The following is a 113,795-nucleotide window of genomic DNA, read 5'->3' as shown; positions in this document are numbered from 1 at the left end:
GGCTGCCTTGAGGCTCTCGGAGCAGGTTGAAAACGCCGTCATCGTTGCCATTATCTGTGATCGTGGCGACCGCTACCTGTCCACCGGCGTCTTTCCTGGCGCCTGAACCGGACCATTTCATCAAGAGTAGTCAGTATGAGTAGACGACGCCGGAAGGCTCTCCCCAAGGAGCCTGTACGCTGTGAAATCGAAACCCTGGGTCATGATGGCCGTGGTATTGCCCGACAGGACGGTAAAATCCAGTTTGTGGATGGCGCCCTGCCCGGTGAAACGGTTATGGCCAAAATGGTCGGTACCCGCAGCAAGTTCGATGAGTTGCGGACACTGGAGGTTCTTGAAGGGGTGGCGGAGCGCCAGACGCCACCCTGTGAGTTTGCCGATCTTTGCGGGGGCTGCAGCCTCCAGCACATGAGTGCCGATGCCCAGATCCGGTTCAAAGAAGACACGCTGCGTGAAAACTTTGCCCATTTTGGGGGCATCGAGCCCGAAGAGTGGGTCGCTCCAATGCGCTCGGAAAGCAGTTTGGGCTATCGACGCAAGGCCCGTTTGGGGGTGCGTTATGTTCCCGCCCGTGAATCGGTGCTGGTCGGCTTTCGGGAAAAACGCAACAGCTTCCTTACCGATATCGACAAGTGCGTTGTTATGGATCCGCGGATTGGTGAACGGATTCTGCCTCTACGTGAGATGCTCCATGGGCTCGACGCTTATAATCGAATTCCACAGGTTGAAGTGGCCTGCGGTGACGATGAGGCTGTCATGGTATTCCGCAACATGGATGACCTGAGTGAGGGCGATCAAGGCAAACTGATTGCCTTTGGCCAGGCCCATAATTTGCACATTTATTTACAACCCAAGGGACCGGATACTGTACACCGGATCTGGCCGGAGTCTGCCGGTTCCGCCGAAGAGCGGTTGAGTTACCGTTTGGATGAATTCGATCTGACCATGAAGTTTCATCCCATGGACTTTACCCAGGTCAATGCAGGCATCAACCGCACCATGGTACACAGGGCGGTGGAATGGCTGGATGTAAATCCGGGTGAACGGGTGCTGGACCTGTTCTGCGGTCTTGGTAATTTCACCCTGCCTTTGGCGCGCAGGGGTGGTCAGGTAGTCGGCGTGGAAGGCGACGACGCCATGGTAGTTCGTGGCCGCGAAAATGCGGAACTGAACGGTCTGGAAAATGTTGATTTTCACGGTGCTGACTTGCACGGTGACTTTACCGGTCAGAGCTGGGCGAAAGAAGGTTTCGATAAAATTCTGATCGACCCGCCCCGCTCCGGCGCTGAGGAGATCTGTAAGTACCTGACCGCCTTCGGAGCGAGCAGGATTGTTTATGTGTCCTGCAACCCGGCGACACTGGCCCGGGATGCCGGTGTCATGGTGCGGAATGGTTACCGGCTGGTGCGGGCTGGTGTGATGGACATGTTTCCTCATACCACTCATGTGGAATCCATTGCATTGTTCGAGCGGGATTCCGGCTGATGGATCTGATGCGTGGCCAAGGATGGCTACGGGCACGACCAGGAAGTACAAAACAGATATGGTAAAAGTTCGCGAAGATTACGCAATGACCGGCGACGGCGAGGTGGACATTGAGCGTTGGCTCCGTCAGATCGCCTCACAAACCTACCTTGAGGACGAGGATCAATTTCGCAAAGCCTGTACAAAGGCGGCGGAGATCGATCTCCAGGCTTTCCGCGAAGACCGGCTTTGGGCGCCGGGGTCCAGCAGTTTTCGCATCGGCATTGAAATGGCCCAGGTGCTGGCGGAGCTTCACCTGGATCAGGCCAGTCTCGTGGCTGCGATTCTGTATCGCGCCGTCAGGGAAGAGCGGGTAGCGCTTGAGGTTATTCGTAAAGAGTTCGGTGACGAAGTTGCCGGACTGATCAATGGTGTGCAGCAGATGGCTGCCATCTCTTCGATTCACCACCCGCTCAAAGGCAACGTGCTCGGGCAGAGTGAGGGCCAGCTGGACAATGTCCGCAAGATGCTGGTCACCATGATTGATGATGTTCGGGTTGCCCTGATCAAGCTGGCTGAACGGACCTGCGCCATCCGTGGGGTCAAGAATGCGCCGGAAGAGAAGCGGATGCGAGTTGCGCGGGAGGTGTTCGATATATACGCGCCGTTGGCGCACCGTCTCGGCATCGGACATATCAAATGGGAACTTGAAGACCTGTCGTTCCGGTACCTGCACGAGTCAGCCTACAAAAAGATCGCAAAGCTCCTGGACGAAAAGCGTCTGGATCGGGATGGTTACATCAAGCGTGTCATTGAAACGCTGCAAACGGAGCTCAAAGAGTACGGCATCAAAGGTGAGCTGTCTGGTCGTGCAAAGCATATCTACAGTATCTGGCGAAAGATGCGCCGCAAGGGCATCGATTTTTCCCAGGTGTATGATATTCGCGCTGTCAGGATTCTCGTGCCTCAGGTGCGGGACTGCTATGCCGCTCTGGGTATTGTGCACACCCTCTGGCGTCACATTCCGAACGAATTCGACGACTACATCGCGAACCCCAAGGAAAACGGTTATCAGTCCCTCCACACGGCGGTGATCGGGCCCGAAGGGAAGGTGATGGAGGTCCAGATCCGCACGCACAAGATGCATGAGGAGGCAGAGCTCGGGGTGTGCGCCCACTGGCTCTACAAGGGCACAGACAAGAGCAATAAATCGTCCGGTTATGACGCCAAAATCAATTGGCTGCGTCAGGTTCTGGAATGGCAGGAAGATCTCGGCGACCTGTCCGGCCTCGCCGATCACCTCAAGACGGATATGGCATCAGACCGGGTATACGTATTCACCCCGGAAGGCCACGTGGTGGATTTGCCCCAGGGGGCGACGCCGGTGGACTTCGCCTACCGGGTCCATACCGAAATCGGCCACTCCTGCCGCGGTGCCCGGGTTAACAACCGGATTGTGCCATTGACCTATCCGCTGAAAACCGGCGACCAGGTTTTCGTTCTGACTTCCAATAATCCGGCGCCCAGCCGCGACTGGTTAAACCCGAGTCTCGGCTATGTTCAGACGTCCAGGGCCCGGGCCAAGGTAACCCACTGGTTCAAGCAGCAAGACCGGGGACGGAATATTGTCGACGGCCGTGCGATTCTGGAGGACGAGTTCAAACGTCTGTCTCTGTACGACCTCGACCTGAATGAACTTGCCCGGAAGGTGAACTATCCCGAGGCGGAAGACATGTTTGCTGCCATTGGCGCCGGAGACCTGAGGCCGACACATGTGGCCAATGTCGCTCAGCAGATGTTTGAGCCGAAATCCGAGCAACTGGATCTCAAACTCAGCACTCAGCGTCGCAAACCCTATGATACCGAATCGGATATTCAGATTCTGGGGGTCGGCAAGCTGAAAACTCAGGTCGCCAAGTGCTGCAAACCGCTGCCGGGGGATGCGATAGGCGGCTATATAACCGTCGGTCGTGGGGTGACCGTTCACCGCCAGGATTGCCTGACGTTCCTGAACCTGCAGGAAATGGAGCCAAACCGGATCATCGAAGTCAGTTGGGGCGGCCAGCCGGCTGCGGTCTATCCCGTGGATGTGGAAATTGAGGCGTATGATCGCTCCGGTCTGCTGCGGGATATTACCCAGGTGCTTTCGTCATCAAAAAGCGATGTGCTGGCGCTCAACACCCTGACCAACAAGGACGAAAATACCGCAACCATGACAGTAACGCTGGAAATTTCCAGCCTGGAACAGTTGGCTCGTTTGCTGGCGCAGATCCGCAACCTGCCCAACGTTATTGACGTAAGGCGCAAGCGCGGATGAGTTACTCCATTGAAGACCTGAAAACATTGATGGCCCGGCTCAGGGATCCGGATACTGGCTGCCCCTGGGATACGAAACAGACCTATAAGACCATTGTGCCGCATACCCTTGAAGAGGCCTATGAGGTGGCCGACGCCATTGAGAGGGAGGATTATCCCCACCTTAAAGATGAGCTGGGCGACTTGCTCTTTCAGGTGATCTTCTACGCTCAGATTGGCAAGGAAGACGGTCATTTTGATTTTGACGCCGTGGTAGACAATCTTGTCCGCAAGCTGGTCCGGCGGCATCCCCATGTATTCCCGGATGGAACGCTGGTAAGTCGGATTGATCCGGATAACCGGCCTGATGAAGCCTGGATCAAGGAAAGCTGGGAGCGCATCAAGGCTGAGGAGCGTGCCCAGGCGGCACCTGCATCCAGCGAGCCGTCCAGCCGTCTCGACGGCATCGCTCGAACGCTTCCGGCAATGGCAAGGGCGGAAAAGCTGCAAAAAAGAGCAGCGAGGCATGGGTTTGACTGGCCGACGATCGGCCCGGTGTTCGACAAGCTTCACGAGGAAATCGACGAACTCAAGGAAGCCTGGCAGGCAGCCCAGGCCGGTACAGGCGATCCGGACGCTGTCGAGGACGAGTTGGGTGATTTATTGTTTGTGTGCGTGAATCTGGCACGATTTATGAAAGTCAATCCGGAGCAGGCACTGCACCGCACCAATCACAAATTTGATGCCCGGTTTCGGGCGATCGAACGCGTGTTGGAGCGCGAAGGCCGTAACCTGGACGAAGAGTCTCTGGAAGCGCTGGATGCCGTGTGGCAAACGGTCAAAGGTGTGGAGAAGGGGAGCAAGGAGCACTGAAAGTCGGTTTTCGGTAAGTACAATCCGTTACCAATTTTGTGGTCCCCCGTGGGTCGGCTTCGTCTACACTTCGGGTAATCGGCGCACTGATTCCGTGCGTCGTGCGCCATCAAAAAGATGCAGGAGTGAAGGCACCATGAAAATCAAGGATCTGGTCAATTACTGGGACAAGCACGCTCGCGGCCGACTTACCCGCGACGCCTATTTTATGGCGCTGTCCGACCAGCATCACAAACGTCTGGAAAAACTGGCGGCTCTCTACCCGATGAAATCACCGCAGGATCTGATGCGTGACCTGATTTCTGCTGCGCTGGATGATCTCGAGACCGGCTTCCCCTATGTTCAGGGTACCAAGGTGGTGGCATACGATGAGGATGGCTTTGAGATCTATGAAGATCAGGGGCTGACGCCGAAGTTCGTGAGCCTGAGCCAGAAGCATATCCAGCGCCTGAAAGCTCGCCAGCTGGAATCAGTGGCCTGAGTTACCAGCACGACGCAGGCCGATCCCGAGCGGTAGACGAAGTGGTGGTAGCCACTTCGCGAAGCGCGCTCGGATCGCTTTCCCGATAAATCGGGTTCTTTGCAGTCCTACTTTTGCTTCCCTTCCAGCTTATCTTTGATCGGGCTCTGGCGAACGAGATCGTCCAGGGCGGCTCCGATCATGTCGTTCAGAATATCGCTTTCACTACGATCCGGATAAAGCTCGGCCAGCGCGGCGATTCGCGCAGCATCCTCCAGCGGCAGTCTCAGATTGTAGTCGTGGGTCCGTTCCACGGCTTCTTTATCTTTCTCCCAATGTTTGGGTAAATCAGTCACCTTCATGAATACTCCTTGCGGCTACAGGCATGAATCGCCAATAGACTTTCTCGGCTGTTCCTTAGTATCGTAAGTTTACTTTGCCTCCGTCAATTCAAAAGGACGTCAATGTGACTGAGCTACACTCCGATCTCCGTGAGAACGTGCGCATGCTGGGCGAACTGCTTGGCCAGAGTATCCGGCGCCAGCCGGGGCAGGAATGCTTTGAATTAATAGAGGAGATCCGCGCGGCGGCCAAGGCCGACAGACACCAGGAAAGCGGTTCCGGCCAGCGTCTGGTCAGCCTGCTTGGCAAGCTGAGTGATGACGAACTGCTGCCGGTGACCCGTGCGTTCAACCAGTTTCTTAACCTGGCCAACCTGGCAGAGCAGTACCATGGGATCCGTCGTAAACGCGGCCATCATTCCGACCTGATTGTGGAGTCTCTGGACGAGGTGTTCGGTCGCCTTCAACATGGCGGAGTGGATCCGGAAGAGCTGCACAAAAAGGTCTCGGACCTGCGCATTGAGTTTGTTCTGACGGCGCACCCGACCGAGGTCGCCCGCCGTACGCTTATCATGAAATACGACGAGATGTCTGAGTGTCTGGCCCGGCTGGACCACGATGATCTCATGCCCGGAGAGCGCGAGGAAGTCGTTGGCCGGCTTTCCCAACTGATTACCGAAGCCTGGCACACCGATGAAATTCGCCATGAGCGGCCAACCGCCGTGGACGAAGCCAAGTGGGGCTTTGCCGTTATCGAAAACAGTTTATGGCAAGCGCTGCCGCGCTTTCTGCGGAGCCTGGACACATCGCTGTCCGAGGCCACGGGTAAGGGGCTGCCGTTGCGTGCCTCGCCGATCCGGATAGCTTCCTGGATGGGCGGTGACCGGGACGGTAATCCGAACGTTACCCATCAGGTCACCCGCAAGGTGTTCCTTCTTGGTCGCTGGATGGCGGCGGATCTTTACCTGCGGGACATCCAGGCATTGCGGGCAGAGCTGTCCATGTGGCAAGCCAGTGACGAACTCCGTGAACGGGTTGGTGATGCCCGGGAGCCCTATCGTCATGTGCTGGCGGAGCTTCGGGAGCGGCTTATCAAAACCCGGGACTGGGCAGAAGCCAGCGTTAACGGCCATTCCGCAGATGCATCAGGCATCCTGTTCGAGAATGAAGATTTCACGGCGCCGCTGGAGCTCTGTTATCGATCGCTGGTGGAATGCGGACTGGAGACAATCGCCGATGGTCCATTGCTGGACACCATTCGCCGGGCACACACGTTTGGCCTCCCGCTGATCCGCCTGGATATTCGCCAGGAGGCATCTCGTCATGCCGAGGCAGTTGCTGAAATGGTCAATTATCTTGGCCTGGGTGATTACCTGTCCTGGACCGAAGAAGAGCGCCAGGCATTTCTGGTCAAAGAACTTCAGGGCAGACGGCCACTGGTTCCACGAAACTGGGAGCCATCCGAACAGGTGCAGGAGGTGCTGGCAACCTGTGAGGTTGTGGCGCAGCAAACCCCACAGGCCCTGGGCTCCTATGTCATCTCCATGGCCAGCAAACCATCCGATGTGCTCAGTGTGATTCTTCTGTTGCGGGAGTCGGGCATGAAACATCCGCTGCGAGTGGTTCCCCTGTTTGAGACTCTGGATGATTTGCGCGGCGCGCCAGACAGCATGGCCGCACTCTACGAAGTGGAGTGGTACCGGGAATACTGCCAGGGCCGTCAGGAAGTCATGATTGGCTACTCGGATTCGTCCAAGGATGCCGGGCAGCTGATGGCAGCCTGGGCTCAGTATCAGGCCCAGGAAAAGCTGACACGTGTTGCGAGTCAATACGGTGTGCACCTGACCCTTTTTCATGGTCGGGGAGGCACGGTGGGCCGGGGTGGCGGTCCTGCGAACCGCGCGATTCTGTCTCAGCCGCCCGGCTCGGTGAATGGCAGTTTCCGCATCACCGAGCAGGGCGAAATGATTCGGTTCAAATTTGGCTTGCCGCAACTGGCCATCCAGAGTCTAACGCTCTATACCACGGCGGTGATCGAGGCTACTCTTGCGCCACCGCCCGAACCTGAAGATTCCTGGCGTGAGACCATGGACTGGCTGACCGAGCGGTCGCTGAAGGCGTACCGCGAGGTTGTGCGTGAAAATCCGGATTTTGTACCTTATTTCCGGCAGGTGACACCGGAACAAGCCCTTGGCAAGCTGTCTTTGGGAAGCCGTCCGGCCAGAAGAAAAGCTACCGGTGGTGTTGAAAGTCTGCGGGCTATTCCCTGGATTTTCGCGTGGACTCAGATGCGCTTGATGCTGCCGAGCTGGCTGGGCAGCGACGTCGCGTTGGAGGCCGCAGCCCGGGATAATCGTCTTCCGGTATTGCGGGACATGATGGCAGGGTGGCCGTTTTTCCGAACCTACGTCGACATGCTGGAAATGGTGTTGGCTAAATCGGATTTGCGCATTGCCACCTATTATGAACAGACTCTGTTGGATGATGACAATCTCCGTGCCTTGGGCGAAGACTTGAGGGCGCGGCTCAAGGGCTGTATTGAACGTCTTCTGGAGTTGAAGCAACAGACTGATCTATTGGAAGACGAGCCTGTTTTCGCTCATTCCATGAGGGTTCGGAGCCCCTATACCGATCCGTTGCATTATCTGCAGGCCGAGTTGCTCAGGCGTGACCGCCAAAGCGAAGGCAAAGGTGAAGTGCCTGAGTTGGTGGAGCGGGCTCTGAAAGTTACCATGGCTGGTATTTCCGCGGGGATGCGCAACACCGGTTAGCGGGTGGCGTGTAACATCGGGTGGCTGCCGTGGTCACCTCATATCGACAACAGGAGTAAGCTGTGGCTCTGGCTGCACGACTGGAACGTTTTCTGACCCGCAAGGGCATACCCTATAGTGATTTGGCGATTGATCAGGTTACCAGCCTGGATGCTGCCGTGATTGCCTCCGGGAAGCCTCAGGCCGACTTCATTCAGGCGACGCTGCTAATTGATATTCATGGCGTAATTATGGCGGTTCACAGGTTTGATAGTGCTCTTGACCTGGATGCTGTAATTCAGGTGACGGGACGGCGCTTGCAGCCTCTTACTGCACGCCAGTCCATAAGGTTATTCGGCGATTGCGACCCGGGGTGTACTCCGCCAATTGGCGCAGCCTACGAGCTACCTGTGCTGGTGGACGAAGATGTTACCAGGGCCGAACGGGTGTTCTTTTCCGGCGGTACGGACCATGGCCTGGTTGAGATGGAGGGCCGGTCTCTCAGGCTGGCACTTGCCGGCAGTCGACAAGGACACCTGGTAATCCGGGGTCAGGGCAACGGTGACCGGGAGGCGTTAACACTCGAGGAAGTCGCAGACAAGCTGCAGAAACTCTATCGTTTGCCCCCAATGCCGGCATTAGGTCTGCGCATCCTTCGCCTGACGGCGAATACTGAGGCGACGGCGCGGGAACTGGCGGAACTTATCGAGTTTGATCCCAGCCTGACCGCGCAAATTATGCGCTATGCCCGATCCGCACTGTTCAACTATCCTGGCCAGATCAATTCCGTTCAGGAAGCCGTAACGCGGGTTCTTGGCTTTGACAGAGTAGCCCACATTGCTCTTGGTATTGCCTCGGTCCGGGCTTTCAATGTGCCGCGTAATGGCATGCTGGGGATGGATCGTTTCTGGCGGCATTCACTTTATTCCGCGTTTCTGTGTCAGAACATCGCTCCCCGGTGTGGCGCTGACAAAGGGCTGGCGTATCTGTGCGGATTGTTGCACAACTTCGGATTGCTGCTCGTGGGGCATCTTTTCCCTGCTGAATTCGAAGAACTGAATACTCTGCGCGAATCCAATCCCGAGGCGAGCATGCACTCCCTCGAACAGCAGGTTTTTGGTCATGGCAATGGCGATGAAATTCTGGCCGTGGGCCATGGCGCCATTGGCGGCATCCTGCACCGCCTTTGGCAGTTGCCGGATCCGGTGGTTAAGGCAGCGGGTGTGCATCAGCGCCTGGGCTACCACGGCGAGCACGAAAGTTATGTTCTGATGGTGCAGTTGGCCAATGCGTTGCTCAAGGGGCGCGGAATTGGTGATGAATTCAACCCGGATGATATCCCCTCACTTCTCGAAGGGCTTGGGCTTTCTCAAACGGTAGTGGACGATCTGGAACTGGAAATTGATCGCGTTGCGCCGGACCTGGACGCACTGGCCACGTCCCTGTCATCCTGAGCCGGTAATCCCTCCGAGGCCGACAGGTGCCCGCTTGCAGTTCATGATACGGAGGTCGACTTTCTCTAAGGAGGCTGACTTCGTATAATGCGCCTTCGCCGATCCCGGCTGACACCTGTTCCGGTGTGGAGAGGTTGTCGCAAAGGCAGAGTTTTTGCCGCAACTTTTCAAACGATAATGACTAAAACGGGAGCACAGCGTTATGCGAATCATCATGTTAGGCGCACCGGGCGCAGGTAAGGGGACTCAAGCCCAGTTCATTACTGAACGCTTTGACATCCCCCAGATTTCGACCGGTGACATGCTGCGTGCGGCGGTAAAGGCCGAATCCGAGCTGGGCAAGCAGGTCAAAGAAGTTATGGCCACCGGCGGACTGGTATCTGACGATATCATCATCGCGCTGATTGAGGAGCGGATTCAGCAGCCAGACTGCAAAAACGGCTTCCTGCTTGATGGTTTCCCACGCACCATTCCCCAGGCCGAAGCTCTCAAGGATCAGGGAATTGCTATCGATTACGTGGTTGAAATTGCCGTCGACGACGAAGAAATTGTCAGCCGCCTGTCTGGCCGTCGCGTTCACGAAGGCAGTGGCCGTATCTACCACGTAAAATACGATCCGCCCAAGAAGGAAGGCAAGGACGATGAAACCGGTGAGCCACTGGTCCAGCGTGAGGACGACAAAGAAGAAACGGTTCGCAAACGTCTGAAGATCTACCATGATCAGACCGCTCCGCTGGTAGGGTACTACCAGGACTGGGCTGGCCAGGATCCAGAAGCGGCGCCCAAGTACGTGCGCGTAGAAGGTGTCGGCAGTCTGGACAGCATTCGTGACCAGATTTTATCTAAACTCAGGTAACGCAGTATCATCCTGACCCGAGGGTTTTCACTTCCGTGAAATTGTTGGCACTGGATACGTCATCGGAGGGCTGCTCGGCAGCCCTTCTTGTTGATGGCGAGATCTCCGAACGTTTTGAGCTTGCACCCAGGGGCCATACACGGCTTTTGATGCCGATGGTTAGGGAGGTGCTTGCCGAAAGAGGGCTGGCACCATCGGAACTGGATGCTCTGGCTTTCGCTTGTGGTCCAGGCTCTTTCACCGGGCTCCGGATTGCGACCGGTGTGGTCCAGGGTCTGGCCTGGGGACTGGATATCCCCGTGGTGCCGGTGTCGTCTCTGGCGTCGGTAGCCCTGGGCACAATAGACGCCTTTGATCTGGCAGAAGGTGATGCCGTTGCCGTAGCGTTTGATGCCCGTATGGGCGAGGTGTATTGGGGGTGCTTCCAGTGCCGGAAAGGCCTTCCGGCTCCGCTCGGTGAGGAGCGGGTCTGCCCGCCAATGACGGTCGCCCTGACGGGCGACTCAGAACGCTGGTTTGGTGCGGGGCAGGGCTGGAAATTCCGGAACGACATGCCAGGAGACATCACTGACCGGATGAGCGCGGTGGATGAATCCCTGGTGCCCCGTGCGGTATGGGTCGCCAGACTGGCGGAGATCAGTTTCAAGCGGGGAGAGACCGTTTCAGCGGAACAGGCCCAGCCAGTCTATATCCGTGATGAAATCACCTGGAAAAAACTGCCCGGGCGAGGCTAGCCCGAGTTGTCCCCCGAAGTGCGGGCGGACAAAAACTGATCAGCAGGCTTTTCTTCCCGGCCGGATTCTTACATACTTTCCTTTCGTATTCTTCTGTCAGCGAGCCAGCGGTATCTGTTCATGATTGGCGGTATCACTTCAGGTAATAATTATGGTCTCCAGACGGGCAATAACAGCCCGGTCCGGGAGCGGAGCGATGCGGTGCGCGCGCCAGCGTCGGCACCCGAAAAAAGCACAGACACGGTCCGCCGTGATCTGGCGACCGGCCTCCAGGCGCCAGCTACAGAGCAGAACACCAGAGAGAGTCTTGAGCGCCGCGTTGAGGCCCGGCGAGCGTCGGAAGATGTCCGCCTTGAGCGTTTCCGGGCCGATGAGGTGCCGTTGCCAACTGCGCGGGCTCTGTCCACGTTTGCAGTTGTCGCCGCAGCAGGGCAGGAGTCTTCTGGTGAGGCTTCGCTTGCGGGCATCGATATTCTGGTCTGATGCCCTATCCTTCTCCTGATTCAGACAACCTGCATCAAAAGCTTGCGGTCGGGCGTAGTCCCCTGGGGGACGCGACCCAGGCTGCCCTCCTGTGTGAAGAGCTGAACCTCAGCAACGTCGGTGTTGTCCGCCCCAGGGATGTCCGTGATGTCGGTATCCTGCTGTTCCTGGATGAGAACGGTCTGGGACTTCAGTTGACGGGTAAGGGCGCGCCGGGGCCCGTACGGGCGGAATTTGTGACTGGCAAAATGGGCTATCGTCGAGAGCATGGCGGTGGTGCCGGGCAGTTGGTTGCGCGGGCCGTCGGATTGCATAAGACTCGCGCCGGCCTGCACGTTCTGGACGCCACCGCAGGCCTTGGTCAGGACGCGTTCATTCTGGCCAGCCTGGGTTGTCGGGTTACCCTGTTCGAGCGAAATCCTGTGATTCATGCGCTGCTGGCTGACGGGCTGGCACGAGCTTCACTGAATGTTGACTGCGCGCCCATTATCGAGCGCATGACGCTGAGACAAGGCGGCAGTATCGAGTGGCTTGAGGGCGCCGGCCGGGATGCCGCTGATGTTGTGTATCTCGACCCAATGTTCCCGCACCGGGAAAAGTCGGCTCTGGTCAAAAAGGAAATGCAGATATTCCGGGCGGTCGTCGGCGACGATGACGATGCCGGGAAATTGCTTGAAGTGGCGTTAACCTGCGCCACTTATCGGGTAGTGGTTAAACGGTCCCGCAAGGCCCCGGCCATTCCCGGGCCGGAACCCGCTACCCGTGTTGAGGGTAAAAGCAGTCGCTACGACATCTATTCCATCAAGGCGCTGCCTGCCCGTTAACGGGTCAGGCTCCCATCATGGTGACTTGCTGAATGGCCTGACGTTTCTCGACACTGAGGACAAGGCGGGCGTCTTCGGCGACGTCATCCAGCCCTTCACCATAGCGAATCAGTCCATTGTCATCGGTGGTAATAACACCATTCTTTTGCATGTTGGCGATGAAGTTGCGGAACAGGCTCTTGTCGAAAAATTCCGGAGCGTTCAGGCCAAACAGAATCGACATGCGCTCGGCAAGCAAGGTGCTCTGCTCCTCCAGCTCCGCTGCGCTGATTTTTCCGGATCCGTATTTGCGCAGGATGCCCAGGGCAATATGATAGCGCTCAAGGGTCTGGATTATGAATCTGGACAACACCCGCAACCGAAGCATTTCCTCCGTGCCTTCCTCGGGTCGACCGATCCGCTCATCGTCCAGGGTTATCAGCAGCCCCTGTCCGATCAGAACATCAATCCATTGATTAATGACGGACTCGGCTTCATCTGTGCGATATCGAATGAACAACTCTGACTGAAGATACGGGTAGGCCACACCAGCCAGGAAAACGATCTTTTCGCGGCGCAGGGAGTCCTTGTTTTCAAACAGGCTGGCGATCAGTGACGGGAGCGCGAAAAGGTGCTGGATATTGTTACGGTAATACGTCATCAGGATCGCATTGCTGCCTTCCAGGGCAATGATGTCGCCCAGTTTCTGGGGCTGGCGCTCAACCAGCCCCATTTTTTCGCAGTAGGCAACCCAGTCTTTGCCAGTGCCTTCGGGCAGGGTAACCGTATCCGCATAGGGGAAGGCTTTGAGCAGACCGGCGTACTGGTCCATCAGGCGTATCAACTGGCCTTCGTCCATGGCCAGGCGGTCGGTGCCCAACAGGACCGTTGCCGTCATGCCAATGGGGTTGACCGCGACAGAGGCATTAATGTTGGAGGCTACCTGAAGGGCCAGCTCGTTCACAGCCTTGCTAAGCCAGGCTGGCCGATACTCAGAGTCATAGGCTTCCTGGCGCCAGCTGTCATGAACCTGATCAAGTACGTCCGCCAGCGGAATCGCATCACCGAAATTTACGGCGACCCGCCCAAAGGAGTTGCTCAGCTTGCGGACAGTCTTGGCAAGGGTGAAAACGCTTTCCTTCTGCTTCTTCTTGCCCCGCAGTTCACCCAGGTAGGAGCGGCCTTCCATCACCTTCTCATAACCGATGTACACGGGGACAAACACTATGGGCTTGCGGTGGTCCCTGAGAAAACTGCGCACGGTCATGGACAGCATGCCGGGGCGAGGCTGGAGCATACGGCCGGTCCGGCTCCGGCCGCCTTCCACGAAGTACTCGACGGAGTAGCCACGGGAGAACATTACGTGCATATACTCGTTGAACACCGTGGCGTACAGAGGGTTATCCTTGAAACTACGACGCATGAAAAAGGCGCCGCCACGGCGCAGGATCGGCCCCACAATCGGCATGTTCAGGTTGATTCCGGCAGCAATATGCGGCGGCATCAGGCCGTTCTTGTAGAGCACGTAAGACAGCAGCAGATAATCAATGTGTGATCGGTGGCAGGGCACATACACTACGGCATTGTCCTGGGCCACTTCCTTCACGACCTTGATGTTGTTAATAGCAATGCCGTTGTAGATCCGGTTCCAAAGCCAGGACAACACCACCTCGAGAAAGCGGATGGTCACAACAGACATGCTGGCGGCGATTTCATCCGCGTATTTCCAGGCTTTTGCGCGAACCTTCTCTGGTGGTATTTCATCCTTTGCCGCAGTTTCGCGAATGGCTTCCTTCACCGCCTGCGTGCGTACCAAACCGCCGACCAGAGTGCGGCGATGGGAAAGGTCCGGCCCGAGCACCGCCTGACGAACACGGCGGAAGTGGGTTCGGAGGATGCGCGCCAGTTTACGGTTTGCGCGCTCCTCGGAATGGCGGTACTCGTCAATGACCTGCTTCAGTGAGAGCGGCTGGTTGAACTGCACGTAGGTGTTACGCCCATGCACCATGATGATCAAAAACTTCTGCAGGCGACCAGCGACCGTCCAGGTGTCGGATAGCAGCAGTTTCACGAGAGACTTTTCCTTGTCCGGAGAACGGCCCCAGAACAGGGAAACCGGAACAATCTGTACATCCTGATCCGGGTGCTCAAGGCCATAGCGGGTCAGCGCCTGGAATTCGCTGGTAGGCACTGGCGTCTGGCGCCGGCGAAACAGGCCACCAATTCGGCGATAAAGAAAAAAGAACGAATGCGCAGGCCCGTTTTTTACCGGTAGGGAGTCCGCGGCGCCTGGCAGCCCGGCACGAATGACTTCCTGCTCCAGCACCAGGCGACTGGACAGGGAGCTGTACTGAAGTACGTAGCAAACGGGTTTGTCCGGATCCAGTCCCAGGGCTTCGAGGGTGTTGCCGCTAACGTCTGTCCGGACCCACAGGAACAGTATCTTGCGGAAAAGTGTCAGGATCAGGCTGCGAATGCCCTGGTAAATTCGCATAAAGTGGAGCTCCGGTAACTAAAAACAGGAGCCAAGTTTACTTGGTTGAGTACGGGGCGGAAAGTCGGCATTCATTCTTGGCCGGGAGCGCTTTGTGATACATTTCTATCTGGCTCACTATTCACTCAGGCATGAACACACGATGGCGATGTCAAATGAAGACTGGACCCCGGGTTGGTCTCACGGAACGCCCCGCGATGGAGACCTTGTACTGGCTATCTCCGGCTCGAGCATCCTCAAGCCGACCGATAGCTGGCTGATTCCGTGGGGAGCCACCGGGATGCCGGCAACGAACAGCGACGCTGTAGCCCTCGGGTCGATAGGTGACACTCCGGTTTTCGTGACCGAGTTCGCTGAAGCGGAAGTGCCGGAACTGGAGTCCGTTGCCCTTCGGGACGCGCTGCTAATGAGAGAGGGCGCCCCCGCGGAACTGCTCAGTACCGGGTTCCAGGTCTGGCAATGGTGGCGTGATCACCGGTTCTGTGGCCGTTGTGGGCAGGAGACCTCGGTGCACTCGGGAGAACGCGCCAAATGGTGTGAACCCTGCGGCATCCCCTGGTACCCGAGGCTGGCCCCCTGCGTGATTGTTGTGATTCGCAAGGGAGATCATCTCTTACTCGCCAGGTCGTCACGGGTAAAGCATCACTTCTACAGCCTTATTGCAGGATTTGTTGAGCCGGGCGAGAGTCTTGAAGGGGCGGTTGCCAGGGAAGTAAAGGAAGAGACCGGGCTGGATGTTACCAATGTTCGCTATCACGCTTCGCAACCCTGGCCATTTCCCCATCAGCTAATGGTGGGCTTTTTCGCGGACTATGCTGGCGGTGAACTGGTTCTGCAGGAAGATGAGCTGTCTGACGCCGGCTGGTTCCTGCCGGGCGATACTCCCCCGGTGCCGCCGCAGACGACGATAGCAGGACGGCTCATCCGGGCGATGGAAAAAGAAATATCCCAGGGGGGAATCCCTCTTTGACGGGTACAGCTCCTTCAAGAGTTCTGGTCTTCGATTCCGGCGTTGGCGGTTTGAGTGTGGCTGGCTGCATCCATCAACAGTTGCCGGCAGCGGAGCTGGTTTACCTGGCCGATAATGCCGGCTTCCCTTATGGCGACCAGCCGGAATCCGTGGTTGTTGAACGTTGCTGCAGTCTCATTGCTGAGGCGCTTGCGCAGTTACCCTGTGACGTCATCGTAGTAGCCTGCAACACCGCCAGTACCGTTGTTCTGCCCCACCTGCGCGCCATGACAACGGTGCCCGTGGTGGGTGTTGTTCCTGCCGTTAAGCCGGCAGCGGAGAAGACACGCAATCGCCGTATAGGCCTTTTGGCGACACCGGCCACGATTCGACGGCCCTATCTGGATAATCTGGTTAATGAGTTCGCCGGTGATTGTTATGTGGAGCGTATTGGCCACCCGGACCTTGTGCGCTGGGTAGAGAATTCGGTTGGTGGAATGGATGTGCCCCGGGACGCCCTGGCCGAGGCTGTGTCGGGGTTTCGCAAGGCCGGCGTCGATACCGTGGTGCTTGGTTGTACCCATTACCCGTTGCTGCTGGAAGCATTGAGGGCAACGCTGCCGGAGGTGGAATTCTGGGTAGATTCCGGGGATGCGATTGCCAGGCGGGTGGGCTACCTCCTGGACGGGCAAGGGGAAAGGCCACGGACCGATATGGGAAACGTTAAGCCGTGCGAGCCGGTTAGGGCTGCACTGTTTTCCGGCCCGGTTCCGCAAGGGCTGGCCAGCTATATGGCCAGTCTCGGCCTGACTCCGCACGAGGTCTTCGGGTATTGGCCCGGCGGGGCCGAGAGTGCTACAGCAACCGGGTCAGTTTGAACATCGCCAGAAACTCCAGTGCCGGAATCGCACGTTTGTGACAGCAATAGGTTTTGAAATTTTCACCCCGGAAGCGGGATTTTGTAAATTCGAGTCCCTTGAAGTTGTAAAGGAAATTCCCTTTCTCGTAGAGACCGTGTAAGAGCCGCTTCAGCAGACCGCTCTCCTGATGCTCCGTGGCCGGATCCAGGGATAGCGGGATCAGGCCAAGGTCCAGGTACGGCACACCTTCGGCTTTGAAGACATCCATGGCGTGGGCCATCAGTGTATAGAAAATGCCCTGCCGGAAATCGGCGTTGGCCCGCGATATGTTCGGTACGTAACTGATGATCTCATTGTTGCGGTAGATCGGATCGAAATAGATGAAACCTACTGCCTTGCCATCCTGATACGCATAGAAATGGCGTTCGTTTTCACGATACTCCATCTCCATCGGGCGAATCAGAAAGCGAATCTCGTTACTCTTGCATTTGCGGGTCCTGATCCAGGCTTCCGAGATTTCCCGCGTGTGGTCATCGCTGAACCGCTCTTTCACGGTAATGTTGTTCTTTTCGGCCTGATTCAGGGCGGTACGAAGAATCTGCTTTTTTTTGCCGCTGAGGGACCAGGAACTCAGATCAATCCGGGACTCGCTGCCGAACTGGGTGCCATATAGCCCGAATCGCAGGTTGAGGAAATTCACAACCGGCTTGGAAACCTGAATGTAGCTAGCGTTTGGGAAGCGTTTGTGGAAGTGCTCAAGAATAACCTTGAGGTTTTCCGGAGCGCAGACCGGGTCGGAGAGCACGAACGTTCCACCCCATTTTCGCATGTAAGCCACGTAACCGATGCCAGGTACATCGAAATACTGCATGCCAGGCTGAAGCGTTGAAAAAGACTGGGAATGCGTCCCGTACATTTTCAGATAACCAACGCGTTCCGGGAAAGTGAACGCGCTGCCTCCGAAATCGCGCAGTTCGCCCAGTGCAAGAATCCGATCCGACATCTGTCTGCTCCCCGTTCTTGTTATTTAATCGGTGGCGAGGCGGCTTACGCCCGTTTCTGGCCCAAGATGGACCAGTAGCAATTCATACTCAGAAGTTTGAAATGCTTCTTTTCGGTGACCTCAAGGCCCAGGCGCTTCATGTGTTCGGGATAGTTGTAAATTTTATGGAAGGCGTTGTTGGCAAACAGCCAGAAGGTGAACACGGCCATATACCAGTAGAGCTTCTTGAACATGCGAGCCAGCACGTTGCCCGTGGGATAGCAGAAGTCTCCCACCACAACTTTGGCGTCGGTTTTGCCAAGGCGGATCAGGTGTTCGAGCACCCGAACCATCATGTCCTCATCAAATACGTTCAGGAAGAAGTTGGCGACCACCATGTCGTAGTGCTCGAACTCGTCTACCTTCATGATGTCGCTGTGGATGCGGCGGATTGTCAACTGCGGCGCCTCCTGCTCCTGGGCTTCACCGAATTTGCGCAGCATGGTTTCGGACAGGTCTACCACAGTCACGTCGGCGCCGAGCTCTGCGGCACGAATGGCGTCTCGGCCATGGCCAACGCCGGCAAACAGGATGCGATCACCGGGTTTTACGGTTTCAACATCCAGCATCGCTGTTTTGCAGCGGTGAATGTTTTTGCCGCTGTAGAGGTTGCTCAGAAAATCGTAGGCGGGGCCGATGTATTTGTACTTGTCGCGCATGATGACTAATGCCTGTTCTTGTTCTCTGGAATGTTGTCACCGTTTTTGTCTTTATTGGACCGACGGTCTGTCGGTTGGGGTGATCAACGCCTTATGAGTTCGAGCTTAGAGAACAGGGTGGGGGAATTATGTGCAGCAATACGCATTTCCGGATACACAAAGTAACGCACTGAAACACTTTGCAAACCAGATCAAGGTTTTAACTAGGAGTGTCCGACAATAAATAATCGGTTTTCAGAAAGATGCTGCTCGGGCGGGTGTCTGCCCGAGCGACTTGCAGATGTCGGCTGCCGGCCTTGCCGGACCGTAGAAAAAGCCCTGCACCTGGTGGCAACCAAGGCCTCGCAGGTACTCCAGTTGTTCATCGGTTTCAACGCCTTCAGCCACAATCTCCAGTTTCAGGCCATGGGCCATGGCAACGATGGCATTAACAATACAGGCGCCGTCCTCGCCACTCCGGATAGCTTTTACGAAGGACTGGTCAACTTTCAGGGTATGGATAGGCAGTCTGTGGAGGTAATTCAGGGAGGAGTAGCCAGTGCCGAAATCGTCGATCGCGATACGCACACCCTTTGAAGCGAGTTCCCTGAGCTTCTGGCTGATTTGCTCCAGATCGTTCATGATTACGTTTTCCGTAATCTCGATCTCCAGGTTGCCGGCTGGGAAGTTGTGGGCTTCCACTCTCTGCATCAGGGTTTCCACGAAGCGGGGATGTTCGACCTGAATCGGTGAAAGGTTCACCGCCAGGCGGAGATCAGGGTGTCCGGAGCGGATCCATCGCCCCACATCCTGGCACGCCTGATCCAGCACCCGCTCACTCAGCAGACCGATCAATTTGGTTTCTTCGGCCAGAGGCAGGAAGTCCCGTGGGTAGAGCAGTCCACGTTCCGGATGTTGCCAGCGCACCAGAGCTTCGAGGCCGACAACCCGATTGGTGGTCGAGCAGACCTGGGGTTGGTAGAACACCCGCAACTCATCCCGTTCCAGGGCAAGACGCAGGTCTCGCTCGAGATTTAGGCGATTGGCCGTATTGATGTTCATGCTGTCGGAATAGAAACGGTAACCATCCTTGCCCTTGGCCTTGACATGGTACATGGCGATGTCGGCATTCTGGATCAGCTGATCCATGTTCTCGCCGGCTTCCGGGTGAATGGCAATGCCGATGCTGACGCCCACAAAGACCTCATGGTCTCCGAGCTGGAACGGAGCCCGTAGTGAGTTGATCAGCTTCTTGGCAATCTGCCTCGCATCCTCGTGGTTGTGAATGGAGGGCAGTAGCAATGTGAACTCATCTCCGCCGAACCGGGACAGGGTGTCGCCTTTGCGGATACACTTTTCAAGCCGATGGGTAACCGCCTGCAGCAGGCGGTCACCCATGGCATGACCGAGGGTATCGTTGATCACCTTGAAACGGTCGAGGTCGAGAAACATTACTGCCAGTTTCTGGCCGCTACGGCGGGCATGAGTAATGGCAAGCTCCAGACGGTCTTTGAACAGCGCCCGGTTGGGTAACCTGGTGAGCAGGTCGTGGTAGGCCTGAAAGTTGATGAACGCTTCCGCTTCCTTTCTTTCGGTAACATCCCTGGCTGTGCCGTAATAACGCGCCAGTTTGCCGCTCCCACCACCCTGGGTTGCGCCAGTGTGTGGCCAGGTTTGTGGGTCGACGGGGAATGCGGTGATCTCGAAATGTCGTGTTGCGCGCCGGCTGCCCCGGGTTTTTAGGCGGACTTCGAGAGTTCTGGGGTTGTCCGCGGTAATATTGGGGCCCTTCAGGGCGTAACTGCCCCGGGTTACATCCCGGTCGTCCAGAATATGGCGGAAGTGCCGCCCGCACAGTTCGGAGGGCTGGTAACCCAGCAGGCTTTCCACCTTGCTGTTTACGAAGCAGAAATGACCGTCGTCATCAAGCATGAAGACAATGTCAGGGGAGCTGTTCACGATATACCGGTGCAGGGCTTCCGATTTCTCCAGTCGCATCTGAACGTTTTCATGGGCTTTGAGCAACGACTGTTTGCCGATAACACCCTCAACGGTGGCGAGCAGCTCTTCCGGATCAAAGGGTTTTCGGATGTAGTCCAGAGCTCCCCGGCGGAGTGCACGACTGACGGCGCTGAATGAGCTTTCCCCGCTGACGACAATAACGCCGCAGTCGGGTTGGACGTTGGTCAGGTGGGCCATGACATCAAAGCCATCCACATCGGGCATGCGCAGGTCCAGCAGAGCCAGATCGAAGTGCTGCGTATCCGCCAGAGCGCATGCCTTTTCGCCGCCATGGGCTTCCGTTACTTCGTAGCCACGGTCCCTCAATAGGGAGGCGAGTGTATTAAGCAGTCGCGGTTCATCATCCACCACCAGAATACGTGCCGTTAACCCGTAACTGAAAGGTTGGTCAGTGAGTTCAGGTGCCATCGGTCTGTGTCCGTTTCTTCGTCAGTCGGTCTCGTTTTTTTTATGGCTGGCCGTTGGTAACAAAATCCTGAAAGTGGTTCCTTCCTGTCCCGTACGACAAGCTATGATGCCCTCCATGTCATCAATGAGCTGCTTCACAATGCTCAGGCCCAAACCGCTGTGGCCCTCTCCTTTTGTCGATCTGACCGGCGCAAACAGCGATTCCCGAATCTCCCTGGGGATTCCCGCTCCGGTGTCTGTAATTTCCAACTCTACCCAGGTGCGGCTGTTTTGCCACACCGGTGCTGATGTCCGTATTTCGACTCTGCCGCCATCCTCAGGCAGGCTTTCCGCCGAATTGCGTACCAGGTTGATTATAATCTGGCGAATTGGCGATGCGCTCGCAGCGACCTCCGTCGGTTCACTGCACAGTACCACGTCAAGCTTCCGCTTGCTGTCCGTGAACAGGCTGTCTTTCAATATCCGGACAAGGCTTGTCAGCTCCGAGTTGAGGTCGATTCCGCTGTCATCCGGTCGGGGGCTGTCGGAATGGCTCATTTGAAGCAAAAGGTTACCTGCCCGGTCGAGTTCCTCCCGTATGACATCCAGTTCCTGCCGCACTTCGGTATCTTCGAGCCGGTTTCTCAGCTGATAAATATACTGTCGTACAATGGTTAACGGATTACTGACCTCGTGAACCTGCTTGCGCATGATTTCTCGAGCGACTTCTGCATCAAGCTGTTCATCTGCCTTCGAAGCCTGGATTCCGGGCTCCCGCTCCTCCAGCACCGCCGACAGCTGACGGGTAAACAGGCTGGCGAGCTCAGTGGTTGCTACGGGGCCGTTTGTGTCAGTGCCGAGGGCAAACACGCCCGGGCAATGGTCGCCGGTGACAACCGGCACCGCAAGCAGCGACGGCGCGTGCAGGAGAGATAACAGCTGGCGGTCCAGAACCGTGGGAGGGCGATCACCCAGACTTACTATTTGCCCGGAAGTGAAAGCTTCAGTCAGGACACTACCGCCCGGTTGGGCCGAAATGGAAAGAGAGGGAACCTCTCCGATGGTACCTGAAAGGAGCACCAGACTGTCATCCGCATAGCCAAAGCAAAGGGCAGGAAGGCCGGTAATCAGCGTCAGGCTGTTGACGGTGTCCGCAAGAATGTCATCCACTTTGCCATTCAGATCTGCAAACTGAAGGGCCTGGCTGGCAATCGCCTGACGCAGGATCGTCTGCTTCAGTTGTAGTGTTGCGCTTTCGCCGTCGTAGTCATCCTCAAGGGGAATCCCCAGAGATGCGGCCATCCCTGAGACTTCATGGGCAATGCGCCGGTTGATCTCTCGGGTCAGCTCTTCGTTCAGACCAAAAACGGTTGCCGCGGCGGCAATACCCGCAGCGTCCGAGAGCGCCAGGCGGGTGGCAAGACTGATCAGCTTTACCAGATGCCCCGCATCCCGCAGTTCGTTGGGCAGGGCTTGCTGGTAGCGCATGGCATCCGCGGCCATGGGTCCAAGCCCCCAGGCTGTCACCAGCTCAGCTGCAATCTCGGACTGATGGTTGAAATAGTATTGCTTCGTTTCCGCTGCTGGCGTTTTAATGGCAATGAGCTCGCCGATATTATGCAGCATGCCGAGCATGAAGGCTTCGTCGGGTTCCGGGTAACGGGTGAGGGTGGCGAGTGCCCGGGCAGTGAGTGCTGTGGTCAGGGAGTGTCGCCAGAAATCACGGAGCTGCTGCCATTCATCACCGCCCAGCTCAAACAGAAGCTGGCGCAGGGCTGCGGTTAGTACGAGGGTATGAAACCGTCGGGTTCCGAGCCTGAGGAGTGCCTGGTCAACTGATTTGATACGGGTCGCCGGGCCGTAAAGCGCCGAGTTGGCGAGTGCAAGGATGCGTGCAACGAGAGCAGTATCTGCCGAAACGATCTCGCTGATGGTGCGGTAACTCTCATCCTGATGGCAAGCCTCAAGTGCCCGAAGGGTGACCTCCGGGAGACTCGGTAATTGAAGATCAGGAGCTATGTGCATGGAGCTTACCTGCCCGCCTTGGCAAAATTGTTATGGGCCTGGGTCAGAATCTGACGTTCCGTTCACCCTGGTCCCTGATGAGCTTAGACAATAATCCGTCGTTATTAAATACTTATTGCTGTTTTTTTAAGCAATATATTATCTAACTTGTGATATGTGTAGAATTTTTACAGGTTAGAATGTATGAATCCGTAAAATCAGGGACGTAGATTACTGGTCATGACCGTCAAAGAGTCACAAAAGCACAAACTGCACCAACCCCGGACTATCGCCATTACCGGTGGTAAGGGAGGCGTCGGCAAAACATCCGTTGCCTTGAACCTGGCGTTGACCCTGTCACGACAGAATAAGCGGGTTTTGCTTCTGGACGGTGACACAGACCTTGCCAACGTCAGTATTATGGTCGGCCTCTATCCTCAGAAAACATTGGCCAATGTGATGGCCGGCGAATGCCATCTTGAGGATACCCTTCTGACAACGGACTACGGTCTTCATATCGTACCGGGTGCCTCCGGCGTGCAGGAGTGCATGGATATGAGCCCCGCCGACAGTCTGCGTATCCTGCGGGCACTTTCCCAGCTTGAAAGCCGTTACGATTACGTGATCACCGACACCGCAGCCGGTTTGCAGGCACCGAGTCTGCATATGATTGCCGCCGCGGAACTGGCTTGTGTGGTAGTTACCCCGGACCCGGCGTCACTGACCGATGCCTTTTCTCTGATCAAGGTCATTAAGCGTCGTGGCTACAGACGAGTACCCAGCATTCTCGTGAATATGGCCCAAGGCGCCAGCCAGGCCCGCTCAGTGTTTCAGCGTCTTGATTCCGCGGCCCAGCGTCACCTTGGAATGTCTTTTCATTACATGGGCGGCATCTGGCGGGATGAGACTCTTCGCCAATCCGTAATCAATCAGAAACCCGTGGCCCTGCTACCGGTGTCTGATCCTTCTTGCCGACAGTTTTACACCCTGGCCGACATGGTAAATGTCCGCCTTTCACAACTGCCTCAGAGAAAAGCGGGTATTGCCGCTTACTGGCACAACGTCACCCGCCGCCAGAGCAATGAGGAGAAAGTGGGGCTACCCCAACCTGTCAGTGCCCGGGACAGGTGCCTGAATGCTGTCGGTGAGCTTGAAGCGGCACTGACTCAGGCGCCGGATAACGCCATGCTGCGTTATGAAGCATTTACCCGCCTGTTTGCACTCCTTGGGGGCGAGCTGGACAGTGACGCTGTGGAAATCATCCAGACCGGGCTGGGGTCTATGGCATGGGAAAAGCTGGGTCGGGAGCATAAAGAAAATCTCGCAGCGCATCTTCGTCACCTGGCGGATGAAATTGCCCCCGAGCGGACAAAGGACCCATTGTCATCGCCGGCCCATGCCGCTTTGCCCGAACCCGTCTACGACAAGATCAGCTTTGGTGAGCAGGATCGGCTGCTCCGGGTGCTCAAGGAACAGCCGGCGGACATTTCTCTGGACCAGCTGCTTCGTTCCCTGGCCGGAAATGACCGCAGTCAATCCTGATTCCCCTCAAAAACCTGCCTGTTTTTTCGTCATTTTATCCACGCTTTTTGTGTCGTAATTTTGCAGTGTGTCACCGCAATGTCACGGGGGGGTGTGCAAAGATTAACCATTATTTCCCGTGGTGGCGCGTAATATGCAAGAGGCTGCTGCGCACGATTCGCAGATAGCTTTCTCGCTGGGAAGGGTTTATCCGGCGACCGCAGACCTGAATATTGAGAAGGAGTTCTTCCATGGCAACACAACAGCTTAAATCCGGAGAGTCATCCTCAAAGGTGCTCGAACAGCTCCGGGGCAAGCATGTCCTCATTACTGGTACCACCGGCTTCCTTGGCAAGGTCGTGCTGGAAAAGCTTATCAGGGCCGTCCCCGAGATTGGTGGTATCCATCTGTTGATTCGGGGTAACAAGCGTCACCCTGATGCCCGTGGCCGATTCCTGAATGAAATTGCAACTTCTTCCGTATTTGAACGCCTGCGTCAGGAAGACAACGAAGCGTTCGAGAATTTTGTGGAGGACCGGGTTCATTGTGTTACCGGTGAAGTAACAGAACCCCTGTTCGGGCTGTCTCCGGATAACTTCCGGAAACTGGCAGGTGGTATCGATGCTGTGATCAATTCCGCCGCCAGCGTGAATTTTCGCGAGGAACTGGACAAAGCCCTGGCGATCAATACACGTTGCCTGGACAACGTCGCTGAGCTGGCTCGCCAGAACACGGGACTTGCGGTGTTGCAGGTGTCTACCTGCTATGTGAACGGCATGAATTCAGGGCAGGTGACCGAGGCGGTTATCAAGCCAGCAGGCGAGGCTATTCCGCGCAGCTCGGAAGGATATTACGAGATTGACGAACTGATTCGGCTGCTTGAAGACAAGATCGCTGATGTTCGTTCGAGATACTCCGGCAAGATGCTCGAGAAAAAGCTGGTGGATCTCGGGATTGGTGAAGCCAACCGCTATGGCTGGAGTGATACTTATACCTTCACCAAGTGGCTGGGTGAACAGTTGCTGATGAAAGCGCTGTCTGGCCGTTCCCTGACGATTTTGCGGCCATCCATCATAGAAAGTGCACTGGAGGAGCCGTCACCGGGCTGGATTGAGGGCGTTAAGGTGGCGGATGCCATCATTCTTGCCTACGCCCGCGAGAAGGTGGCCTTGTTCCCGGGCAAGCGCTCGGGTGTGATTGATGTTATTCCGGTAGATCTGGTTGCTAACGCCATCATATTATCGCTGGCGGAAACGCTTTCCGAGCCCGGGCGCCATCGTATCTATCAATGTTGTAGCGGAAGCTCGAACCCGATTCGACTTGGCGAATTCATTGACCACCTGATGGCGGAAGCCAAATCCAATTACGCGGCATACGACCAGTTGTTCTATCGCCAGCCGAGCAAGCCTTTCATTGCGGTGAACCGGAAACTGTTTGATGCTGTGGTTGGTGGAGTCAGGATTCCGCTCAGTATCACCGGGAGGCTTCTCAGGATGCTGGGGCACAACCGCGAGCTGAAAGTATTGCGGAACCTCGATACCACACGTTCTTTGGCAACGATTTTTGGCTTCTACACCGCGCCGGATTATATCTTCCACAACGATGAGTTGATCTCGCTTGCGACCCGTATGGGGTCAGTAGACAAGGTGCTGTTCCCGGTAGATGCGCGCCAGATAGACTGGGGCGTTTACCTCGGGAAAATTCATCTGGCCGGTTTGAACCGATACGCCCTCAAGGAGCGGAAGCTTTACAGTCTCCGTTCGGCCAAGTCCCGAAAGAAGGCCGCGTAAATTCCCCGCCCGACCCGCCCGGGTCGGGCTTTCTTCCTTTACTCTCGCCCCTCGGAATCAATGTTTCGCCTGGTTGCAGTTGTCCCTTTTGGGTCTATCTTTAAAGAAGCTTCTCATTTGATGGAAATTACCGTTGTTTTTTTGAAGGTTAGCGGACAAATTCGGCTAAAAGTTCAGGCGCATTAGGACGTTAGTCTAATTCATTGTGCAGTGGCACACATGTTGAACTACCACTATCCGTCTTAGGGGCCGGAGAGGCCCGAGTATTCTGTATTCCAAAAACCGACAATGACAACAGACTCTGACTAAAGGGGGAGCACAATGACTGATAAACAGGTATATCCGGTAAGCCCTGATGTGGCTAAACGGGCCCTGCTTAACCGTGAACAGTATGACGAGATGTATCGTCAGTCAGTCGAGGACCCGGATACCTTCTGGGGTGAGCATGGTAAGCGCCTTGAGTGGATCAAGCCCTACACCAAGGTCAAAAACACCACGTATGACTATAACAACCTGTCCATCAAGTGGTTCGAAGATGGCGAGCTGAACGCTTCCGCCAACTGCCTTGACCGTCACCTCGCTGACAAAGGTGACCAGACCGCGATCATCTTTGAAGGTGATGATCCTGCCGATTCCCGCCACGTCACCTACCGCGAACTGCATGAAGAAACCAGCAAGTTTGCCAATGTTCTGAAGACCCTGGGTGTCAAGAAAGGCGATGTAGTCACCATCTACATGCCGATGATTGTGGAAACCGCTGTCGCCATGCTGGCCTGTGCCCGCATTGGTGCTATCCACTCTGTCGTTTTTGGTGGTTTCTCGCCGGAAGCTTTGGGCGCGCGAATCGTTAATGGTAAATCCCGCTTCGTGATCACCTCAGATGAAGGCCTTCGTGGTGGTCGCAAGATTCCCCTGAAGAAGAACGTGGATGCGGCCCTCAAGAACGAAGATGCTGCCAACGTCGAGAAAGTTGTCGTGGTTTCCCGAACCGGTGGCGATGTGCCCTGGAACGACGGTCGTGACGAGCGCTATGAAGACCTGATGAAGTCTGCCTCCCCAGATTGCCCGCCGGAGCCGATGAACGCGGAAGATCCGTTGTTTATGTTATACACTTCCGGCTCAACCGGTGCCCCGAAGGGCGTTCTGCACACCACGGGTGGTTACATGGTCTACGCGTCCATGACCCACGAATACGTTTTTGATTATCACGATGGTGATGTCTACTGGTGTACAGCAGACTTTGGTTGGGTTACCGGCCATAGCTATATCCTTTACGGCCCGCTGGCCAACGGTGCCATCTCTGTCCTGTTTGAAGGTGTGCCCAACTATCCGGACAGCTCACGCATGGGGCAGGTTGTAGACAAGCACAAGGTCAACATCCTTTACACTGCGCCGACAGCTATTCGTGCCCTGATGGCTGAAGGCGAGTCCTGCATGAACGGCACGAATCGCGAAAGCCTCAAGCTGCTGGGGTCCGTTGGTGAGCCGATCAACCCGGAAGCCTGGGAGTGGTATCATCGTGTGATTGGCAACAGCAAGTGTCCAATCGTAGACACATGGTGGCAGACCGAGACCGGCGGCATTCTGATTTCTCCGTTGCCGGGCGCTATCGACCTGAAGCCCGGATCGGCTACCGTTCCGTTCTTCGGTGTACAGCCGGCTCTCGTTGATAACGACGGTAATATCCTGGACGGTAAGACCGAGGGTAACCTGGTTATTCTGGACAGCTGGCCGGGACAGATGCGCACCATCTTTGGCGACCATGAGCGCTTTGTCCAGACGTACTTCAGTACCTACAAGGGTATGTACTTTACCGGTGACGGCGCGCGTCGTGATGAAGACGGCTATTACTGGATTACCGGCCGTGTCGATGACGTTCTGAACGTTTCCGGTCACCGCCTGGGTACTGCCGAGGTCGAAAGTGCCCTGGTGGGGCATGGCAAAGTGGCCGAAGCTGCTGTGGTTGGCTACCCCCACGAAATCAAGGGGCAGGGCATCTATGTCTATGTCACTCTGGTTCAGGGTGTGGAACCGAGCGACGAACTCAAAAAGGAACTGGTGCAGTGGGTACGCAAGGAAATTGGCCCGATTGCCTCACCAGATGTGATTCAGTGGGCACCTGGACTGCCTAAAACACGTTCTGGCAAGATTATGCGCCGGATTTTGCGTAAGATTGCGGCAAACGAGCACGATCAGTTGGGCGATACTTCCACTCTGGCCGATCCGGGTGTGGTAGACGATCTCATCAGCAGTCGTGAGTTCAAATAAGGTCTGAATGCAGGCCGCAAACCTGTAAGGAATCTGTTGAATGGCACAAACAATTATCGTCGCTGATGATCACCCGCTGTTCAGGGCAGCACTGAAGCAGGCGGTCAGTCAGGCGGTACCGGATGCGCAGACCGTTGAGGTGGATAGCATCAAGGCGCTGCAGGCGGCGGTAGAATCGCATCCGGATGCGGATCTGGTTTTGCTGGATCTCAACATGCCTGGTGCCCACGGCTTCTCCGGGCTCGTGTTTATGCGGGGTCAGTATCCGGGGCTGCCGGTGGTCGTTGTGTCAGGTTCCGAGGAATTGCAGGTTATGCGACGCTCGATTGATTACGGGGCATCCGGCTTTATTCCGAAGTCGGCGCCGCTCCCAACCATCACCAAGGCGATTCAGGCGGTCCTGGAAGGAGACGTCTGGTTGCCTGCCGGGGTGGCCGATAAGATTGAGCGAATGCACTCGGATACCACAGACTTTTCGGAGAAGCTGTCATCTCTGACGCCACAGCAGTTCAGGGTGCTGGGTATGTTGGCCGAGGGGCTCCTGAACAAACAGATTGCTTATGATCTGGATGTTTCAGAGGCGACGATAAAGGCGCATATTACTGCAGTATTCCGGAAGCTGGGAGTTCGCAACCGGACCCAGGCAGTCATTGCGATTCAGCAGATGGAGATTGATCCGTCGGATCAGTCCCTGTCGGGAAGCTGAGTGTCAGTGTTTCAGTGTTAAAGATAAAAGGGAGCCCTCGGGCTCCCTTTTTAATTGTTGCCGCACGCTATTTGCTGCCGGCGTAACCCAGTTCTTTATCCACGAAATTGAACAAATCCACGCCCCTGTGCCAGCGGTCGAAGTTTTCGAGGAACTGGTCGGTAAGGGCGCGTTTCCAGCCGATGAAATCACCGGCCATGTGGGCGGTCATGGTGACGTTCTCCATGTCCCATAGCGGGTGATCCTCAGGCAGAGGCTCCTCCTCAAAGACATCCAGCCCGGCGCCGGCAATTTCGCCGCTACGGAGCGCAGCGATGAGGTCATCTGTCTTCACGATCGGGCCGCGACCAATGTTAATCAGGCGCGCGGTATTCTTCATGGCCTTGAAGGCTTTCTCGTCAAACAGGCCTTCGGTTTGCGGCGTCAGTGGTGCGGCAATCACAACGTAGTCGGCATGGCCCAGTTGTTCAAACAGGTCGTCATTGCCGTGAACGGCCACAAAGTCCGGGTCATCATGGCGGGGCGTTCGGGCGATACCATGGGGTTTCAGGCCCGCTGCTGAGACCAGGCGGCCGATCTGCCGACCGATAGAACCCGCACCAACCACCAGTACCTGTTTGCCCTCGGCACGCTCGGTATCCCGGTGTTGCCACTGGTGCTTCATCTGCAACCGGATGGAGCCCGGGAAGTCTTTCGCAAACATGAGTATGGTGCACAGCACATATTCGGCGATCGTCCGGTCGAAGATGCCGCGTGCATTGGTGACCACCACGTTACCCTTGATAAGGGCGGGGAACATCAGGGCGTCTACGCCGGCGCTGGTGGCGTGAATCCATTGCAATTTGTCGGCCGACTCCCAGGCCGCTTCCAGAGCTTCGGTTCGGAAGTCGGTCACCATCATGACGTCGGTGCCAGGCAGGGTGTCTCTCAGTGTCTGTTCATCGCAGGCAAACCGTACTTCCGCACGCGCCCTGAGGGCATCTATTCCCGGTGGCTCCGGTTCCCCTGGTGCCGTTAAAACGGTTACGACAGGTTTGCTTTGCTGTGTCATTGAACCTCCGCCTCTGATTAGTCTGACTGGTTATTGTGTGTGTGAGTCTCAGGACAGTCTGGTATGCCTGTGCAGTGTGGTCAACTGGCTATCGTGATGAATATTCAGGAGCGAATATGACTGGGTTTTTACGGGATTCATCTTTATCAATTTTTGCCTTGTGTGCCCCCTTGTTACTGGCTAACCTGCAGGGGTAGCTTATTTGCCCCGTTTGAAGGAGGTGTTTATGGCAGAACCCGCCAACCATGAAACTGGCCAGTCCAGACCACGGAAAGTGAAGTACCGGAAAAACAAGGCCAGTTGGAACCCTGCAATGCAGGCAATTCCGGTGCCGGGTATCCGTCGCATGGTGAACATGGCGGCCACGATGAAAGATGTTATCCATCTTTCGATCGGCCAGCCGGATTTGCCAACGCCCAAACACATTATTGACGCATACATTGATGCGCTGAACGCAGGGCAAACCGGTTATACCATGGACGCCGGGTTACCGGAGTTGCTGGTGGCGTTGAGGGATTATTACGGGAAGCGCTACAACCGGAAATTGACCAGGGATAACATCCTGATCACCAGTGGTGCCACCGAGGCCATGTATCTGGCCATATCGGCCACCTCTGCGCCGGGCCGCCAGTTCATCGTGACGGACCCGTCCTTTCTGCTATACGCACCACTGATCCGGATGAACGGCGGTGAGGTCAAGTTTGTTCCCACCCGCGCGGAGAACAATCATCAGCTGGATCCTGATGAGGTAATCCGTGCCATGGGGCCGCGTACCTTCGCGCTCATTCTGAACAACCCCAATAACCCTACCGGTGCGGTATATCCACGCAGTACTGTGGAGACCATTCTTGAGGAATGCGCCTACCGGGGTATTCAGGTGTATGCCGACGAAGTCTATGACCACCTGGTTTTTGATGACGACGATTTTGCCAGTGTGCTGAACTGCTCGATGGACCTGGATAACATCATGTGCATCAGCAGCTTCTCCAAGACCTATAGCATGGCCGGTCTGAGGGTTGGCTGGGTAATATCGAGCCAGGCCGCCATCAAGTCGCTGCGGCGCTATCACATGTTCACCACCTCAGTCGCCAATACGCCGTCCCAGTTTGCGGGGGTGGCGGCGCTGACCGGAGATCAGCAGTGCGTTCAGGATATGGTCAATATCTATCGTGAACGGCGCGACAAAGTGGTGGAGCTGATTGATCAGACACCTTACATGACCGGATATAAGCCCGGCGGTGCGTTTTTTGCGTTCCCGGAGCTTCCTCCCCATGTGGATGGATCCGACCTCGCATTGAGGATGCTCAAGGAAACAGGCGTGTGTGTCGTGCCCGGAGATGCCTTCGGTGAGGAGTCGACGAACGCAGTACGCATCAGTTTCTCGACAACGTGTGAGAAGCTCGAGCAGGCGTTTGATCGCATCATCCCCTGGATGGCGAAGCAGCAGTTCTGAGGCGCGATTATGTCAGCCCTGGACTCGGTTCTCATTCAGTGCCCGTACTGTTGGGAGTCGCTGGACATCAGCGTCGACCCATCAGTGCCGGAGCAGGAGTATGTTGAGGACTGCCAGGTCTGCTGTCAGCCCATTCTGATCCACGTTATCTTTGATGACCACCTGACGCCTCATGTGGATGTCCGGGCCGAGAAGGAATAACCCGCCAAGCCTATTCTGACCAATCATTAACCTGCTGAAGTTGCCCGAGTGCCAGCCATGCCTCAGGATATGAGTAGCACTCACGGAGACAAATCCATGACAAAACTTCCTTTGATGGGCCTGTGGGCTCCTGTTTTTTTGGCCCTGGCGTTGACCAGTGGTTGCGCCAGTTTCTCTCCCTACTCTCTTTCTGAAGGAGAGCTGGAGCAGCATCTGCAGGATGTGGTACGTGAGTATGACAGACAGCAACTGCAGAGCGGTTCGCCCTTGAGCCTGAGCCTGGACGATGCGGAGATTACCCTTGGTCCAGATGGCCGGGACGTTGCCGTGATCGACGTAAGGGGGCAGGTCGCCCTCAATGCGCTGATGGTTAAACTGCCGGTGGATATTGCTCTGAAGGTAGAAGGTGCACCTGTCTATGACAGCAAGGAGAGAGCGATTTACATTCGTCGCCTGCAGTTACTGGAAAGCAGTATCGATTCTCCGCTGTTCAAGGGCGACCTTAAGCCGGTTACTGATACTGCGATGCGGGTCGTGGCTCAGATGCTGGAAACCATGCCCGTGTATCGTCTTGATGACACCGATTTTGCCCAGCGTATGTTTGGCATGATGCCAGTAGATGTGCGGGTGGCGCCCGGTCGCCTGGAATTTGTTATGGCTGACCAGTAGCGCGTTACCTTGAATAGAGCGGGCGGTCCGTTTCAGGAGCGCCCGCTCTCTGCCATGTCAGGGCGCTAATCGCTTGCAGATTGCGGAACCGATTTCATGGGTGCCGCGCTGGGTGCCGGCATTTTCGGCCAGATCGGCAGACACTGCGTCGAAAAGTTCTTTGCCTGCCGCCGCCAGTGTCGGGTCCTTGCGGCCCAGCCATTCCAGCATGCGAGCCGTGGTGAACAGCATGGCCGTGGGGTCTGCCAACCCCTGACCCGCGATGTCGGGAGCGCTGCCATGGGTGGGTTCAAACATCGAGGGCATCTGTGGATCTGTGGGATTCAGGTTGCACGACGGCGCCACGCCCATGCCACCAGAGAGTACGGCCGCAAGATCGGTGAGAATATCGCCTTGCAGGTTACTGGCGACAACCACATCAAAGGCCCAGGGGCTTTGCACAAACTTCATGCAGGCCGCATCCACCAGCTCGTGGTGAGTAGCGACGTCGGGAAACTCCTGGCTGATTTCCTCGAAGGCTTCGGTGTACATGTCACCCCAGTAACGCAGTGCGTTGCGTTTCGTGACCAGACATACCTGGCTTTCACAGGTGCGACCGTCAAGGGTGCGAAAGCTTCGTGTTCGGCCTGCCTTCACCCTGTCTGTAGCCCGGGAACGTGCCTGCTCGAAGCCATAGCGAATGATGCGATCGGTTGCCTTGCGGGTGAACACTTCCATCTGGGTGGCCACTTCGTCCGGCAGGCCTTTGCGCAGTCGACCACCCTGGCCGACATACTCCCCTTCGGAATTTTCGCGGATAACCAGCATATCGATATCTTTTGCCCGCTCGTCGGCGAGGTACTGCCGGGCACCCGGTAACAGCCGCGCAGGGCGTTCGCATACCCATTGGTCAAAGCCTTTGCGCATATCCAGCAAGGGCGCCAGTGAAATACTGTCGGACAGCAAGTAGCGCTCGGGATCGTCGGCAGGGCCCGGGTCGCCCAGTGCACCAAGCAAAATGGCATCGTATGCCTGCAATTGAGTCAATGCATCTGCCGGCATGGACTCACCATGCTCTTCATGCCAGGCGTGAGAAGGCCACGGGAACCGCGTCCACTCCAGTGCCAGGCCATGCTTGGCGCGCAGGGTTTCCAGGCAGCGCACGGCTTCACCAACAACTTCAGGTCCAATGCCATCGCCTGGTGTGACTGCGATTCGGGTCGTTTCGCCCATTCTGGAGGCTCCTTTTTTGAATAGACTCTTAAATGCGACAAACCCCAGTTTAGTCAGGTAAATCGGGGATGCCACTGTATATAGAAGTAATAGTCTCTGGCTGTTTTACCATGGAGAGATTGAAGGTTATAGTGCTTTCACAATGCCGTTTCCAAGAAGCATCCAATTGTCCCTATGTGGAGTTCAAGAGTGGAAGTGAGTCAGCCCGAAGTCCTGTTTGATGAGTCTCACTGTGAGCAATGCGCTTGCGGCGAGGGGTTGGATTTTTCGTTTACCTTCGCATTTCAGCCGATTGTCGATGTCGTGAACAAATCCGTGTTTGCCTACGAGGCATTAGTCCGTGGTCCGGAAGGTGAAGGGGCCATGAGTATTCTGTCCAAGGTGAATGAGCGTAACCGTTATTCGTTTGATCAGGTCTGCCGGGTAAAAGCGGTGAAACTGGCATCACGGTTGGGTATGCAGACGAGGCTGAGCATCAACTTCATGCCCAACGCAGTCTATAAAGCAGAGTACTGCATCCGCACCACGCTGGCGGCCGCCAAAACCTATAATTTTGATACCAGCAAAATTATTTTTGAATTAACCGAAGATGAAAAACTGACGTCCGTTGAGCATTTGGTATCCATTATCGAAGCCTATCAGGAAATGGGGTTTTACACCGCGATTGATGACTTTGGAGCGGGTTACTCCCGGTACAACATCATGATGGCAAGCCCGCCGAATTTGCTGAAACTGGACATGGGGCTCGTGCGTAACATTCATGAGGAACCAAACAAGCAGGCTGTTGTTTCAGGCATCATCACCATGATGAACCAGCTGGGGGGAAAGATTATTGCCGAGGGAGTGGAAACCAAGGAGGAGTATTTCTGGCTTCGTTCCCAGGGCATCAGCCTCTACCAGGGGTTCCTGTTTGCCAAGCCCGGATTCGAGTGCCTGCCTGAGCCGATTTATCCCGATTAACAGAACCCTACTGACAGGAACCTGACCTTGCTTTACCGCATCCTGACGATTATTGGCGGATTGGTGTTTGTTGTCGCCCTGTTCGCCTTGCTCTGGTTCTTCTGCAAGAAGTTTCTTGAGCACCATGGTGTAACCGAAAAGGTGTCGGACCGGGCCACCGAGCTTGCCACCTGGACCTTCGCCGGTATCAGTGTGGGGCTCGTTTTCGCAGTAGTCGGCGCTTTTGTCCTGGGTCCTTGGGCATTCTACCGGACCCTCAGGGGGCATGGCATGGACATATCCGATGCCGCCGCCATCTGGTGGGGTTTGGGGGTTGTGCTGGCGGCCCTGGGCATTACCGCCATAGGTTTTTTTGGTTTTTTGATGGTTGTCGGGGCCTATTGAGGCCCCCCTTTTATCCCCGACTGCAGATGTTTTCCGAGATACTCCAAAGGATGCTGGATCCGAAGGTTTTCAAAGCGCTTAACCTGTGACCGGCATGAATACCCGGTCGCCAAGAGTACGTCTGTATCCTTGAGCATTTGCACTTTCTTGTTCCACGACAGCTCATAAATCCGCTTTGAGGTGGCCGCATGTCGGGACTCATGTCCGTAAGTGCCGGCCATCCCGCAGCAGCCCACGCTCTCGATATCCAAGGGAACTCCCACAGCAGAGAAGATATGCTGCCACTGGGCCATGCTGCCGCTGACATTGGTTTTCTCCGAGCAATGGCCAAGCAGGGTGATTCTCTGATCGGGCTGAAGCCGAGTTCCGGGGTTAAAGAGTTCAGTGCGATGCGAGAGGTACTCCTGTAATAAAAGAATATTTGGTACATCCGCACTAACGTATTTCCGATATTCTGCGCGAAAGGCGAGTGTCATGGAGGGATCAATCCCGACCATGGGAATCCCGGAACGGGCATGCGATGCCAGTAACCGGGTGTGTGACGTCGCTGTTTTCCGGAACTGCTTCAGAAAACCATGAACGTGCAGTGGCTTGCCATTGGGGTGAAATGGAAGCAGCCAGACACGGAAGCCGAGGCGCTGCAGGCACTCAAGAATGGCTGTAAAAGTGTCAGTCTCAAAGTAGCTGGTAAACGCATCCTGAACGATGATCAGCGACCGCTCTCTTTCGCGCTCATCCAACCCTTTCAGCTCTTCTTCCCGCGCGATTCGAATGCCTAATCGGCGAGCCGTGCCCAGAGGGCTTCGCTTTGAAAGTAGGGGGCTGTCTACCATACCGAGCCTGCGGATCAGCGCCCGGGTGGGAAACCAGGTCATCAGGCTGTTGTAGATCGGCCGGCCCAGCGGGTTCGCGATCAACGGAATCAATTGCTCGAGGCGTCCGATCAGGTGATCTTTGACCGGGCGGAGATAGCGCCCATGATAAAGGTGGAGAAACCGTGCGCGGACCTCGGGGATGTCCACCTGAACCGGGCACTGACCGGAGCAGGATTTACAGGAAAGGCACCCGTCCATCGCTTCCCGGACTTCGTGGGAAAAGTCATACTGGCCGCGGTTTCTGGCCAGTGTATAACGCATCCTATCAGGCAACATCCGCAGTACTGGGCCAGCGTCCATGCGCCTTGCCAGCGTTTCGATGTCAACGTTTTGTTCCCCAAGAAGCCTGAGCCATTCCCGGATCAGGGACGCTCGGCCCTTAGGTGAGTGCCGCCGGTCACGCGTGGCCTTCCAGGAAGGGCACATGGCGTCGTCCGGGTCGTAATTGTAGCAGGCGCCATTTCCATTGCAGTTCATGGCGTCCGGCTGGCTGCGGCGGCTGGCGGCCGGAATGGTGCGGTCCATTGTTCCCCTCTGTCCGGGCTCATCCATTGGCACCAGCGGGATGTTGGCATCGGGAGTGGCGATCTTGCCGGGGTTCAGCTGATTAAAGGGATCGAAGGTACGCTTAATCAGCTGGAGTTCGGGATACAGATCTCCGAAAAAGCTCGGCGCGAACTCTGAACGAAAACCTTTGCCATGTTCACCCCAGAGCAGACCATGGTACTTCTGGACAAGGGCAACTACCTTCTCGGTTACGCGGCGCACAGTGGTTATCGTTTCCGGCTCCTTAAGATCCAGAGCGGGTCGGACATGGAGGACGCCGGCGTCGACATGTCCGAACATCCCATAGCTGAGGCCTTCCTGGTCAAGGACCTCCCGAAAGTCCCGGATAAAGTCAGCGAGATGTTCCGGAGGGACAGCGGTATCTTCCACGAAAGCTACCGGTCGGGCTTCTCCCGATGTCTTGGCCAGGAGACCTACCGAGCGCTTGCGCATTGTCCAGATCTGATTAACCGCGTTCTCTCCCAGAGCGACAGAGTACAGGCAGGCCGGCCTGCGTTCCGGGTTACCCAGAATGTCGGTGAGTGCTTTTATGTCCTGCAGGACCTGGCTTTTATCGTCGCCGGTATATTCCACAAGGTTTACACCCTCTACCGGAGATCCTTCTCCAATCTGGAAATAGTCTGCCACCTCCTGCCAGACAATGTCAGTCTGTGCCAGCTCCAGAACCTTGCTGTCGATGGTCTCGATTGAGGCTGGCCTGGCTGACATCAGGGCCCGGGCATCTCTCAGGGAGGCATCGAAACTGTCGTACTGGACCACCACCAGCGCCTGGTATTTCGGGATTGGCACAAGGTTGACCTTGGCCTCGACGACAAAGCCAAGGGTACCTTCCGAGCCGCAAAGCACGTTGTTTGCATTCATACGCCCAGCATCATCGCGCAGATGCGCAAGATCGTACCCGGTCAGGCAACGGTTAAGCTTCGGGAAGTGCTTTTCGATATCGTCTTTTCGGCGATCCCAGATGCCGGCGAGAGTCCGGTAGACCGCCCCTGCCAGCGTGGACTCTTCTGCGGCCTTCTCCTCCTGCTCTGTCTCAAGAGCCCGGCTTTGTAAAAGGCTTCCGTCCACCAGTACCGTTTCCAGTTCCAGGACATGGTTGCGGGTTTTGCCGTACATGACCGAGCCTTGGCCACTGGCATCGGTATTGATCATCCCACCAATGGTTGCACGGTTGCTGGTCGACAGCTCAGGCGCAAAAAAGAGCCCGTGGGATTTTACTGCCGCATTGAGCTGATCTTTGACCACGCCTGCCTCCACGCGGGCCCAACCCTCGGCAGCGTTAATTTCCAGGATCCGGTTCATATGCCGGGACAGGTCCACAACAATACCGTCAGTCAGCGACTGACCATTGGTGCCCGTGCCGCCGCCTCGCGGACTGAAGACGATATCCCGCCATTCCGTCCGTGACGCTAGGCGGCCTAATCGTTGTACATCTGTCTTGTTCGTCGGGAAAATGACTGCCTGTGGCAGTACCTGATAAATGGAGTTGTCAGTTGCCAGTACCGTCCGGGTGGCATAGTCCATTGTCATCTCACCATTGAACCCGGAATGCTTGAGCGCCTTCAGAAAGGCGAGGTAACGGGACTGGGTCGGGGTTGTGTGTTCAAGTCGCGGAAGCATGGCTGCGGCTAGGTTCCTGTGATGCGGTGGTTGAAGTGGCATGGCCCAAATGCGCAAGAAGATCGGTGACCGGTCGGTCAGGCAGAGTGTTCACAATGTGCTCCAAAACATCTGCCCGGGGGCCAATCGCGGGCTGTGCCAGTTCGTGGAACTTGGTGACAAGCTCGGTTCGGCTGATCGGATTACCGGGCGTTCCCCTAGCTTCAAACCGATCACTGACCAATTCCCGACCGTCTGCCAGTCGGATCGATACAGAGGCATAGCGTCTGGCCGGAAACTGGCTGGAGAATTCGGTTGATTCGAGAAGGCGGACTTTTCCTGCCAATCGTTTAACGCCTATGTTTTCAAGATCATCAGTCACCGACTGTTGGTCAACTGAACCACGGTACAGAGCACAGGCAACTGCCCAGGGAAGGCTATACTGGGCTTCTTCAGTGCTGCAGGGGCTCGTTGTATGCAGACGAACCGCCTGATGGAAACTGGTGACGTGAACCTCCTGGATCTGGCTGGCATCGGGAATCCCGGGCCGCAGTGAGAGCACTGCCTCGACTGCGGGCTGGGCCCAGTAACAGACTGGATAGCGTTTAAAGTAGGTATCCAGGAAATGCCAGCGGGCTCCCAAATCGTGCCAGATGTCGGACTGTTCCAGCAGCAGGGCTGGTGCTCCGGTAAAGCCAGCTTTGCCTAATAATGCGGAGGCTATGCCGGTCATGGCTCCCCAGCCAGAGCCATCTTTAAGCATGGTCGGGTGGTCGATGCAGCGCATCATTTGGCTGCGGGGCCCATAGAATTCGGCGGTGCCCAGAGCTTCGGCGGTCTGGTTATCAGAGAGCCTCATCAGGCGAGCCGCTACAGCGGTGGCGCCGAGACAGTTCCAGGATCCTGAGGTGTGATAGTCGCAGGCTGAGCTGTGAAGACTCATACCGGCCCGAATCGCAATCTCGTACCCAATGGCAAGCTCTCCCAGAAACTCGAGTCCCGACAATTTCCCGGTCTCGGGGAGCGAGAGAATGGCGGGCAGGATGGCGACCCCGGCATGCCCCTTGGTCAGAACATGGCCATCGTGGGCATCCAGGGCATCAATGAGCCAGCCTCCATACAAGGCGGCGCCGGCGCTGGACGCAGAACCTTCCGACAAAAGGAGCGGCTGGTTTCCGGGGTACTGACTTAGCACGAATTTCCTGCCGATTCGGGCCAGAGGAGTATTCGTGGCTCCTGCCGCCACGCCAATCAGGTCCAGCAGGCAGGTCTGAGCCAGGTTATAGACTTCAGGTGGTAAGGCAGTGGCATCAAGAGCCAGAATCTGGGTCGATAATGATAGGTCGGACATGGAAGGCGCTCGGTTTTATTGTGCTTCCATGATTGGTGTTCACGCCGTTGCTGACAGCCAAAAAAACGACACCGGTTTGAAAAAAGGCGACGACTTCCAATTCGCTCTGTTATCGCTTCTGTCGTTGTTCTCGCGGAGTTAGCCCAAAACTCCTGGTATAGCAGCGGGTAAAATAGGAGGTGGAATTGAAGCCGCACGCGGTCGCAATCTGGGTAATGCTCATTGTGGACTGGAGCAGCAGGTGTGTAGCGCGTTCCAGGCGAAGCTGCATATAAAAAGCATTGGGTGTGGTACGCAGGTGGATTTTGAATAGCCTTTCCATCTGGCGGGTTGACAGCCCTACCTTGTCACCGATCTCAGTGCAGCTCAGTATCTCTTCGGTCTGGCTTCGCATAAGCTGGATAACCTTGAGCAGCCTTGGATGGTTGGTATTATGACGGAACTGGAGTTCCATCCGCTGCTTCTCGTTAGCCGGGCGGATCTGGGGATGAATAAATTGTTCGGCGCACCCCATGGCAAGATCGGCTCCATGCTCCAGGGCAATTTTGTGACACATCATGTCGAGGCTCGCCAAGCCGCCGGAACAGGTCATGACATTGCCGTCAATTTCGTATAGCTCCCCGGTAATATTGAGCTCCGGAAACTCTTCCTCAAAGCTTTCCTTGTTCTCCCAGTGGATAGTGCAGCGGTGATTGGAAAGCAGCCTGGCGCGGGCGAGCAACAAGGAAGCAGTGGATGTCGCGCCGAGAGTTACGCCACGGCGGGACAGCTGCCGCAGCCACTCGAACAGTCTTTTATCCCTGATCAGGGTGGTGCCGATTCCTGCCACCACGATCATCAGATCAATGTCGGCAGTTTGCTCGAACTGTCTATCCGGGCTTATTGGCAATCCGTTACTGGCGGCTACAGGCTGGTTATCCTGGGAGAAAATGTGCCATTCATACAGTGGCTGCTCACTCAGGCGGTTGGCTGCTCGCAGCGGTTCCAGTGCCGCGACGAACGAGAGCATGGAAAACTGGGGAACGGCCAGAAAGCCAATTTTCTGTGTTTCCGATTGTTTCATGGAGCAACCTGAGCGGAATGTCGTTTTTTTCATGCATGATGGCGGTTTATTAAATTTTTGTCGATCGTGATTTTCTGATGATGGGAGCCGTAGTCGTTAACAACAACGCCCATTGCCAGGAACCCGACATGATTGAACAAAAACTGAAATTCCAGAGTGACAAGTTGACCCTTGATGGTGCCTTCTTTAAGAGCGAAGAGAGTGACGATCCGCGTCTGCCTATTGTTATTGTCTGTTCAGGTTTTACCGGACAAAAAAACATCCACCCCGAGCGTTACGCACGCTTCCTGACCAACAGGGGCTTCACGGTTTTCGGTTTTGACTACCGTGGTTTTGGTGAGTCCGAGGGTGAGCGTGAGCGCGTCCTTATCGAAGAGCAGGTTCGTGATATTGCCAATGCGGTTGCCGTGGTTGCCGAGCGTGCCAAAGAAGAGAAGCGTAAGGTCGTGCTGGCAGGTTGGGGCATGGGTGGTGGACTGGTTTTGGATGCATTCCGCGTATGCGAAGACCAGGTCGACGGCCTGATCGCCATGAACGGTTTCTATGATTCCGTGCGGGTTCAGAAGGCACTGCGTGGTGAGCATGGCTGGAAGCAGTTCAGGGCCTTCATGGCCACCGAGCGTCTCCGTCTGGCCAAGGGCGGCGAGCCAAAGGGTATCGACCCGTTCGACATCTACCCGCTGGATCCGGTTAGCCGTGAATACGTGTTCACAGAGCTCGTCAAGGCGCCGGGCTACGGCGTGACGTCCACCTTCGATTTTGCGGACTCGCTGATCAGCTTCTGTCCGGAAGCGCACCTCGATGAACGCTTCGCACAGATTCCGCTGTTGATCGCCCACGGTGCTGAGAACGATCTGCACCCGGTAACCGAAGCTCGCTCTCTGTATGCCCGTTACCCGGGTCCGAAGGAGCTGTTCCTGCTTGAGGGTGGCGGTCACACTGAGTGGATGCTGGATGACGATCCCAAGTTCCAGACCTTTGCCGGCAAGATCGCCGACTGGATCACCTCTACATTCTGATAGCTTCCTTGCGGCGGCCTCTGGTCGCCGTTTTCGCTTTGAGTGACCGACTATGAGTTCCGAGATTCCCTTCTGCGAAGCGGCCCGCAACGTTGTGCGCCGGCCCGGCCTTGCCATTCCGGCAAAGAGCTGCGACACCCATGCCCATGTCTTCGGCCGCCACGAGGATTATCCCTTTATCCCCAATCGTACCTACACGCCGCCGGAGGCGTCTCTGGCGCAGTATCTCGAGCTACACCGAATGCTGGGTATCGAACGTGGGGTGCTGGTTCAGCCCAGCGTCTATGGCACCGATAACAGATTGCATCTGCACGCTCTTCGGGAATTGAGAGAGCGGGGCCACGATTATCGTGGTGTGTGCGTGGTTGACCCGGACATCTCTTCGGCTGAGCTTCAGGAGCTTCATGGAGCCGGATTCCGGGGTGTCCGGATGAACCTGTTGTTCCGTGGAGGTCTGCAGTGGGAGGACGTTCTGAGACTGGCTGATCGAATTGCGGGTATGGGCTGGCACCTCCAGTTTCTGATCAATGTCTCGGATTGTGATGACATCATGGATCGCGTTCCCGATCTGTCGGTCCCGGTCGTGTTTGATCATATGGGGCATGTGCCCGCAGCTCCGGGTGTGGACAATTCGGGCTTTCAAAAGCTGCTCAAGCTGCTGGAAGGCAATAAAGCCTGGGTGAAGTTGTCCGGCAGTTATCGTGTGACGATGCAGGGGGAGTACCCCTATCCGGATGTTGTGGATGTTGCCCGAGCCCTGGTCGCCGCTAATGCTGACCGATGTGTCTGGGGTTCCGACTGGCCCCATCCCCATTTCCCGGGACTTATGCCCGACGATACCGACCTGCTGGAAGATATGGCTGTCTGGGTGCCGGATGCGGCGGTCCGGGAGAGAATCCTGATGTCCAATCCCTCCCGTTTGTATGATTTTGATGATTGATGCGTTATGAAGGTGTTCCTGGGCGGCCCTGGCCGCCCTTTTTTTGCTCTGAATTCAGTATTGGTCTTCCAGAAGGCGACGAATCAGTCGGGTGTTGGAGTCACGCACCGTGGGCATTTCGAACCGGGCGCGGTCGATAGCATCCTGGTTCAGTTCGGCGTGGATGATACATTCGCTGTCGTCCGCAGCCGCAAGAATCTCGCCTTTCGGGCCCAGGATACAGCTCCCACCCCAGAACCAGAGGTCCTTCTCGTGACCATAGCGATTTGCCATCACCACCGGAGTGCCATAAATCATGGCGTAAAAGCTGACGTTGGTTTTCCAGTTGTCCTCGTTGGAGAAGTCCTCGCTAACCACGCCCGAGGCTGAGTTGATCGGTGCCAGCATCAGTTCGGGTTGTTTTAAGAAGGCGCAGTGGGTGAGGGCAGGGTTCCAGAGATCCGCACAGATCAGGCAGCTGGACTCCCAATTTTCGCGGATTTCCACATTGCCGATCTGACTGCCGGAATGAAACCATTTGCCCTCTTCCAGGCCACCATAGGTGGGCAGGTTGATTTTGCGATGAACGTGAATTACCTCGCCGTCCCTGAGGTAGGCCATTGCATTGTATAGCTCGCCCGCACGTGCACGCTCCACAAAACCGACGACAAGGGTGATGCCCTGAGCTTCTGTAGCGAGCCTGAGCAATGCCGGATCGTCACGTCGCATAGCGACGGTAGGGGCGTCCCGTCCAACCTGGTAACCAGTCAGGGACAACTCGGGAAACAGCAGCAGTTCGGCGCCTTCCTGTCTGGCCTGTTTGGCATATTCGCGGTGACGCTCGAGATTGGCTTCGACATCAAGTAACTGACAGTTTATCTGGGCAACGGCCACATTGAGGTTCTTAACCATGTCGGCTTCCCGTTGATTGATATTCAGGTTTTTAACGGAAAAAGCCCTGCGGACCCCGGGGGCACAGGGCGCTGTCTGACTATGGGTCAGATCAGGTCATTCTGCTCGAGGAAGTTGCGGGTGACTTCCGCGATATCCTCTCTCTTCACGTCGACCTCAGCATTCAGGCGAGACATGACCGCGTTATCCAGAAGGCCGGAAAGCTTGTTGAGCTGCTCATCCAGCTCCGGATTTTTGTCCAGGGTTTCCTGGCGGACGACTGGTGTGATCGCGTAATCCGGGAAGAAGTTCTGATCATCTTCCAGAATGACAAAATCAAAGGCCGGGATGCGTCCGTCGGTGGCAAATACCAGAGCCAGATCTACTTCACCCTCTTTCAGCGCAGTGTAGGTCAGGCCGGAGTCCATGCGCTTGATCTGGTCACGGGGCAGCTTGAAACCATAGGCTTTGGAGAAGGGACGGAAGCCGTCTTCCCGGGCATACCACTCGGCATTACTGGCGAGAACCAGTTCTTTACCCCCGTTGATTGCTGCAGCCATGTCGCTCAGCGTCTTAATGCCCATGGCTTTTGCTTCTGAAGCCTGCATGGCCAGCGCATAGGTGTTGTTGGCATCAGACGGCTGCAGCCAGACCAGCCCTTTCTCCATGTCCAGCTCGCGTACTTTTTCATAGCCTTCCTGGCGTCCGAACCTCTCTTTGACGCCGTTATAGACGATCAGGCCGGTACCGGTGTATTCCCAGTAGACGTCTACCTGCCCATTTTCCTGGGCGGAACGCAGAACGGCGCTGCCCATGCCGGCCCGGGTATCAACGTCATAACCCTTGGCGCGAAGATATTGGGCGGTCATGGACGTCAGCAGTTGCTGTTCGGTGAAATTCTTGCCACCGACCACGATGGTTTCTGCGGCTGCAACGCCACCGAACGTCATGGAGATGGCGAGAGTCGCTACGGATGCCAGTTTCTTGAGGGTTTTCATGTTTCAGTGCTCCATGTAACTTCTTGTTTTGTGGCCACTCCAGATGGAGCGGCCGGTTTTCATACCCCGGGCCGTTATCAGGCGCGGGATGGATTAACGCCCCGGGGAACCATCAGGAATGCGCAGCCGGCAACCAGGATGTCCACGGTGATGGCAAGAAGCGCGGTCATCAGGGCGCCTGCCAGCATCATCTCGGTATCGAACAGGTCGATGCCGGTAAATATCAGTTCGCCCAGGCCGCCGCCGCCAATCAGGAACGCCAAGGGTACGGTGCCTACATTGATAGCAAGGGCCGTCCGGATTCCTGCAAATATCACGTAGGTGGCGTTCGGAATCTCAACTCTCAGCAGCATCTGGCCGGCGGACATGCCGATGCCGGAGGCTGATTCTTTCAGGTGCGCTGGCACTCCGAGCAAGCCGGTGTAGGTGTTGCGTACAATCGGGAGCAGGGAGGCAATGAACAGCCCGAACACCGAAGGCACAAAGCCTATGCCCAAAAGGCTCATAGACAGAGCCAGGATCGCCAGGGTCGGGATCGTGGTGCCGATGTTCAGCCCCTGCATCGCCCATTCGGACATTTTGATAAAGCGCGGGCGGCTGAGGATGGTGCCAAGCGGTAATCCGACAATGATTGCCAGGCTACCCGATATGAGCGTCAGCTGGATGTGCTGTTTGGTGAGATAGACCACGTCTTCCCAGTAGAACAACATGCCGTCGATCAGACCCGAGCGCTGCAGGTAGACTCCAAGAAGAAGTGCGCCAATCAGGACCGGAAACTGAAAGAGACTCGAATATTTGAGTTTTTTCATGTCGCCACCTGTATATGCCCCAGCCCCTGCTCTCCAGCCCGGGATGACTTATAAGTGGCGCCCAGGTAACGGGTGATCCCCCGTTGGGTAACCACACCCAGCAGCTTGCCTTGTTCCGAGACGCAGGGCAGCCAGGTCGCATCGTGGGTAAACATTTTGGAGGCGACTGTACGCAGGTCATCTTCGGGGCGAACGAGAGTTCGCAGATTGTAGCTGTGCTGCCCGCACTTACCCTTGGCGGTGGAGGCAACGCTTCGGGACACATAGCCCACCGGTCGTTCACTACCATCTACCAGGATGATGGCACGCTCGTAGCCTGCAGCATCCATTCTTTGCAAAGCCGTTGTCAGGGAATCTTCTGCGGTTACCACGCTGGACTCGCTATCCAGCACCTCATTGACCGTCACCAACTGCAATCGCTTCAGTGCGCGGTCGCGACCGACAAAGCCCTTCACGAAATCGTTGATCGGATGGGAGAGCAAGTCATCCGGAGTGTCGTACTGAATCAGCCTGCCGTCCTTGAAAACGGCAATCCGGTCAGCCATCTTCACGGCCTCATCTATGTCGTGGCTCACGAACATGATGGTTTTCTTCAGTTCCCGGTGCAGTTTCAGGAATTCGTCCTGGATAACTTCCCGGTTGATAGGATCGATCGCACCGAAGGGCTCATCCATCAGCATTACTGGGGGGTCTGCGGCCAAAGCCCTAATCACTCCAACCCGTTGTTGCTGGCCACCGGACAGCTCGTTCGGGTACCGCTTGAGGAAAATGGCGGGGTCCAGAGCGACCATCTCCAACAATTCCGAAGCGCGCCTGAGGTAGCGGCTTTTTTCCCAGCCGATCAGTTTCGGCACAATCGAAATGTTTTCCTCGATGGTCATGTTAGGAAACAGACCAATCTGCTGGATAACGTAACCGATGTTCCGGCGCAGAGACACGGTGTCCTGATCAGTAGTGTCCTGGCCGTTGATCAACACGCGGCCTGAGGTTGGTGTGATGATCCGGTTCACCATTTTCAGGGTGGTTGTCTTGCCGCAACCTGAGGGGCCGAGCAGGACGCAGATTTCACCCTGCGGCACCTCCATGTTGATATGGTCGGCGGCAGTAACCACCCCGCGGTCGGTATCAAAAATCTTGGTCAGGTTATCGAGTGTAATCATTTTCCGTGTCCCGGTTGTTATTCTATCGAGAGATCAGAGGCCCCTTGGGGTCAGTTTTCGCTGAAGTGCCAGCAGGGATCGATCAGCGACTATGGCCAGCAGGCTGACCGCAATTGCTCCGACCACCAGTTGCCGTGGATCACTCTGGGAGATGCCCCGGCTGATCAGAACTCCCAGTCCACCGGCGCCGATATAGGCCGCTATGGCCATGACTCCGATATTCATGACCACAGCTGTGCGCACACCCGCCATGATGATTGGCACGGACAGCGGTATTTCCACTTTCCGGAGACGCTGAGTGCTGGTCATGCCGATGCCTCTCGCTGCCTCGCGCAGCCCCGGGCTGACATTGTTTATGGCAGTGTAAGTATTCCGGATAATGGGTAACTGGGAGTAAAGCAGCACTGCTATTACAGCGGGCAAGTAGCCGATGCCATGACCAATCGTTGAAAGTATCGGAATCATGATTCCGAAAAGCGCGATTGAGGGAATGGTAATCAGAATCGAAGCAACGTAAAGGACAACGGTTGCGACGCGTTCGTTCTGGGTAATGGCGATGCCAATGGGGACGCCCGTCAGTGTTGCCAACCCGACTGCAACAGCCACCAACGCTATGTGCTCAAGGGTAAGCTTGCTGAGCAGATTCAGGTTGGTCATGACGAAATCAAGGATTTCCACGGCGGAGCCCTCTTTTTGTGAGTTGTAATCGGCAGAAGTCCACGTTCAAACCAAGTTAAACCAGGGAGGTTGCTCGGACTTTAACGAAAGCGCCGTTAAAGCGAACAATAGCGACAGTGGTGCAAAGGCCTTGATTACGCTATCAGGCGAAGCTGCTCCCGGAACCAGACCAGCGCGGGTTCCCGCTCATAAGCCTTGTGCCAGTACAGGTGTACATCGATGGACGGCAGGTCCGCCGGTGGATCCATGATCCGGATGTTTGCGCGTTCGGCGATGATGCCGGCGTAGGCTTCGGGCATGGTCAGTAACAGGTCGGTATTTTCGACAACCCGGCAAGCCGCGTAGTAGTGCTGGCACCTTAAGCGGATACTGCGCTGTACGCCCAGCCTGGAAAGCTCAAAGTCCTCAATGCCCGGTCCCTCGGTGCGTGACGACACCAGAACATGTTTTGCGGACAGATAACCCTCCATATCCAGTGCTTCAGTCGCCAACGGGTGCCCCTCTCTGGCCAGAACCACCAGCCGATCCCGCCTCAGTAATTCATGGGAGGTCTGGTTGCTGACCGGCAACAGCACGTCCACCGCAAAGTCCAGCTTGCCGGCCGCCAATTGGGTTTCCATTTCGCGTCGTGCAATACGCTGACTAGCGATTTCCAGCTCCGGGTAAGAGTCCAGTCGCTTCATCAACTGCGGAAGAAATGTGGATTCCAGAATGTCTCTCAGGCCGAGGGAGTAGGTTTTGCGCTGGGTTGCCGGGTCAAAGGCATGAAACTGGTTTACTGCGCTCTGGATCTGAGTGAGACCAGGGCGCATGGACTCGAGAAACCTCCGGGACAGGGGCGTGGGCACCATCTGGTTGCCCTGTCGGGTAAACAGAGGGTCATCGAAATGGTCCCTGAGCCGCGACAGTGAGTGGCTCACCGCCGGCTGGGTAAGGTGCAGTGCCCGGGCCGCTCGGGTCAGGCCACCTTCACGGTAGATGGTGTCAAAAACATGCAGAAGATTCAGGTCCAGACGATTCAAGGCCATGCTCAAAGTCCGCGTTTGTGGATAAGTTACGCTAATGATAAACGATAAGAATAATTCAGTCGCGTAATAGTTGCCTCCGCCCTAGACTGGAATCATCAGATTGTTTCAGAGCACCGATTGTGCAATTTCAGTGAGGATACGGCGATGGATTTTAATATTTCCGAGAAAGGTCAGGAATATCTCAAGCGAGTGAAGCAATTCATGAAGGATGAGATTTTTCCTATTGAGGAGCAGTACCACAAGGAGCTCGCGTCCCTCGAGAACCGCTGGGTTGTGTTGCCGGTTATCAAGGAGCTGAAGGAGAAGGCCAGAGCTCAGGGGCTGTGGAACATGTTTTTCCCGGATGAGAATCACGGTTGTGGCCTGCTGAATTCCGACTATGCCCTGATTGCCGAGGAAACCGGGCGCAGCTTTATTGCCCCGGAGATCTTCAACTGCAATGCGCCGGATACCGGCAATATGGAAGTGCTGATTCACTACGGCTCCGAGGAACAGAAAGCCGAGTGGCTGCCCGGGTTGATGACTGGCGAAATCCGTTCTGCTTTCTGTATGACTGAACCGGCTGTGGCGTCTTCCGATGCGACCAATATGGAAGCAACGGCGACGGTCGAAGGCGATGACGTGGTCCTGAATGGCCGCAAATGGTGGAGTACCGGTATTGGTCACCCGGACTGCAAGGTTGGTATTTTTATGGGTGTCACTGATCCGGATGCCCAAAAACACCGTCGTCATTCCATGGTGTTGGTCCCTCTTGATACTCCAGGTGTGAAGATTGAGCGGATGTTGCCGGTGTTTGGTGAATATGACGAGCCTTACGGCCATGGTGAAGTTCTCTTCGACAATGTGCGCCTGCCCAAGAGTGCAATTATTGCGGGTCCGGGGCGTGGTTTCGAGATTGCCCAAGGCCGCTTGGGGCCGGGCCGCGTACACCATTGCATGCGGGCCATCGGCGCAGCAGAGCGCACGCTGGAACTGTTGATCAAACGCGCAACCACCCGTGAAGCTTTCGGACGGCCGATTGCGAAGCTTGGGGGTAACCCGGACATCATTGCCAATGCCCGTATGGCCATTGAGCAGGCGCGCCTTCTGACTCTGAAATGCGCCTGGGCACTGGATACCAAGGGCATCATGGGCGCGCTGCAGGAAGTCTCCATGATCAAGGCGGTGATTCCTTCGATGTTGCAGACCATTGTTGATCAGGCCATTCAGATCCACGGTGGTGCCGGCGTCAGTGATGACGACTTCCCGTTGACCCAGTTGTTTGCCTATGCTCGTGTATTGCGGCTGGCGGATGGTCCGGACGAGGTGCACCGGGCTATGGTGGCTCGGCTGGAACTGCGAAAGTATAAAAACTGATAAAACGGGAAATACCATGACATAGAGAGTATTTATCACGGGTGGCGCGAGCGGACTCGGTCGTGCTATTGCACTGCGTTACGCCAAAGAGGGCGCCAAAGTCTGTATCGGTGACATTAACCCGGAGCAGGGCGCCCTTGTCGAACAGGAAATCAACAACGACGGTGGCGAAGGCTATTTCGTGGAATGTGATGTTCGCCGGCTGACCGATCTGGAAAAGATCTGCGACGACCTGACCGCCAAGTGGGGCGGTGTGGATGTGGTGGTCAACAATGCGGGAGTTGCCTCTGCGGGCTCCATTGAAGACACCACCATGGCTGACTGGGAATGGATCCTGGAAATTAACGTGCTGGGTGTTGTTCGTGGCTGCAAGGCATTCACGCCCCAGTTCAAGAAGCAGGGTTCCGGCACTTTTGTGAACATCGCTTCCATGGCTGGCCTGATGCTGGCGCCGCTGATGGATAGCTACAATGTTTCCAAGGCCGGGGTTATTGCGCTGTCTGAGACCCTGAGCCAAGAGCTGCGGGACGACGGCATCCATGTGAGTTGTGTGTGTCCGGCGTTCTTCCAGACCAACCTTGCCAGCAGCATGCGCTCGGATCTTCCCGGGGTTCAGCAGAACGTAAACAAGCTGATGAAGCGTTCCAGTATTACTGCTGAGGATGTGGCCGAAGACATTGTACGGTCGGTAAACGACAAGAACTTCTGGGTACTGCCCCATGCAAAAGAACGCCGTATGTGGATGCTCAAGCGGCACGCACCCAAGGCGTTTGACTGGCTGATGCATCAGGAAAGCAAGCGTTGGATGAGTAAGATGGGCGGAAAGGCCAAGGCCTGAACCGAACACGTGAACAAGAGGAGAGCCCTGAATGACCCAGATTGATGAGGCGATGGATATCCGTGAAGGCGAAGAGCTGGATGTAGCCGCCGTAGACCGGTTCGTGAAACAGGCTATTCCCGATCTTGCAGGTGAGCCGGACATTCGTCAGTACCCTGGTGGTGCCTCTAACCTGACGTATCAGGTGGATTATGGAGACCGGTCCTACGTTCTCCGTCGGCCCCCTTTGGGCAAGATCGCCAAGTCAGCCCACGACATGCTGCGGGAAGCGAAGGTGATGAAGGCACTGAAGCCCGTTTATCCCTACGTGCCAAATATCATCGCCATCTGCGATGACCACGATGTGCTGGGCTGCGATTTCTATGTGATGGAGCGGCTGAAAGGCATCATCTTGCGCCAGGATTTTCCGAAGGGCTTCGAGTTGAGCGAAGCGGACACTCGCAAGCTGTGCCTGAATGTTGTCGACAAGCTGGTCGACCTGCACCGCGTCGATGCCAGAGCCGCTGGACTGGATAAACTGGGCAAGGGCGAGGGGTATGTTCAGCGCCAGATTGGTGGCTGGAGTGACCGGTTTCGCAAGGCCCGTACGGAGGATGTTGGCGATTTCGAGGAAGTCATGGCATGGCTGAACGGCAAAATGCCCGAGGATGTTGCCCAGGTTGTCATTCACAACGATTTTCGCTTCGACAATGTGGTGCTGAATTCGGACAACCCGTTTGAGGTGATCGGTGTTCTGGACTGGGAGATGGCCACCATTGGCGATCCGCTGATGGATCTGGGCAACAGTCTGGCCTACTGGATTGAGGCAGACGACGAAGGTCCGTTTCAGATGTTGCGGCGCCAGCCAACGCATCGCCCAGGGATGCTGACACGCAAGGAAGTGGTTGAATACTACATGGAACAGTCGGGCTTCAAGGTCGACAATTTTGATTTTTATGAAATCTACGGCCTGTTCCGGCTGGCGGTGATCATTCAGCAAATCTACTACCGGTATTACCACGGCCAGACCACTGACAAGCGTTTTGCGGCCTTCGGTCATGCGGCCAATTATCTGGAAAAACGCTGTCAGCGCCTGATTTCAGAGAGCTCCCTGTAATGGCTACGGTGTTTCTGGTACGCCACGGCCAGGCGAGTTTTGGTAAGGAAAACTACGATCAGCTTTCGCCCCGGGGGTGGGAGCAGGGCAGGGTCCTGGGTCGTTGGCTGGCCGGTAAGCTAGCCCCGGCCGCCATTTTTGGCGGCGATCTGGAGCGTCACCGGGAAACGGTTGAAGCAATTGCCACCGGCTATGGGGGGCAGTTGCCCGATATGCAGGTGGCTCCAGGCTTCAACGAATTCGATCACACCTCGGTTCTCACCTGTTATCGCCCGGAGTGGTGTGACCGGGAAGTCATGGCGCGGGATCTGGCGGCATTTCCGAAGCCCGCCAGAGCCTTCCAGGAGGCTTTTGTTCAGGCCGTTCGCCGCTGGGCCTCGGGCGAGTATGACCACGACTATGCCGAGACCTGGCTGGACTTCAAAGCCAGAGTACTCAAGGCATTCGATGAAATGATTGAATACGCCGATGGCGGAGACGTTCTTGTGGCCACCTCTGGCGGCCCGATCTCGGTTATCTGCCAACAGCTGCTGGCCCTTGATGATCAGCGTGCGCTGGGGTTGAACGAAGTCATCGCCAATACCAGTGTCAGCCGGGTCCTCTACTCCGGCCCACGCCGCAGCCTGTCTGTTTTTAACAATTACAGTCACCTGGAAGCGGAAGATCCCGCCCTGGTGACATTCCGATAGCAATTGAGGTGAACGAATGAGCAGCAAAGACCTGTTTGATCTGAGCGGCAAGGTAGCCCTGATTACCGGTGGCAGCCGCGGTATCGGCGAGAGCGTTGCCCGCACGCTGGCGGATTACGGCGCCCATGTGATTGTCAGCAGCCGCAAGATTGATGGTTGCGAAGCTGTGGCCGGCAGCATCCGTGAAGCGGGCGGCAGCGCCGAAGCCGTTGCATGCCATATTGGCGAGATGAATCAGATCGAAAGCATATGGACGCACATTGAGGAAAAGCATGGCAAGCTGGATATTCTGGTGAACAACGCGGCGGCCAATCCGTATTTTGGCCCGGTTGAAGATACAGACCTCGGTGCCTTCAACAAGACCGTTGATGTGAATATTCGTGGTTATTTCTTTATGTGTGCCCGCGGTGCACAGCTGATGAAAAAGAATGGCGGCGGTTCTATCATTAACGTCGCCTCTGTGAACGGCGTTAACCCGGGTCACTTCCAGGGCATCTATTCGGTCACCAAGGCGGCGGTTATCTCTATGACCAAATCCTTCGCCATGGAGCTGGGCCAGCAGAATATTCGTGTGAATGCGTTGCTGCCGGGCCTGACCGACACCAAGTTCGCCAGTGCATTGACCACCAACGAGGCCATCAAGAAGCAGGCTATGGCGCACATTCCCATGAAGCGGGTAGCGGATCCCGGTGAGATGGCGGGTACCGTTCTGTACCTCGCTTCAGATGCTTCCAGTTACACCACGGGTGCCTGCATCAATGCCGACGGTGGTTATCTGACCATCTGATCGTCAGGCGAGGCCGCGACTTCGGGAGCCGATGAGCAGGCCAGCGACTCGAAGTCGTCATTAAGCTCAGCCGCACGACCACTCAGGTGGGTGAGATGCACCGAATCACTCGCCTGGACCAGGTCGCGTATCAGCGTGTTGATAGCTGATTGGCTCTCCGCCATCATCGCCTGATATTCCTCTCCCCGGAACCGCTCCGATTCCGTTATCAGTCGCTCTACCTCTCCTGAAAAGCCGGCCTCATCCCGCCTTTGCAAAGTGTCGAGCAAGGCGAGTTGCCAGTTGCGCCTTCCTTCCAGCCAGATTTCCGTTTGCCGTCCGCGCTGACTGGACCAGGTGTTAACGATCGCCTTCTGATTCGCGTTGAGGTCACCCAGCCATCGCTCCACGCGCTCCTGCGTTCGCTCTGCACGAGCTGTCGCGGTGGCATCCGGATCATCGGCCAGAAACTTGTTTTCGAGCTCCTCCTGATTTTGCTCCATGTTTTCGGCGAGTTCACGTACCTGGGGGTCACTCAGGCTGGCAAGCAGGTTGGCCGCAATTGGCGGAACTCTTGTCAGTAAGGGGTCAAAGAAATCGAACAGCTGATCCTGGTGATAGGCAAGCGCGGCCTGATCCAGATTGCCCTGCCGGATGTCAGACTCCAGCCCCGTCAACCAGACCTGATAGCGGGGCAGTTCAGTGGAACAGTGCCACTGGCGGAGTTGGTCAATGTCGGTATTGAGCTGTTGTTTTTGGGCACCGGTGAGCGTCACATAATCTTCAACCCACCAGACAATCCCCCAGTCTGCATACCGGTAGGCCATTTTAGTTGAACTGCACGCCGACAGCAGCGCCGCGCTGATCAAGAGCAGAACGATTGCACCACGTTTGGTGATTCGAGAATTGCCCAGGACGTTCATAGAGCCCCCGGAGTAGTATTAGGTCTTATCGCAAAAAGAGCGCAAGCTCATTATCATGCGGTTGCACTATTTCTTCAGTTTACGACAATCCGTCCTTTTCAGATGCTGGCAAAGTGAATCGGATGGCCTGCATGGGAGATATCATGAGCCGAATGAGGTCTGCGCGTATACGCCAACTTGTCTTCGGATTTTATATGTCAGGCATCATGTCCTTTTTGATGTCCGGCGTGATCACTTTTATCAATACCGGCATTGACCGGGGCTTCCCCATGCGCTGGCTCGCTGCATGGCTGGTTGCCTGGGGCGTAGCTTTTCCGTTGGTTACATTTATCGCACCGCTGGCGGGCAAAATGACCGAGGCAACCCTGAGCCGCTTCCAGTCCTGAGCGACAAACACGCCTGTACGCCCAAATGTAAAAAAATGTCAATCCGTTTCGTTTTCGCCTCCGTAGATTGCTGATACGCACTATTCAGGGATTGAACTAGTGCAGGTTCGAACCACTAAACCCTGGTAATCAACCTCAGCGAACGAGGACGAGTGCACATGAATACAAGAATTGGCTTACCTATGGTTTTGGCGGGCAGTGTACTGCTGGCCGGCTGTTTTGATGATGATGATCCGGTGAAGAGCAGTGTTCGCGTCATTCATGCTTCTGCGAACGCTCCGGCCGTTAACGTTGTGGTAAACGGCAGCGCAGTGGTTTCCGGAGCCGATTACAAGCAGGCAGCCGTGTTGACTCCGGACGCCGGGCGGGCGGACATTGCCGTAGACGCACTTTTGCCGGGTGACCAGACGCTAAGGGTCATCGATGAAAAGGACGTTTCTCTGAGATCGGATACCGATTACGACGTTATTGCGGTTGGCCTTGTGGGCGACGATGCACAACCTTTGGAACCTTTGGTGTTAACGGATGACGGGGCCCGGGAAGATGCGGATTCAGTGCGTCTGCGTGTGGCTCATTTGTCCCCGGCCGCCCAAAAGGCCGTGAATGGTCCTGTGGAGGTCTATCTGTCTGTGCCAGGAGCCAACCTGGACGATGAGGGCGTTCTTTCCTTCAGCTTTGAATACAAGGCAGTGCAGGGTCCGATTGAGGTCCCTGCTGGTGACTACCAGATTCGCGTTGCTATTCCCGGCGATTCACCAACCGTAGTCTTCGATAGCGGGTCGGTTCCGCTTGCTGCTGGTTCGGATCTGTTGGTCGGTGCGGTTGATAATACGACCCCTGAAACAACTCCCGATGGCGACACAGCCGTGAACAACAGTCCTGTCAGTCTCATCGCTGTGACTGGTGATGGTCAGGTGATTGAGCTGTTTGATAGCAGTCAGCAGGCGGGTGTAAAAGTTGTTCATAACTCCTCGGATGCACCGCCCGTAGCCATTCTGGTTGACGATGCCGTTGCGATTCCCAGCCTGTCGTTCCCGGATGTTGCTCCGGGCCCGGGCATTAACAACTATGCTGTCATTCCCGATGGAACCCGTAACCTCAAGGTATCCCCGGCAAACAGCATTAACCCGGTGAACTCCGCTGTTATTGATGCCGACGTTGTATTCGGCCAGGCTTCAGCCAAAACCGTCATCGCAGTGAACTTGCTTGATGCCATTGAGCCCCTGGTTCTGGAGGACAGTGTCCGGAGTATCGCCACACAGGCTTCCCTGCGTGTCGTGCATGGTGCTGTTGAGGCGGGAACCGTAGACGTTTATCTGGTGCCGACAGCCGAAGGTGGTGCTGGCGCGACGGTGTTGAATGCCGAGGTCAATGCCCCGACCCTGAACGATTTTGAATTCAAGACCAACACCGGATACCTCCCGGTGGCTGCCGGAGACTATGTCGTGTTTATTACAGACCAGGACGGTAATGAACTGCTCAAGACAGGTAGTGTTCCGCTCGCTGCAGGGGGTGTTTACACTGCCATTGCCCGTCTCGCGCCGGAGGACGACAACAATACGGCAGGGCTTACACTGCTTGATGACTTTGTTGTGGCCCCGAACTGATCGGTCACCAGTGAAAGTGAATGTTCAATCCCCGGCCTTGGCCGGGGATTTTTTATTGAATGGACGTTTCCGAAGAGCCCGAGTCGGCCTGTGAAATCGCCGTGCCCGTTGGCGGCCGGAAATGCAGGGAATAGAGGATCCGGTCAAGAACGGCCTGGCCATTCCAGGCGGGATCGTTATTGACCATGCCCACCACGGCCCAGGTGGTGTTGTGCTCATCCCGGGTGAAACCGGCAATGGAGCGAACATTCTCCAGATAACCGGTTTTAATCCGTCCGGTGCCGTCCATTCCGGTATTCCTCAGTCTTCGGGCCATGGTTCCATCCATAGCTATGATTGGCATGGAGGCCATAAGGTCGGCGGCGAAGGGGCTGTTCCAGGCATGCTGCAGAAGCTCGGCACCCTGCCGGGCAGTAATGCGCCCGTGGCGACTCAGGCCAGCGCCGTTTTCGATCACCATACCTGCCGTGTTGATGCCTTTGCTCTCCAGCCAGTCGTAGATCACCCGGATGCCGGCAACCCGGTCATCGTCTTCGGTGTCCAGCCGGTTTTCGGCACCAATGGTCAGCAACATCTGGCGAGCCATCACATTGCTGCTCCATTTGTTGATGTCGCGCACCATTGTCACCAGATCCGGTGAAGTGGTTTTCAACACCAGGCGAGCGTCTTCCGGAGTTGCCCCGGTAGCATCTGTGCCGGTGATTTCTACACCCACGTCGGCCAGCAGTGAGCGGATCATGGATGCGGTGTACTGCTCGTGGGGCAGAAGAGACAGGTAGCTGGTGGTCCGGCAACCCTGGGGCAGCTCACCCGTGACGCGCACCGTAACCTTGCCGTCATCGTGGTAGATCGGCTCCCACTCAAAGCTTCGGCGACTTGGGCATGGCGCCTCCGAGATCGCAGTTACACGATTATCAATAACGATTTCACCCAAGGCGGGTGTACTCCAGGCCTGGGTGCCACGTTCATCCGACCGAACCTGGAAATGCAACAGGTTAAGGTTAGCCAGATAGGCTGAGGGCTCAACCAGGAATGGGGCATGGGGATTGTCACCATTGTCTTCAAAGATCGGGAAGCCGTCATCAATCTCGAAATAGTGACCGTCCAGCACCAGTTGGCCATCAATGGTTGTGATGCCCATGCTGTGAAGTTCGCGGAGCGTGCCCCACAGGCGCTCAATGGTCAGTTTGGGGTCGCCTCCGAAGCGAACGTACAGGTTTCCCTTCAGGGTATCACCAACCATCTCGCCATCGGTGAGGAAATCGGTATCCCAGTGATGGGTCGGCCCCAGAATCTCCAGTGCGGCGAAGGTGGTAACCAGCTTCATGATAGAGCCCGGGCTCATCAGTTCGTCGGCATTAATGTACTGCTCGATTCCCGGGCCGTTGAGCGGAATCGCCGCCATGCTCAGGGCATTTTCGTCATGGAGGGATTTGACGGCGTAGTCCCGGACTTGCTTGCTCCAGATCGGGCTGGATGAAAAGCCCGAATGATCATTCTCAAGAGCTTGAAGGGCGGGGCTTCCGGCCATTACCAGGGCAGTGCCGGCGGCCAGCACTGAACGCTTGAAAACCGATCCCTTTTTTCCTGTCATATGAGCGCGTCGCATACCCGGTATTACCATGATGGCCAACCAATGAGTTCTTATCCTTCAACAATAGCCCATCTTTGTGCGCCATACTATGCAGAAAAGCTCTACATGACGTTAAAAAATGGCAGTAGTGTCGTTGTTTGTATTGGATTTTTGTGACCCATTGTAAGTGCCCTTTTGAATCATGAAGTTAGGTGGACAAAAATTAACCTTGGGTGAGCGCGACACAGGAGTTACCGATGAAAGAGGCTCTGGAGCCAATGAAAAATGGCGAGATTACGTGATAATGGCGTGCTATCTAAAAGAAGGTTTGTTTATGTCGAATATGCTATCTCACAACGTTCACTTACTGGGCTCGGTTGCTACCTCGTCGTTGACCGCCTGGCGCGGTTGCCTGGTGGTAAAAAATGTGACCCAGCCAGAAAAGCCGATCGTGCTTTACGACATGGAGGGCTGCCCCTACTGCCGTCGCGTTCGTGAAGCCCTGACTGCGCTGAACCTGGATGTGGACATCCGACCCTGCCCGAAAGGTGGTTCGGTCTTCCGGGCCCAGGCGGAAGCGCTGGGGGGGCGGCAGCAGTTCCCGTTGCTGGCAGACCAGAACACCGGGACCGTGATGTATGAGTCTGAGGAAATCATCGAGTACCTGTTCCGGCAGTATGCCGGGCAGCCGGTGCCGGCATACTATCGTGGCCGGGTCTGGCAGCCGGTCCTGGGTTCGGTGGCCTCTGTGGCCAGTGCCATGAGAGGGCTTAGGGTTAGTCCGGGGAAGCGTCCGGAGCAGCCGTTGCATCTCTGGAGTTTCGAGGGCAGCCCGTTTTCCCGTCTGGTGCGTGAGCGGCTGTGTGAGCTGGAAATTCCGTATACCTTGCATAACCTGGGCAAAGAGCACTGGACAGAACTTGGGCCGGCGAAGCAGCGCATCAAGCCGGGGCCTTATACGCCGATTCCCGGTGGCAAGCGGGATGCGTTTTTCCAGGTGCACAAGCGGGTTCAGGTGCCTTACCTTGAAGATCCCAACACCGGGGAAGGCTTGTTCGAATCTGCTCGCATCCTGGAATATCTGGACACTCACTACGGGAACTGAGCTGCGATGAAGACTGTCAGCTTTTAAGTGGTCGCATGGGCGGGAGTGCAGACATGGCTCACTGGTTCAGTAGAAGACAGTTTCTCATCAATGCGGGCCTTTCCGGGCTCGCTTTGAAATCCCCGTTGCTGTTTGCAAATACTCCGAAAACACCTTCTTTATCCCCCATCACCCGCCGGATTCCCGGAACCAACGAAGCCATTCCCGCTATCGGCATGGGTACCTGGATTACCTTTAACGTGGGTGACGACGAACAACTGATTGCGCAGCGTACCGAAGTCCTGAAGACGTTCTTCGATCTCGGCGGTACGGTTGTGGACGGTTCTCCGATGTACGGCAGCGCCTCGGATGTGGTGGGTGAGGCGCTGGATGCCCTGGATGCACATGACCGGGTTTTTGCAGCCACCAAGATCTGGACCGGCGACGAGTCAGAAACCCGGCAGGCGGCGGAGCATTCCCGCAGGCGTTGGGGTGTTGAGCGGTTTGATCTGTTGCAGGTGCACAATCTGCTGGGCTGGCAAGGCCATCTTGAAACGTTGAAACAGATGAAGTCGGACGGGGAGGTGCGATATATCGGCATCACTACTTCTCACGGTCGTCGGCATGGTGATTTCGAGCGGATTATGGAGCGTGAACCGCTGGATTTTGTGCAGCTGACTTATAACGTCCTGGACCGTGAGTCCGAGGATCGGTTGCTGCCCCTGGCAGAGGAACGGGGAATCGGGGTGATTGTAAACCGGCCGTTTCAGGGTGGTTCGCTGTTTCGTCGATTCCAGTCGGAGCCTTTGCCTGAGTGGGCTGGGGAGGCTGGCGTCAGTAACTGGGCAGAGTTCTTTCTCAAGTACATCATCTCCCACCCAGCGGTGACCTGTGCGATTCCGGCCACAAGCAAGGTTGAGCACATGAAGGAAAATATGGGGGCACTATACGGGGTCCTGCCAAACCCGGAGCAGCGTCGGCGGATGGCGGATTACGTGAGGTCCCTGTGAGTGGTGCGGACTGGCTGAGTTACTCGCTCCAGGATTTCGTGATGTTCGGGCCGCAGGTGTTTTTGCGGCTGTTTGTTCGGATCAATCAGGATCTATGGCCTTGGCAACTTTTGGCTGTGGTGGTTTCCGTGGGTATGCCGTTACTGCTTCTGCAACGGGATCTTCGAGCCTCGCGTTTGGCTGTTGGGCTGATGGCTGCGGCCTGGGCGAGCAGTGGTTACGGATTTCTGGTGGGCTACTTCGGGCCCATTAACTGGCCAGCGGCGTGGTTTGGCTGGGCCTTTGTTGCGCAGGGTGGTCTGCTTGCAGCCGCCGTGCTTTTCGGAGGTGTCCATGGGCAAACGCTGCGAGCAAAGCAGCTTACGCTCTTCTGGCTGGTGGCGGTGTGTGGTTTACCCTGGTTGGTAGTGGCTGATACCGGCGATTGGCAGTCGGTGGCGCTGTTTGGCGTGGCGCCTGGCACAACAGCCGCCGCCGGCTCACTGGCTGTTGCTCTGATGACAGGGCCCTGGCGGTGGCTTTATTTGCCCCTGCTGGTGCTGTGGAGTCTGTTCAGCGTGGCCATGTTCTGGGTATTGCAAACCTGGTGGTTGCTCATTACTCCAATGGCCACGCTGCTGCTGATTGGCGCCGGGTTGTGGTTCAGTCCCAAGCCGGAGCAAAACTCGGATTCGCAATCCGCTCGCCACGGTCCAGCTCATCAATAGCCCGGATTTCTTCTTCGCTCAGTTTAATAGCCAGTGCGTCCAGATTGGCTTTCTGGTGGGCTGAGCGCGTAGATGAAGGAATTGGTACAACGCCACGGGAGGCTACCCACGCAATGGCGATCTGGGCCGGCGTCGCGTTGTGGTCCTGCCCGATCCGCTGCAGGGTTTCGTCGTCCATCACTTTACCAACGGCAAGAGGCATATAGCCTGTCACAGTGATGCCAAGCTTCCGGGCATGCTCCACGACCTTTCGGTTGGCCAGGAACGGGTGCACTTCCACCTGGTTGGTGAAGATAGCGCCCTCTCCGAGAATCTCCTTCGCCTCGTCCATCTGCGCGCAGGTGAAGTTGGAAATGCCGATGTGGTCGGTCAGTCCTTCTCTCTGAGCGTCTCGCAGTGCACCCAGATATTCTTCCATGGGCACTTCGTTGTCCGGCGAGGGCCAGTGGATCAATGTCAGGTCCACGTGGTCTGTCTTTAGCCGCGCAAGGCTGTCATGCAGGCTGTTGATGAGATCACTGGCACGCAACTGGTCATGCCAGATTTTGGTGGTCAGGAATATCTCCCGACGGGGGATGCCGCTGGAGGTAATGCCATCACCAACTTCCGCCTCATTCTCGTACATCTGGGCGGTATCAATGTGCCGATAACCCAATGAAAGGGCGCTCTTGACCGCATCACGCGCGTCGTTACCCTTCAGCCGGAAGGTTCCCATGCCGATGTTCGGAAGTGTGCTGAATGACATACTGTCCTCCTGTTCGATCTCTGTGTTCGTTAGATGGTGCCGGCTCTCTGGTTCTTCAAGTGGCCGGCGGGTATCATCGGCGCTGAAATGACGCAAACCGCCAAACCGAGAGCAAACGTTATGTATACCGGCCAGTGCCTGTGCGGCGATATTACCTTTGAATACGACGGCCCGCTGGGACCGGTGGCATTGTGTCATTGCAGTCAGTGCCGCCGTGCTCACGGTAGCGCGTTCTCGGCCAGCGCGCCGGTTCAGAAAATACGATTTCGGTTCGTGTCCGGGGAAGAGTACATTACCGAGTTTGAATCCCGCCCGGGTAAATATCGGGCCTTCTGCAGCCGTTGTGGCAGCCAGCTCTACAGCCGGGTTGATGCCATCTCCGGGATTCTTCGTTTGCGCGTAGGTGTCATCAACGAACCGCTTGGCAAGGGCCCGTCACAACATGTGTACGTGGGCTCAAAATCAGACTGGTTCGAGATTACTGATGTTATTCCCCAGTTTGAGAAAACCGAAAGAACCAACGATCCTCACTGACCTCTGATCAATAGCCAGAGCACCCCGTTCGGCTGAAGCTCAGACATCGTCACCTGATTCTCCTCCAGAGTAGCAGCTAAAACCTATCGATAACCTTGTGCTTCTTCTCGTTAGCACTGGGTTTGGGCATTTACTGTTTTTCGTAGTAAATAAGAACGATTCGTATTACGATGTGCATGAAAAATACGACTCACCCAGAACCCGGAGAATAAGATGTCCCGAAATACCGAAGCTGCCTTCCGGCGCAACGCCCTGATTTCAGCCATGCTGGCTGCGACCCTGCCTGGTCTTGCTCTGGCCCAGGAAGAACAACCCGTGTTCCTGAATGCACTTGAAGTATCCGCTGACCGAGCTCCGGCCAGCTCAGAGCAGTCTCGCAGTTATGGTGTTGAGGCTACCACCACTACCCTGAAAATGGGATTGGGTCACCGTGAGACACCGCAGGCAGTGACGGTTGTCACCCGAGAGCAAATGGACGATTTCGCCCAGAACGACATCAATAGCGTACTTGAAGGCACCACTGGCGTTACGGTGGAGTCGGTAGAAACTGACAGGACCTATTACACCTCCCGCGGTTTCGATATTAATAACTTCCAGTATGACGGTGTAGGCTTGCCGGCGGTTTATGACAACGTTCAGGGCGAGCTCGATACCGCATTTTTCGATCGTATTGAGGTGGTTCGCGGTGCCAATGGCCTGATGACCGGTTCCGGCAGCCCGGCGGCGACGGTCAACTTCATACGCAAGCGCCCGACGGCAGAGACCAATGGATCCGTGGCGGTGACCGGTGGCTCCTGGGACAAAAAGCGGATCGTTGGCGACGTATCCGGCGCGCTGTCTGAGTCCGGGGCGGTTCGCGGGCGGGTAGTCGCCGGTTATGTGGACAAGGGCTCCTATCTCGATCGTTACAATAACGAAAAGCAGATGTTCTACGGGGTGATCGAAGCGGACCTAACCGATACCACGCTGCTGACACTGGGACACTCCATTCAGACCTCGGATACTGACAGCCCGTTGTGGGGTGCTCTACCGCTGTTCTTCACCGATGGCACCGCCACGGACTATGCCCGATCAACCAGCACGGCGTCTGACTGGTCCTACTGGGACAACACCCAGAACAACAGCTTTGTTGAACTGCAGCAGCAACTGGCCGGTGGCTGGCGTGCCCAGGGCACGGTCTTCCGCCTGGAAAACGACAGCACCTCCGAGCTTTTCTACCAATACGGCACACCAGATCCGCAAACAGGACTGGGTCTTCTTGCCTATCCAAGCCAGTACGACCTGAATGTTGAGCAATGGGTGGTGGACACCTACGCCACCGGCCCGTTCAAACTGGCTAACCGGACCCACGAGTTGGTTTTGGGTGCGAGTTGGTCGCGTTCTGAAACCGTTGACCGGTCTCGATATGACAGCAGCACGGGTACCGCAATGCCTCCGCTTGATCAGTGGGACGGTTCTTTTCCCCGACCGTCATACGACAATGGCGCTCAGGGCTCTGACTGGAGCGACAGGGAAGTCGCCACCTATGCCGCAGCACGCTGGACGCTCACCAATCGCCTGACCGCCATCACCGGCTTGCGTCTGACGTGGCTCGACAGCGAGGGTGAAAGCTACGGCCTGACCAAGGCAACCAGCTACAACGCTGAGACAACGCCCTATGCGGGGCTGATCTATGACATCAGCGACAACCACTCGGTGTATGCCAGCTACACCGAAATCTTCACCCCCCAGACCGAACTGGACATTAATCGCGACCGTCTGGACCCCATCGACGGGGTAAATTATGAACTGGGCCTGAAGAGCGAATTCGTTGATGACCGCGTGAAAACTACTGTGGCCCTGTTCCAGACCGAGCAGCAGAACGTTGCGGAAGCCGTCGGTACCTATCCGAACTCGCCGGACGTCTACTACCGGGTCATCGACGGACTTCAGAGCCAGGGTGTGGAGCTTGAGGTCGTTGGCGATGTAACTGACCGTGTTCAGCTGTTCGCCGGTTACACCTTCGTAGACATCGAGGACGCCGATGGCAACGCTGCGAAGTCCTTTGTGCCAGAACATCTGGCACAACTGCGGGGTACCTGGAAAGTGCCGGGGATCGGCGGCCTGAAAGTTGGCAGTGAAATTCGCTGGCAGTCCGGGATCAGCCAGGAGCAGGGCGTCGCGACCACGGGCCCGAACGCTGGCGCCACCATCGTTACCGAACAGGATAGCTATGCTGTGGTGGATCTGATGGCCAGCTACGATTTTGCCCACCACTGGAACGCCACCCTGAACGTGAACAACGTAACGGACGAGAAGTACATCGAGAGCCTGAAGAAATTTGGTGCCTCTGCCCAGGGCTTCTATGGCGAGCCGGCAAACGCCAGCCTGACTGTCTCCTGGGTTTACTGAACCCTTACCCGGAGCGGGCTCAGCCTGCTCCGGCATCCTTTATTCAATACTTGCAGGGAGCAACATTGATGACACCGGAACAGGAAATGATCGAAGGACTCAAACTCGCGGCGGGTGCCGGGGTTCTTATCGCTCTGGTTGCCACTGCCCTGGTGCTGGGCACCGGGACCTGAGCCCGGCGAGGCGAGCTTTGCGATAGACACCGCAAGTGCCGCAATAGCCACCGTCTGGCAGAAGATACTTCAGGCAGCAACCCTTGCGCTGTGGAATGGCGCAAGATTGCCCGCCAAATTCAGCGGGCAGCCAGTCAATGAACCGATTGGCATCACACTCAAAACGTGTCAACCATACTTGTGCAAGAGAACACACCGACTCCGCTTCAACACGATTCCACACTGCTGAAAAAGGCGCGCCCAGTCCGAGGCCGATACTGCTCCAATACGCACCAGGGCTGACACCCAAGGCCTGCCGGAAAACCGGGTACCACTCGGACACCTGTTCACTCAGCCCCTGGATGAATGCGTCGACACCAAGAGCCGGTGCCGACGCTGTATGAAACCAGCGTGCCAGAGGACCGTTCTTTTTACCCGGGCCGAGGAGCACCTGCTCCGCATCCGGCAGTGGGGCCCGGCCATCCCGGAACAGCACTAAGACCAGCGGCGCAATCACCGACAGTGCGAGATCCTGCTGGACCACCGAGAGATAAGCCCTTAGGAAGCGGGCATCGTTGGCATCGGCATGGTCCCGGCGAAGCTGCTGCTTTAAAAGGTCAGGTTGCTCCAGGCACTGAGCCAGGGACAACAGTGCCGTGTGCTCCTGGTCATGTGGTGGTAGCGCACCTGAGATAACCGGGCCGGGTTTCAGGCCAGAGCTGGCCAGGAGCTGTTCATAGCGGGCTGGCCAATTCCTCACTCTGTGGTCAGGCGCGGCCATGTCGGCTGAGCCCCCACAGGAAATACAGCCCGCCGACCAGCGCAGCCAGCAGCCCTGCCGGGAGTTGGCCGGGAAAGACCACAACCCGGGAGAGGTAGTCGGCGACGGCCAGCAACAAACCACCGGCCAGGGCGGCCACAACCATTTGCCTGCCAACCGTCTGTTGGCCGAGTACCCGCGCCAGATGGGGTGCAATCAGGCCAACAAAACTCAGTGGCCCGATCACAACCGTAGCGGAGGCCGTCAGCAGCGCAGCGAGTAAGAGCAGGGCCAGGCGCACCCGGCCAACCGGAAGGCCCAGCGATGAAGCCGAAATATCACCAAGGGGCAGGATTGTCAGCGGCCGAATGGCTGCAAACAGCCCGAGACAGATCACCAGAATCAGCCCGAGCAGAGCGACGGCTTCGGATTCCGACACCAGCCAGGTGGACCCGTACATCCAGTTCAGCAACTGAGAGGCCACCGTGCCGCCCGAGGCCATTGCCAGACGCAGCCCAGAATCCATGAAAACATAGAGTGCCAATCCGCCCAGAAGCAGTTGATTGCCCGCAAACCGGTGGCGCCGGGCCACCAGAATCAGCAGGCCCAGGGCCCCAGCTGCGCCGAGCGTTGCAGCTGTCAGCTGACCAGCCCGGCTGACTTCCATGCCGGTCAGAATAATCATCACCATCACCAGTGCTGCACCGCCGCTGATGCCGAGCATTTCCGGGCTGGCCATCACGTTGCCGGTCATCCGCTGAATGAGAGTACCGGCAAGGCCGAGGGAAACGCCTGCAAGAATTGCTGCAAGCAAGCGCGGCCCGCGCCAGACCCAGGCGTCGCCCCATTGAGTCACCGGTGTCCAGCTCCACTCCTGAAGTCCCGGAGACCAGCCCATGGATACAAAAAACGTCAGCAACAGAAGCACTGAAAGAATCGAGCCGATCAGCCGTGCCGAGCGGCGAACCGGCAGAAAATCACCAGGGCGGGATTCCTGACCCGGCATCTGGTTAGTGTTTCTAAAGCTCTGAAGTGCCAGAAGCAGGATGGGGCCGCCTATCAGGGCCGTGGTTGTTCCGGTTGGAACAAGCGAACCGTCCCCCCAGGTCGAGGCCCAGAGGGCAAGTGTGTCGGCCAGAAGAAGTAAGCCGCCGCCAAACACCGTACTCCAGAGTAGACGCCCAACCAGCGTGCGGGCGCCAAGCAGACGGGCGAGCACGGGAGCGGCCAGCCCGATAAACGCCACAACGCCCACCCGGCTCACCACCGTTGCACTCATCAGCACGACCAGGAACAGGGCGAGCATACGGATCATGCCAACGCTGACCCCCAGTGAACTGGCAGAAGCCTGTCCGAGCTGGAGCAGTTGCAGCGGACGCATCAGCAGCAACAGTGCCAGGGCCAGAACCAGAACCCGTGGCCAGAGATCCATAAACGGCGCCCAGTTGTTCTGCACCAGAGAACCGGCACCCCAGATGAATAGATTGCCCAGCCACTCACCCTTGAGCAGAAGGAACGCCATGTTCAGAGCGCCCATGAAAAAGGTGATCACCAGGCCGGCGAGAATGACGGTAACGGGGGAGAATCCAAGCCGCCAGGTCAGGGCGATGACCAGGCCTATGGCGAAAAGGCCACCGGCAATGGCCGCCAGATCCGGGCTGAACGCCAGTAGCGTCGGTGCAAACAGTGTCGCGACGGTGACACCAAATTGCCCGCCGGCTTCCACGCCCAGCGTCGTAGGCGAGGCCAATGGATTACCCAATACCTGCTGGGTTACCGCGCCAGCGAGGCCGAGACCGCCGCCGATCAGAATGGCGATCGAGACGCGGGGCGCCCAGCTGAAGTGAGCCAGCACCGAGCTGTAGTCCGCGCTGTTGAAGGTCCAGAATGCCGACACCAGTGACATTGGGGCCAGCTCACCAAACCAGGGTGAGGCACTGGCACCGAGGGCGACGAGCCAAAGCAACACTGCTGTCAGCGGCAGTCTGCCAGGCAGCTTGGGCGCGCGAGAGGCAACCTGAGTTTCAGCGTACATTGCCGGCGCCTCCCTGAATCAAGGCGTCCGCCAGTTCAATAGCCAGGCGCTTGACCGGGTATACCCCCCCGAACGGCCATACCGCGTCGACCTGATAGACCTGTTCGCGCTGGACTGCGGGCAGGTAAGTCCAGAACGGGCTGGTAGCCAAGTGCTCTGAAAGTCCGGGGCGGGTAGGTTCAATCACCACAATCCGGCCGGTCGGGTAGGGTGCAATGGCTTCCAGGCCAACCACAGAAAAACCCCAGTAATTGCCTGGGTGTGGCCAGGCATTGGTCAATCCGAGGGCATTCAAAGCGGTTTGGTACAGGCCATTAGGCGCATAGATCCGGACGTGGCGGTCATCCAGGAAATTAACCAGCGCTACGGGCCGGTCATTCAACCCATGTCGCTCCAGACGCTGGCGCTGGTTGGCAAGTGTGCGATCGATATCCGCCAGAATTGCGTTGGCCTGGTCCTGCCGCTCCAGTATTTCGCCCAGGGTCAGGAGCATTTCCCTAGCCTTTTCGAACGGCCTGGAGCCGTTTTTGTAGACGCTGATTACGTACGTCGGAGCAATGCGCTCCAGCAAATCGGTGGCGGGCGCCATTTCCGAACTGGTTACGATCAGGTCGGGTTTCAGTTCGGCAATGGCCTCCAGACTGGGTGCAACCCGGGTGCCGACGTTGGGGACCGTTTCCGGAAGTTCAGGTTCCTGTACCCATGCTGAATAACCTTCTTTGTCCGCCACGCCTACGGGCGGAACGCCGAGCAGCAACAGGGTTTCGGTCGCTGCCCAGTTCAACGCCACGATACGCTTTGGCGCCTCGTTCAGGTTAAGGGTGCCCTGTTCCTGTTGCCAGCTGGCGGCCATGGCGACGGATGACGACAGGTATAGCATCAGAGCGATGCCCGTGCGTGCAAGGTCGTTAATGAACATAGGACACCCATTGCCCCGGTGCGCGCTCCATAACGCCCATCGGAACTCCGTAAATGGATTCCAGAATGCAGCTGGTCATGATTTCCTGGGGGCTGCCGTCGGCAATGAGCTGACCGCCGCGCAAAGCCACCAGGCGATCGCAGAAACGGGCGGCCAGATCCACGTCGTGCAACACCACAATCACCGTCAGGTCCCGCTCAACGGCAAGTTGCTGCACCAGACGCAGGGTTTCCACCTGGTGCTTCACATCCAGGGCTGAAATGGGTTCGTCCAGCAACAGGCAGCGTGTCTGCTGGGCCAGAAGCATGGCTATCCAGGCCCGCTGGCGTTCGCCGCCGGAGAGGGTATCCACGGATCGGTTCCTGAAACGGCTCAGTCCGGTATCGTCAATGGCCTGGTCAATCCGTTGGTGATCTTCCTCCGTGTAACGACCCAGCGGACCACGCCAGGGATAGCGCCCCAGCGCAACCAGCTCGCACACGGTCAGTCCGTCTGTTCCGGGCGGGTGTTGGGGCAGGTAGCCAACGGAACGGGCAAACTCGCGGGCACCGGTATCGCCAAAGGCATTGCCGAGCAGACTGACGTCACCGGCGGAGGGTGACAGCTGGCGGGCCAGTACCTTCAACAGGGTGGATTTGCCGGAGCCATTGTGGCCAAGGAGGGCGGTCACTTCGCCCTCCTGAAAACCGATGCTGAGATGGCTGATGATGGCGGTGTCGCCAATGCGGACACCCAGGCTGGATACTTCGAAAAAGGCAGACATGCAGGCTCCTGGCTATCGGAAGGCCTGCAGAATAATCTAAATGCGAATCACTATCAATATTGATTATGGAGGAGTGTAGTGCAGGCCCTCAGGCCTGCCCGGTCTGCACCTGCCACTGGGCATTGTAGGCCCCTTGTTGCGCCAACAGCTGCTGGTGGGTGCCGGCTTCCACGACCCTGCCAGCCTCAACCACGGCAATGGTATCCGCTTCCACAATAGTGGACAGGCGATGGGCGATCATGATGACCGTCCGGTTATGGCCAATGCGTTTCAGGGACCGCTGGATGGCTGCTTCGGTTTCGTTGTCCACGGCGCTTGTGGCTTCATCCAGCACCAGAATCGGCGGGTTTTTCAATAGCGCCCGGGCCAGGGACAGTCGCTGCCGCTGGCCGCCGGAAAGGCGAATACCCCGTTCGCCAACCGGGGTTTCCAGCCCCTCGGGCAAGGCCTCGATGAATGCCCAGGCCTCGGCGGTTTTCGCCGCTTCGATAATCTCCCCATCGCCGGCGTCCGGTTTTCCATAGGCCAGATTCTCCCGAATACTGCCTTCGAACAGGTAGACATCCTGGCTGACCAGGCCAATGGCCCCGCGCAGAGATTTCAGGCTAACGGACTGGATCGGTTGATTGTCGATCAGGATTCGGCCGTGGCTGGGGTCGTAAAAACGCAGCAGCAATTTGATCAGTGTGGATTTTCCGGAGCCGGTAGTGCCCACCAGTGCCAGGGTGTGGCCGGCAGGTACGTGCAGGTCAATATCCCGGATACCAGCGCCGCTGGAAGGATAGTGAAAACTCACTTTTTCAAACTTAACCTCACCTTTAACGGGCTCTGTCAGCGGCTGACCGGCCTCGTCATGCACGTACACCGGCTCGGCCAGAAGGTCGAGAATACGGCGGGTGCTCGCCATTGCCCGTTCGAACAGATCAATGACTTCGGCGAGGCCGGTCAGGGGCCAGAGCAGGCGTTGGGTAAGGAACACCAGCACACCATAGGCGCCCACGTTCAGGGAGCCTTCCAGAGCCATCATGCCGCCCACGGTAAAAGTAGCGAGAAAGCCGGCGAGAATAGCCATGCGAATTACCGGGATAAACGCCGAGCTGATGCGAATGGCCCGGCGGTTAGCCTCCACGTAGGCTTCACTGCTTTCCTTCAGGCGCCGGGCTTCACGGTGCTCTGCGGTAAAGCTTTTGATGGTGGCAATGCCGCCCAGGTTATTGGCCAGCCGACTGGAGAGGTCGCCGACCTTTTCACGGACCTCCGCATAGAGGGGGCCGGCTTTGCGCTGGAAGTAGAAGGCGCCCCAGATGATCAGGGGAATCGGGGTGAAAGCCAGCAGGGCAATAAGTGGCGACAGCACAAAGAAGACGGCGCCTACGGCCACCACGGTGACCACGACCTGGATCATGGCGTTGGCGCCGCCATCCAGGAAGCGTTCAAGCTGGTTCACGTCGTCGTTCATAGTGGCCACTAACTGACCGGAGCTGCGGGCCTCGAAGAAACTCATGTCCAGGCGTTGGGCATGTTCGTAGGCATCCTGTCGCAAATCGGACTGAAGGCGCTGGGCCAGGTTGCGCCAGAGAATCTGAAACAGGTATTCAAACAGGGACTCACCGGCCCATATAAAGAAGGTCAGGATTGCGAGGATGGTGATCTGTTCCCGGGCTGTTTCAAACCCCAGGCCAGCAACAAAGCTTTGTTCCTGATTCACCACGACGTCGATCGCAACGCCAATGAGGATTTCCGGCGCAATGTCGAAGAGCTTGTTGATGACAGAGCAGGTTGTCGCCGCAATGATCTGGCGCCGATAGCCCCTGGCGTATTTCAACAGGCGGGCAAGAGCTCCAAAACTGCTGGTGGTGTGGCTGGCATGGCCGGACATGAAAACACTCCGCAACGGATGGAAAAGCGGGAAGAGTAGCCGGTAACCTCTAAAAATAAAAGAGAATCATTACCAACAAGTTGTGGTGCGATGTTCATTCGGCGTTCTGTATCAGTGCTTGCGATTGCGTTGCAGCCAACGGTCCAGCTTGTCAGCGAACTCTTTGCGGTCGGTCTGGCTGAACGGTGCCGGGCCACCGGTAACTTCGCCGGCGCTGCGCATTTCTTCCATGAAGTTGCGCATGGCCAGGCGCTGGCGGATGTTTTCTTTGGTGAAGGCCTGGCCCCGGGGATTGAATACGTCTGCGCCTTTTTCGATGGCTTCAGCGGCCAGGGGGATGTCCTGGGTAATCACCAGGTCGCCCTCGGTCATCTGGTCCATGATTTCGTTGTCGGCCACGTCGAAACCCTGGGGCACCTGGCGCCGCTGGATGTAGGGGCTTGGCGGCAGGGTGATAACGTGGTTGGCGATGAAGGTGGTCTGGACTTGCCAACGGGTGGCGGCGCGGCAGAGGATTTCCCGGATGGGGACGGGGCAGGCGTCGGCGTCGACCCAGATTGGCATGATTGCTTCCTTCATCGGTTTGATTCTGGTAGGCAGTTTACCTGTTGTTGTGGTGAGCCTGGTAGTTGGTTTCCGCGTATTTGTTTGTAGGCCTTCTGGTTTGGCGGGCAGGCGCTATTTTGGTTTAACGCAGAACTAACACAGGAGCACTGGTTATGACTCTGAGAATTCTGGCTTCAGCAATCCTCTCACTGGTTATGTCTTTCCCGGCAATTGCAAGCGACGGCAGCGCCGATGCCTGGAAAGCCCTCCGCGAGGGTAACGCCGTTTTGATGATGCGCCACGCACTGGCACCGGGAACGGGCGATCCGGCGAGTTTTGAGCTGGGTGATTGCAGCACCCAGCGCAATCTTAACGAAACCGGCCGGGAGCAAGCGCGGTCCTGGAAGCCGTTTCTGGCGGAACATGGCATCACTGAGGCTCGGGTTTTTTCCAGCCAGTGGTGCCGTTGTATGGATACCGCGACGGAAATGAATATGGGGGAGGTAACCGGCTGGCCGCCGCTGAACTCGTTTTTCCAGAGTCGGGGTGATGGTCCTGGCCAGACCCGGGAAACCATCGCGGGTGTAAACGAGCTGCCAGCGGGTGCGCCGGTGATTCTGGTGTCCCATCAGGTCAATACAACCGCCCTGACTGGCGTTTATCCGTCATCAAACGAGGGGGTGATTATTGCCTTGCCGTTGTCAAACTCACCCGAGGTGCTGGCCCGGGTTTCGCCGGGGCGTTGATGGTATAATCTCATGCTCATTCAATTAACAGGAAATGATAATGTCTCAACTGCCCCCGTGCCCCCAGTGCAATTCCGAATACACCTATGAAGATGGCGTTCAGCTTGTGTGCCCCGAATGCGGCCATGAGTGGACAGAGGCAGAGGTAGCTGCGGCAGAAGCGGGCAAGGTGATTCGTGATGCCAACGGCAATGAACTGCAGGACGGCGACACGATCTCAGTGATCAAGGACCTCAAGGTAAAAGGCTCCAGCTCGGTGGTGAAGGTTGGAACCAAAGTGAAGAACATCCGTCTGGTGGAGGGTGATCACGACATTGATTGTAAAATTGATGGCATTGGCGCGATGAAACTGAAGTCGGAATTCGTCAAAAAGGTCTGACGTTTGCCGGCACTAACGGATGCTTAGTGGAGTGAGTGAATGGATAAGCAGGGCAGTGATGACGTGAAACCGGTTCAGCCTGTGCCTGAGAAAAAACACGAGTTGCATCAGGAGCTTCCGGTTGATTTCCCTGATCCGTTTTTCAGGCTGCTGCATTACATCATTCGTTTTGCGATCCGTGTGCTTGCGGTGTTGATGGTTGCGGTCATTCTGTGGGGCGTGGGGGATGTGATTTACATCATCTATGAGCGCCTGATCAAACAGCCGGTCCTGCTTCTTGATATCAACGATATCTTTTACACCTTCGGCGGGTTTATGGCCGTGCTCATTGCGGTGGAGATTTTCATCAATATCCGTCTTTATCTGGGAACCAACATTTTCCCGGTGCAATTGGTGATAGCCACCGCTCTGATGGCGATTGCGCGGAAAGTGATTGTGCTGGATTTCGACGAGCTGACGCCGATGTACCTGATTGGTATTGCGGCAACAACCCTTGCGCTTGGCGTGACTTACTGGCTGCTCCGGCAGGGGCAGCAGTATGAACGCTGGGATGACTGACGTCCTGGCGGTAAAACGACGGCCCGGGTGCAATGGACGAGGCGCTGTCAAGATCGTGGGTGCTGGGCTATGGTTAGGCTCCTGAAACGCGTCCTATTTCCCGAGGCATACTGTTGGTCGCTATCAAACGCAATATTTGGGCACTGTTCCTGCTGATCCTGTTTGGTGGCGCGGGAGCTTTTCCGGCAAGAGGATATATGGTCCACTAGCCGCCGGATCCCGCTGCTGGACAGCATCCTCCGGGCTGATCCAGCACTGGTGGGCTTCGGGCTCGCCCGGCCCGATGGTACCCTTGTCCGGGTGAGCTCCAATCTCGATCTCTCCATGCTTCCCAATCTCCGCACGAACCCCGAAACCACAGAGAGCTTTGCTCAGGTTCTGGAGTCCAGTTCCATGGTTCTGGGCCGGACCTATTATGTGGAGGCCATGGGTTCATGGGTCATCCCCATCCGTAAAGCTCTACGATCCAGCGAAGGCGACGTAGTTGCGGTTATGACGGCCGGCCTGAGCATAGGTTCTGGATCAACGGTGTTTGACCAGACTCTCCATGATGGAAAAAATGATTCCGTCATTCTGTATCGGGAGACCGATGGTTATGTGCAGTTCATGTCCCGGGATAGCGTGGAGCCTGAGCAGTTCTCCCAGATGAGTATTCCGATTGCTGAGCGACTGTCGAACCGGCAAAACATCGAGCAACAACGGAACCTGCGGTCTGAGGATGTAAAAACGAGTAAAGAGGCGATATCGGTAAGAGCACAGAGAGAGGGGCAGGATGTCCTGTTGGCCGGTGTGTTTAACGATCGTTACCAGCTTTGGGTGTTATCGGAGATCCGAATGGCCCCCATTTACCGCGAGTTTGCCCAGTCTTTTGTCGGGTATTCTCTTGTCTTTGCAGCAGTAATCACCGTCCTTTTCCTGCTTTTCCGGGTGATTGACCGGGCCGAGCGAAAACGGCATCGGGAATTGATCTTTCAATCACGACACGACGACCTGACCGGGCTCCTTAACCGGTTCGGTCTGCTGAGTTGTATTGACCGCCTGATTGCTAAAGGCCGGCCGTTTGGTCTGGTCGTGGTGAATATTGATAACTTCCGGGGAATCAACGACCGCTACGGAGAGGAGTATGGTGACAGAACTCTGCAGGAGTTCAGTCGCCGGCTCTGGAAGATGCTGGATAGCTCGGATGAACTTGCTCGCCTCGGAGGCGACGAGTTTGCCGTGCTTACCCGGAATGCCGATCTCCAGGCTCTTGAAAAAGCCTGTACATCGGTGGTTAGGCGAATGGCAGAGACGGTTGAGGTAGGGCATTTGCAGTTGCGGGTGACGGCCAGCGTTGGCGTTGTCATTTTTCCCGATCACGGCGAGTCTTTCAGTGATCTGATCCGCGGTGCGCACCTTGCGGTTTATGAAGCCAAAAAAGACCGCAATTCTGCGTGTGTCTACCTCAAAGAAATGGAAATGACATATCTGCGCCGCCTGGCAATAGAACAACGACTTCGTTACGGGTTGGCCTCTGAGGCCCCTTACATAGTTTACCAGCCTCAGGTGGATGAGAGTGGGCAAACGGTGGCCCTTGAGGCGCTTGCGCGCTGGCAGGATGAGGAGCTGGGATTTGTGTCTCCGCCGGAGTTCATCGAAGTGGCCGAGCAAAGCGGCCTGATGGTGCCTTTGGGGCACTATTTTCTGGAACGCAGCATCCGGGAGTTCAGTACGTTATGTTCGGAACTGGACGACCACCTCGACCTTGCCGTGAATATCTCCGTGATCCAGTTCACCCAGCCGGATTTTGTTGAGTCGGTCATGAACGTACTGGCCAAATACGGGCTGCCTCCCGGGCGCCTGGTTCTTGAGATCACCGAAACACTGTTCATGTATAACTTCGACCAGGTGCTGAACACACTGGAGCGGTTGCGGGCAGAGGGTATCCGGATCTCCATGGACGACTTTGGTACCGGCTATTCCTCTCTCAGCCTGTTGCGCAAACTGCCCATTGATGAGCTCAAGATCGACAAGAGTTTTATCGATAACATTCTGGACGACGACAAGGCCAGAAACATGATTGAGAGCATCGTCGCCATTGCCAGCAGCCACAACATGGTGCTTATTGCCGAGGGTGTGGAGCTGGAAGCCCAGGTGAACGCACTGATGCAGATGGGCTGCCACCGCTTCCAGGGCTACTATTTTAGCAAGCCGGTACCGATGGCCCGAATCCGGGAGCAACTGCTGTCCCCGACCGCCTGAACGACTGCGACGATAAGACGCAGCAAATCATTTGGCGGCGGCTTGCCAAACCTCCTATTCTAGTTGGTAACTACCTGTTTACTGATAGGAATCCGCCGATATGAGAATGCGAACTGCGACCGTTGCCCTGTTGCTGGCCTTGTGGGCTCCCTTTGGCTTCGCCCACGACTACAGTCAGGGCCCCATAAAAATCGACCACCCCTGGAGCCGCCCAACCCCGCCTGGCACCCCCATGGGCGTAGGCTATCTGGCCATTACCAACAGCGGCGAGAGCGCAATAACCCTCACTGCCGCTGAAACCCCCCGCGCGGCCCGGGTCTCCCTCCATGAATCCAGCATGAAAGACGGCGTGATGCGCATGCAGCCGCTAAAAGACGGCCTCGCGATCCCCGCAGGCGCAACCGTAGAGCTCAAACCTCATGGCTACCACCTGATGCTGGAAAAGCTGAAAACGCCCCTGGTGGAAGGGGAGCGCATACCGGTGACCCTCCGCTTTGACGGTGCCGAAGCCATGGACATTGAGCTAACCGTAGAGCCTCTGGATGGTGGCATGCAGAAGCAGGACATGAAGATGGACCACACCGGACACGATATGGAGTAACCCGCCCCGCTTTGCTCTGCCTGGAGTTATACGAACGCGTTCGTACAATTAGCTGTCAGGTGATCTATGGCCGCGCACACTAAGAAAGGTACGATTGCCCGCGAACAGCTAGAGGATGCGGTCGACCTGTTCTTTGCTAAGCGCTATATATCGTGTACGACGTTGCTCGGTGCAGCGGAAGAAATGCTGGGTACGGTTTTTAAAGAGAAACAAGGCGTTGATCTGCTAGAAAACGAGTGGCGGGCAGTCAACAGAACAAGGTCTTTATTGGGTGATCCGCACCTTTCGAAGAGGGACATACAGCGTCTGAAAAAGTCGGGATATAACGCTTTAAAACATTACGATCCTGGTGAGCCTGATCGGTTGCACGTTGATGGATTTAAGGAAGCATTCATGCTGCTACAGCGCGTCACCCAAATGGCTGACCATCTCGAAATTCGCTATTCGAATCGAGATGTTAACCAAACATGGTATGACTCAAATTGGAGCACCTAACCAAGCCAGGCACGGCGACGCCTACTACATTGCGGCTTCGCCTACATTCCGTAGCCGCGCATGCTGGCGGGCGTTAACTTTCAAGGAATCTCCATGAATCCCACCTCTTCGTTAGCTCTATTCGGCGCAATGGTCATCCTGGCGCTAATACCGGGTCCTGGAATACTGGCTGTCGTTGCGCGGACACTTGCCGACGGTTTCCGTCACGGTGTTTCGACCGTCGCAGGGATTATCGCGGGCGACTTCGTCTTCATAACACTCGCTCTCCTGGGTTTGACAGCGCTGTCTGAGCTTATGGGCGACCTCTTCATCATCGTCAAGTACGTAGGCGCTGCTTACCTAATCTGGCTTGGTGCTTCACTCGCCTTCTCCAAGCAAGTTGGTACCCAAGCTCGTCCCGTGCATGAGTCGAACCATCTTGCAAGCTTTAGTGCAGGCCTACTCACCACTCTCGGTAATCCCAAGGCCATTCTTTTTTACCTGAGCTTTTTCCCAGCCTTCCTCGATCTTTCAGCGGTTTCTGGGCTGGACGCCATAGTTATCTACGCCATAGCAACTACTGCCGTTGGCGGCGTCATGGTTTGCTACGCTTACGCAGCTCATAGAGCAAAAAATGCATTCGGTGCGCTTCGGGGCGGGCCGTTCCTTCGTTACGGTTCAGGAGCAATGCTCGCAGGCAGTGGCGTGTTTGTTGCTGCCAAGAGTTAACAAGTTGATGCACGCGGATATCCGTGGGTTCCGATGCTCCCCAGATAAGTGACGGGTTCTGTTCGGGAATCTATCTGTGGCGTAGGCCACGGCGATGGAGTCCTTGTGCGTATCCAGGCCAATGAACACTGTGCTATGTTTTTTCATGGTGCTGCCCCCGATCTTACGCATGGGAACACGTAAATTATGGCTCTGGCTGATGCCAACTCACGAGGTGGGGCCGCCTCCTGTTGGGAGTTATAATGTCTCGCTGGATAGGGTAAGCCCGGACGTTGTATCCACAGATTGGCTGCAAAAAACACGAGGGATCCGTAATGTCGATCAGTCAATGCATCAGGAAAATCGCGCTTCTTGTGGGTCTGTTCGTCTCAATGGCAGGCCAGGTGTCATGGGCAGACGAGGGAGCGCCGACTTTCGTCCAAGGCAAGAACATCTTTATCGAAACCGGAGTCGAAGCACCGGACCGTAGCCCCACCTGGTATGCGCCAATGGTCGCCAAACCCTATGCGCCAGTCTTCCAGATGCTGGCTACCCGGGGTACGCAGGGGCGCTATTACCCGTACACCTACCCGGTCACCCTTAAGGACCTGATCCGGTTCCACGGCCACGACTGTGAAGGGACCTCGCACGCTGCCAATGCCGCCTGGGTAGCGTTCAAGATCCTTTTCCCCGATGGAATCATCGACCGCAGCGTGCTGGCCGGCATTACCGGCCCCTCACCGTGCTGGTCCGATGCGGTGGCCTACCTGACGGGTGCCCGGGTCCAGTACGGCACCCTCGGATTCTTCAAGGACAAGCGCTATAACCACGCGATCCTGCTCTACCGCACCGATACCAAGGTTGCCGTGCTCGCGACCCTGAAAAAGGGGATCAACAACATTCCCGGTGAGCCAGTGATGCTGCCGGGCAAGATCAACTGGGAACCCAAGGTCGATACCAAGAAGGTCATGGAACTCAAGGCCGTGGTTAAAAAGGCGGGCGGTAATCCGACGCCCTACCAGGTCGACGAGATGCGTTACCTGCAATGGATGCACATCAACGACATTCTCGAGCATCCGCTGGAGGACAGCTATCAGGCCAAGGTGATTGAGAGCTTCAAGTGGTCTGACTGGGCCGATTCGAGCAAGGCTTTCTCCGACACGATCAAGCGCAGCGATGTTCGGCTAAAGAATTACCCGTATAGGGAAAGCCCAATCAGCGACAAGTAGGGGTATGACTGGCCGGGTTGAGTCGATCCGGTCTGTGGTGAAAGTCAGATAGAGAGGCAGCTAACAAGGCGCTTTAGTTCGCGGTGCAGGCGTTTTTAAGTGCGCCTCATACTGATCATGCCGAGCAGTGCATAACCATGCAGTCAGCCGGAGGCTGGCATGTTAACGTCACGGCAGGTTTCGCATAATCATGCGCCAACCCGTGGAGCGGCTCAGATGAATGTCCAGGCCAATACCCTCGTAATCTTATTGCCCTGCTTCATCTCTATTTCCCGTATATCAACTGCACCGAGCTTATGAATCAACTTTTTTGCAGGCTTAACGTTGTCGGCTTTTGAAACCAGGCTGGAAAACCAGCGGCATTGAGTTGAATACGCCTGGCTTTCTCTTATTAGCTTTTTAAGAAAAAGCTGTTCGCCCCCCTTACACCAAAGCTCTGCTCCCAGCCCACCAAAATTCAGAGTGGGGGATTTGGTTTTTGCTTTTTGCTCACCGCGACTACGAGCAAGGTTATTGAGTTTGAGCTGGCTACCTTTAAGTGCTTCGTCGAGCGAGGCATGGAAGGGTGGGTTGCATACGCTGACATCAAAGAACTCCCCAGCTTGAATGATCCCCTCAAAAATGTGGTTTTTATCGTGCTGCGTGCGCAGTGTGAACCGGTCTTTGAGTATGGGGTTATTGGCGATAATCGTGGCCACGTTCTCAAGCGACTGGGTGTTAATGTCGCTACCGACACACTGCCAGCCGTATATTTGGCAGGCCAGTAGCGGGTAGATTCCATTCGCTCCAGTCCCTATATCGAGCAGCTTGATGCTGAGCTGTTCAAGCCCAAGCAAGTCGGCAATGTAATGGATATAGTCGGCTCTGCCTGGGATTGGAGGGCAAAGCGCGCCCTCCGGAATATCCCAATCAACAATGTTGTAGTGTCGGTTTAATAACGCGGCGTTGAAAGTTTTTACTGCCAATGGGTCTGCGAAATCGATGGAAAGGTCGCCATGAGCGTTCGGTTTCACATGGGGGGCTAGCGCTGGGTGGCTTTTTACGAGAGCCGGGAAATCATAGCCTTGGTTATGTAGATTCCTCGGGTGCAGGCCTTTGCGAACAGGCCTGGCTTGGCTTTTTTTTCTTCGATGAGGGGTGCTCACAGTAATAGGCCTGAGGCTTGGAATTCAAAAGTAGACTGGGTCTGGCTTAGTCCGTGATTATAATCTTAATGTATGTGTTGGGCATACTACGGCAGTTCGAGGGTAGCGAGAGGCCTCCACTCCAGCCGATTGCCACGACTGTGGTGAGGTGGTCGTAATTCTGAGCGGTTCTGGGGAATGCACTGTAGCTGGTGAAACAACGAAGTTCGGGCCAAATTCGACCTTAATTGTTAGGCTTGGTGTTGTTCATGGCATTGTCAATACTTCCAGCGAAGAAATGAAGCTAGTGGCTGCTCTGGGAATGGGGCCGGTTTACGTAAAGTTGTCGGAAGTTGGTGCCAAGAGCTTTCATCGGTTCACTGAAGCAAACATTGGCAGAATGAGCCGAATCATTGTCGACGGTCGCGTGTTCTTCAGAGCAATGACATGGGCTCCAATTCACAATGGAACCTTATATAGGGAGTTCTGCTCGCAACAAACTGCGAAAGTATGGCATCGAACTCTGTCACAACGTTTACCGTCGGCTCCATGCGGGGCGAACTGAGAAATGCCTGACCCGCAACTGCAAAAAAAACCAGGAGGTGCTTATGAATACGCTGGAAATCGAGTGGCGACATCTGGAAAAAGATGGCTCAACCTGTATTCGCTGCACGGATACAGGACAAGCGCTTAATGAAGTTGTTGCGAAACTGGCAGAAGAGTGTAGGCCGCACGGCTGGGAGATAAAATACAAAGAGACCAAGTTGACCGAAGAGGACATAACCGAGTCAAACATGATTCTCTTCAATGGTGTGCCTATTGAATCCGTAATACCAGAAGCCAAAGCCTCAGAAAGTCATTGTGAGTCATGTTGCGAAATTACTGGTGAACCAACAACATCTTGTCGCACGTTAGAGATAAAAGACCAATTATATGAAGGCATTCCGGCGTCTATAGTCCGTGAAGCGATATGCGAATTGGCGCAATGCTGCAAATAAATTTGCCGGACCAAGCAATTCAGGCAGGGTGCAATTTCCGCTGGCTCTTCATTCGCGCCTGTTAATTGCAGATTTAGGAAGGGAATCATGAAACCGAAAATCAGCATTATTACGTTGGGCGTTGATGATCTGGGGAGGGCCACGCGTTTTTATAGTGAGGGGCTGGGTCTGCCAAGGCACGAGTTTGAAGGCGGTAACATATCTTTTTTCAGCCTGGAGGGAACGTGGTTAGCGCTATACCCTCGGGAGGAGCTTGCCAAGGACATCGGGTTGTCAGTCCCCACCCAGGCCGGTTTCTCAGGCATTACGTTGGCTCACAATGTCGCCAGCAAGCCAGAAGTGGATGCGGTGCTTGATCAGGCGGTTTCCGCCGGCGCTAAGCTCATCAAACCTGCCCAGGAAGTTTTTTGGGGCGGTTATTCTGGTTACTTCCAAGACCCGGAAGGCCATTACTGGGAAGTTGCCTATAACCCCTACCAGGACCTGACGTAGCGGCAAGCTCACCAGTACGTCCCACCAATCACAGGCACGGCACGCCCATTTCATTGGGCCTTTGGCTCCGTTCCATGATGCAAGCGTTAAGCTGCTCGCGGCGTTGATGTGATTATAAAGCAGCTTGTCCAGTCAACGCATCGGGGCCCAAACTCGTAGCTAAAGTGCTTGGAAATGAGCGAGCCGGAATCAACGGGAGCGAAACCGAGGGGTCAGTGTCGAGATAATTTACAAAGTGTGGAAGGTCTGGTCAGTGTGTACTCAATAAACGTTTGAATTTCAGTTGCATATTATTTTGGTGTAAAACTTGCTGACAAGAACTGGAAACTCACTGTTACTGCATAAAGGGATTTAAAATGATTAACAAAATTTCCAGTTTGTTTTTCGGCTCAGCGCTTTTGTTTTTCGCCGGTACCGCCTCGGCTCTTGTCATCTATGACGAATCTGCGAGCGGTGATCTGGATAGCGTGGGCTCCACCAATGTCAATCTCTTGGCTGGCGAGAATGTGATCATGGGTTCGATCAACGCCACCCCGCCTGCGGACACCGATCGCATTAAATTTACCCAGACTGCTGGTCTCGTTGTGGATTCGATTATCCTCTCTTTCGCGGGAGTCTGGGACGACGCGAACATCGGTCAGAGCATGAATACCGCATTGTTCAATAATGTTGCCAACCTGTTTGATGATAATTTCAATTCGGTCACCTCAGGTGCCGATATCACCGCATCGTTCTTTGATAGTTTCGGACCGGAAACCGGCCCTTTGAGCACAACAACTGACGGCGCAATCTGGGATTTCCAGCTATCGGCAGGTATTGTGTATCCGGCCCAGCCCTGGACGCTGACCATCAATACAACCTCTGTCAGTCAGCAGGTTCCCGAGCCCTCGACGTTTGCACTGCTCGGTCTTGGTCTGGCTGGGCTGACCTTTGTCAGACGCAAGAAAGCCTAACGCTTATCTTCCCGGCAGGCGGGTGAAACAGGCCGCTCTGTGACAACCCTGCCGGGCGGCCATCAAGATTGATAAAAGCGCCGGACAGCACCTAACAACTGGTCTATATCGTCCCGGTTCACATCCAGGTGTGTCACGAAGCGGACAGGATCTCCCGCCGTGATCAGAATGCCCTGGTTAGCGAGGTAGTCGCGCAGCTGGGAGGCTTTGCCGGACCGGCAGCGAGCGTAGACGATGTTGGTCTGGGTACTGGCCGGGTTGATATCGAGTTCGGGAATTCCGGCCAGGCCGGCAGTCAGGTATTCGGCGTTTTCATGATCCTCAACCAGCCGGAGCGGCCCCTGCTCCAGGGCGATTCGCCCGGCGGCGGCCAGTATGCCGGCCTGGCGCATGCCGCCACCCACCATTTTCCGCAGGCGTGTTGCTCGTTCGATAAAGGCTTCAGAGCCCAGCAGCAGCGATCCGACCGGCGCCCCCAGCCCTTTCGACAGACAGACGCTGACCGAATCATAGTGTTTGGTTATCTCGGTCACATCACAGTTGGATTTCACCGCGGCATTGAATACCCGGGCGCCATCAAGGTGCAGCAGCAACTCATGATCGTCGCAAAAGGCGCAGGCCTGGCGCTGGTAGTCCAGTGACAGCACTTTGCCACCGATGGTGTTTTCCAGCGACAGCAAGCGGGTGATGGCGAAATGGAAGTCATCGGCTTTTATGGATGCGCTCGCTTTTTCAAGGTCGATGCTGCCGTCCGGCTGGTTCTCAATCGGTTGCGGTTGCACGCTACCCAATACGGCGGCGCCGCCGCCTTCATAACGATAGTTGTGCGCCGACTGGCCGCAGAGGTATTCATCGCCCCGGCCGCAGTGGCTCATGATCGCCAGGAGGTTGGCCTGGGTGCCGGTGGCGGTAAACAGCGCAGATTCGAAGCCCAGCCTTTCTGCGGCGTAAGCCTGGAGGCTGTTAACGGTTGGGTCGTCACCATAGACGTCGTCTCCCACATCGGCGCTGGCCATGGCCTCGCGCATCTCCTGGGTAGGGCGGGTAACGGTATCGCTGCGGAAATCGATCATGATCATGGCGCCTTTGTGAGTAGTCGGACTTTCCGCATTCTACAGGGCATCGCGCCGCAATTATGCGTCCAGTGAGCGACAGGCGAAGACGAGTGGCGGTAAAAACTGGATAATGGCGGCGATCAAAGGCCATGGCGCGCCAAATTCTACAAACCGGGTACTCTCGTAATGGAAATTAACGTCAATTTTCTCGACAACCTCAGGCTTGAAGCCAAGTTTGACGATTTCACCGTCGTTACTGACCAGCCCATTCGCTACAAAGGCGATGGCTCGGCGCCCAGCCCATTCGATTACTTCCTGGCGTCTTCAGCGCTTTGTGCAGCCTATTTTGTCCGGGTTTACTGTCTGGCGCGCAATATCTCGACCGACAATATCCGTTTGTCCCAGAACAACATCGTTGATCCTGAGAATCGCTACAACCAGATTTTCAAGATTCAGGTCGAGCTGCCGGAAGATATCTCCGATAAAGACCGGCAAGGCATTCTGCGTTCGATCGGCCGCTGTACGGTCAAGAAGGTGGTGCAAACCAACCCGACGTTTGAGATTGAAACAGTCGAGAACCTGGATCAGGACGCACAAGCCCTGCTGATGGTGGAGCCAGACAGTGAGTCCCGCACCTACATTGAGGGTAAGGATCTGCCGCTGGAGCAGACCATTGCCAACATGACCGGCATCCTCGCGGAACTGGGCATGAAGATAGAGATCGCTTCCTGGCGCAATATCGTTCCCCACGTGTGGTCGCTGCACATTCGCGATGCCGCTTCGCCCATGTGCTTCACCAACGGCAAGGGTGCCACCAAGGAGAGTGCCCTGTGTTCAGCGTTGGGGGAGTTCATTGAGCGCCTGAACTGCAACTTCTTCTATAACGATCAGTTTTTCGGTGAGGACATCGCCAACAGCGAGTTTGTTCATTACCCCAACGAGCAATGGTTCAAGCCGGGGCCGGACGATGAGCTGCCAGCGGACATTCTCGACGACTACTGCCTGGATATCTATAACCCGGACGGTGACCTGGGCGGCTCTAACCTGATTGATACCAACTCCGGCAAGACCGAGCGTGGTATCTGCTCGCTGCCGTTTGTGCGTCAGTCGGATGGCGAGGTGGTGTATTTCCCCTCGAACCTGATTGAGAACCTGTTCCTGAGCAACGGCATGAGTGCGGGCAACACGCTGTATGAAGCGCAAGTGCAGTGCTTGTCGGAAATCTTTGAGCGGGCGGTGAAACGCCAGATCATTGAGGAAGAGATCGCGCTGCCGGATGTGCCTCTGGCAGTGCTCGAAAAACACCCTGACATTCTGGAAGGTATCCGGGCGCTGGAAGCCCAGGGCTTCCCGATACTGGTCAAGGATGCTTCGCTGGGCGGTCAGTTCCCGGTAATGTGCGTCACCCTGATGAACCCCAGAACCGGCGGTGTGTTTGCATCCTTCGGGGCGCACCCGAGCTTTGAAGTGGCTCTGGAACGCAGCCTTACCGAGTTGATGCAGGGCCGCAGTTTTGAGGGGCTGAACGATGTGCCGCCGCCGACGTTTAACAGCCTTGCGGTGTCTGAGCCCAACAACTTTGTTGAGCACTTCATCGATTCGACCGGTGTGGTGTCCTGGCGCTTCTTCAGTGCCAGTCAGGACTACGAGTTCTGTGAATGGAATTTCTCCGGTACCAATGAAGAAGAAGCCACGGGGTTGTTCAATATCCTCAAGGATATGGGTAAAGAGGTGTACGTGGCTGTTTACGAAGACCTGGGTGCGCCAACCTGTCGTATTCTGGTGCCCGGTTACTCAGAGGTTTATCCGGTTGAGGACCTGTTGATGGACAACACCAATATGGCCCTGGACTACCGTCATGACATTCTCAACCTTCATACGTTGAGTGATGAACAACTGGCCGATCTCGCGGAACGTCTGGAAGCCAGCCAGCTCGACAACTACATGACGATTATCAGCCTGATTGGCGTTGAGTTCGATGAGAATACGGTGTGGGGTCAGCTGACGATCCTGGAGCTGAAGCTGCTGATTTGCCTGGCACTGCAATGGCATGAAGAAGCCCTTGAGTTTGTGGACATGTTTTTGCAGTTCAACGACAACACGGTCGAGCGCGGGCTGTTTTACCGCGCGGTAAACGCGGTACTGGAAATTACCCTGGATGATGAGCTCGAGCTGGAAGATTATCTGGCGAACTTCCGGCGGATGTTCGGGGACGAGACCATGGACGCCGTGGTTGGCTCAGTCGATGGCAGTGTCCGGTTCTACGGGCTTACCCCGACCAACAGCCAGCTGGAAGGTCTGGAAAAGCACCTGCGCCTGATTGAAAGCTACAAAAAGCTGCACGCAGCCCGTGCCGCCAGAGCCGGGAGCTGATGGGCGGGATCACTTGGAGTGCGAGCGGAAGTCCTCGGGATCTAACCGATAGTACCCGCGCAGCGCCTCGTAAACCTCCGGCTGCTCGGCGTGCAGGTGCTTGGGTTGCTGGAAAAAGGCTTCTGTAAGCACTGCGAAGAACTCCGCGGGCTGGCTCGCTCCGTAAGGATCCAGCCAGCTTTTCCGGTGATGCCTCAGTGAATCCCGGAGGTCCTCGTAGGCCCGGGTCATGGTTTTTTGCCAGTGTCGGGCCTGCTCGCCGCTGAGCGGTGGCGCACCGTCGGCCGTTCCGTCCAGGTAGTCCAGCTGGTGGGCGAATTCGTGAAGGATCACATTGTGTGGGCCGTTGGGGTGCATCGCCCCGTCTTCGCACTCGGACCACGCCAGAACGACTTGCCCGCGAGTCGAGGCTTCTCCTGCCCGAACCTGTTCGTTCACGCTGACCACCATGCCGTCACTGTGAGGTGCCTGAACCCGATAGACGTCCGGGTAGACCAGGATGCTGCGCACATCGTCGTAGGAGGCATAAGGGCGTGAGAGGATAAGTAGGCAGGCGTGCCCGGCGATGGTAACTCTTACCCGATCGTCCACATTAAAGCCCGCGCAGCCGTAGAATTCCTTTTCCGAGAGGAAAAGCTGGACGTGTTGCTCCAGCCGCTTTCTCAAGTGTGCGGGGAGCTTCCGGTAAATCGGAACATTGGCGTTGAGCATCTTGCGCCAGGCGTTGGGGAACGCGTGCCGAAGCGCCCTCTCACGGCGCCAGTGGCGGTAGAAAAACAGGTAGAATACGGCCAGTGCGATGAATGCCAGGGCAAAGGTGGCAAATACAAACGGAGACGACATTCCGTAACGGTCCTGTCCAGGTGGATTTCCATTGAGCAATATCGCTCACTTTGGAGTAGTCTTGGTTTTTTAGAAGTATTTTAGAAGGATTTTTTTGTCTATGGGAAGCACTGAAACCTCGGCGACCTATGGGGCTGAGACAGGTCGAAAGCCCCAGTTTTGGCGCCTGGCAATGCGTTGTACTCAAATTGCGGGAACGGTGGATGTTGCTTTTTTCTTTCTTTTCCTTGCATTGGGTTCTCCTATTCTGGCCTGGGTCAACGTGGCCAGCGTGGCTATGTATGCAGGTGCGTACTATGCACTGAAAAACCGTCAGAACGGGCTCGCGATTGTCCTTATCTGGGCGGAAGTTCTCCTTCACGCGGCGCTGGGGATCATTCTGATCGGGTGGGGCAGCGGCTTTCACTATTATCTGCTGATGTTCATCCCGGCTATTTGCGTGTCGGCGCCGCGTCGATGGGCGTTCGTTGCGCTGCTTACTTTGTGGGGTTATTACGTTGCCCTTGATGTGCTGATGTGGAGTATTGAGCCAGTTCAGCCTATTAATCCGTTGGCTCTGCAAATCGTACATCTGTTTAACCTGAGCGTGGTGTTTGCCATGTTCAGCTACTTGTCGACCTTTTATCTGAAAACGGTGGTTCGTGCTCACCAGAAATTGCGCCTTCTGGCGACAACGGACCCGCTCACGGGGCTTCTCAATCGTCGGCATATGACCTATCTGGCCGACAGGGAGATGGCGCGCTTCAATAGAAGTGGCCACCCGGTAGGTGTCCTGCTCCTTGATATTGACCACTTCAAGGCGATTAACGACGAGTTTGGCCATGAGGTCGGGGACCAGGTTCTGGCTTCTGTTGCCGATATTCTCAGGAACCAGCTCCGGGAGCAGGATCTGGTCTCGCGCTGGGGCGGTGAGGAGTTCCTGATTATTCTTCCCGACACCGGAATTGAGAAAGCGCAGGTGAGTGCCGAGCGTATACGCCAGGCGATTCTGGATTTCGACTGGCGTTCGGTAACCAGGACAGACGTGCACCTTACCACCAGTGCCGGTGTCAGTGAGTTCAGGTGCGGAGAGAGACTTGGAGCCGCCGTCAGCCGTGCTGATCGTGCGCTGTACCGTGGCAAAGCAGGTGGCAGGAACCGCGTGGAACTCGAAACCGCCTGAATTTTATGGTGTTTGGGTGCGCTCAATCTGAATACGAAATATCGAGGAGAGTTTACTGATGAGTTTGGCCATTGCGCTTCATGTGTTGTCTGCGGTTATCTGGGTTGGCGGTATGTTCTTCGCCTACATGGCCATGCGTCCAGCGGTGGTTGAAGTTGTGGAGGCGTCCCAGCGTGGCGTTCTCTGGTGCCAGACACTGTCCCGGTTTTTCCGGTGGGTGTGGCTGTCGGTGGTGCTGTTGCTGGTGACCGGCTACTGGATGATTTTCAGTGTGTTTGGCGGCATGGCCGGGGCGGGCTGGCATATTCATGTAATGCAAACCCTGGGGCTGATCATGGTGCTGCTGTACTTCCATGTCTATTTCGCGCCTTTCCGCCGATTGAAACAGGCGGTTGCCGAGAGAAACCCGGAAGAGGGCGCGCGCCGGGTAGGCCAGATCCGCAAACTGGTGGGTATTAACCTGATTATTGGTCTTGTGGTGGTTGCAGTGGGTGCCGGAGGGCGCTACCTGTAAGCTCATGCGGCTCATGCCCCGGGGACTTTCTCCGTTTTTCACTTTCTGAGGTTTTTATGGCCCGCTTCGAACTGCTCGGAACAGCCACCATTCCGGGCAAGGGATCACAGCTGCGCCTGCTCCAGCGCAATGATGAGTTTTCCATCAAGATTGCCGGGAGCACCGGCGAGTTGATGAACAGCCGCCTGCATGGCTCGGAAGATGCGCTTGCAACACTCGCCTGTGAACGGATTGAGGATATCCCCGCGCCGAGAGTTCTGATTGGCGGGCTCGGCATGGGGTTCACCCTTGCGGCGGCCCTGGGCGCTCTGGGGGAGGCGGCAGAGGTCACGGTTGCGGAACTGGTGCCAGAGGTAGAACAGTGGAATCTCGGGCCGCTGGGCAGTGCTGCCGGGTATCCATTGAAAGACGCCAGAGCCCGGGTTCACATCGGAGATGTGGTTCAGCTGATCAAGGACTCGCCCGCAAGTTACGATGCCATCCTGCTTGATATAGACAATGGCCCCGAGGGGCTGACCCGAAAGGAAAATGACTGGCTTTACACCGCACCGGGTATTGCGGCTGCACAGGCTGCGCTGACGCCAGACGGCATCCTTGCTTACTGGTCTGCGGGGCAGGATCCTGCTTTTACCGAACGGCTCAAGCGAGCCGGCTTTTCGGTGCAGCCGGTAACGGTGCGGGCGCATCGCCCCGGAAAGGGGGCGAAGCACGTCATCTGGCTGGCGTGGTAGGACGGCTCAGTCGTCGTCCTCAGCCTCGGCCTGTATGCGTTCTTTCCGCTCCAGTTCTTCCTCTTTGGCCGCGTCAATCACGGCCATGAGTTCATCGACGTCCGCGCTGTGGGTATCGTGCTCGAAACAACCGGTGAGCTTGCTGTCAGGGTGCAGGTCGCCGCTTTCGTAAAGCGCCCAGATTTCCTTGCCATAGTCGGTCACAAGCAGTTCCGGGGCGTATTTGCCGAAGTAGCGTCGCATGTTGTCGACATCCCGCTCCAGCATACGCTCTGCGTTATTGTTACCGGCGGCATTGACGGCCTGGGGGAGATCAATGATGACCGGGCCGTCGCTATCAACGAGCACGTTGAACTCCGAGAGGTCGCCGTGAATCAGTCCGGCACTCAGCATACGGACGACCTCTGCAATCACTCTGGCGTGATAGTCACGGGCCTGTTCCGGGGTGAGGGTGACGTCATCCAGCCTTGGCGCCGCCTTGCCATCTTCATCTGCCACCAGTTCCATCAGCAGCACGCCGTCCACAAACCCCATGGGTTCCGGCACTCGTACTCCTGCTGCGGCCAGGCGGTACAGGGCGTCCACCTCGGCATTGAGCCAGGCGTCTTCCTGTTCTTTCTGGCCATACTTGGTCTTCTTGCTCATGGCACGGGCGCGTCGGCTGTTGCGCACCTTGCGGCCTTCCTGGTATTCCACGGCCTGCTTGAAGCTGCGTTTTTGCGCTTCCTTGAAGACCTTTGCGCAGCGCAGCTGGTCGCCGCAACGAACCACATACACCTGCGCTTCCTTACCACTCATGAGCTGGTACAGCACTTCGTCCACCATGCCATCGTCGACAAGGGGTTGTAATCTCTTCGGTACTTTCATAAAACCTTTTGAGCTAACCGTAAATGTGCCGACGGTGTCCGTTGATCTGAAGCAAGGCCAAACGTGGGCTTTAAAGGGAGAATAACTGCTACGGAGCATAGCTTACATGAAAATCCTTCTGCTCATCGCTTTGATTATTGTCCTTGGCCTTGCGGCTTTGCTCTGGATATGGCGAAAGCTTGACTGTCGCTCGGACCGCACCGCCATGAATCGCCTGCTGGCAACACAGCCCCGGGCTCCGGAGCGTTTTGATCCGGCGATGGTTGCCAGTCTGCCGGAGCCTGCTCGCCGTTATTTCAGTTACGTTATTGAGCTGGGCACACCCCTGTATACGGTGGCCGATATTGCCATGGAAGGCCGGTTTGGTATGGGCAACAGGGACAAGCCCGATTACCTCAGGATGACTGCCCGGCAGGTTCTGGCCATGCCGACCGGGTTTGTCTGGAAAATGAACGCGGGCAAGGGGCTGATGCGTTTGTCCGGTTCTGATAGCGAGCGCTGGACCCGCTTCTGGCTGATGGGTTTTATTCCGGTTGCGCGGATGGGCAACGATAATGACCATGCGCGGTCGGCATTTGGCCGTTACGTAGCGGAAGCAGTATTCTGGACGCCGGCCGCGGTGTTGCCCGGACCACGAGTCCGCTGGGAACTGGTGGATATAAACACCGCAAGAGTGACGGTGCGCTCCAATGGATTTGAACAGTCGGCGGACATAACAGTTGCTGAAGACGGGCAGCCCAGGCAGGTACGCTTTGACCGCTGGAGCAATGCCAACCCGGACAAGATTCACCGTCTCCAACCTTTTGGCGGTTTTCTGTCCGAATTCAGAACATTCAGTGGGTTCCGGTTGCCAACTCACGTGGAAGCCGGCAATTTCTTTGGCATGGAAGATTACTTTCCCTTCTTTATCGCCAGAGTAACGGATGTGACCTTTCCCAGAAATGACTCCTGACCGCCTTTAACGCACTACAAACACGGACACGTCGCTGTGCTTGACGATGTTGGCGCCATTGGAATGGAGAAGATGGAGCTTGTCTCCAATGCCGGGCGAATGGGACGCCATGACCACCAGGTCTGCCCCTGTGTCCTTAATGGCCTCCAGCAACCGGTCATCCAGTTCGACAGCGGTATCAGCCGTTGAAAGCACTTTGCTGTCGGTCGCAACGCCGTGTGATTTGCCCTGTTCCCGGGCGAACGTGGCGAGCTTTTCGGTGAGCTCTTCGGGATTGTGGGCCGCCGCGGAAGGGGCGGTATTCGTTACCGTGACGTAGCAGAGCGTGGCTTCGTAGTGTTTGGCAATGTCGATCGCGGTGTTAAGGGCTTTCGACATTTTCTCCGTGTGTGCCAGGTCTACCGGCACGAGAATTTTGTGATACATAGCGCTTCTCCCTCTCTCGCTTCTGATGTTTCATTCTGTCCTTGATTAAAGCGTGGCAGTGATTGGAGGATTTTGCCAAAAAGAGAGCGCTATGTTTGATATTCAGGCAATAACCCGATCAGACCAGGTTATACAGAAACACGATGCCGATGCCCGCCGGTGTCACGAACCGGAGCACAAACATGAAGGCCTTGAAGCTGCTGCCTTTCAGGCCGATGTCGGTGACCAGTCCTTCCCGTTTCATGGCCCAGCCGGCGAACAGTGCGATGGCCAGTCCGCCCAGCGGCATCATCAGGTTTGATACCAGGAAGTCGAGTAGGTCGAACACGGTCTTGCCTTCGAAGAAGCTGATAAAACCGAGTGGGTGTACATCGCCCCAGATGTTGAAAGATAACACCGTGCCGATGCCGATAAACCAGATAGCAAGGCCGCCGCCAATGGCACTCTTCACCCGGCTGATGCCTTTGTGTTCCTCCAGCCATTCCACCACCGGTTCCAGCATGGAGATGGCGGAGGTGATGGCGGCTACCAGAAGTAAGGCAAAAAAGAGGGTGCCAAAGACCGCTCCGCCGCTCATTTGGCCGAAGGCCAGGGGCAGGGTAACGAAGATCAGGCCGGGGCCGGCGCCAGGTTCGAGATTGTTGGCAAACACCAGCGGGAAGATTGCCAGGCCGGCCAGAAGCGCAACGCCGGTATCCAGTACGGCGATGGTCATGGCGGTTTTGGCGATGTTCACGCTTTTTGGCAGATAGGAGCCGTAGGCCATCAGAACACCGATGCCAATACTGAGTGTAAAGGCGGCATGGCCAAGGGCGGTGAGCACGCCGGCCGTCGTGAGCTTGCTGAAGTCGGGTGAGAACATGAAGCTGACGGCCTGGCCGAAGCTGCCGCTGGTCATGGCGTAGAACACCATGGCGATGAGCAATATGAACAATAGTGGCATAAGCAGGTTGACGGCTTTCTCAAGACCGGAACGGATACCGCGGCTGACGATGAACACTACGATGGCCATGAACACGGAGTGCCAGAGCAGTAGTTCCCACGGATTGGCCAGGAGGTTGCCAAATTGCCCGCCGATGGCCTCTGCATCGGCACCGGTGAACAGGCCGAGTGCGGCCTTGCCGATGTACACCAGGGCCCAGCCACCGATCACTGCGTAGAAGGAAAGCACCAGGAAGGACGCGATAACGCCGTTCCAGCCGATGGCTTGCCAGCCTCGGGAGGTGCCCTCGGTCCGGGTCAGGGTACGCATGGTTGCGACGGGGCTTTGCCCCCCCTTGCGACCAATCATGGTCTCAGCCACGAGAACGGGCACACCAATAAGAAAGATGCACGCCAGGTAAATAAGCACGAAGGCACCACCGCCATTTTCACCGGTGATGTAGGGGAATTTCCAGATATTGCCGAGCCCTACGGCAGAGCCGGCAGCTGCCAGAGTGAAGGCGAGCTTGGAGGACCAGAGGTTGTTGGCCTGCTGGTGGGGTTGAGTATTCTGACTCATTGGGTTCTCCGAATAGTTGTTTTTGTCGGATCGTCTTTCAGGTTTTGTCCGGTGCTCCGGTGCACCGGACCATCACAGAATGTCGCGTATCGCCTTCGCGACCATGGGAAGGACACGGTCGTTCAGTCCCGCAACGTTGACCCGGCTGCTGTCCAGCAGGTAGATGCCGTTCTCTTCCCGTAACCGGCGAACCTGTTCCGGGGTGATACCCAGAAACGAGAACATGCCTCTTTGCCGGGCAATAAAACTGAAGTCGCCGGCCGGAGCCAGAGCATCCGCGAAGGAATGGCGAAGGTGCAGAATCCGTTTGCACATGCCGTCCAACTCGTCCTGCCACCGGGTACGTAATTCGTCGTCTCCCAGAATGGTTTCCACAATCGCGGCACCGTGGGCCGGGGGCATGGAATAGTGGGAGCGAATAACGCTCAGCAGCTGGCTGGTTGCAGCCGCGTTGATGGTCGCCGTCGCGGAGATCAGCATCAGGGCGCCGGTGCGCTCCCGGTATAGACCGAAGTTCTTGGAGCAGGAAGCGGCCACCAGCATTTCCGGTACCTGGCTGGCCAGATGGCGAAGGCCGGCAGCATCTTGATCAAGCCCGTCACCCAGCCCCTGGTACGCCATGTCCACAAACGGCAGGAGGCCCTTGCGCTGGATCAGGCTGGTAACGGCCCGCCACTGGTCGAAGGTCAGGTCTGCCCCGGAGGGGTTATGGCAACACCCGTGGAGCAGCACCACATCGCCTGAATGCGCACCCTCCAGGACTTCCAACATGGCGTTGAAGTCTACCTGCAAGGTGTCCTGATTCAGGTAGGGATATTCGCGAATGTTCAGGCCAGCGCCACCGAGCAGCGGAAGGTGATTGGCCCAGGTGGGGGTGCTGACCCAGACGGTGGTGTCCGGCTTACACAGCCGAAGGAATTCCGCCGCCATGCGCAGGGCGCCACAGCCCCCCGGGGTCTGGACCACGGAGGTGCGACCGTCCCGGATCAATGCACTTTCGTTCCCGAGGATGAGCCGGCCCATCGCGTCATTAAAGCCTGCGGCCCCGGCCGGGCCCACGTAGCTTTTTGTGGTTTCTCCGTCGAGCAGGCGCCGTTCCGCCTCGTGTACGGCGGCCATGATCGGGGTGTTGCCAGCGTCGTCTTTATAAACGCCGATGCCCAGGTCCACCTTGTCCGGGCGCGGGTCGTCCCGGAAGGTTTGCATCAGTTGCAGAATCGGATCCTGCGGCAGGGGCTTGAGAGCTTCAAACATGGTCTGCCTCCTTATCATCGGCCTGTTGGGTGCGAATCAGTGTCGGGCGACCTGTGTCCAGTGCCTTGATCAGTTGCGACTGTTTCTCCTGAATGGCCTCGGCCGCCTGTTCGCGAACCGGGCCGTAGCCGCGGACGTCTGCCGGCAGTTCCGCCAGTTGCAGGAAGGTGTCGTAGTTGCTCGCGTCCAGCTCACGGGTCAGGCGCGTAATCAGTTGCTGGTAGTTGTCCAGCAGCGCCCGGTCCAGCTTCCGGTCAGAAGAGAAACGGAACGGGTCGAGTGCCGTGCCACGTAGCCCGCGCAATTTGGCAAGAAGCTTGAAGGCCCGGAACATCCAGGGGCCAAACTGGCGCTTCTTTGGCCGCCCCTGAGCATCCGTTCCCCGGCTCATGACGGGTGGCGCCAGGTGGAAGTGAACCTTGAAGTCCCCTTCAAACGTGTCGTTCACTTCCTTCATAAAGTCGGTTTCCGCGAACAGGCGGGCCACTTCGTATTCGTCCTTGTAGGCCATGAAGCGGTAAAGCTGTTCGGCAATGGTATGGGTCAGCAGCAGGTTGGTCTGGCCAAGGCCTTCCTCGGCCTTGCGCACCTGGTTTACCAGATCGGTGTAGCGGTCGGCCCAGCTCTTGCTCTGATAATTGACCAGGTGTTGGTGACGGGTGTCGATCAGTTGGTCCAGGGACGGCTCTGGTTGAACGTCCACGACCTGAGCCTTGCCGGTTTCCAGCAGATCGGTAATGGCGCTCGGGGTGACCGCAGCGACCCGGCCCCAGCCGAAGGCTTCCTTGTTGCGCTCGATAGCAACGCCGTTCAGTTCAATTGCCTTCATTAACGCCGCCTGGGACAGGGGGAGCAAGCCCTTCTGCCATGCAAAGCCCAGCATCATGACGTTGGAGAACACGGTGTCGCCCAGCAGTTTCTCGGCAATGCCGTTGGCATCCAGGCGGGAGAAATGATCGTCGCCTACCGCGTCACGAATCAGATCCAGGCGTTTGTCGGCCTGCATGTCGGCATCGCGGTAGAGCACATAATCCGCTGTCGGCAGTTCGGCCTCATTGGCCACCACACGGGTGTGGTTCGGGCGAATTACGCTCAGGGCTTTCTGGGAAGAGGCCACCACCAGGTCGCAGGCGATGACGGCATCGGCCTGGCCATTACTGATACGGACCTGATGAAGCTTGTTCGGAGACGGTGCCATCCGTACATAGCTGAGTACGGTGCCGCCTTTTTGGGCAAAGCCCATAAAGTCCAGCACTGAAGCACCGCGGGACTCCAGGTGCGCCGCCATGGTGATGAGCTGGCCCACGGTGACTACGCCGGTGCCGCCAACACCGCCAACCAGCAGGTCGTAGGAACCGGTCATGGCGGGCAGGTCAGGCTCTGGAATGTCGGCCAGTTTGCGGGTCAGCACTGAACCGGTGTCCATGCCCCGGGATTTGCGAAGCTGGCCACCCTCAATAGTGACAAAGCTGGGGCAGAAACCGTTAACGCAGGAGAAGTCCTTGTTGCAGGAAGACTGGTCGATCTTGCGTTTCCGGCCCGACTCGGTCTTGCGGGGTACTACGGACAGACAGTTGGACTGCACGGAGCAGTCGCCACAGCCTTCACAGACATGGTGGTTAATAAAGGCGCGCTTGGCCGGATCCGGGAATTGCTTGCGTTTGCGACGACGGCGCTTCTCAGCCGCGCAGGTCTGATCGTAAATCAGGACGGTGCAGCCTGGAATTTCCCGCAACTCCCGCTGGACAGTATCCAGCTCGGTACGGTCGTGGAAGGTGACACCCTTCGGGAACTGGTCCTCATGTCCTTTGTACTTCTCCGGCTCATCGCTCAGCACCACTACCCGGCGGACGCCTTCGGAGGCAACTTGCTGGGCGATCATGGGCACGGTGATCTGGCCGTCCACGGGCTGTCCACCGGTCATGGCGACTGCGTCGTTGAACAGAATCTTGTAGGTGATGTTGATGCCGGCTGCGACTGCCTGGCGGATGGCCATGGAACCCGAGTGGAAATAAGTCCCTTCGCCCAGGTTCTGGAATACGTGGGGGTTGCCGGTGTAGCGACTCTTGCCAATCCAGTTGACCCCTTCACCACCCATCTGGATCAAGGATTCGGTGTTGCGCCCCATCCAGGACGCCATGAAGTGGCAGCCGATGCCGGCCAGTGCCTTGCTGCCTTCCGGCACTTTGGTGGACGTGTTGTGGGGGCAGCCGGAACAGAAATAGGGCAGACGTCTGACGCCGCCCGGATCCTGTGCGTTGGTCATGGTATTGATGATTGCCAGCTGCGCACTGAAGTCGGTACCGAAGAACCTGCCCAGGCGTGCGGCCAGGAAGCCTGCAACCAGCTTCGGGCTGAGCTCGCCCACATACGGCATCAACGGCCGGCCCAATTCGTCCTGTTTGCCGGTAATCAGAACCTCACCTGGCCGGTCCGGCTCAGACATGTATTCCTTGATCTGGCTTTCGATGATGCCGCGTTTTTCTTCGATCACCAGCACCTCTTCCTTGCCGTGAACGAAGTTCAGAATTCCGCGGCGCTCCAATGGCCACACCATGCCGACCTTGTAGATATCCAGGCCCATTTCCCGGGCATCGTCTTCGCTGATACCCAGAAGGTCCAGGGCTTCCAGCAAGTCCAGATGGCCCTTGCCGGTGGTGACAATACCGAAACGCGCCTGTGAGTTGTTGTACAGGCAGCGGTCGATGGGGTTGGCTCGGGCAAATGCCTGGACGGCGGCCAGCTTGTGCTCAATGCGGGTTTCCAACTGGGGGCCGGGCAGGTCCGGCCAGCGGTAATGAAGGCCGCCCTCCGGTGCCGTGAAATCGTCCGGGGTTACATACTCCGGCAGGGGCGGGAGATCGACCGACGCGGCGCTTTCCACCGTCTCGGATATGGCTTTGAAACCAACCCAGCAGCCGCTGTAACGGGACAGGGCATACCCCCAGAGGCCAAACTCCATGTACTCCGCGATGTTGGCCGGATTAATCGTGGGCATGAAAAAGCTCATGAACGCCACATCGGACTGGTGAGGCATGGAGGATGATACGCACCCGTGGTCGTCGCCGGCGACTACGAGAACTCCGCCATGAGGGGAGCTGCCATAAGTGGTGCCATGCTTGAGGGCATCACCGGCGCGGTCTACGCCGGGGCCTTTGCCATACCAGAGGCCGAATACGCCATCTACTTGCTTGTCGTCATCGGTTTCCACTTGCTGGGTGCCCAGCATGATGGTTGCCGCCAGGTCTTCGTTGATTGCCGGTACGAAGTCGATGCTGTTGTCGTCCAGCATTGTCTTGGCCTGCCACAGCGCCTGGTCGTAAGCGCCGAGCGGCGAGCCCCGGTAGCCGCTGACCATGCCGGCGGTGTTCAGGCCCTGTTTGCGATCCAGGGCAGCCTGCATCAGGGGAATGCGGACCAATGCCTGTGTTCCGGTCAGAAATACCCGGCCAGATTCCCGCAGGTAGCGGTCTTCAAGTTTGTAATTGTCGAGTTCGGGGGTATCGGCGGACATGGTGTCCTCCTTTTTGTCGATTTTATAACCAAAAGTTTAGAGGGAAGTCGGCAAAAGGTGCTTGCTTATTGGGTGACGGTTAGAGGTGTTTGCGAAAGATTGTTTGATAAAAGACAATACAAAGAAAGAACCTTTGATAATAATCAGGTGTTACTAAATGAAACAGGTGGAGCTGGACAAACTGGACCGGCGGATTCTTTCGGCCCTGCAACAGGATGGGCGTATCAGTAATCAGCAGCTGGCGGAACAGGTCGGGTTGTCGCCGGCGGCGTGCTGGCGGCGGGTACGAAGCCTTGAGGAAGACGGGGTCATTCAGGGGTACAGTGCCCGTGTGGACCCGGAGCGCATCGGCCAGGGGTTATGTGTTCTGGTCAACCTGTCACTGCAGAGGCACAACATTGACAGCACGGCCGAGATTGAACGGCAGGTCAGCAGTTACCCGGAGGTACTTCAGTGTTTTGCGGTTACGGGAAACGCAGATTTCGTGTTGCGGGTCATTGTGCCGGACATGGCCAGTTATGACCGGTTTCTGAACGAAAAGATCTTCACTTTGCAGGGGATTGCCCAGGTGAATTCGAACTTTGCGTTGCGGGAGATAAAGAACACCGAGATCATACCGGTGGAAGGATTGGAGTGAGGCTGCAGAAATAAAAAAAGGCAGCCGAAGCTGCCTTTTTGCGGTTATTGCTTAATCCGTTAAGGATTAAAGAGCAACAACGTTCTCCGCCTGAGGACCTTTCTGGCCCTGAGTCACGGTGAACTCGACTTCTTGGCCTTCGGCCAGAGTCTTGAAACCACCGCCTTGAATGGCGCTGTAGTGAACAAATACGTCCGGGCCGCCTTCACGAGTGATAAAACCAAAACCTTTTGCTTCGTTGAAGAACTTAACGTTGCCGGTAACTGTAGACATAATATAACTTTCCTGAAATCAATCTTTTAATGTGCCGTCAGACTATCGTCGTGATAACTGATCAGCGGTATGCGGGAAACAAAAAACTTGCGGGATCAAAAACAGGACGGGCTACTAGTTACAACTCAGAGACGTCTTATTCATGAAATGCTTTGCTAAATCTTTCCAACGAGAGTGACTGTACCCCAGAAAGTTGAAAATGCAAAGGGATTTCTTATAAGCAGAAACCCGTGCTGGCAGTTTCTGAAGGTATGCGTACAGATGACATGCATTGTAGGCTTGGCCTATACCGGCCAGCCTGAGCTCATCCACTGCCTTCCTGTGCAGCAAAAGGGGCATGTTCGTTTTTATTGTAAATGTACCGTTACTTTAGAGAGATCCGGTTCTTTACGCAAAGTATGCAGCCGGGGGTGACGGACATGGCCTGGTCGGGATAGCGGCGTTCGCCTTGAACACGTTTCAAGGGCAATCGGATCAAGGCGACGTTACGTTGACAAGATTCGCGCCTTTGTCCAGCCGGTAGGTCTCGAAATCTCTGGCGAGGTAAAGGTTGCCGCGGTAGATCCCTCTTGCTTCCGACTCCACTTCGCCTATATGTGGATAGGCATTGGGGTTGAACTGATAGCGTGAGCTGAAATGAGTGAGCACCAGGTTTGGCACCTGCATGGATTCGGCAAAGCGCGCCACGTTTGCGGCTGAGCTGTGTTGGGGCCAGGGGCCGACGCGGTCTGCGATTTCCTGCGTGTAGGTGGCCTCGTGTATCAGCACCTGAGCATCCTTGCAGGCTTCTTCAAGCAGCTCCGGCTTGTCGTTGTCGCCGCCAATCACCAGTTTGCGGGGTGAGCGGGTGATGGTTGTGTAGTCATCGCTGCGTAGCAGGGTTCCATTTTCAAGGACCACATCGACCCCCTGTTGCAGTTTGCCCCATGCCGGGCCCGCCTCTATTCCATCGGCGAGAAGTTTATCCTGGCGCAACTGGCGCTCAAGATTTGTCTCTTCAAATGAAAACGCCCGGCACGACACTCGGTGGGACAGGGCGGTTGCGGTTACCTTGAATGCGTTGTCCTCCCAGGCGAAATCTTCAGCTTCTGAATCGATAAACTTCAGTTCGAAGCTCAGGCTGGAGTCAGTGTTACCGAGTGCAGCCTCGACGAACGTTCGTACCGGTCTTGGTGCAATAAGGAATAGCGGCTCGCTGCGGCCATTCATGGAGGCACTGGTTAAAAGCCCGGGCAGCCCGAAGGTGTGGTCACCGTGAACATGGGTAATAAATATCGCCTGTAACTGCATCACCGAGTATCGCGTGCGCAGCAGCTGTTGCTGAGTGCCCTCGCCGCAGTCAATCAGGTACCAGTGTTTGGGTTTGCCATGCTGCAAAGCCAGGCCGGTGACGTTCCTGGCTTTGGTGGGTGTGCCAGCAGATGTGCCCAGAAAGGTGAGTTCCATAACGGTCTCGTTTTGCCTGAATTGTTCCGTTTCCTCTTTTATCATATCTTGCGGCCCGGTAATGCCTGCTATCTTAAGGCAAAGTGAAACCGATCAGTGGAGCAGAGTATGTGGGAGTTGATTGAGTCCGGGTTGCGAGCATGGCTATACCCCGGCCTGTCCGCATTGCTCTCTGTGGTGCTGACCTACTTCGTTTTCCGTCTGGCCCTGGGTACGGTCCGTCGGCTAACCCGTCGCAAAGCAATTCCCCGGCTGTTTCTCGATGCCTCGGCCCGGGCTCTTGGCGTTTTTATTTGTTTGCTGGTGCTGAACGGGGTGCTGGAGGCAGCGCCGCCCAGTCTGCCGTTCCTCCGGGAGCTCCAGCACACTGCGACATTGCTTCTGATTTTGTCCGTTACCTGGGCTGCAGTCCGCTGTACCTCGGCAATCGGCGAGGTTATTGTCACCCTCAACCCCGTTCTGGAGGGCGAGTGGAAGCGCGCCCGCAAAGTGGAAACCCAGACCCGTTTCCTGGTCCGCGGGCTGAATATTCTGATCGTGATACTCGGTCTTGGTTCTGCCCTGATGACTTTCGAATCGGTCCGCCATGTGGGCGGTAGTCTGTTGGCTTCAGCGGGTGTCGGCGGCATTATTCTGGGCTTTGCGGCAAGGCCGGTGCTGGGTAACCTCCTGGCCGGTATGCAAATTGCTCTTACCCAACCGTTCCGGATTGATGACGTTCTGCATGTGCAGGGCGAGTGGTGCTGGGTAGAAGAGGTCACCGCCACCTATGTAGTGCTCAGGGTCTGGGATCTCCGCCGTTTAATTGTGCCGCTGCAGTGGTTTATCGAGAATCCGTTCCAGAACTGGTCCAGAAATAACGCAGACCTGTTGGGGACAGTGTTTATCCGCTTGGACTACGCCATGCCGATTCAACCTCTTCGAGACGAGTTTGCGAGACTTCTACGGCAGTCAACCCAGTGGGACGGCAAGACCGAAACGGTTCAGGTCACGGATTCGGATGACCGTACCATTCAGGTCCGTTTTCTGATGAGTGCGCCGGACTCCAGTCTGGCCTGGGATCTCCGTTGCGCCATCAGGGAAGGCCTGATCAGTTTTTTACAGGAGCATTATCCGGATTATCTGCCACGAATTCGCGCCCGGTTGGTGGATGGGAACGAAGCCGACGAGTTGTTGGCTCCGTCACAGTGATGGGGGCTGCAAGCCGAAAGTGCGACTTTCGATTTGATGGTGCTGGATTGTCGGCTGGCAATCGCTTTATAGTTCCTCAATGAAACAGACACTGCCGGTTTCGGCTGATGAATTTATTGATCTTTTACTGGATGCTGTCTGTCTTGTGGACCGCGATAGCCGGTTTTTGTTTGTCAGCGAGGCTGGTGAGCGCATTTTTGGCTATCGTCCTGACGAAATGGTGGGGCGTTTCGTTCTTGAGTTTGTTCACCCGGACGACCGGGACAAAACAGTTGGGGCCATAGGCGAACTTCTGAGTGGCGAGGAAAAGCCCCTCTTCGAGAACCGCTACCTGAGAAAGGACGGTGCGGTCGCTCATATTATGTGGTCTGCCCGCTGGTCCGAGAAAGATCAGGTGCGGGTTGCCGTCGCGCGGGATATTACCCAGCAGAAACACGCGGAATCTCTACAGAAAGATTTGTATGCGCGGCTTGAGTATATGGCCCACCATGATCCGCTAACCAACGTGCCGAATCGGGCGCTGCTGCTTGATCGTTTCGGAATTGCGCTGGCCAGAGCTCAACGCGCCACCACCCGGCTGGCTGTTCTGTATCTTGATCTGAACAACTTCAAACAGATTAACGACAGCTATGGGCATGCTGTAGGCGATGAACTGCTGATCCGGGTTGCCAAGCGCTTGCAGAGGTGTGTCAGAGAATCCGATACCGTGAGCCGAGTGGGTGGCGATGAATTTGTGGTGGTGGTTGATGGAACCGTCACTGGTGATGATGTTGACGCCGTTAGGCAAAAAATCGTTTTGAGCCTGGCTCGGCCTTTCAAGCTGGATGGTGGGATAACACTGACTTGCAGCCCGAGTATTGGTGTTGCCGTCTACCCGGACGATGGTGTGGATTATGAAACTCTCATCCATCACGCTGATAGCAGTATGTATGTATCCAAGCGCGAGCGCACCGGGTTGACCCGGTGAGCGGTATCGCCGGATTGCAGTGCCCTTTCGGATCCGGCGCTGTTTGTCCCCTGCTTTCCAGAAACAAGAAATGATCAAAGGAGCTTTGTCTTGTCTAACCTGCCAACCTATGAAAGCTTTTCGGTAGAAATCACGGACTTTATTGCCCACGTCCAGTTCAACCGCCCGGACGCGCTGAATACCATGAACAAGGCATTCTGGCTGGAACTGCCGAAGTGCATGCAGGACATTGAAGCCAATACAGACGCTCGGGTTATCGTGATTTCCAGCACGGGCAAGCACTTTTCGGCCGGCATGGATCTGGGCGTTTTTAGCGATCCGAAAGCGGTTCCCATGAGTGGCGATCACGGTCGTATGGCTGAAAATCTCCGCCGTGTGGTGCTGCAGTTGCAGGATACTCTGACTTCGCTTGAAAAGATTCGCCTGCCGGTTCTCGCGGCGATCCACGGCGGCTGTATCGGTGGGGCTCTGGACCTGGTGTGTGCTGCAGACAGCCGTTACTGCACCGAAGACGCCTATTTCACCATCAAGGAGACCGAGCTGGGCATGACGGCGGATGTCGGCACTTTGCAGCGTCTGCCCAAGCTGATGCCGCAGGGAGTGGTTCGGGAACTGGCGTACACTGGCCGCAAGTTTTCCGCGCAGGAAGCTCGGCGTCTTGGCTTTGTGAATGACGTCTATGAGAGCCAGGAGGCGATGCTGGCGGCTGTGATGGGTATTGCGGGCCAGATTGCCGCTAATTCGCCGCTGGCGGTAACCGGCTGCAAGGAGATGCTGAATTACAGCCGGGACCACTCGGTGGAAGACAGCCTGAGGTATATGGCGACCTGGCAGGCAGGGATGTTCCGCCCCGGTGATATGATGAAATCCTTTCAGGCGAAGGCCCAGAAGAAAACTCCCGAGTACGACAACCTGTTTCCGGTGAAAGGACTGTTCGAGTCGTAAATGGCTGCTGGCGGATCCCGTTCCGGCATTTCCTCCCTTGCTGCCCTGTTGTTCCAGGGCGGCATCGGTGTGGTGGCGCTGGTTGCCATTGCTCTGTTCGAAATTCCGGTTCTTAACAGCGGCATGCCCTTTGGGCAGGCGTTCGCCTACGGATGCCTGGGAGCATTTGGGACTTATGGGTTGCTGCTTCTTCTGTCACGTATTCCGGGCGTTTTTCCCAGTGACCTTGAACGGCAGATGCGAGGGTTGCACCGGTTCGCGTCCAGTTTTGGCTGGCCGGTTCTGGTGGCGTTATCCATCTTTGCCGGTGTTGGTGAGGAGCTCCTTTTCCGCGGCGCTGTTCAAGGCTGGCTGACTGGCATAACTGGTGAACTGGCCGCTATTGCTCTCTCCTCTGTGATTTTCGGCATGGCCCACTACATTTCCTTCGCCTACTTTCTGGTAGCAACAGGCCTGGGTCTTATACTGGGCTCAGCCTATGCATTTTCCGACAGTATCGCTCTGGTCATGATCTGGCACGCGGTGTACGACATTGTCGCGCTTTTCTGCCTGATTCGGTTTCCTCACTGGTTTGGTGTCCGACCTCCGGGTCAATCGTGATCAAGGTCTTCTCTTGATGCGCTTTTCCGTGCTTCGAAACTGGCCAGTTCCACATTAATGGCATTGGTTGATATCTGGATTTCGTACAGAGAGAAAAGCAGTGACAACGAAAGCAGCACCAGACTGGCTCCGAACGCAATAATGCCGGGCAATGCCGCTCCCAGGAACAGCAGGAACATGGATACGGTGCACACAAAGAAGCTCATAACGCCAAAAGCCTGCATGCGTTTTGTCAGCACGATGCGTTTGCGGAGCATGCTGATCTGGCGGGCGATCAGTGCATGGTCTTCTTCGGTATCCATCTGCCGGAGCTGCCGGATAAGCTGTGCCAGAACCAGGAACCGGTTGGTGTAAGCCAGCAGCAGTAATGAAATGGCCGGAAAAAGTAGGGCAGGGGTTGTCAGATCCAAAGTCGGGTCCTTGTCTTAAGTAATGGGAGAAACGCTGAAGAGCCACTGTTGTGCCCAAGCTCCCTTGTTCAGGTAAACGTGTTTGCAGAGGTCAGTGTCTGGGTCATTCGATCCATAATGCCCCCGCCATGGCGCCAGAAGTGCCAGTATAGCTGGACTTGCAGAGACTGCCCTGGCGCAATGCTGACTAGGTTGCCGGTGTCCATTTCTTGGCGAGCCTGCAGTTCGGGGATCATGCCATACCCCATGCCCGCTAGCGCCAGTTTTACAAAACCTTCCGAGGAAGGGCATAGGTGGTAGGGGACACTTCCATGGTAGCCGCATTGGGCCAGGAATCGATGCTGCAACTGGTCGTGCGGCCCGAATACGATAGCGGGTGCCGTTTCCAAGCTGCTTTCATTAAATCCATCGGGAAAATAGCGGTGGACATAGTCCGGCGTTGCCAGCGGCAGATACGTCATACTGCCCAGAGGGACGCAACGGGCCCCCGCAACAGGGTGAGGGCTGCTACAAAGGCACGCGGCCACATCGCCCTCTCGCATACGTCGCAGGCCAATGTCCTGATCTTCGATAACCATATCCAGTAACAGCGATTCGTCCCGGCAAAAACGGCTGATCGTATCCGCCCACCACGTGGCCAGGCTGTCGGCGTTAAGCGCAATCCGGAGCCGTGCGGCCGGCTCTGAAAGCGCGGGAATAGACTGAGACAAGTCCCGTTCCAACAGCTGAACCTGCTGAACATGGTTCAGAAGCCTCTGGCCTGCCAGCGTTGCTTTAATGGTAGGGCTCCGGACCAGCACTGGCTGGCCCAGCCTGATTTCCAGCGTCCGTATCCTCTGGGAAACGGCCGACTGGGTCAGGCCCAGCGCAACTCCCGCCCGTTCAAATCCACCACACTCGATAACGGTGGCCAGCGCTTCAAGTAGTTTGTAATCAAGCATTAGGAAAACTTATGTAGCATTACGAGTATGAATTTCAAGTATAGCCGGAAATCGATATGCTGCCCTCATCAAATCGGGAGGTTTCATCGTGCTGGAAAGTTATCTGACAGGTCTGGTTGTCTGCGGCGGTATCATTGTGGCGATTGGCGCCCAGAATGCCTACATACTGAGCCAGGCCATTCGTCGCGAACATCACTGGTGGTCAGCGGGCCTCTGTATGGTGGCGGATATTACCCTGTTCACTCTCGGGATGTTCGGCGTAAGTGCGGCCTTGATGGCGATACCGGAGGCGCTGGATATCCTGCGCTGGCTGGGTGTTGTCTTCCTGGGGTGGCTGGCGGTTCAGGCGTTCGTCCGGGCCAGTCGGGGCAGGGCGGCCCTTGAGGCCGGTGAAATCACCAAACGTAGTCTCAAGGGGGTGTTGTTTACCACCCTGGCGGTAACACTGCTGAACCCGCAAGTGTATCTGGATACGCTGTTACTCATTCCTGCGGTTGGTGCGCAGCAGGAAAACGCCACCACGTTTGTGGCCGGTGCCAGCAGTGCGTCTGTCCTCTGGTTCGGGTTGGTTGCCTGGGGTGGCTCGGCACTGGCACCCATCCTCTCACGCCCGCTTGCCTGGCGAATCATTGATGGCGTGATTGGCCTCATGATGACCGCCATAGCACTTCAGTTAGCCATTGGCGGATTGTGATTACGATGGTCCGGAAGGCACATGTCTACTCAAAGCGCCGGGCCTCGGTAAGCCGGTCTCTCCAGTAGTACCCATTCAGTTCTGAAAGCGTCACGCCCACAGAGCTGGAAGCATGGATAAACCTGTCGTCGCCCATGTAGATACCCGCATGCTGTTCCTTGTCCTGGATTCGGAAAAACACCAGATCGCCGGGTTCCACGCTGGCCGGCGGGATGGCCCTGCCATCTTTCAGCATCTGGGAAGTGGTGCGGGGCAGCTGCTTGCCAAGGCCTTCACGGTAGGCCGTCATAATGAACCCCGAGCAGTCGAATCCTTGTGCCGATGTGCCGCCATATTCATAAGGCGCGCCTTCATAGCGCTCAAAAACCCGCCACAGCCGCTCTGCCGTTTCTGATGATGGTGATGAGTCAACCGCCGAAAACCGGGTGTCACTTCCAGTTTGCAGGTTCGTGGTGCTGGCACAGCCGCCGAGAGCCAGAGCCAGAGCCAGCACTGTTAGTAAGAGAAACTGTTTGAGCAATGCTGCCATACTGGAACTCCGGGAAGTTGGTCCTGTATAAACTCTATTACTGAATGGACGAGATGTCAGGTTACAGCTTGTGTGACTTTGGCAATGGCTGATTACGGAGCAACCTGGAGAGCTCAATGGCAAGCAAGATCCGCCGGCTGTTAGCCTGGTCTGGAGTCATTCTGCTGACACTGCTGGTGGCAAGCGGCCTCTATGCCAGGAGCGTCTGGCAGGAGTGGAAGATGCAGCAGGCTATCCAGCAGTTTGACTGGCAGGACGTCAGTCTGTCGCTGGGAGGTATCCATGCAAAGGCCTTTTCATTGGTCCGGTCTGACGGTGCGCAGAAATTGTCTGTTCGCGGTGAGGGCTTTTCCCTGGGTTGGAGCTTACAGAATCTGGTGCTTTCCAATGCCCGGATAGAGCGACTCCAGGTTGACCTTTCCTCCTGGCCGGCTGCGCAGACGGCAACGGATGCGAGCCATGGCTTGGCTCTGCCGCAGCTGCCCGACTGGCTTCCGAGCCATATTGATATCAGGAACTTAAGTGCCAACTTGCCGGGTGATATTCAGGCCTATGGCCATCTGGCACTCAGTCTGGCTCCAGGTCCCGAGCAGTGGCGATTTGAAACCGATGGGATGTGGGTTGAGGCCCCTTTGCCAGACACTGGCCGTGCAGGATGGGCTTTCCAGGGTGTCAGCATGAAGCTGGGATTTTCCGGCTCGGGCGGAACCGATGGGCTTGCGCTGAATGTACTCCCGGATTCAGTGCTTCGGGCTAATCGTCTGCAAGGTGCCGATGCCGGAGAGGAGGTTTGGCTGGAGAAGCTGACAGCCGCCGCGGATTCACTCCACCTTGAGGCAGCTTATGATCTGACAGATCGCAGCCTGCAGGCACTGGCGATTTCAGGCCCTCTGATGCTGGCGGCGGGGACGTTACATCATCCTGATCTGCAGCCTCAACCCTGGAGCTTCAAGGGGAGGGTGGAGGCGGGACTAAGCCGGGTCGATCTGACCGGGGTGGTGACCGGCGAGGCGGGTGTCCGATCGGATGTGTCGGTTCGCTGGCCGCTGGATGGTGTGCCTGCTGTTTCCGCAGCACTGGAGATGGCTGGCACCAGAGCTGGCAAGGCGTTTGCCGAAACATTGACTCGGTGGCCTACTGGTCTTGAGATCAGCGAGGGGCAGTTAAACATACAGGCAGATCTGCGTTTGAGCGGGTCGACACCTGTGGTTGAGGCGAAAATCGGTGCGAAAGGCATGTCCGGCATCCTGGATCGAATGGCGTGGACCGGGCTGAATGGCGAGCTGGATGTAGAGTACGACAAAAAAGCGGTTGTCCGGACATCGGATCTTAGGCTGGAACAACTGAATCCCGGCATCGCCCTTGGCCCTCTCACCGCCAGTGGCCGATACGAAGCACCTCGTGACAGGCCCTTGGCGGGAACGTTGTCGCTGATCAAGGGGCAGGCGGGATTTCTCGGAGGGGAAGTTCGGGTGAAGCCTGGAGAGTGGGCAATGACCGAGTTGCCCGCCCGGGTGCCGGTTTGGCTCAATAACGTTCAGGTTGATCGGTTGATGGAGGTTTATCCGGCCGAGGGCCTGAGCGGCAGTGGAACCCTGGAAGGTGAGATCCCATTGCTGGTCAGTGATGACGGTATACAGGTTGCCGGCGGCGTGGTCAGGGCAGTGTCGCCAGGCGGCACGCTCAGACTTCCGGCGGACCGTTTGCGTGCGTTAGCGCAGAACAACGACACCATGAATCTGGTGGTTCGTGCCCTTCAAAACTTTAACTATGAGCTGCTGCGCAGCACGATAGACTATGATCAGGATGGAACGTTGAGTCTGGGGCTTCGGTTGGAGGGTAGTAACCCCGAGGTTCGGGATGGCTACCCGATCGTAGTGAACCTGAATCTCCAGGAGGACATACCGGCATTACTGACCAGTCTGCAGCTGAGCGGGCGGGTGAATGAAGCGGTAACGGAAAAAGTCCGGAATCTGATGAAAGAGCGTGAGGCCGGCAAGGCCGGGAAATAGTGCCCGCAATGTTACCGGCGCAATCGAACAGGAGTAAGTCACATGAGAGAAGACAGACGGGGGCTTGATGCAGCCGGCTTGATTCGAAAGCTTGCTGTTATTGCCGTTATTCCGGTTTTGGCCGCAGCCTGCACGCCGACTGTGCAAATGGCGGCTCCAAAAGAACCCATCACCGTGAACCTGAACGTCAAGATTCAGCATGAAATCTACGTGAAGGTGGATAAGGATGTGGACGAGCTATTCAGCGATAAGGGCCTGTTCTGATGGCCCCGGATAGATAATAGGGAGCAGATTATGAGATCAGTCACGAAATTCGGTGCTCTCCTGCTGGCACTGTGTCTCAGCATGCCAGCCCTGGCCATGAGTCTTGATGAGGCAAAGAAACAGCTGGATTCCGCCAAACAGCAGGGCCTGGTTGGTGAGACACCCTCGGGCTATCTGGCCGTGGTCAAAGCTGGCGATAAAGCCGGTGAAATTGTTGAAGCAATCAATGAGGCCCGCCGTCAGGAATACAGTCGCATTGCCAGTAAACACGGTATCCCTGTGGCGGAAGTCGAGGTGGTTGCCGGCAAGAAAGCCGTCGAAAAAACACCGGCTGGCCAGTTCGTTCGAGTCGGCGATAAGTGGATCAGGAAATAGATTCGGCACAGAACCAGCACTTCACACTTTGTTTATCAGGTCCGGCGTGTTGTGCCTCGGATTGTTTACCGCCGTTGATACCCGGAATTCCTGAAGTTGCCCGCCCGAAAGCCGGTGAGTGGCTGAACGAATGCTCTCCCGGTCCGTCAGGGCGGGATCCAGCCAGTGCTTGAGGCAGGATGGTTCCAGAACGACGGGCTGCCGGTCATGGACGTGTTTCAGTGACTCGCTGGCGGGCTCGGTAATAATAGCGCACGCTGTGGTCTCGTCACCCTCCCTTGGGGTCCAGAGCCCTGCGAAGAAGATGACGGGGTGCTTCTTCTCATCCACTGGCGCGACATAGTGGGGTTCCTTGCCCTGTTCGGCCTGTTTCCATTCGTACCAGCCGTTGGCGGGAATCAGACAGCGGTGGTGGGAGAACGCCTCGCGGAAATATTTTGACGTGGCCACACTTTCGGCCCGTGCATTGATGGGGGAAGGTGCCTTGTCACCCGCCCATACGGGGCGGAAACCCCAGTGGGAGTAGGCCAGTATGAGCGTGCCATTCATGGTCATCCGGATCATGGGGATGCCAATGCCAGGTGTTATGTTGTAATTTGGCTCGAAGTGGCCATCGACCTCCAGGCCTTCCGGGAAGTAGTCAAGGATGAGCGTTTCTGGAGGTGTGTAGAAGGTGAATCGTCCGCACATGGGTGTCTGCCGTGTTGTCGAAGCCTGATGGCTCAGGATTTGTTACCCTTGTAGCATGCTGAAATTATCAAATGCTGTTGAACTTGCCGACTGGGAACTGGAAATCACCCAGATTCGTGCTCAGGGCGCTGGTGGCCAGAACGTCAATAAGGTCGCCTCTGCCGTCCATCTGCGATTCGATATTCTGAACTCCAGCCTGCCGCCGTTTTATAAGGAACGGCTGATGTCGCTCAATGATCAGCGCATCAGTAAGGAAGGCGTCATCATTATCAAAGCACAATCTTTTCGGACTTTGGAGCTGAATAAGGAAGATGCCCTCGAACGCCTGAAGGAGCTGATACAGGAAGCGGTGAAACCGCAGAAAGCCCGTCGCCCGACAAAACCAACCCGCTCGTCACAGCGTAAGCGGGTTGATCGTAAAACCAAGAAGGGTAAAACCAAGGCGCTTCGGGGCAAGGTTCAGGTCTGAACCGCCTGCTCTTCTTTGCTCGTTGATTCAACCTTCTCCAAAAACGATTTTATGTCCTGAAAAGCTTCCTCAGCCTCTGGAAGCAGCGGGACGAAGATTTGCCAGACGTGCACCATCCCCGGCCATGTATGCAGCTCCACCGGCGAGCCCTCGGCTTGTGCCTTGGCGGCATAGCGACGCGCATTATCCAGCAGCATCTCAGAATCACTGGCTTGAATAAGTGTTGGCGGCAGGTTCCGCAGGTCGCCCCTGAGTGGCGAGGCTACGGCACTGGCGGGGGAAACCCGGAAGGCCGCGAATGTAGCCCACCAGATAATGGGCAGGGGGATTTTGGAGAGCCCGCCGAACACCGGGCCGAGAAGGGGATCGGTTGAAATGTTGTTCCGATTGCTGGGCGCGGTCAGAGTCAGGTCTGTTGAGGGCGAAAAGGCAACTGCGGCGTCCGCCTGGCGTAAACCACTGCTTCGGATCCAGGCAAGCAGCCCCAGAGTGTGACTGCCACCGGCCGAATCTCCTGCTACGACCATGAAATCGGCGTGTTCCGGCCCGCCAGGACCGTTTTCGAGCAGCCAGGCATAGGCTTTCCGGCAGTCCCGGACACCATCCATGTAACGGTGTTCGGGCATCAGCCGGTAATCGACGGCAAACACAGCGGCGTTGGCAATATGGGAAAAACGGTCGGTTACCGCCCGGTGGCTTCGGGGACTGCCCGCAGCCCATGCGCCTCCGTGAATGTAAAGGACTCGCCGCCGGGTATCCGCACCAGGCGCAATGACCCACTCGCCCCTCGGAGTTTCGTTGTAACGAAATACCGATGAAAGCGCCAGGCCTTCGCTCAATCGGTCCATATGGCGGCGAAGTGCCATGAGACGGGCTTTGCCTTTCAGTCCCCGGGAACTCTCTCCAAGTTCCCGGATTCGCCCCAGAACCTCCGTGTTGGCGTCGCTGGGTGAGCCGTCCCGAACACGGTATTCCTCGCGATCAAGGTGTGACAGGTCTTCCAGGCGGAACACCATAAGTGTGACGGCGATGATCAATAAAACAATGGCTAGAAGAATCCAGAGCATGGGCTGTCCGTATCAGAGTGGCCCCGGCACGTGGGGCGAACTATGCTTCAGATAATACCTGTTGATAACGACGGGTACTGCCCTCAAAGATCACAGAAGGAGCAGGGCGATGCAAATTGCATATCGGGCCCGTGATATTACAGAGGCCCATATTGTGGCCGGACTGCTCGGTGCCAATGGTATTGAGGCCCATGTGGGCGGTCACTACCTTCAGGGCGCTCTGGGCGAGATCGGTGCGGCTGGTTTTACCAATGTCCATGTGGAAGATGAAGATCTTTACCGGGCGAGGGAACTGGTGCGCGAATACGAGGCGGGTGGTGCTTCGGTGGCTGCGTCCGACGATGATGAGGATAAGCCCGACTTCTACGCTCGCTGGTTTCTGCTGGCACTGGCCATTGTCGCCGTTCTGCTGCTGAACCTTTACTGAACCCGCCAGGCTCAGGCTGACTGGGTATCGGGTTTGCTGAAGATTGATTGATCGGCTGCATCCAAGTAGCCGTAATCCTTTGCACATTTAACGGTATTGGAGATAAACATCATGGCAGATCAGCCGGTTATGCTTATTACAGGCGCGTCATCCGGAATTGGTGCGGCGACGGCTCGGGCGGCAGCCAATCAGGGTTACCGTCTGGTGCTTGCGGCGCGCTCTGAAGACAAGCTCAAGGGGCTGCAACAGGAGCTGGGTGGTGAGGCAAAAGTGCTGACTGTCCAGTGTGATGTTCAGAGCGGGGACGACCAGAAAGCGATGGTCGATCAGGCTCTGAAAGCCTTTGGCCATATAGATGTGGTGTTTGCCAACGCCGGGCGAGGTGGTGAGCCGGGCGGTTTCAGCAAGGCGGACCCGGACGTTTGGAAGGATATGATCCTGACCAACATCTACGGCGTGGGCCTGACCGTTCAGCATTGTCTGCCTGCACTGCGGGAGAGCAAGGGGCAGTTGCTGCTCACCGGCTCCGCAGCTGGCCGGGTCACTATTCCGGGGTCGATGTACAGTGCCACCAAGTGGGCTGTGTCTGCGATTGGCTATGGAGTGCGAGAAGAGCTTCGCGGATCGGGAATCCGGGTGACGCTGATCGAGCCGGGCATGGTGGACACTCCTTTCTTCGACGAGCGTCCGGCGCACGCGTTGAAGCCGGAGGACATTGCAGAAGCTGTGATGTATGCCGTTTCTCAGCCAGCCCATGTCGATGTGAACGAAATTCTGGTTCGGCCAACACCGGCTGTTGATTAATGGATGTTGGTTTTGATGCAGAGCACGTCGGTTAAGGAGAAAGTTTTGAGTCAATCTGAACGCGTTGCTCTGGTGACCGGTGGAGCAAAAGGTATCGGCCGGGGCATCGTGCTTTATCTTGCCAATGAGGGCTGGAACGTGGCCTTCTGCGACCGGGATGAAGCTGTCGGTGAGCAGCTGGCGAAGACCGGGGCCGGGGAACTCTGTTTCCTCCCGGGGGATGTTGCCAGTGAATCTGATGTTCAGCGTGTGGTTGACGAAACCGTGCAGTGGGGTGGTCGGCTTGATGCGGTGATTAACAACGCTGGCATTGCCGACCCGGAAACCGGACCTGTCGAGAGTCTGGGTCTGGAGCAATGGCAGCGGCGCCTGGACGTGAACCTGACAGGCCCGTTCCTTGTCACCAAACACAGTATTCCCCACCTGCGAAAAACAAACGGTGCCATCGTCAACATTGCGTCCACGCGCGCCATGCAATCTGAGCCAGACACCGAAGCCTATGCTGCCACCAAGGGCGGTGTGGTGGCCTTGACCCATGCCCTGGCTGTGAGCCTCGGGCCCGAGATCCGGGTGAACTGTATCAGTCCCGGCTGGATTGATACCCGAGCATTTCAGGGCCGTTCAGATGAGGCGCCGCCTCTGTCCGAAACCGATCATCATCAGCATCCTGCGGGGCGTGTCGGCCAGCCGGAGGATATTGCTTCGCTGGTGGACTACCTGATTTCGCCAAAGGCATCGTTTATCACGGGTCAGAACTTTGTGGTAGACGGTGGGATGGTCCGGAAGATGATCTACGAGGAATAGGGCGATGCCACGAATATTCTTTGGTGTAGAGATACCGTCATCGCTGAAAAAGCCTCTTTTGCAGGTCAAGGCACCAATTGACGGCGCAAAATGGCAAAGCGCTAACCAGCTGCACCTGACGTTGCTGTTTCTGGGCCAAGTGAAACCGGAGCAGATTCCGGCCATTTGCAACGCCGCACGAAACCTGCCTGTGCCGGGGTTTGATCTGGCCATCGATGGGGTGGGGTGCTTCGGAAAACCGGAGTCGCCGCACAACATCTGGGCCGGTGTTACACCCCGTGAACCCCTGGTTTCCCTCCAGGAAACTTTGCAGCAGCGGCTCAAGCCCGAGGGTTTTCCGCTGGAGAAACGTCCCCTCAAGCCGCACGTCACGCTGGCCCGCTTTAAAAAACAGCGGGAGCCCATTGGAGAGCTGCTGGCAAACTACCTGCATCATCACTTCGGTCGGTTCCCGGTGCACGAATGTGTATTGTACGAAAGCACCCAGGGTGCCAGGGGCTCCGTTTACACTGTGCTTGAGCGGTTCCAGTTGCCGAGCTAGGGGCGAGGGGAGTGATCCCGGAGTCTTTTAGCGTTTGGCGCTACGCTGGCGCTGCTTTTTCGGTTTTTGCCGGGCTGCTGGCTTTGAGCCCGCCTTGCCGTGGGGTTTACCTGAGGGTTTGCCAGCTGGTTTGTTGGCTGCTCCGGGTTTGCGGGGTTTCCCTACCGTGCGTTTGCCGGGGGAGGCGCCTGAAGGCTTAGGTCGACGAACCTGTTTTTTCGTGCCGGGAGGGGCTTCCGACGAGGAATCCTTGATGGCATCGAACAGCACAGCGAGCTCCTTGCTGGTGAGATCCCGCCACTGGCCGACCGGCAAACCACCAAGGCTGATGTTCATGATCCGGATCCGCTCCAGCTTGGTCACTTCGTAGCCAAAATATTCGCACATTCTGCGAATCTGTCGGTTGAGGCCCTGAACCAGAATGATCCGGAAAACGAAGCGGGATTCCTGTTGTACCTTGCACTTTTTCGTTACTGTGCCCAGGATCGGCACGCCGTTAGCCATGCCCTGGATAAACTCTTTGGTGATGGGTTTGTCGACGGTAACCAGGTATTCCTTTTCATGATTGTTGCCGGCACGGAGGATTTTGTTCACCAGGTCGCCGTTGCTGGTCATGAAAATCAGGCCCTGGGAATCCTTGTCCAGGCGTCCCACAGGAAAAATTCGGTCACTGTGGCCCACAAAACGCTGAATGTTGTATTTCTCGGCAGGGTCCGTGGTGCTGACGATGCCGACAGGCTTGTTCACGGCAATAAACACCTGCTCGTCTTCTGCGCGAGGCTCGATAACCTGCCCGTTGACCTTCACGGTATCGCCGGGCATAACCTGATCACCCACGGTTGCCCGCTTGCCGTTGATGTACACGTTACCTTGTTCAATGTAGCGGTCAGCTTCCCGACGCGAGCAGAGTCCGCTTTCGCTGATGTACTTGTTGAGGCGCGTGGAGGCGTTGCTGGTCATTGGTTTTCCGGGCTAAGGGTCGGGTTTCGGGGCATGATAACAGGCTGAAAGAACCATGACAGCAGGGGCTGGTGCTTTGGGGATGTCTCTGCCATTCTTTGGTTGTTCCCGATAAATCCAACAATTTCAGGGGTTTCATGGAAAAAACACGCATTACCATTGTGGCAGTCACCAGCATTGTTCTGTTCTTTCTGGCCAACTACCTGTGCCGTTT

The 113,795-nt window shown here is 56.4% G+C and carries 108 protein-coding genes and 2 pseudogenes (2 of these 110 only partly in view); 68 read left to right on the top strand and 42 right to left on the bottom strand.

The features are described from left to right. From cysM to BKP64_RS10235, 5 genes are all read left to right on the top strand, one after another. Window positions 1–106 carry the 3' end of a cysteine synthase CysM gene (gene cysM / locus BKP64_RS10255; protein ID WP_070969385.1) on the top strand. 788 nt of this gene lie to the left of the window's left edge, so 106 of the gene's 894 nt are visible here — the last part of the coding sequence; the start codon falls outside the window, past its left edge; the stop codon is at window positions 104–106. Window positions 107–135: 29 nt separating this feature from the next. Continuing rightward, a complete protein-coding gene (rlmD, locus tag BKP64_RS10250; RefSeq protein ID WP_070969383.1) occupies window positions 136–1,485 on the top strand; it encodes a 23S rRNA (uracil(1939)-C(5))-methyltransferase RlmD in 1,350 nt (449 codons plus the stop codon). Window positions 1,486–1,543: 58 nt separating this feature from the next. Next, window positions 1,544–3,781, top strand: a complete 2,238-nt coding sequence (gene relA / locus BKP64_RS10245; RefSeq protein WP_070969381.1) for a GTP diphosphokinase — start codon at window positions 1,544–1,546, stop codon at window positions 3,779–3,781. Next, window positions 3,778–4,632 (top strand): nucleoside triphosphate pyrophosphohydrolase, encoded by an 855-nt coding sequence (mazG, locus tag BKP64_RS10240; protein WP_070969378.1) that lies wholly within the window; start codon window positions 3,778–3,780, stop codon window positions 4,630–4,632. Before relA ends, mazG begins: the two co-directional genes overlap by 4 nt. Window positions 4,633–4,768: 136 nt before the next feature. After that, entirely contained in the window at window positions 4,769–5,113 is a 345-nt protein-coding gene (locus BKP64_RS10235; protein ID WP_070969375.1) for a pilin assembly protein, read from the top strand. A 107-nt stretch (window positions 5,114–5,220) separates the two neighbouring features. Here BKP64_RS10235 and BKP64_RS10230 read toward each other — a convergent pair whose 3' ends face one another. Next, complete coding sequence (locus tag BKP64_RS10230) at window positions 5,221–5,454, bottom strand: hypothetical protein (RefSeq protein WP_070969371.1); 234 nt, start codon at window positions 5,452–5,454, stop codon at window positions 5,221–5,223. A gap of 104 nt (window positions 5,455–5,558) precedes the next feature. Between BKP64_RS10230 and ppc the strand changes: the two genes are divergently transcribed. From ppc to BKP64_RS10200, 6 genes are all read left to right on the top strand, one after another. Continuing rightward, complete coding sequence (gene ppc / locus BKP64_RS10225; protein ID WP_083329201.1) at window positions 5,559–8,204, top strand: phosphoenolpyruvate carboxylase; 2,646 nt, start codon at window positions 5,559–5,561, stop codon at window positions 8,202–8,204. 62 nt (window positions 8,205–8,266) lie between these two features. Continuing rightward, window positions 8,267–9,637: an HDOD domain-containing protein gene (locus tag BKP64_RS10220; protein ID WP_070969368.1), complete on the top strand. Its 1,371-nt coding sequence runs from the start codon at window positions 8,267–8,269 to the stop codon at window positions 9,635–9,637. A gap of 202 nt (window positions 9,638–9,839) precedes the next feature. Further along, on the top strand, window positions 9,840–10,493 hold the full coding sequence (adk, locus tag BKP64_RS10215; RefSeq protein WP_070969367.1) for an adenylate kinase: 654 nt from the start codon (window positions 9,840–9,842) through the stop codon (window positions 10,491–10,493). Window positions 10,494–10,528: 35 nt separating this feature from the next. Then, a complete protein-coding gene (gene tsaB / locus BKP64_RS10210; protein ID WP_070969364.1) occupies window positions 10,529–11,227 on the top strand; it encodes a tRNA (adenosine(37)-N6)-threonylcarbamoyltransferase complex dimerization subunit type 1 TsaB in 699 nt (232 codons plus the stop codon). 120 nt (window positions 11,228–11,347) lie between these two features. Beyond that, window positions 11,348–11,710: a UDP pyrophosphate phosphatase gene (locus tag BKP64_RS10205; RefSeq protein ID WP_070969361.1), complete on the top strand. Its 363-nt coding sequence runs from the start codon at window positions 11,348–11,350 to the stop codon at window positions 11,708–11,710. Next, window positions 11,710–12,534 carry a class I SAM-dependent methyltransferase gene (locus BKP64_RS10200; RefSeq protein WP_070969358.1) on the top strand — a complete coding sequence of 275 codons (825 nt, stop codon included), beginning with the start codon at window positions 11,710–11,712 and terminating at the stop codon, window positions 12,532–12,534. The genes BKP64_RS10205 and BKP64_RS10200 overlap by 1 nt, the downstream gene beginning before the upstream one ends. Window positions 12,535–12,538: 4 nt before the next feature. Here BKP64_RS10200 and plsB read toward each other — a convergent pair whose 3' ends face one another. Beyond that, window positions 12,539–15,007, bottom strand: a complete 2,469-nt coding sequence (gene plsB, locus BKP64_RS10195) for a glycerol-3-phosphate 1-O-acyltransferase PlsB (RefSeq protein ID WP_070969355.1) — start codon at window positions 15,005–15,007, stop codon at window positions 12,539–12,541. Between the two features lie 142 nt (window positions 15,008–15,149). Here plsB and nudC point away from each other — a divergent pair, with 142 nt between their 5' ends. Together nudC and murI are read left to right on the top strand one after the other, a co-directional pair. Continuing rightward, window positions 15,150–15,977, top strand: coding sequence for an NAD(+) diphosphatase (gene nudC, locus BKP64_RS10190; protein ID WP_070969352.1), 828 nt, complete (start codon window positions 15,150–15,152; stop codon window positions 15,975–15,977). Then, window positions 15,974–16,834, top strand: a complete 861-nt coding sequence (gene murI / locus BKP64_RS10185) for a glutamate racemase (protein WP_070969349.1) — start codon at window positions 15,974–15,976, stop codon at window positions 16,832–16,834. The genes nudC and murI overlap by 4 nt, the downstream gene beginning before the upstream one ends. On the opposite strand, the gene BKP64_RS10180 is transcribed toward murI, so the two are convergent. The 4 genes from BKP64_RS10180 to BKP64_RS10165 form a co-directional block, all read right to left on the bottom strand. After that, window positions 16,812–17,819 (bottom strand): DUF2156 domain-containing protein, encoded by a 1,008-nt coding sequence (locus BKP64_RS10180; RefSeq protein ID WP_070969346.1) that lies wholly within the window; start codon window positions 17,817–17,819, stop codon window positions 16,812–16,814. The genes murI and BKP64_RS10180 overlap by 23 nt on opposite strands. A 44-nt stretch (window positions 17,820–17,863) precedes the next feature. Beyond that, window positions 17,864–18,517, bottom strand: a complete 654-nt coding sequence (locus BKP64_RS10175; RefSeq protein ID WP_070969343.1) for a class I SAM-dependent methyltransferase — start codon at window positions 18,515–18,517, stop codon at window positions 17,864–17,866. 234 nt (window positions 18,518–18,751) lie between these two features. Beyond that, entirely contained in the window at window positions 18,752–20,926 is a 2,175-nt protein-coding gene (locus BKP64_RS10170) for an EAL domain-containing response regulator (RefSeq protein WP_070969340.1), read from the bottom strand. A gap of 21 nt (window positions 20,927–20,947) precedes the next feature. Beyond that, window positions 20,948–22,930: an HDOD domain-containing protein gene (locus BKP64_RS10165; RefSeq protein ID WP_070969338.1), complete on the bottom strand. Its 1,983-nt coding sequence runs from the start codon at window positions 22,928–22,930 to the stop codon at window positions 20,948–20,950. A gap of 219 nt (window positions 22,931–23,149) precedes the next feature. Here BKP64_RS10165 and BKP64_RS10160 point away from each other — a divergent pair, with 219 nt between their 5' ends. The 4 genes from BKP64_RS10160 (at window position 23,150) to BKP64_RS10145 (ending at window position 29,194) form a co-directional block, all read left to right on the top strand. After that, on the top strand, window positions 23,150–24,451 hold the full coding sequence (locus BKP64_RS10160; RefSeq protein WP_070969335.1) for a MinD/ParA family ATP-binding protein: 1,302 nt from the start codon (window positions 23,150–23,152) through the stop codon (window positions 24,449–24,451). 230 nt (window positions 24,452–24,681) lie between these two features. Further along, entirely contained in the window at window positions 24,682–26,220 is a 1,539-nt protein-coding gene (locus tag BKP64_RS10155) for a fatty acyl-CoA reductase (protein WP_070969332.1), read from the top strand. Between the two features lie 321 nt (window positions 26,221–26,541). Continuing rightward, complete coding sequence (gene acs / locus BKP64_RS10150) at window positions 26,542–28,488, top strand: acetate--CoA ligase (protein WP_070969329.1); 1,947 nt, start codon at window positions 26,542–26,544, stop codon at window positions 28,486–28,488. Between the two features lie 40 nt (window positions 28,489–28,528). Then, window positions 28,529–29,194 carry a LuxR C-terminal-related transcriptional regulator gene (locus BKP64_RS10145; RefSeq protein WP_070969326.1) on the top strand — a complete coding sequence of 222 codons (666 nt, stop codon included), beginning with the start codon at window positions 28,529–28,531 and terminating at the stop codon, window positions 29,192–29,194. A 67-nt stretch (window positions 29,195–29,261) separates the two neighbouring features. Here BKP64_RS10145 and BKP64_RS10140 read toward each other — a convergent pair whose 3' ends face one another. After that, a complete protein-coding gene (locus BKP64_RS10140) occupies window positions 29,262–30,245 on the bottom strand; it encodes a D-2-hydroxyacid dehydrogenase (RefSeq protein ID WP_070969323.1) in 984 nt (327 codons plus the stop codon). Between the two features lie 226 nt (window positions 30,246–30,471). Between BKP64_RS10140 and BKP64_RS10135 the strand changes: the two genes are divergently transcribed. The 3 genes from BKP64_RS10135 (at window position 30,472) to BKP64_RS10125 (ending at window position 32,568) form a co-directional block, all read left to right on the top strand. Beyond that, window positions 30,472–31,698, top strand: a complete 1,227-nt coding sequence (locus BKP64_RS10135) for a pyridoxal phosphate-dependent aminotransferase (RefSeq protein ID WP_070969321.1) — start codon at window positions 30,472–30,474, stop codon at window positions 31,696–31,698. Window positions 31,699–31,707: 9 nt separating this feature from the next. Continuing rightward, a complete protein-coding gene (locus BKP64_RS10130) occupies window positions 31,708–31,899 on the top strand; it encodes a CPXCG motif-containing cysteine-rich protein (RefSeq protein ID WP_070969318.1) in 192 nt (63 codons plus the stop codon). Between the two features lie 96 nt (window positions 31,900–31,995). Further along, the gene (locus BKP64_RS10125) at window positions 31,996–32,568 is read left to right on the top strand and encodes a YceB family lipoprotein (RefSeq protein WP_070969315.1); all 573 of its coding nucleotides are present in this window, start codon (window positions 31,996–31,998) and stop codon (window positions 32,566–32,568) included. Between the two features lie 57 nt (window positions 32,569–32,625). On the opposite strand, the gene BKP64_RS10120 is transcribed toward BKP64_RS10125, so the two are convergent. Further along, a complete protein-coding gene (locus tag BKP64_RS10120; RefSeq protein ID WP_070969314.1) occupies window positions 32,626–33,780 on the bottom strand; it encodes an isocitrate/isopropylmalate dehydrogenase family protein in 1,155 nt (384 codons plus the stop codon). 195 nt (window positions 33,781–33,975) lie between these two features. On the opposite strand from BKP64_RS10120, the gene BKP64_RS10115 reads away from it, so the two are divergent. Continuing rightward, entirely contained in the window at window positions 33,976–34,740 is a 765-nt protein-coding gene (locus BKP64_RS10115; protein WP_198402606.1) for an EAL domain-containing protein, read from the top strand. 27 nt (window positions 34,741–34,767) lie between these two features. Continuing rightward, on the top strand, window positions 34,768–35,124 hold the full coding sequence (locus BKP64_RS10110) for a hypothetical protein (RefSeq protein ID WP_070969311.1): 357 nt from the start codon (window positions 34,768–34,770) through the stop codon (window positions 35,122–35,124). On the opposite strand, the gene ydiJ is transcribed toward BKP64_RS10110, so the two are convergent. The 3 genes from ydiJ to BKP64_RS10095 all read right to left on the bottom strand — a co-directional run bounded on the left by ydiJ (window position 35,118) and on the right by BKP64_RS10095 (window position 40,579). Further along, window positions 35,118–38,186: a D-2-hydroxyglutarate dehydrogenase YdiJ gene (gene ydiJ / locus BKP64_RS10105; protein WP_070969309.1), complete on the bottom strand. Its 3,069-nt coding sequence runs from the start codon at window positions 38,184–38,186 to the stop codon at window positions 35,118–35,120. The genes BKP64_RS10110 and ydiJ overlap by 7 nt on opposite strands. Then, window positions 38,170–39,516 (bottom strand): MmgE/PrpD family protein, encoded by a 1,347-nt coding sequence (locus BKP64_RS10100; RefSeq protein WP_070969306.1) that lies wholly within the window; start codon window positions 39,514–39,516, stop codon window positions 38,170–38,172. The genes ydiJ and BKP64_RS10100 overlap by 17 nt, the downstream gene beginning before the upstream one ends. A 109-nt stretch (window positions 39,517–39,625) precedes the next feature. Continuing rightward, the gene (locus tag BKP64_RS10095) at window positions 39,626–40,579 is read right to left on the bottom strand and encodes a GlxA family transcriptional regulator (protein ID WP_070969303.1); all 954 of its coding nucleotides are present in this window, start codon (window positions 40,577–40,579) and stop codon (window positions 39,626–39,628) included. A gap of 128 nt (window positions 40,580–40,707) precedes the next feature. On the opposite strand from BKP64_RS10095, the gene BKP64_RS10090 reads away from it, so the two are divergent. Both BKP64_RS10090 and BKP64_RS10085 read left to right on the top strand, forming a co-directional pair. Further along, window positions 40,708–41,598, top strand: coding sequence for an alpha/beta hydrolase (locus BKP64_RS10090; RefSeq protein ID WP_070969301.1), 891 nt, complete (start codon window positions 40,708–40,710; stop codon window positions 41,596–41,598). Between the two features lie 52 nt (window positions 41,599–41,650). Continuing rightward, a complete protein-coding gene (locus tag BKP64_RS10085; RefSeq protein ID WP_070969298.1) occupies window positions 41,651–42,538 on the top strand; it encodes an amidohydrolase family protein in 888 nt (295 codons plus the stop codon). Window positions 42,539–42,592: 54 nt separating this feature from the next. Here BKP64_RS10085 and BKP64_RS10080 read toward each other — a convergent pair whose 3' ends face one another. The 6 genes from BKP64_RS10080 to BKP64_RS10055 all read right to left on the bottom strand — a co-directional run bounded on the left by BKP64_RS10080 (window position 42,593) and on the right by BKP64_RS10055 (window position 48,081). Further along, window positions 42,593–43,429 carry a nitrilase-related carbon-nitrogen hydrolase gene (locus tag BKP64_RS10080; RefSeq protein ID WP_070969295.1) on the bottom strand — a complete coding sequence of 279 codons (837 nt, stop codon included), beginning with the start codon at window positions 43,427–43,429 and terminating at the stop codon, window positions 42,593–42,595. An 86-nt stretch (window positions 43,430–43,515) separates the two neighbouring features. Further along, window positions 43,516–44,406, bottom strand: a complete 891-nt coding sequence (locus BKP64_RS10075) for a glycine betaine ABC transporter substrate-binding protein (RefSeq protein WP_070969292.1) — start codon at window positions 44,404–44,406, stop codon at window positions 43,516–43,518. Between the two features lie 77 nt (window positions 44,407–44,483). Continuing rightward, window positions 44,484–45,215, bottom strand: a complete 732-nt coding sequence (locus tag BKP64_RS10070) for an ABC transporter permease (RefSeq protein ID WP_070969290.1) — start codon at window positions 45,213–45,215, stop codon at window positions 44,484–44,486. Further along, window positions 45,212–46,375, bottom strand: a complete 1,164-nt coding sequence (locus BKP64_RS10065; RefSeq protein ID WP_070969287.1) for an ABC transporter ATP-binding protein — start codon at window positions 46,373–46,375, stop codon at window positions 45,212–45,214. The genes BKP64_RS10070 and BKP64_RS10065 overlap by 4 nt, the downstream gene beginning before the upstream one ends. A gap of 33 nt (window positions 46,376–46,408) precedes the next feature. Beyond that, window positions 46,409–47,053, bottom strand: coding sequence for an ABC transporter permease (locus tag BKP64_RS10060; RefSeq protein ID WP_070969283.1), 645 nt, complete (start codon window positions 47,051–47,053; stop codon window positions 46,409–46,411). A gap of 134 nt (window positions 47,054–47,187) precedes the next feature. Continuing rightward, window positions 47,188–48,081 carry a LysR family transcriptional regulator gene (locus BKP64_RS10055; RefSeq protein ID WP_070969279.1) on the bottom strand — a complete coding sequence of 298 codons (894 nt, stop codon included), beginning with the start codon at window positions 48,079–48,081 and terminating at the stop codon, window positions 47,188–47,190. 144 nt (window positions 48,082–48,225) lie between these two features. Between BKP64_RS10055 and BKP64_RS10050 the strand changes: the two genes are divergently transcribed. Genes BKP64_RS10050 through BKP64_RS10030 form a run of 5 tightly spaced genes read left to right on the top strand, consistent with a single transcriptional unit; the run spans window position 48,226 to window position 52,847 of the window. Next, the gene (locus BKP64_RS10050) at window positions 48,226–49,437 is read left to right on the top strand and encodes an acyl-CoA dehydrogenase family protein (protein ID WP_070969277.1); all 1,212 of its coding nucleotides are present in this window, start codon (window positions 48,226–48,228) and stop codon (window positions 49,435–49,437) included. 34 nt (window positions 49,438–49,471) lie between these two features. Then, on the top strand, window positions 49,472–50,275 hold the full coding sequence (locus BKP64_RS10045) for an SDR family oxidoreductase (RefSeq protein ID WP_227515581.1): 804 nt from the start codon (window positions 49,472–49,474) through the stop codon (window positions 50,273–50,275). A 31-nt stretch (window positions 50,276–50,306) separates the two neighbouring features. Beyond that, complete coding sequence (locus BKP64_RS10040; RefSeq protein ID WP_070969275.1) at window positions 50,307–51,371, top strand: phosphotransferase family protein; 1,065 nt, start codon at window positions 50,307–50,309, stop codon at window positions 51,369–51,371. Beyond that, window positions 51,371–52,060 (top strand): histidine phosphatase family protein, encoded by a 690-nt coding sequence (locus BKP64_RS10035; protein ID WP_070969272.1) that lies wholly within the window; start codon window positions 51,371–51,373, stop codon window positions 52,058–52,060. Before BKP64_RS10040 ends, BKP64_RS10035 begins: the two co-directional genes overlap by 1 nt. A 16-nt stretch (window positions 52,061–52,076) precedes the next feature. Further along, complete coding sequence (locus BKP64_RS10030; protein ID WP_070969269.1) at window positions 52,077–52,847, top strand: SDR family oxidoreductase; 771 nt, start codon at window positions 52,077–52,079, stop codon at window positions 52,845–52,847. Here the strand turns inward: BKP64_RS10030 and BKP64_RS10025 are convergent. Continuing rightward, entirely contained in the window at window positions 52,832–53,749 is a 918-nt protein-coding gene (locus tag BKP64_RS10025; RefSeq protein ID WP_070969267.1) for a DUF6279 family lipoprotein, read from the bottom strand. The genes BKP64_RS10030 and BKP64_RS10025 overlap by 16 nt on opposite strands. Window positions 53,750–53,892: 143 nt before the next feature. On the opposite strand from BKP64_RS10025, the gene BKP64_RS10020 reads away from it, so the two are divergent. Together BKP64_RS10020 and BKP64_RS10015 are read left to right on the top strand one after the other, a co-directional pair. Further along, entirely contained in the window at window positions 53,893–54,135 is a 243-nt protein-coding gene (locus BKP64_RS10020) for a DUF2798 domain-containing protein (protein ID WP_070973642.1), read from the top strand. Window positions 54,136–54,293: 158 nt separating this feature from the next. After that, window positions 54,294–55,742 (top strand): DUF4397 domain-containing protein, encoded by a 1,449-nt coding sequence (locus BKP64_RS10015; protein ID WP_070969264.1) that lies wholly within the window; start codon window positions 54,294–54,296, stop codon window positions 55,740–55,742. A gap of 52 nt (window positions 55,743–55,794) precedes the next feature. Here BKP64_RS10015 and dacB read toward each other — a convergent pair whose 3' ends face one another. Continuing rightward, entirely contained in the window at window positions 55,795–57,336 is a 1,542-nt protein-coding gene (gene dacB, locus BKP64_RS10010; protein ID WP_070973641.1) for a D-alanyl-D-alanine carboxypeptidase/D-alanyl-D-alanine endopeptidase, read from the bottom strand. Window positions 57,337–57,649: 313 nt separating this feature from the next. On the opposite strand from dacB, the gene BKP64_RS10005 reads away from it, so the two are divergent. From BKP64_RS10005 to BKP64_RS09995, 3 genes are read left to right on the top strand one after another with little or no spacing between them, the layout of a single operon-like run. Continuing rightward, window positions 57,650–58,420, top strand: a complete 771-nt coding sequence (locus BKP64_RS10005) for a glutathione S-transferase N-terminal domain-containing protein (RefSeq protein ID WP_070969262.1) — start codon at window positions 57,650–57,652, stop codon at window positions 58,418–58,420. 53 nt (window positions 58,421–58,473) lie between these two features. After that, window positions 58,474–59,409 (top strand): aldo/keto reductase, encoded by a 936-nt coding sequence (locus tag BKP64_RS10000; protein ID WP_070969259.1) that lies wholly within the window; start codon window positions 58,474–58,476, stop codon window positions 59,407–59,409. Beyond that, the gene (locus tag BKP64_RS09995) at window positions 59,406–60,116 is read left to right on the top strand and encodes a DUF6064 family protein (protein ID WP_157755419.1); all 711 of its coding nucleotides are present in this window, start codon (window positions 59,406–59,408) and stop codon (window positions 60,114–60,116) included. The genes BKP64_RS10000 and BKP64_RS09995 overlap by 4 nt, the downstream gene beginning before the upstream one ends. On the opposite strand, the gene dkgB is transcribed toward BKP64_RS09995, so the two are convergent. Then, window positions 60,052–60,861, bottom strand: a complete 810-nt coding sequence (dkgB, locus tag BKP64_RS09990) for a 2,5-didehydrogluconate reductase DkgB (protein ID WP_070969253.1) — start codon at window positions 60,859–60,861, stop codon at window positions 60,052–60,054. The genes BKP64_RS09995 and dkgB overlap by 65 nt on opposite strands. A gap of 120 nt (window positions 60,862–60,981) precedes the next feature. On the opposite strand from dkgB, the gene BKP64_RS09985 reads away from it, so the two are divergent. Next, on the top strand, window positions 60,982–61,395 hold the full coding sequence (locus BKP64_RS09985; protein ID WP_070973640.1) for a GFA family protein: 414 nt from the start codon (window positions 60,982–60,984) through the stop codon (window positions 61,393–61,395). Window positions 61,396–61,608: 213 nt separating this feature from the next. After that, window positions 61,609–63,786, top strand: coding sequence for a TonB-dependent siderophore receptor (locus BKP64_RS09980; RefSeq protein WP_070969250.1), 2,178 nt, complete (start codon window positions 61,609–61,611; stop codon window positions 63,784–63,786). 126 nt (window positions 63,787–63,912) lie between these two features. Here the strand turns inward: BKP64_RS09980 and BKP64_RS09975 are convergent, their stop codons facing one another. The 6 genes from BKP64_RS09975 to BKP64_RS09950 form a co-directional block, all read right to left on the bottom strand. Then, window positions 63,913–64,719 carry a (2Fe-2S)-binding protein gene (locus BKP64_RS09975; protein ID WP_070969248.1) on the bottom strand — a complete coding sequence of 269 codons (807 nt, stop codon included), beginning with the start codon at window positions 64,717–64,719 and terminating at the stop codon, window positions 63,913–63,915. After that, a complete protein-coding gene (gene fhuB / locus BKP64_RS09970; protein ID WP_070969245.1) occupies window positions 64,706–66,733 on the bottom strand; it encodes a Fe(3+)-hydroxamate ABC transporter permease FhuB in 2,028 nt (675 codons plus the stop codon). The genes BKP64_RS09975 and fhuB overlap by 14 nt, the downstream gene beginning before the upstream one ends. Beyond that, window positions 66,723–67,652, bottom strand: a complete 930-nt coding sequence (locus BKP64_RS09965; RefSeq protein ID WP_070969242.1) for an ABC transporter substrate-binding protein — start codon at window positions 67,650–67,652, stop codon at window positions 66,723–66,725. The genes fhuB and BKP64_RS09965 overlap by 11 nt, the downstream gene beginning before the upstream one ends. Further along, entirely contained in the window at window positions 67,642–68,415 is a 774-nt protein-coding gene (locus BKP64_RS09960; RefSeq protein WP_070969240.1) for an ABC transporter ATP-binding protein, read from the bottom strand. The genes BKP64_RS09965 and BKP64_RS09960 overlap by 11 nt, the downstream gene beginning before the upstream one ends. Before the next feature lie 88 nt (window positions 68,416–68,503). Next, complete coding sequence (locus BKP64_RS09955) at window positions 68,504–70,294, bottom strand: ABC transporter ATP-binding protein (protein WP_070969237.1); 1,791 nt, start codon at window positions 70,292–70,294, stop codon at window positions 68,504–68,506. A gap of 111 nt (window positions 70,295–70,405) precedes the next feature. Then, the gene (locus BKP64_RS09950) at window positions 70,406–70,858 is read right to left on the bottom strand and encodes a YaiI/YqxD family protein (RefSeq protein ID WP_070973639.1); all 453 of its coding nucleotides are present in this window, start codon (window positions 70,856–70,858) and stop codon (window positions 70,406–70,408) included. Between the two features lie 155 nt (window positions 70,859–71,013). Between BKP64_RS09950 and BKP64_RS09945 the strand changes: the two genes are divergently transcribed. From BKP64_RS09945 to BKP64_RS09910, 8 genes are all read left to right on the top strand, one after another. Next, window positions 71,014–71,586 carry a histidine phosphatase family protein gene (locus BKP64_RS09945; RefSeq protein ID WP_070969235.1) on the top strand — a complete coding sequence of 191 codons (573 nt, stop codon included), beginning with the start codon at window positions 71,014–71,016 and terminating at the stop codon, window positions 71,584–71,586. A 40-nt stretch (window positions 71,587–71,626) separates the two neighbouring features. Further along, complete coding sequence (locus BKP64_RS09940; protein ID WP_070969232.1) at window positions 71,627–71,965, top strand: zinc ribbon domain-containing protein YjdM; 339 nt, start codon at window positions 71,627–71,629, stop codon at window positions 71,963–71,965. Between the two features lie 39 nt (window positions 71,966–72,004). Beyond that, window positions 72,005–72,523 carry a phosphate-starvation-inducible PsiE family protein gene (locus BKP64_RS09935; RefSeq protein WP_083329199.1) on the top strand — a complete coding sequence of 173 codons (519 nt, stop codon included), beginning with the start codon at window positions 72,005–72,007 and terminating at the stop codon, window positions 72,521–72,523. A 165-nt stretch (window positions 72,524–72,688) separates the two neighbouring features. Further along, complete coding sequence (locus BKP64_RS09930) at window positions 72,689–74,764, top strand: putative bifunctional diguanylate cyclase/phosphodiesterase (protein ID WP_070969229.1); 2,076 nt, start codon at window positions 72,689–72,691, stop codon at window positions 74,762–74,764. Window positions 74,765–74,864: 100 nt separating this feature from the next. Next, on the top strand, window positions 74,865–75,365 hold the full coding sequence (locus BKP64_RS09925; protein WP_070969227.1) for a copper chaperone PCu(A)C: 501 nt from the start codon (window positions 74,865–74,867) through the stop codon (window positions 75,363–75,365). 66 nt (window positions 75,366–75,431) lie between these two features. Beyond that, a complete protein-coding gene (locus BKP64_RS09920; RefSeq protein ID WP_070969225.1) occupies window positions 75,432–75,860 on the top strand; it encodes a hypothetical protein in 429 nt (142 codons plus the stop codon). Window positions 75,861–75,953: 93 nt separating this feature from the next. Next, on the top strand, window positions 75,954–76,568 hold the full coding sequence (locus BKP64_RS09915; protein WP_070969223.1) for a LysE family translocator: 615 nt from the start codon (window positions 75,954–75,956) through the stop codon (window positions 76,566–76,568). Window positions 76,569–76,882: 314 nt separating this feature from the next. After that, window positions 76,883–77,776 (top strand): FmdE family protein, encoded by an 894-nt coding sequence (locus BKP64_RS09910; protein WP_198402604.1) that lies wholly within the window; start codon window positions 76,883–76,885, stop codon window positions 77,774–77,776. Between the two features lie 212 nt (window positions 77,777–77,988). Here BKP64_RS09910 and rlmF read toward each other — a convergent pair whose 3' ends face one another. Continuing rightward, the gene (gene rlmF / locus BKP64_RS09905; RefSeq protein WP_070969218.1) at window positions 77,989–78,921 is read right to left on the bottom strand and encodes a 23S rRNA (adenine(1618)-N(6))-methyltransferase RlmF; all 933 of its coding nucleotides are present in this window, start codon (window positions 78,919–78,921) and stop codon (window positions 77,989–77,991) included. Between the two features lie 127 nt (window positions 78,922–79,048). Between rlmF and BKP64_RS19765 the strand changes: the two are divergent. From BKP64_RS19765 to BKP64_RS19760, 4 genes and pseudogenes are all read left to right on the top strand, one after another. Continuing rightward, window positions 79,049–79,465, top strand: a pseudogene (locus BKP64_RS19765) (cupin domain-containing protein); the annotation flags it as partial. Between the two features lie 43 nt (window positions 79,466–79,508). Further along, complete coding sequence (locus BKP64_RS09900) at window positions 79,509–79,898, top strand: DUF2703 domain-containing protein (protein WP_070969215.1); 390 nt, start codon at window positions 79,509–79,511, stop codon at window positions 79,896–79,898. Between the two features lie 87 nt (window positions 79,899–79,985). After that, window positions 79,986–80,390 carry a VOC family protein gene (locus tag BKP64_RS09895; protein ID WP_070969212.1) on the top strand — a complete coding sequence of 135 codons (405 nt, stop codon included), beginning with the start codon at window positions 79,986–79,988 and terminating at the stop codon, window positions 80,388–80,390. A gap of 872 nt (window positions 80,391–81,262) precedes the next feature. Next, window positions 81,263–81,343 (top strand): annotated as a pseudogene (locus BKP64_RS19760) (VPDSG-CTERM sorting domain-containing protein); the annotation flags it as partial. 62 nt (window positions 81,344–81,405) lie between these two features. Here BKP64_RS19760 and ltaE read toward each other — a convergent pair. Beyond that, window positions 81,406–82,422 carry a low-specificity L-threonine aldolase gene (ltaE, locus tag BKP64_RS09885; RefSeq protein WP_227515364.1) on the bottom strand — a complete coding sequence of 339 codons (1,017 nt, stop codon included), beginning with the start codon at window positions 82,420–82,422 and terminating at the stop codon, window positions 81,406–81,408. A gap of 162 nt (window positions 82,423–82,584) precedes the next feature. Here ltaE and BKP64_RS09880 point away from each other — a divergent pair, with 162 nt between their 5' ends. Continuing rightward, window positions 82,585–84,771: an OsmC domain/YcaO domain-containing protein gene (locus BKP64_RS09880; protein WP_070969205.1), complete on the top strand. Its 2,187-nt coding sequence runs from the start codon at window positions 82,585–82,587 to the stop codon at window positions 84,769–84,771. Between the two features lie 9 nt (window positions 84,772–84,780). On the opposite strand, the gene BKP64_RS09875 is transcribed toward BKP64_RS09880, so the two are convergent. Continuing rightward, window positions 84,781–85,614 carry a M90 family metallopeptidase gene (locus tag BKP64_RS09875; RefSeq protein ID WP_070969202.1) on the bottom strand — a complete coding sequence of 278 codons (834 nt, stop codon included), beginning with the start codon at window positions 85,612–85,614 and terminating at the stop codon, window positions 84,781–84,783. Between the two features lie 100 nt (window positions 85,615–85,714). On the opposite strand from BKP64_RS09875, the gene BKP64_RS09870 reads away from it, so the two are divergent. Genes BKP64_RS09870 through BKP64_RS09860 form a run of 3 tightly spaced genes read left to right on the top strand, consistent with a single transcriptional unit; the run spans window position 85,715 to window position 88,021 of the window. Beyond that, a complete protein-coding gene (locus tag BKP64_RS09870) occupies window positions 85,715–86,776 on the top strand; it encodes a GGDEF domain-containing protein (RefSeq protein WP_070969200.1) in 1,062 nt (353 codons plus the stop codon). A gap of 58 nt (window positions 86,777–86,834) precedes the next feature. Continuing rightward, window positions 86,835–87,290, top strand: a complete 456-nt coding sequence (locus tag BKP64_RS09865; protein WP_070969197.1) for a CopD family protein — start codon at window positions 86,835–86,837, stop codon at window positions 87,288–87,290. 56 nt (window positions 87,291–87,346) lie between these two features. Then, entirely contained in the window at window positions 87,347–88,021 is a 675-nt protein-coding gene (locus BKP64_RS09860; RefSeq protein WP_070969194.1) for a spermine/spermidine synthase domain-containing protein, read from the top strand. A gap of 6 nt (window positions 88,022–88,027) precedes the next feature. On the opposite strand, the gene BKP64_RS09855 is transcribed toward BKP64_RS09860, so the two are convergent. Beyond that, window positions 88,028–88,888 (bottom strand): PA4780 family RIO1-like protein kinase, encoded by an 861-nt coding sequence (locus BKP64_RS09855; protein WP_070969191.1) that lies wholly within the window; start codon window positions 88,886–88,888, stop codon window positions 88,028–88,030. A gap of 106 nt (window positions 88,889–88,994) precedes the next feature. On the opposite strand from BKP64_RS09855, the gene BKP64_RS09850 reads away from it, so the two are divergent. After that, window positions 88,995–89,840 carry a DUF6544 family protein gene (locus BKP64_RS09850; RefSeq protein ID WP_070969188.1) on the top strand — a complete coding sequence of 282 codons (846 nt, stop codon included), beginning with the start codon at window positions 88,995–88,997 and terminating at the stop codon, window positions 89,838–89,840. Window positions 89,841–89,846: 6 nt separating this feature from the next. Here the strand turns inward: BKP64_RS09850 and BKP64_RS09845 are convergent, their stop codons facing one another. The 4 genes from BKP64_RS09845 to BKP64_RS09830 form a co-directional block, all read right to left on the bottom strand. Further along, on the bottom strand, window positions 89,847–90,266 hold the full coding sequence (locus BKP64_RS09845) for a universal stress protein (RefSeq protein WP_070969185.1): 420 nt from the start codon (window positions 90,264–90,266) through the stop codon (window positions 89,847–89,849). 118 nt (window positions 90,267–90,384) lie between these two features. Further along, the gene (locus BKP64_RS09840; protein WP_070969182.1) at window positions 90,385–91,767 is read right to left on the bottom strand and encodes a sodium-dependent transporter; all 1,383 of its coding nucleotides are present in this window, start codon (window positions 91,765–91,767) and stop codon (window positions 90,385–90,387) included. A gap of 72 nt (window positions 91,768–91,839) precedes the next feature. Further along, window positions 91,840–93,021: an amino acid aminotransferase gene (locus BKP64_RS09835; protein ID WP_070969180.1), complete on the bottom strand. Its 1,182-nt coding sequence runs from the start codon at window positions 93,019–93,021 to the stop codon at window positions 91,840–91,842. Beyond that, window positions 93,014–96,535, bottom strand: coding sequence for an indolepyruvate ferredoxin oxidoreductase family protein (locus tag BKP64_RS09830; RefSeq protein ID WP_070969177.1), 3,522 nt, complete (start codon window positions 96,533–96,535; stop codon window positions 93,014–93,016). The genes BKP64_RS09835 and BKP64_RS09830 overlap by 8 nt, the downstream gene beginning before the upstream one ends. Before the next feature lie 157 nt (window positions 96,536–96,692). On the opposite strand from BKP64_RS09830, the gene BKP64_RS09825 reads away from it, so the two are divergent. Then, complete coding sequence (locus BKP64_RS09825) at window positions 96,693–97,172, top strand: Lrp/AsnC family transcriptional regulator (protein WP_070969174.1); 480 nt, start codon at window positions 96,693–96,695, stop codon at window positions 97,170–97,172. 66 nt (window positions 97,173–97,238) lie between these two features. Here BKP64_RS09825 and BKP64_RS09820 read toward each other — a convergent pair whose 3' ends face one another. Continuing rightward, window positions 97,239–97,445 (bottom strand): cold-shock protein, encoded by a 207-nt coding sequence (locus tag BKP64_RS09820; RefSeq protein WP_036130097.1) that lies wholly within the window; start codon window positions 97,443–97,445, stop codon window positions 97,239–97,241. Between the two features lie 474 nt (window positions 97,446–97,919). After that, window positions 97,920–98,891 carry a ribonuclease Z gene (locus BKP64_RS09815; protein WP_070973636.1) on the bottom strand — a complete coding sequence of 324 codons (972 nt, stop codon included), beginning with the start codon at window positions 98,889–98,891 and terminating at the stop codon, window positions 97,920–97,922. A gap of 108 nt (window positions 98,892–98,999) precedes the next feature. On the opposite strand from BKP64_RS09815, the gene BKP64_RS09810 reads away from it, so the two are divergent. The 4 genes from BKP64_RS09810 (at window position 99,000) to BKP64_RS09795 (ending at window position 102,594) form a co-directional block, all read left to right on the top strand. Next, on the top strand, window positions 99,000–100,082 hold the full coding sequence (locus tag BKP64_RS09810; protein ID WP_070969171.1) for a mechanosensitive ion channel family protein: 1,083 nt from the start codon (window positions 99,000–99,002) through the stop codon (window positions 100,080–100,082). Window positions 100,083–100,161: 79 nt separating this feature from the next. After that, window positions 100,162–101,049 (top strand): diguanylate cyclase, encoded by an 888-nt coding sequence (locus BKP64_RS09805; RefSeq protein ID WP_070969169.1) that lies wholly within the window; start codon window positions 100,162–100,164, stop codon window positions 101,047–101,049. A gap of 90 nt (window positions 101,050–101,139) precedes the next feature. Then, on the top strand, window positions 101,140–101,994 hold the full coding sequence (locus tag BKP64_RS09800; protein ID WP_070969167.1) for a crotonase/enoyl-CoA hydratase family protein: 855 nt from the start codon (window positions 101,140–101,142) through the stop codon (window positions 101,992–101,994). Beyond that, window positions 101,995–102,594 carry a CPBP family intramembrane glutamic endopeptidase gene (locus tag BKP64_RS09795; RefSeq protein WP_198402603.1) on the top strand — a complete coding sequence of 200 codons (600 nt, stop codon included), beginning with the start codon at window positions 101,995–101,997 and terminating at the stop codon, window positions 102,592–102,594. On the opposite strand, the gene BKP64_RS09790 is transcribed toward BKP64_RS09795, so the two are convergent. Beyond that, a complete protein-coding gene (locus BKP64_RS09790; protein WP_070969164.1) occupies window positions 102,585–103,004 on the bottom strand; it encodes a DUF2721 domain-containing protein in 420 nt (139 codons plus the stop codon). The two genes, BKP64_RS09795 and BKP64_RS09790, sit on opposite strands and share 10 nt — an antisense overlap. Before the next feature lie 68 nt (window positions 103,005–103,072). Next, window positions 103,073–103,945, bottom strand: coding sequence for a LysR family transcriptional regulator ArgP (locus BKP64_RS09785; protein ID WP_070969161.1), 873 nt, complete (start codon window positions 103,943–103,945; stop codon window positions 103,073–103,075). 88 nt (window positions 103,946–104,033) lie between these two features. Here BKP64_RS09785 and BKP64_RS09780 point away from each other — a divergent pair, with 88 nt between their 5' ends. Beyond that, the gene (locus BKP64_RS09780) at window positions 104,034–104,639 is read left to right on the top strand and encodes a LysE/ArgO family amino acid transporter (RefSeq protein ID WP_070969158.1); all 606 of its coding nucleotides are present in this window, start codon (window positions 104,034–104,036) and stop codon (window positions 104,637–104,639) included. A gap of 25 nt (window positions 104,640–104,664) precedes the next feature. Here BKP64_RS09780 and BKP64_RS09775 read toward each other — a convergent pair whose 3' ends face one another. Next, window positions 104,665–105,168, bottom strand: a complete 504-nt coding sequence (locus BKP64_RS09775; protein WP_070969156.1) for a C40 family peptidase — start codon at window positions 105,166–105,168, stop codon at window positions 104,665–104,667. 116 nt (window positions 105,169–105,284) lie between these two features. On the opposite strand from BKP64_RS09775, the gene BKP64_RS09770 reads away from it, so the two are divergent. The 3 genes from BKP64_RS09770 to BKP64_RS09760 are packed head-to-tail and all read left to right on the top strand — an operon-like array spanning window position 105,285 to window position 107,819. After that, window positions 105,285–107,180 carry an intermembrane phospholipid transport YdbH family protein gene (locus BKP64_RS09770; RefSeq protein WP_070969153.1) on the top strand — a complete coding sequence of 632 codons (1,896 nt, stop codon included), beginning with the start codon at window positions 105,285–105,287 and terminating at the stop codon, window positions 107,178–107,180. Window positions 107,181–107,222: 42 nt separating this feature from the next. Next, a complete protein-coding gene (locus BKP64_RS09765) occupies window positions 107,223–107,444 on the top strand; it encodes a YnbE family lipoprotein (protein WP_070969150.1) in 222 nt (73 codons plus the stop codon). 30 nt (window positions 107,445–107,474) lie between these two features. Continuing rightward, complete coding sequence (locus BKP64_RS09760; protein ID WP_070969147.1) at window positions 107,475–107,819, top strand: YdbL family probable chaperone protein; 345 nt, start codon at window positions 107,475–107,477, stop codon at window positions 107,817–107,819. A 21-nt stretch (window positions 107,820–107,840) separates the two neighbouring features. Here BKP64_RS09760 and BKP64_RS09755 read toward each other — a convergent pair whose 3' ends face one another. Next, entirely contained in the window at window positions 107,841–108,509 is a 669-nt protein-coding gene (locus BKP64_RS09755) for an SOS response-associated peptidase (RefSeq protein ID WP_070969143.1), read from the bottom strand. A gap of 55 nt (window positions 108,510–108,564) precedes the next feature. Between BKP64_RS09755 and arfB the strand changes: the two genes are divergently transcribed. Then, the gene (gene arfB / locus BKP64_RS09750) at window positions 108,565–108,978 is read left to right on the top strand and encodes an alternative ribosome rescue aminoacyl-tRNA hydrolase ArfB (protein ID WP_070969140.1); all 414 of its coding nucleotides are present in this window, start codon (window positions 108,565–108,567) and stop codon (window positions 108,976–108,978) included. Here arfB and BKP64_RS09745 read toward each other — a convergent pair. Next, window positions 108,969–110,045: an alpha/beta hydrolase gene (locus BKP64_RS09745; RefSeq protein ID WP_070969137.1), complete on the bottom strand. Its 1,077-nt coding sequence runs from the start codon at window positions 110,043–110,045 to the stop codon at window positions 108,969–108,971. The two genes, arfB and BKP64_RS09745, sit on opposite strands and share 10 nt — an antisense overlap. Window positions 110,046–110,154: 109 nt before the next feature. Between BKP64_RS09745 and BKP64_RS09740 the strand changes: the two genes are divergently transcribed. The 4 genes from BKP64_RS09740 (at window position 110,155) to thpR (ending at window position 112,621) form a co-directional block, all read left to right on the top strand. Next, window positions 110,155–110,472, top strand: a complete 318-nt coding sequence (locus BKP64_RS09740; RefSeq protein ID WP_070969134.1) for a putative signal transducing protein — start codon at window positions 110,155–110,157, stop codon at window positions 110,470–110,472. A 111-nt stretch (window positions 110,473–110,583) separates the two neighbouring features. After that, on the top strand, window positions 110,584–111,276 hold the full coding sequence (locus BKP64_RS09735) for an SDR family oxidoreductase (RefSeq protein WP_070969131.1): 693 nt from the start codon (window positions 110,584–110,586) through the stop codon (window positions 111,274–111,276). Window positions 111,277–111,321: 45 nt separating this feature from the next. Then, window positions 111,322–112,080 carry an SDR family oxidoreductase gene (locus BKP64_RS09730; RefSeq protein ID WP_070973634.1) on the top strand — a complete coding sequence of 253 codons (759 nt, stop codon included), beginning with the start codon at window positions 111,322–111,324 and terminating at the stop codon, window positions 112,078–112,080. A gap of 4 nt (window positions 112,081–112,084) precedes the next feature. Next, on the top strand, window positions 112,085–112,621 hold the full coding sequence (gene thpR / locus BKP64_RS09725; RefSeq protein ID WP_070969128.1) for an RNA 2',3'-cyclic phosphodiesterase: 537 nt from the start codon (window positions 112,085–112,087) through the stop codon (window positions 112,619–112,621). A 27-nt stretch (window positions 112,622–112,648) separates the two neighbouring features. Here the strand turns inward: thpR and rluF are convergent, their stop codons facing one another. Next, a complete protein-coding gene (gene rluF, locus BKP64_RS09720; RefSeq protein WP_070969126.1) occupies window positions 112,649–113,581 on the bottom strand; it encodes a 23S rRNA pseudouridine(2604) synthase RluF in 933 nt (310 codons plus the stop codon). A gap of 137 nt (window positions 113,582–113,718) precedes the next feature. On the opposite strand from rluF, the gene BKP64_RS09715 reads away from it, so the two are divergent. Continuing rightward, on the top strand, window positions 113,719–113,795 hold the 5' end (the start) of the coding sequence (locus tag BKP64_RS09715; protein WP_070969124.1) for a hypothetical protein. The gene runs 316 nt beyond the window's last position; only the first 77 of its 393 coding nucleotides appear in the window; it begins with the start codon at window positions 113,719–113,721; its stop codon lies beyond the right edge, outside the window.

The organism is Marinobacter salinus (assembly GCF_001854125.1).
GTDB classification, from domain to species: domain Bacteria; phylum Pseudomonadota; class Gammaproteobacteria; order Pseudomonadales; family Oleiphilaceae; genus Marinobacter; species Marinobacter salinus.
Note: the sequence above shows the minus strand (reverse complement) of the source record. Positions and strands in the feature narration are given on the sequence as shown.

Bases quoted from the DNA above. Each gene is read 5' to 3' on its own strand.
- BKP64_RS09745 (WP_070969137.1), bottom strand. From the start codon at position 110,045: ATGCTCTGGATTCTTCTAGCCATTGTTTTATTGATCATCGCCGTCACA.
- ydiJ (WP_070969309.1), bottom strand. From the start codon at position 38,186: ATGCTTCCGCGACTTGAACACACAACCCCGACCCAGTCCCGTTACCTC.
- BKP64_RS09985 (WP_070973640.1), top strand. From the start codon at position 60,982: ATGTATACCGGCCAGTGCCTGTGCGGCGATATTACCTTTGAATACGAC.
- BKP64_RS10145 (WP_070969326.1), top strand. From the start codon at position 28,529: ATGGCACAAACAATTATCGTCGCTGATGATCACCCGCTGTTCAGGGCA.
- BKP64_RS10065 (WP_070969287.1), bottom strand. From the start codon at position 46,375: ATGATTACACTCGATAACCTGACCAAGATTTTTGATACCGACCGCGGG.
- BKP64_RS09935 (WP_083329199.1), top strand. From the start codon at position 72,005: ATGGATAAGCAGGGCAGTGATGACGTGAAACCGGTTCAGCCTGTGCCT.
- BKP64_RS09815 (WP_070973636.1), bottom strand. From the start codon at position 98,891: ATGGAACTCACCTTTCTGGGCACATCTGCTGGCACACCCACCAAAGCC.
- BKP64_RS09865 (WP_070969197.1), top strand. From the start codon at position 86,835: ATGAGTTTGGCCATTGCGCTTCATGTGTTGTCTGCGGTTATCTGGGTT.
- BKP64_RS09830 (WP_070969177.1), bottom strand. From the start codon at position 96,535: ATGTCCGCCGATACCCCCGAACTCGACAATTACAAACTTGAAGACCGC.
- BKP64_RS10140 (WP_070969323.1), bottom strand. From the start codon at position 30,245: ATGACACAGCAAAGCAAACCTGTCGTAACCGTTTTAACGGCACCAGGG.
- BKP64_RS09805 (WP_070969169.1), top strand. From the start codon at position 100,162: ATGAAACAGACACTGCCGGTTTCGGCTGATGAATTTATTGATCTTTTA.
- BKP64_RS10135 (WP_070969321.1), top strand. From the start codon at position 30,472: ATGGCAGAACCCGCCAACCATGAAACTGGCCAGTCCAGACCACGGAAA.
- BKP64_RS10005 (WP_070969262.1), top strand. From the start codon at position 57,650: ATGTCGAATATGCTATCTCACAACGTTCACTTACTGGGCTCGGTTGCT.
- BKP64_RS09785 (WP_070969161.1), bottom strand. From the start codon at position 103,945: ATGCTTGATTACAAACTACTTGAAGCGCTGGCCACCGTTATCGAGTGT.
- BKP64_RS10035 (WP_070969272.1), top strand. From the start codon at position 51,371: ATGGCTACGGTGTTTCTGGTACGCCACGGCCAGGCGAGTTTTGGTAAG.
- BKP64_RS10055 (WP_070969279.1), bottom strand. From the start codon at position 48,081: ATGGCCTTGAATCGTCTGGACCTGAATCTTCTGCATGTTTTTGACACC.
- BKP64_RS09880 (WP_070969205.1), top strand. From the start codon at position 82,585: ATGGAAATTAACGTCAATTTTCTCGACAACCTCAGGCTTGAAGCCAAG.
- BKP64_RS10015 (WP_070969264.1), top strand. From the start codon at position 54,294: ATGAATACAAGAATTGGCTTACCTATGGTTTTGGCGGGCAGTGTACTG.
- BKP64_RS10160 (WP_070969335.1), top strand. From the start codon at position 23,150: ATGACCGTCAAAGAGTCACAAAAGCACAAACTGCACCAACCCCGGACT.
- mazG (WP_070969378.1), top strand. From the start codon at position 3,778: ATGAGTTACTCCATTGAAGACCTGAAAACATTGATGGCCCGGCTCAGG.
- rluF (WP_070969126.1), bottom strand. From the start codon at position 113,581: ATGACCAGCAACGCCTCCACGCGCCTCAACAAGTACATCAGCGAAAGC.
- BKP64_RS10130 (WP_070969318.1), top strand. From the start codon at position 31,708: ATGTCAGCCCTGGACTCGGTTCTCATTCAGTGCCCGTACTGTTGGGAG.
- BKP64_RS09895 (WP_070969212.1), top strand. From the start codon at position 79,986: ATGAAACCGAAAATCAGCATTATTACGTTGGGCGTTGATGATCTGGGG.
- BKP64_RS09840 (WP_070969182.1), bottom strand. From the start codon at position 91,767: ATGAGTCAGAATACTCAACCCCACCAGCAGGCCAACAACCTCTGGTCC.
- BKP64_RS09820 (WP_036130097.1), bottom strand. From the start codon at position 97,445: ATGTCTACAGTTACCGGCAACGTTAAGTTCTTCAACGAAGCAAAAGGT.
- BKP64_RS09825 (WP_070969174.1), top strand. From the start codon at position 96,693: ATGAAACAGGTGGAGCTGGACAAACTGGACCGGCGGATTCTTTCGGCC.
- BKP64_RS09870 (WP_070969200.1), top strand. From the start codon at position 85,715: ATGGGAAGCACTGAAACCTCGGCGACCTATGGGGCTGAGACAGGTCGA.
- BKP64_RS09915 (WP_070969223.1), top strand. From the start codon at position 75,954: ATGAATCCCACCTCTTCGTTAGCTCTATTCGGCGCAATGGTCATCCTG.
- BKP64_RS10000 (WP_070969259.1), top strand. From the start codon at position 58,474: ATGGCTCACTGGTTCAGTAGAAGACAGTTTCTCATCAATGCGGGCCTT.
- BKP64_RS09860 (WP_070969194.1), top strand. From the start codon at position 87,347: ATGGCCCGCTTCGAACTGCTCGGAACAGCCACCATTCCGGGCAAGGGA.
- BKP64_RS09765 (WP_070969150.1), top strand. From the start codon at position 107,223: ATGAGAGAAGACAGACGGGGGCTTGATGCAGCCGGCTTGATTCGAAAG.
- BKP64_RS10175 (WP_070969343.1), bottom strand. From the start codon at position 18,517: ATGCGCGACAAGTACAAATACATCGGCCCCGCCTACGATTTTCTGAGC.
- dacB (WP_070973641.1), bottom strand. From the start codon at position 57,336: ATGACAGGAAAAAAGGGATCGGTTTTCAAGCGTTCAGTGCTGGCCGCC.
- BKP64_RS10230 (WP_070969371.1), bottom strand. From the start codon at position 5,454: ATGAAGGTGACTGATTTACCCAAACATTGGGAGAAAGATAAAGAAGCC.
- BKP64_RS10155 (WP_070969332.1), top strand. From the start codon at position 24,682: ATGGCAACACAACAGCTTAAATCCGGAGAGTCATCCTCAAAGGTGCTC.
- plsB (WP_070969355.1), bottom strand. From the start codon at position 15,007: ATGCGAATTTACCAGGGCATTCGCAGCCTGATCCTGACACTTTTCCGC.
- nudC (WP_070969352.1), top strand. From the start codon at position 15,150: ATGGCGATGTCAAATGAAGACTGGACCCCGGGTTGGTCTCACGGAACG.
- BKP64_RS10025 (WP_070969267.1), bottom strand. From the start codon at position 53,749: ATGAACGTCCTGGGCAATTCTCGAATCACCAAACGTGGTGCAATCGTT.
- BKP64_RS09735 (WP_070969131.1), top strand. From the start codon at position 110,584: ATGGCAGATCAGCCGGTTATGCTTATTACAGGCGCGTCATCCGGAATT.
- BKP64_RS09960 (WP_070969240.1), bottom strand. From the start codon at position 68,415: ATGTCTGCCTTTTTCGAAGTATCCAGCCTGGGTGTCCGCATTGGCGAC.
- BKP64_RS09900 (WP_070969215.1), top strand. From the start codon at position 79,509: ATGAATACGCTGGAAATCGAGTGGCGACATCTGGAAAAAGATGGCTCA.
- BKP64_RS09875 (WP_070969202.1), bottom strand. From the start codon at position 85,614: ATGTCGTCTCCGTTTGTATTTGCCACCTTTGCCCTGGCATTCATCGCA.
- arfB (WP_070969140.1), top strand. From the start codon at position 108,565: ATGCTGAAATTATCAAATGCTGTTGAACTTGCCGACTGGGAACTGGAA.
- BKP64_RS09760 (WP_070969147.1), top strand. From the start codon at position 107,475: ATGAGATCAGTCACGAAATTCGGTGCTCTCCTGCTGGCACTGTGTCTC.
- rlmD (WP_070969383.1), top strand. From the start codon at position 136: ATGAGTAGACGACGCCGGAAGGCTCTCCCCAAGGAGCCTGTACGCTGT.
- BKP64_RS09950 (WP_070973639.1), bottom strand. From the start codon at position 70,858: ATGCCAATCTGGGTCGACGCCGACGCCTGCCCCGTCCCCATCCGGGAA.
- BKP64_RS10050 (WP_070969277.1), top strand. From the start codon at position 48,226: ATGGATTTTAATATTTCCGAGAAAGGTCAGGAATATCTCAAGCGAGTG.
- BKP64_RS09980 (WP_070969250.1), top strand. From the start codon at position 61,609: ATGTCCCGAAATACCGAAGCTGCCTTCCGGCGCAACGCCCTGATTTCA.
- BKP64_RS09795 (WP_198402603.1), top strand. From the start codon at position 101,995: ATGGCTGCTGGCGGATCCCGTTCCGGCATTTCCTCCCTTGCTGCCCTG.
- BKP64_RS09910 (WP_198402604.1), top strand. From the start codon at position 76,883: ATGTCGATCAGTCAATGCATCAGGAAAATCGCGCTTCTTGTGGGTCTG.
- BKP64_RS10125 (WP_070969315.1), top strand. From the start codon at position 31,996: ATGACAAAACTTCCTTTGATGGGCCTGTGGGCTCCTGTTTTTTTGGCC.
- BKP64_RS10040 (WP_070969275.1), top strand. From the start codon at position 50,307: ATGACCCAGATTGATGAGGCGATGGATATCCGTGAAGGCGAAGAGCTG.
- BKP64_RS10030 (WP_070969269.1), top strand. From the start codon at position 52,077: ATGAGCAGCAAAGACCTGTTTGATCTGAGCGGCAAGGTAGCCCTGATT.
- BKP64_RS09810 (WP_070969171.1), top strand. From the start codon at position 99,000: ATGTGGGAGTTGATTGAGTCCGGGTTGCGAGCATGGCTATACCCCGGC.
- BKP64_RS09955 (WP_070969237.1), bottom strand. From the start codon at position 70,294: ATGTCCGGCCATGCCAGCCACACCACCAGCAGTTTTGGAGCTCTTGCC.
- BKP64_RS09945 (WP_070969235.1), top strand. From the start codon at position 71,014: ATGACTCTGAGAATTCTGGCTTCAGCAATCCTCTCACTGGTTATGTCT.
- BKP64_RS09855 (WP_070969191.1), bottom strand. From the start codon at position 88,888: ATGAAAGTACCGAAGAGATTACAACCCCTTGTCGACGATGGCATGGTG.
- BKP64_RS09755 (WP_070969143.1), bottom strand. From the start codon at position 108,509: ATGTGCGGACGATTCACCTTCTACACACCTCCAGAAACGCTCATCCTT.
- adk (WP_070969367.1), top strand. From the start codon at position 9,840: ATGCGAATCATCATGTTAGGCGCACCGGGCGCAGGTAAGGGGACTCAA.
- BKP64_RS10090 (WP_070969301.1), top strand. From the start codon at position 40,708: ATGATTGAACAAAAACTGAAATTCCAGAGTGACAAGTTGACCCTTGAT.
- BKP64_RS10095 (WP_070969303.1), bottom strand. From the start codon at position 40,579: ATGAAACAATCGGAAACACAGAAAATTGGCTTTCTGGCCGTTCCCCAG.
- BKP64_RS10170 (WP_070969340.1), bottom strand. From the start codon at position 20,926: ATGGCACCTGAACTCACTGACCAACCTTTCAGTTACGGGTTAACGGCA.
- BKP64_RS09775 (WP_070969156.1), bottom strand. From the start codon at position 105,168: ATGGCAGCATTGCTCAAACAGTTTCTCTTACTAACAGTGCTGGCTCTG.
- BKP64_RS09925 (WP_070969227.1), top strand. From the start codon at position 74,865: ATGAGAATGCGAACTGCGACCGTTGCCCTGTTGCTGGCCTTGTGGGCT.
- thpR (WP_070969128.1), top strand. From the start codon at position 112,085: ATGCCACGAATATTCTTTGGTGTAGAGATACCGTCATCGCTGAAAAAG.
- BKP64_RS10075 (WP_070969292.1), bottom strand. From the start codon at position 44,406: ATGAAAACCCTCAAGAAACTGGCATCCGTAGCGACTCTCGCCATCTCC.
- acs (WP_070969329.1), top strand. From the start codon at position 26,542: ATGACTGATAAACAGGTATATCCGGTAAGCCCTGATGTGGCTAAACGG.
- relA (WP_070969381.1), top strand. From the start codon at position 1,544: ATGGTAAAAGTTCGCGAAGATTACGCAATGACCGGCGACGGCGAGGTG.
- BKP64_RS10020 (WP_070973642.1), top strand. From the start codon at position 53,893: ATGAGCCGAATGAGGTCTGCGCGTATACGCCAACTTGTCTTCGGATTT.
- fhuB (WP_070969245.1), bottom strand. From the start codon at position 66,733: ATGTACGCTGAAACTCAGGTTGCCTCTCGCGCGCCCAAGCTGCCTGGC.
- dkgB (WP_070969253.1), bottom strand. From the start codon at position 60,861: ATGTCATTCAGCACACTTCCGAACATCGGCATGGGAACCTTCCGGCTG.
- BKP64_RS10080 (WP_070969295.1), bottom strand. From the start codon at position 43,429: ATGGTTAAGAACCTCAATGTGGCCGTTGCCCAGATAAACTGTCAGTTA.
- BKP64_RS09770 (WP_070969153.1), top strand. From the start codon at position 105,285: ATGGCAAGCAAGATCCGCCGGCTGTTAGCCTGGTCTGGAGTCATTCTG.
- BKP64_RS10120 (WP_070969314.1), bottom strand. From the start codon at position 33,780: ATGGGCGAAACGACCCGAATCGCAGTCACACCAGGCGATGGCATTGGA.
- BKP64_RS10235 (WP_070969375.1), top strand. From the start codon at position 4,769: ATGAAAATCAAGGATCTGGTCAATTACTGGGACAAGCACGCTCGCGGC.
- BKP64_RS09845 (WP_070969185.1), bottom strand. From the start codon at position 90,266: ATGTATCACAAAATTCTCGTGCCGGTAGACCTGGCACACACGGAGAAA.
- BKP64_RS10070 (WP_070969290.1), bottom strand. From the start codon at position 45,215: ATGAAAAAACTCAAATATTCGAGTCTCTTTCAGTTTCCGGTCCTGATT.
- BKP64_RS09850 (WP_070969188.1), top strand. From the start codon at position 88,995: ATGAAAATCCTTCTGCTCATCGCTTTGATTATTGTCCTTGGCCTTGCG.
- BKP64_RS09835 (WP_070969180.1), bottom strand. From the start codon at position 93,021: ATGTTTGAAGCTCTCAAGCCCCTGCCGCAGGATCCGATTCTGCAACTG.
- BKP64_RS09920 (WP_070969225.1), top strand. From the start codon at position 75,432: ATGGCCGCGCACACTAAGAAAGGTACGATTGCCCGCGAACAGCTAGAG.
- BKP64_RS10085 (WP_070969298.1), top strand. From the start codon at position 41,651: ATGAGTTCCGAGATTCCCTTCTGCGAAGCGGCCCGCAACGTTGTGCGC.
- BKP64_RS10165 (WP_070969338.1), bottom strand. From the start codon at position 22,930: ATGCACATAGCTCCTGATCTTCAATTACCGAGTCTCCCGGAGGTCACC.
- BKP64_RS10200 (WP_070969358.1), top strand. From the start codon at position 11,710: ATGCCCTATCCTTCTCCTGATTCAGACAACCTGCATCAAAAGCTTGCG.
- BKP64_RS09740 (WP_070969134.1), top strand. From the start codon at position 110,155: ATGCAAATTGCATATCGGGCCCGTGATATTACAGAGGCCCATATTGTG.
- BKP64_RS09940 (WP_070969232.1), top strand. From the start codon at position 71,627: ATGTCTCAACTGCCCCCGTGCCCCCAGTGCAATTCCGAATACACCTAT.
- BKP64_RS09975 (WP_070969248.1), bottom strand. From the start codon at position 64,719: ATGGCCGCGCCTGACCACAGAGTGAGGAATTGGCCAGCCCGCTATGAA.
- BKP64_RS10180 (WP_070969346.1), bottom strand. From the start codon at position 17,819: ATGTCGGATCGGATTCTTGCACTGGGCGAACTGCGCGATTTCGGAGGC.
- BKP64_RS09965 (WP_070969242.1), bottom strand. From the start codon at position 67,652: ATGTTCATTAACGACCTTGCACGCACGGGCATCGCTCTGATGCTATAC.
- BKP64_RS10100 (WP_070969306.1), bottom strand. From the start codon at position 39,516: ATGTCCGACCTATCATTATCGACCCAGATTCTGGCTCTTGATGCCACT.
- BKP64_RS10205 (WP_070969361.1), top strand. From the start codon at position 11,348: ATGATTGGCGGTATCACTTCAGGTAATAATTATGGTCTCCAGACGGGC.
- ltaE (WP_227515364.1), bottom strand. From the start codon at position 82,422: ATGATCATGATCGATTTCCGCAGCGATACCGTTACCCGCCCTACCCAG.